This is a genomic window from Salinimicrobium soli (assembly GCF_048323655.1).
Taxonomy (GTDB): domain Bacteria; phylum Bacteroidota; class Bacteroidia; order Flavobacteriales; family Flavobacteriaceae; genus Salinimicrobium; species Salinimicrobium soli.
The window spans coordinates 461,372-574,689 of record NZ_JBLUWW010000002.1; the positions used below are offsets into that span (position 1 = coordinate 461,372).

118 protein-coding genes and 2 tRNA genes (2 of these 120 running past the window's edge) are annotated in these 113,318 nt (G+C 42.1%); 35 read left to right on the plus strand and 85 right to left on the minus strand.

The genetic code is table 11. The features are described 5' to 3' along the window. A protein-coding gene (locus ACNORC_RS07535; protein WP_418335010.1) for an efflux RND transporter permease subunit crosses the window boundary here: on the minus strand, positions 1-634 show its 5' end (the start). Its footprint begins 1,265 nt before the window's first position; the window shows 634 of its 1,899 coding nt (coding positions 1-634); its start codon is at positions 632-634; its stop codon lies beyond the left edge, outside the window. Between the two features lie 438 nt (positions 635-1,072). Between ACNORC_RS07535 and ACNORC_RS07540 the strand changes: the two genes are divergently transcribed. The 3 genes from ACNORC_RS07540 to ACNORC_RS07550 all read left to right on the plus strand — a co-directional run bounded on the left by ACNORC_RS07540 (position 1,073) and on the right by ACNORC_RS07550 (position 3,605). Beyond that, positions 1,073-1,879 carry a response regulator transcription factor gene (locus ACNORC_RS07540; protein ID WP_418335011.1) on the plus strand — a complete coding sequence of 269 codons (807 nt, stop codon included), beginning with the start codon at positions 1,073-1,075 and terminating at the stop codon, positions 1,877-1,879. Positions 1,880-2,045: 166 nt separating this feature from the next. Next, positions 2,046-2,120 (plus strand) — tRNA-Pro (locus ACNORC_RS07545). 216 nt (positions 2,121-2,336) lie between these two features. Continuing rightward, the gene (locus tag ACNORC_RS07550) at positions 2,337-3,605 is read left to right on the plus strand and encodes a site-specific integrase (RefSeq protein WP_418335012.1); all 1,269 of its coding nucleotides are present in this window, start codon (positions 2,337-2,339) and stop codon (positions 3,603-3,605) included. A gap of 486 nt (positions 3,606-4,091) precedes the next feature. On the opposite strand, the gene ACNORC_RS07555 is transcribed toward ACNORC_RS07550, so the two are convergent. The 3 genes from ACNORC_RS07555 to surE form a co-directional block, all read right to left on the minus strand. Beyond that, entirely contained in the window at positions 4,092-4,637 is a 546-nt protein-coding gene (locus tag ACNORC_RS07555; RefSeq protein ID WP_418335013.1) for a hypothetical protein, read from the minus strand. Further along, positions 4,628-6,304 (minus strand): hypothetical protein, encoded by a 1,677-nt coding sequence (locus tag ACNORC_RS07560; protein ID WP_418335014.1) that lies wholly within the window; start codon positions 6,302-6,304, stop codon positions 4,628-4,630. Before ACNORC_RS07560 ends, ACNORC_RS07555 begins: the two co-directional genes overlap by 10 nt. A gap of 500 nt (positions 6,305-6,804) precedes the next feature. Then, a complete protein-coding gene (gene surE / locus ACNORC_RS07565) occupies positions 6,805-7,545 on the minus strand; it encodes a 5'/3'-nucleotidase SurE (protein ID WP_418335015.1) in 741 nt (246 codons plus the stop codon). Positions 7,546-7,690: 145 nt separating this feature from the next. On the opposite strand from surE, the gene ACNORC_RS07570 reads away from it, so the two are divergent. Next, positions 7,691-8,608, plus strand: coding sequence for a diacylglycerol/lipid kinase family protein (locus tag ACNORC_RS07570; RefSeq protein ID WP_418335016.1), 918 nt, complete (start codon positions 7,691-7,693; stop codon positions 8,606-8,608). A gap of 24 nt (positions 8,609-8,632) precedes the next feature. Here the strand turns inward: ACNORC_RS07570 and ACNORC_RS07575 are convergent, their stop codons facing one another. Both ACNORC_RS07575 and ACNORC_RS07580 read right to left on the minus strand, forming a co-directional pair. Continuing rightward, positions 8,633-9,031 carry a response regulator gene (locus ACNORC_RS07575; protein WP_418335017.1) on the minus strand — a complete coding sequence of 133 codons (399 nt, stop codon included), beginning with the start codon at positions 9,029-9,031 and terminating at the stop codon, positions 8,633-8,635. Further along, positions 9,028-10,977, minus strand: coding sequence for a sensor histidine kinase (locus ACNORC_RS07580; protein ID WP_418335018.1), 1,950 nt, complete (start codon positions 10,975-10,977; stop codon positions 9,028-9,030). The genes ACNORC_RS07575 and ACNORC_RS07580 overlap by 4 nt, the downstream gene beginning before the upstream one ends. A 237-nt stretch (positions 10,978-11,214) precedes the next feature. Here ACNORC_RS07580 and ACNORC_RS07585 point away from each other — a divergent pair, with 237 nt between their 5' ends. Next, positions 11,215-11,865: a c-type cytochrome gene (locus ACNORC_RS07585; protein ID WP_418335019.1), complete on the plus strand. Its 651-nt coding sequence runs from the start codon at positions 11,215-11,217 to the stop codon at positions 11,863-11,865. A gap of 89 nt (positions 11,866-11,954) precedes the next feature. Here the strand turns inward: ACNORC_RS07585 and ACNORC_RS07590 are convergent, their stop codons facing one another. The 14 genes from ACNORC_RS07590 to ACNORC_RS07655 form a co-directional block, all read right to left on the minus strand. Continuing rightward, on the minus strand, positions 11,955-12,278 hold the full coding sequence (locus ACNORC_RS07590; protein ID WP_418335020.1) for a hypothetical protein: 324 nt from the start codon (positions 12,276-12,278) through the stop codon (positions 11,955-11,957). A gap of 6 nt (positions 12,279-12,284) precedes the next feature. Beyond that, positions 12,285-13,712, minus strand: coding sequence for an NADH-quinone oxidoreductase subunit N (locus ACNORC_RS07595; RefSeq protein WP_418335021.1), 1,428 nt, complete (start codon positions 13,710-13,712; stop codon positions 12,285-12,287). A gap of 18 nt (positions 13,713-13,730) precedes the next feature. Beyond that, entirely contained in the window at positions 13,731-15,218 is a 1,488-nt protein-coding gene (locus tag ACNORC_RS07600) for a complex I subunit 4 family protein (RefSeq protein WP_418335022.1), read from the minus strand. 9 nt (positions 15,219-15,227) lie between these two features. Then, complete coding sequence (gene nuoL, locus ACNORC_RS07605; RefSeq protein ID WP_418335023.1) at positions 15,228-17,147, minus strand: NADH-quinone oxidoreductase subunit L; 1,920 nt, start codon at positions 17,145-17,147, stop codon at positions 15,228-15,230. 11 nt (positions 17,148-17,158) lie between these two features. Next, positions 17,159-17,476, minus strand: a complete 318-nt coding sequence (nuoK, locus tag ACNORC_RS07610; protein WP_418335024.1) for an NADH-quinone oxidoreductase subunit NuoK — start codon at positions 17,474-17,476, stop codon at positions 17,159-17,161. A 21-nt stretch (positions 17,477-17,497) separates the two neighbouring features. Continuing rightward, positions 17,498-18,124, minus strand: a complete 627-nt coding sequence (locus ACNORC_RS07615; protein ID WP_418335025.1) for an NADH-quinone oxidoreductase subunit J family protein — start codon at positions 18,122-18,124, stop codon at positions 17,498-17,500. A 3-nt stretch (positions 18,125-18,127) separates the two neighbouring features. Continuing rightward, positions 18,128-18,604 carry a 4Fe-4S dicluster domain-containing protein gene (locus ACNORC_RS07620; protein ID WP_418335026.1) on the minus strand — a complete coding sequence of 159 codons (477 nt, stop codon included), beginning with the start codon at positions 18,602-18,604 and terminating at the stop codon, positions 18,128-18,130. A 4-nt stretch (positions 18,605-18,608) separates the two neighbouring features. Further along, positions 18,609-19,661, minus strand: coding sequence for an NADH-quinone oxidoreductase subunit NuoH (nuoH, locus tag ACNORC_RS07625; RefSeq protein ID WP_418335027.1), 1,053 nt, complete (start codon positions 19,659-19,661; stop codon positions 18,609-18,611). A gap of 1 nt (position 19,662) precedes the next feature. After that, the gene (locus ACNORC_RS07630; protein ID WP_418335028.1) at positions 19,663-20,799 is read right to left on the minus strand and encodes an NADH-quinone oxidoreductase subunit D; all 1,137 of its coding nucleotides are present in this window, start codon (positions 20,797-20,799) and stop codon (positions 19,663-19,665) included. Positions 20,800-20,805: 6 nt separating this feature from the next. Then, a complete protein-coding gene (locus ACNORC_RS07635; protein ID WP_418335029.1) occupies positions 20,806-21,276 on the minus strand; it encodes an NADH-quinone oxidoreductase subunit C in 471 nt (156 codons plus the stop codon). 11 nt (positions 21,277-21,287) lie between these two features. Then, positions 21,288-21,866: an NADH-quinone oxidoreductase subunit B gene (locus ACNORC_RS07640; protein WP_418335030.1), complete on the minus strand. Its 579-nt coding sequence runs from the start codon at positions 21,864-21,866 to the stop codon at positions 21,288-21,290. Continuing rightward, positions 21,857-22,207, minus strand: a complete 351-nt coding sequence (locus ACNORC_RS07645; protein WP_418335031.1) for an NADH-quinone oxidoreductase subunit A — start codon at positions 22,205-22,207, stop codon at positions 21,857-21,859. Before ACNORC_RS07645 ends, ACNORC_RS07640 begins: the two co-directional genes overlap by 10 nt. 75 nt (positions 22,208-22,282) lie before the next feature. Continuing rightward, a complete protein-coding gene (locus tag ACNORC_RS07650) occupies positions 22,283-23,296 on the minus strand; it encodes a 2-oxoacid:ferredoxin oxidoreductase subunit beta (protein ID WP_418335032.1) in 1,014 nt (337 codons plus the stop codon). 2 nt (positions 23,297-23,298) lie between these two features. Further along, entirely contained in the window at positions 23,299-25,149 is a 1,851-nt protein-coding gene (locus ACNORC_RS07655) for a 2-oxoacid:acceptor oxidoreductase subunit alpha (RefSeq protein WP_418335033.1), read from the minus strand. Positions 25,150-25,376: 227 nt separating this feature from the next. Between ACNORC_RS07655 and ACNORC_RS07660 the strand changes: the two genes are divergently transcribed. From ACNORC_RS07660 to ACNORC_RS07685, 6 genes are all read left to right on the plus strand, one after another. Beyond that, the gene (locus ACNORC_RS07660; protein ID WP_418335034.1) at positions 25,377-25,727 is read left to right on the plus strand and encodes a 4Fe-4S binding protein; all 351 of its coding nucleotides are present in this window, start codon (positions 25,377-25,379) and stop codon (positions 25,725-25,727) included. A 22-nt stretch (positions 25,728-25,749) separates the two neighbouring features. Further along, on the plus strand, positions 25,750-29,280 hold the full coding sequence (gene nifJ, locus ACNORC_RS07665; protein WP_418335035.1) for a pyruvate:ferredoxin (flavodoxin) oxidoreductase: 3,531 nt from the start codon (positions 25,750-25,752) through the stop codon (positions 29,278-29,280). Between the two features lie 66 nt (positions 29,281-29,346). After that, on the plus strand, positions 29,347-29,721 hold the full coding sequence (locus tag ACNORC_RS07670; RefSeq protein WP_418335036.1) for a HEPN domain-containing protein: 375 nt from the start codon (positions 29,347-29,349) through the stop codon (positions 29,719-29,721). 224 nt (positions 29,722-29,945) lie between these two features. Then, positions 29,946-30,299, plus strand: coding sequence for a DNA-binding transcriptional response regulator (locus ACNORC_RS07675; RefSeq protein ID WP_418335037.1), 354 nt, complete (start codon positions 29,946-29,948; stop codon positions 30,297-30,299). A 1-nt stretch (position 30,300) separates the two neighbouring features. Continuing rightward, positions 30,301-31,362, plus strand: coding sequence for a hypothetical protein (locus tag ACNORC_RS07680; protein WP_418335038.1), 1,062 nt, complete (start codon positions 30,301-30,303; stop codon positions 31,360-31,362). Next, positions 31,356-32,795 carry a glycosyltransferase family 2 protein gene (locus tag ACNORC_RS07685; RefSeq protein WP_418335039.1) on the plus strand — a complete coding sequence of 480 codons (1,440 nt, stop codon included), beginning with the start codon at positions 31,356-31,358 and terminating at the stop codon, positions 32,793-32,795. The genes ACNORC_RS07680 and ACNORC_RS07685 overlap by 7 nt, the downstream gene beginning before the upstream one ends. On the opposite strand, the gene ACNORC_RS07690 is transcribed toward ACNORC_RS07685, so the two are convergent. Then, on the minus strand, positions 32,792-34,027 hold the full coding sequence (locus ACNORC_RS07690) for a YaiO family outer membrane beta-barrel protein (protein WP_418335040.1): 1,236 nt from the start codon (positions 34,025-34,027) through the stop codon (positions 32,792-32,794). The two genes, ACNORC_RS07685 and ACNORC_RS07690, sit on opposite strands and share 4 nt — an antisense overlap. 401 nt (positions 34,028-34,428) lie before the next feature. Next, positions 34,429-34,502, minus strand: a tRNA-Pro gene (locus tag ACNORC_RS07695). 330 nt (positions 34,503-34,832) lie between these two features. Between ACNORC_RS07695 and ACNORC_RS07700 the strand changes: the two genes are divergently transcribed. The 6 genes from ACNORC_RS07700 to ACNORC_RS07725 all read left to right on the plus strand — a co-directional run bounded on the left by ACNORC_RS07700 (position 34,833) and on the right by ACNORC_RS07725 (position 41,250). Continuing rightward, complete coding sequence (locus tag ACNORC_RS07700; RefSeq protein WP_418335041.1) at positions 34,833-35,708, plus strand: DUF808 domain-containing protein; 876 nt, start codon at positions 34,833-34,835, stop codon at positions 35,706-35,708. Positions 35,709-35,827: 119 nt separating this feature from the next. Then, positions 35,828-37,759 carry an ATP-binding protein gene (locus ACNORC_RS07705; RefSeq protein ID WP_418335042.1) on the plus strand — a complete coding sequence of 644 codons (1,932 nt, stop codon included), beginning with the start codon at positions 35,828-35,830 and terminating at the stop codon, positions 37,757-37,759. A 117-nt stretch (positions 37,760-37,876) separates the two neighbouring features. Further along, a complete protein-coding gene (locus ACNORC_RS07710) occupies positions 37,877-38,512 on the plus strand; it encodes an SRPBCC family protein (protein ID WP_418335043.1) in 636 nt (211 codons plus the stop codon). Between the two features lie 195 nt (positions 38,513-38,707). Then, positions 38,708-39,511, plus strand: a complete 804-nt coding sequence (locus tag ACNORC_RS07715; protein ID WP_418335044.1) for an SDR family NAD(P)-dependent oxidoreductase — start codon at positions 38,708-38,710, stop codon at positions 39,509-39,511. 15 nt (positions 39,512-39,526) lie between these two features. Beyond that, entirely contained in the window at positions 39,527-40,255 is a 729-nt protein-coding gene (locus tag ACNORC_RS07720; protein WP_418335045.1) for a CPBP family intramembrane glutamic endopeptidase, read from the plus strand. Positions 40,256-40,260: 5 nt separating this feature from the next. Further along, positions 40,261-41,250: an SDR family NAD(P)-dependent oxidoreductase gene (locus ACNORC_RS07725; RefSeq protein WP_418335046.1), complete on the plus strand. Its 990-nt coding sequence runs from the start codon at positions 40,261-40,263 to the stop codon at positions 41,248-41,250. Here the strand turns inward: ACNORC_RS07725 and ACNORC_RS07730 are convergent. The 5 genes from ACNORC_RS07730 to ACNORC_RS07750 all read right to left on the minus strand — a co-directional run bounded on the left by ACNORC_RS07730 (position 41,239) and on the right by ACNORC_RS07750 (position 46,395). Continuing rightward, positions 41,239-42,201, minus strand: a complete 963-nt coding sequence (locus ACNORC_RS07730; RefSeq protein WP_418335047.1) for an NAD-dependent epimerase/dehydratase family protein — start codon at positions 42,199-42,201, stop codon at positions 41,239-41,241. The two genes, ACNORC_RS07725 and ACNORC_RS07730, sit on opposite strands and share 12 nt — an antisense overlap. Before the next feature lie 74 nt (positions 42,202-42,275). Then, the gene (locus ACNORC_RS07735; RefSeq protein ID WP_418335048.1) at positions 42,276-44,951 is read right to left on the minus strand and encodes an alpha-L-rhamnosidase-related protein; all 2,676 of its coding nucleotides are present in this window, start codon (positions 44,949-44,951) and stop codon (positions 42,276-42,278) included. Positions 44,952-45,109: 158 nt separating this feature from the next. After that, positions 45,110-45,475, minus strand: a complete 366-nt coding sequence (locus ACNORC_RS07740; protein ID WP_418335049.1) for a hypothetical protein — start codon at positions 45,473-45,475, stop codon at positions 45,110-45,112. Positions 45,476-45,637: 162 nt separating this feature from the next. Next, a complete protein-coding gene (locus ACNORC_RS07745) occupies positions 45,638-46,180 on the minus strand; it encodes a hypothetical protein (RefSeq protein WP_418335050.1) in 543 nt (180 codons plus the stop codon). A 44-nt stretch (positions 46,181-46,224) separates the two neighbouring features. Then, a complete protein-coding gene (locus tag ACNORC_RS07750) occupies positions 46,225-46,395 on the minus strand; it encodes a DUF1059 domain-containing protein (RefSeq protein ID WP_418335051.1) in 171 nt (56 codons plus the stop codon). Positions 46,396-46,562: 167 nt separating this feature from the next. Here ACNORC_RS07750 and trhA point away from each other — a divergent pair, with 167 nt between their 5' ends. The 3 genes from trhA to ACNORC_RS07765 are packed head-to-tail and all read left to right on the plus strand — an operon-like array spanning position 46,563 to position 47,877. Further along, complete coding sequence (gene trhA / locus ACNORC_RS07755) at positions 46,563-47,195, plus strand: PAQR family membrane homeostasis protein TrhA (protein ID WP_418335052.1); 633 nt, start codon at positions 46,563-46,565, stop codon at positions 47,193-47,195. Positions 47,196-47,226: 31 nt separating this feature from the next. Beyond that, on the plus strand, positions 47,227-47,604 hold the full coding sequence (locus ACNORC_RS07760) for a rhodanese-like domain-containing protein (protein WP_418335053.1): 378 nt from the start codon (positions 47,227-47,229) through the stop codon (positions 47,602-47,604). Between the two features lie 3 nt (positions 47,605-47,607). Then, entirely contained in the window at positions 47,608-47,877 is a 270-nt protein-coding gene (locus tag ACNORC_RS07765) for a DUF202 domain-containing protein (RefSeq protein ID WP_418335054.1), read from the plus strand. Positions 47,878-47,880: 3 nt separating this feature from the next. On the opposite strand, the gene ACNORC_RS07770 is transcribed toward ACNORC_RS07765, so the two are convergent. From ACNORC_RS07770 to ACNORC_RS07885, 24 genes are all read right to left on the minus strand, one after another. After that, the gene (locus tag ACNORC_RS07770) at positions 47,881-48,621 is read right to left on the minus strand and encodes a PepSY domain-containing protein (protein ID WP_418335386.1); all 741 of its coding nucleotides are present in this window, start codon (positions 48,619-48,621) and stop codon (positions 47,881-47,883) included. 75 nt (positions 48,622-48,696) lie between these two features. After that, entirely contained in the window at positions 48,697-50,223 is a 1,527-nt protein-coding gene (nadB, locus tag ACNORC_RS07775) for an L-aspartate oxidase (protein ID WP_418335055.1), read from the minus strand. A gap of 3 nt (positions 50,224-50,226) precedes the next feature. After that, on the minus strand, positions 50,227-51,174 hold the full coding sequence (gene nadA, locus ACNORC_RS07780) for a quinolinate synthase NadA (protein WP_503473626.1): 948 nt from the start codon (positions 51,172-51,174) through the stop codon (positions 50,227-50,229). A gap of 28 nt (positions 51,175-51,202) precedes the next feature. Beyond that, entirely contained in the window at positions 51,203-51,637 is a 435-nt protein-coding gene (locus ACNORC_RS07785) for an RrF2 family transcriptional regulator (RefSeq protein ID WP_418335056.1), read from the minus strand. A gap of 233 nt (positions 51,638-51,870) precedes the next feature. After that, positions 51,871-52,740 carry an NmrA/HSCARG family protein gene (locus tag ACNORC_RS07790; RefSeq protein WP_418335057.1) on the minus strand — a complete coding sequence of 290 codons (870 nt, stop codon included), beginning with the start codon at positions 52,738-52,740 and terminating at the stop codon, positions 51,871-51,873. A gap of 95 nt (positions 52,741-52,835) precedes the next feature. After that, complete coding sequence (locus ACNORC_RS07795; RefSeq protein WP_418335058.1) at positions 52,836-53,417, minus strand: Tll0287-like domain-containing protein; 582 nt, start codon at positions 53,415-53,417, stop codon at positions 52,836-52,838. Between the two features lie 70 nt (positions 53,418-53,487). Beyond that, positions 53,488-53,673 carry a YgaP family membrane protein gene (locus ACNORC_RS07800; RefSeq protein ID WP_418335059.1) on the minus strand — a complete coding sequence of 62 codons (186 nt, stop codon included), beginning with the start codon at positions 53,671-53,673 and terminating at the stop codon, positions 53,488-53,490. Between the two features lie 18 nt (positions 53,674-53,691). Next, entirely contained in the window at positions 53,692-53,997 is a 306-nt protein-coding gene (locus ACNORC_RS07805; RefSeq protein ID WP_418335060.1) for a hypothetical protein, read from the minus strand. A gap of 90 nt (positions 53,998-54,087) precedes the next feature. Continuing rightward, positions 54,088-57,348: an efflux RND transporter permease subunit gene (locus tag ACNORC_RS07810; RefSeq protein ID WP_418335061.1), complete on the minus strand. Its 3,261-nt coding sequence runs from the start codon at positions 57,346-57,348 to the stop codon at positions 54,088-54,090. Positions 57,349-57,482: 134 nt separating this feature from the next. Next, on the minus strand, positions 57,483-58,565 hold the full coding sequence (locus tag ACNORC_RS07815) for an efflux RND transporter periplasmic adaptor subunit (protein WP_418335062.1): 1,083 nt from the start codon (positions 58,563-58,565) through the stop codon (positions 57,483-57,485). 191 nt (positions 58,566-58,756) lie between these two features. Continuing rightward, positions 58,757-60,082, minus strand: coding sequence for a TolC family protein (locus ACNORC_RS07820; protein ID WP_418335063.1), 1,326 nt, complete (start codon positions 60,080-60,082; stop codon positions 58,757-58,759). 175 nt (positions 60,083-60,257) lie between these two features. Beyond that, positions 60,258-60,800 (minus strand): DUF421 domain-containing protein, encoded by a 543-nt coding sequence (locus tag ACNORC_RS07825; protein ID WP_418335064.1) that lies wholly within the window; start codon positions 60,798-60,800, stop codon positions 60,258-60,260. A gap of 49 nt (positions 60,801-60,849) precedes the next feature. Further along, on the minus strand, positions 60,850-61,857 hold the full coding sequence (locus ACNORC_RS07830; RefSeq protein ID WP_418335065.1) for a quinone oxidoreductase family protein: 1,008 nt from the start codon (positions 61,855-61,857) through the stop codon (positions 60,850-60,852). A 127-nt stretch (positions 61,858-61,984) separates the two neighbouring features. Next, positions 61,985-63,136 (minus strand): porin, encoded by a 1,152-nt coding sequence (locus tag ACNORC_RS07835; protein ID WP_418335066.1) that lies wholly within the window; start codon positions 63,134-63,136, stop codon positions 61,985-61,987. A 488-nt stretch (positions 63,137-63,624) separates the two neighbouring features. Beyond that, positions 63,625-64,167 carry a VOC family protein gene (locus tag ACNORC_RS07840; protein WP_418335067.1) on the minus strand — a complete coding sequence of 181 codons (543 nt, stop codon included), beginning with the start codon at positions 64,165-64,167 and terminating at the stop codon, positions 63,625-63,627. 52 nt (positions 64,168-64,219) lie between these two features. After that, a complete protein-coding gene (locus ACNORC_RS07845) occupies positions 64,220-64,618 on the minus strand; it encodes a VOC family protein (RefSeq protein ID WP_418335068.1) in 399 nt (132 codons plus the stop codon). Positions 64,619-64,813: 195 nt separating this feature from the next. Then, on the minus strand, positions 64,814-65,332 hold the full coding sequence (locus ACNORC_RS07850) for a hypothetical protein (RefSeq protein ID WP_418335069.1): 519 nt from the start codon (positions 65,330-65,332) through the stop codon (positions 64,814-64,816). Positions 65,333-65,636: 304 nt separating this feature from the next. Continuing rightward, positions 65,637-66,140, minus strand: coding sequence for an Imm63 family immunity protein (locus ACNORC_RS07855; RefSeq protein ID WP_418335070.1), 504 nt, complete (start codon positions 66,138-66,140; stop codon positions 65,637-65,639). A gap of 89 nt (positions 66,141-66,229) precedes the next feature. Further along, positions 66,230-66,712: a hypothetical protein gene (locus tag ACNORC_RS07860; RefSeq protein ID WP_418335071.1), complete on the minus strand. Its 483-nt coding sequence runs from the start codon at positions 66,710-66,712 to the stop codon at positions 66,230-66,232. 137 nt (positions 66,713-66,849) lie between these two features. Continuing rightward, entirely contained in the window at positions 66,850-67,449 is a 600-nt protein-coding gene (locus ACNORC_RS07865) for an imm11 family protein (RefSeq protein WP_418335072.1), read from the minus strand. A gap of 174 nt (positions 67,450-67,623) precedes the next feature. Then, on the minus strand, positions 67,624-68,445 hold the full coding sequence (locus tag ACNORC_RS07870) for a DUF5694 domain-containing protein (RefSeq protein WP_418335073.1): 822 nt from the start codon (positions 68,443-68,445) through the stop codon (positions 67,624-67,626). 211 nt (positions 68,446-68,656) lie between these two features. Then, complete coding sequence (locus tag ACNORC_RS07875; protein ID WP_418335074.1) at positions 68,657-69,109, minus strand: WapI family immunity protein; 453 nt, start codon at positions 69,107-69,109, stop codon at positions 68,657-68,659. 159 nt (positions 69,110-69,268) lie between these two features. Then, positions 69,269-70,216 carry a hypothetical protein gene (locus tag ACNORC_RS07880; protein WP_418335075.1) on the minus strand — a complete coding sequence of 316 codons (948 nt, stop codon included), beginning with the start codon at positions 70,214-70,216 and terminating at the stop codon, positions 69,269-69,271. A 275-nt stretch (positions 70,217-70,491) separates the two neighbouring features. Beyond that, positions 70,492-71,427, minus strand: coding sequence for a YceI family protein (locus tag ACNORC_RS07885; protein ID WP_418335076.1), 936 nt, complete (start codon positions 71,425-71,427; stop codon positions 70,492-70,494). Between the two features lie 817 nt (positions 71,428-72,244). Between ACNORC_RS07885 and ACNORC_RS07890 the strand changes: the two genes are divergently transcribed. The 4 genes from ACNORC_RS07890 to ACNORC_RS07905 all read left to right on the plus strand — a co-directional run bounded on the left by ACNORC_RS07890 (position 72,245) and on the right by ACNORC_RS07905 (position 75,014). Continuing rightward, positions 72,245-72,775 (plus strand): hypothetical protein, encoded by a 531-nt coding sequence (locus ACNORC_RS07890; protein WP_418335077.1) that lies wholly within the window; start codon positions 72,245-72,247, stop codon positions 72,773-72,775. Positions 72,776-73,264: 489 nt separating this feature from the next. Continuing rightward, on the plus strand, positions 73,265-73,810 hold the full coding sequence (locus tag ACNORC_RS07895; RefSeq protein WP_418335078.1) for a hypothetical protein: 546 nt from the start codon (positions 73,265-73,267) through the stop codon (positions 73,808-73,810). A gap of 63 nt (positions 73,811-73,873) precedes the next feature. Next, the gene (locus ACNORC_RS07900) at positions 73,874-74,380 is read left to right on the plus strand and encodes a hypothetical protein (RefSeq protein WP_418335079.1); all 507 of its coding nucleotides are present in this window, start codon (positions 73,874-73,876) and stop codon (positions 74,378-74,380) included. A 106-nt stretch (positions 74,381-74,486) separates the two neighbouring features. Beyond that, on the plus strand, positions 74,487-75,014 hold the full coding sequence (locus ACNORC_RS07905) for a hypothetical protein (RefSeq protein WP_418335080.1): 528 nt from the start codon (positions 74,487-74,489) through the stop codon (positions 75,012-75,014). A gap of 270 nt (positions 75,015-75,284) precedes the next feature. Here the strand turns inward: ACNORC_RS07905 and bla are convergent, their stop codons facing one another. From bla to ACNORC_RS07970, 13 genes are all read right to left on the minus strand, one after another. Beyond that, positions 75,285-76,031 carry a subclass B1 metallo-beta-lactamase gene (bla, locus tag ACNORC_RS07910; protein ID WP_418335081.1) on the minus strand — a complete coding sequence of 249 codons (747 nt, stop codon included), beginning with the start codon at positions 76,029-76,031 and terminating at the stop codon, positions 75,285-75,287. Continuing rightward, positions 76,006-77,157: an alpha/beta hydrolase-fold protein gene (locus ACNORC_RS07915; protein WP_418335082.1), complete on the minus strand. Its 1,152-nt coding sequence runs from the start codon at positions 77,155-77,157 to the stop codon at positions 76,006-76,008. Before ACNORC_RS07915 ends, bla begins: the two co-directional genes overlap by 26 nt. A gap of 201 nt (positions 77,158-77,358) precedes the next feature. After that, entirely contained in the window at positions 77,359-78,156 is a 798-nt protein-coding gene (locus tag ACNORC_RS07920) for a DUF6090 family protein (RefSeq protein WP_418335083.1), read from the minus strand. Between the two features lie 135 nt (positions 78,157-78,291). After that, positions 78,292-79,533 carry a DUF6090 family protein gene (locus ACNORC_RS07925; protein WP_418335084.1) on the minus strand — a complete coding sequence of 414 codons (1,242 nt, stop codon included), beginning with the start codon at positions 79,531-79,533 and terminating at the stop codon, positions 78,292-78,294. Between the two features lie 259 nt (positions 79,534-79,792). Further along, the gene (locus ACNORC_RS07930; protein WP_418335085.1) at positions 79,793-80,416 is read right to left on the minus strand and encodes a hypothetical protein; all 624 of its coding nucleotides are present in this window, start codon (positions 80,414-80,416) and stop codon (positions 79,793-79,795) included. A 30-nt stretch (positions 80,417-80,446) separates the two neighbouring features. Next, positions 80,447-80,788, minus strand: coding sequence for a hypothetical protein (locus ACNORC_RS07935; protein WP_418335086.1), 342 nt, complete (start codon positions 80,786-80,788; stop codon positions 80,447-80,449). Positions 80,789-80,892: 104 nt separating this feature from the next. Beyond that, positions 80,893-82,359, minus strand: a complete 1,467-nt coding sequence (locus tag ACNORC_RS07940) for a serine hydrolase (RefSeq protein ID WP_418335087.1) — start codon at positions 82,357-82,359, stop codon at positions 80,893-80,895. A gap of 119 nt (positions 82,360-82,478) precedes the next feature. Next, a complete protein-coding gene (arsB, locus tag ACNORC_RS07945) occupies positions 82,479-83,528 on the minus strand; it encodes an ACR3 family arsenite efflux transporter (RefSeq protein WP_418335088.1) in 1,050 nt (349 codons plus the stop codon). After that, on the minus strand, positions 83,528-84,145 hold the full coding sequence (locus ACNORC_RS07950; protein WP_418335089.1) for an arsenate-mycothiol transferase ArsC: 618 nt from the start codon (positions 84,143-84,145) through the stop codon (positions 83,528-83,530). Before ACNORC_RS07950 ends, arsB begins: the two co-directional genes overlap by 1 nt. Positions 84,146-84,159: 14 nt before the next feature. After that, positions 84,160-85,176: a DUF3471 domain-containing protein gene (locus ACNORC_RS07955; protein ID WP_418335090.1), complete on the minus strand. Its 1,017-nt coding sequence runs from the start codon at positions 85,174-85,176 to the stop codon at positions 84,160-84,162. Positions 85,177-85,237: 61 nt separating this feature from the next. Then, positions 85,238-85,660, minus strand: coding sequence for a hypothetical protein (locus tag ACNORC_RS07960; RefSeq protein ID WP_418335091.1), 423 nt, complete (start codon positions 85,658-85,660; stop codon positions 85,238-85,240). Positions 85,661-85,821: 161 nt separating this feature from the next. Further along, a complete protein-coding gene (locus ACNORC_RS07965; protein WP_418335092.1) occupies positions 85,822-86,397 on the minus strand; it encodes a GNAT family N-acetyltransferase in 576 nt (191 codons plus the stop codon). An 11-nt stretch (positions 86,398-86,408) separates the two neighbouring features. Next, positions 86,409-87,647 (minus strand): MDR family MFS transporter, encoded by a 1,239-nt coding sequence (locus ACNORC_RS07970; protein WP_418335093.1) that lies wholly within the window; start codon positions 87,645-87,647, stop codon positions 86,409-86,411. Positions 87,648-88,044: 397 nt separating this feature from the next. Here ACNORC_RS07970 and ACNORC_RS07975 point away from each other — a divergent pair, with 397 nt between their 5' ends. After that, entirely contained in the window at positions 88,045-88,827 is a 783-nt protein-coding gene (locus tag ACNORC_RS07975) for a hypothetical protein (protein ID WP_418335094.1), read from the plus strand. Positions 88,828-89,033: 206 nt separating this feature from the next. Here the strand turns inward: ACNORC_RS07975 and ACNORC_RS07980 are convergent, their stop codons facing one another. The 12 genes from ACNORC_RS07980 to ACNORC_RS08035 all read right to left on the minus strand — a co-directional run bounded on the left by ACNORC_RS07980 (position 89,034) and on the right by ACNORC_RS08035 (position 97,000). After that, a complete protein-coding gene (locus tag ACNORC_RS07980) occupies positions 89,034-89,228 on the minus strand; it encodes a hypothetical protein (protein ID WP_418335095.1) in 195 nt (64 codons plus the stop codon). 87 nt (positions 89,229-89,315) lie between these two features. Continuing rightward, positions 89,316-89,774 carry an SRPBCC family protein gene (locus ACNORC_RS07985; protein WP_418335096.1) on the minus strand — a complete coding sequence of 153 codons (459 nt, stop codon included), beginning with the start codon at positions 89,772-89,774 and terminating at the stop codon, positions 89,316-89,318. 105 nt (positions 89,775-89,879) lie between these two features. Continuing rightward, positions 89,880-90,167, minus strand: a complete 288-nt coding sequence (locus ACNORC_RS07990) for a hypothetical protein (RefSeq protein WP_418335097.1) — start codon at positions 90,165-90,167, stop codon at positions 89,880-89,882. Between the two features lie 40 nt (positions 90,168-90,207). After that, on the minus strand, positions 90,208-90,747 hold the full coding sequence (locus ACNORC_RS07995) for a hypothetical protein (RefSeq protein ID WP_418335098.1): 540 nt from the start codon (positions 90,745-90,747) through the stop codon (positions 90,208-90,210). A gap of 41 nt (positions 90,748-90,788) precedes the next feature. After that, positions 90,789-91,304: a hypothetical protein gene (locus tag ACNORC_RS08000; protein ID WP_418335099.1), complete on the minus strand. Its 516-nt coding sequence runs from the start codon at positions 91,302-91,304 to the stop codon at positions 90,789-90,791. Positions 91,305-91,375: 71 nt separating this feature from the next. Then, positions 91,376-92,116, minus strand: coding sequence for a hypothetical protein (locus ACNORC_RS08005; RefSeq protein ID WP_418335100.1), 741 nt, complete (start codon positions 92,114-92,116; stop codon positions 91,376-91,378). 147 nt (positions 92,117-92,263) lie between these two features. Then, positions 92,264-93,025: a hypothetical protein gene (locus ACNORC_RS08010; protein ID WP_418335101.1), complete on the minus strand. Its 762-nt coding sequence runs from the start codon at positions 93,023-93,025 to the stop codon at positions 92,264-92,266. 258 nt (positions 93,026-93,283) lie between these two features. Continuing rightward, positions 93,284-94,051, minus strand: a complete 768-nt coding sequence (locus tag ACNORC_RS08015; protein ID WP_418335102.1) for a carbonic anhydrase family protein — start codon at positions 94,049-94,051, stop codon at positions 93,284-93,286. Positions 94,052-94,077: 26 nt separating this feature from the next. Then, the gene (locus tag ACNORC_RS08020) at positions 94,078-94,773 is read right to left on the minus strand and encodes a DUF2490 domain-containing protein (protein WP_418335103.1); all 696 of its coding nucleotides are present in this window, start codon (positions 94,771-94,773) and stop codon (positions 94,078-94,080) included. 203 nt (positions 94,774-94,976) lie between these two features. After that, positions 94,977-95,717: a M15 family metallopeptidase gene (locus ACNORC_RS08025; RefSeq protein ID WP_418335104.1), complete on the minus strand. Its 741-nt coding sequence runs from the start codon at positions 95,715-95,717 to the stop codon at positions 94,977-94,979. A gap of 131 nt (positions 95,718-95,848) precedes the next feature. Next, complete coding sequence (locus ACNORC_RS08030; RefSeq protein WP_418335105.1) at positions 95,849-96,406, minus strand: DUF4395 family protein; 558 nt, start codon at positions 96,404-96,406, stop codon at positions 95,849-95,851. Positions 96,407-96,466: 60 nt separating this feature from the next. After that, positions 96,467-97,000: an SRPBCC family protein gene (locus ACNORC_RS08035; protein ID WP_418335106.1), complete on the minus strand. Its 534-nt coding sequence runs from the start codon at positions 96,998-97,000 to the stop codon at positions 96,467-96,469. A 199-nt stretch (positions 97,001-97,199) separates the two neighbouring features. Here ACNORC_RS08035 and ACNORC_RS08040 point away from each other — a divergent pair, with 199 nt between their 5' ends. Together ACNORC_RS08040 and ACNORC_RS08045 are read left to right on the plus strand one after the other, a co-directional pair. Next, entirely contained in the window at positions 97,200-98,573 is a 1,374-nt protein-coding gene (locus ACNORC_RS08040; protein WP_418335107.1) for a serine hydrolase domain-containing protein, read from the plus strand. 85 nt (positions 98,574-98,658) lie between these two features. Further along, complete coding sequence (locus tag ACNORC_RS08045) at positions 98,659-99,036, plus strand: hypothetical protein (RefSeq protein ID WP_418335108.1); 378 nt, start codon at positions 98,659-98,661, stop codon at positions 99,034-99,036. Between the two features lie 60 nt (positions 99,037-99,096). On the opposite strand, the gene ACNORC_RS08050 is transcribed toward ACNORC_RS08045, so the two are convergent. The 6 genes from ACNORC_RS08050 to ACNORC_RS08075 form a co-directional block, all read right to left on the minus strand. Continuing rightward, entirely contained in the window at positions 99,097-99,564 is a 468-nt protein-coding gene (locus tag ACNORC_RS08050) for a hypothetical protein (RefSeq protein ID WP_418335109.1), read from the minus strand. A gap of 247 nt (positions 99,565-99,811) precedes the next feature. Further along, positions 99,812-100,459 carry a class I SAM-dependent methyltransferase gene (locus ACNORC_RS08055; RefSeq protein ID WP_418335110.1) on the minus strand — a complete coding sequence of 216 codons (648 nt, stop codon included), beginning with the start codon at positions 100,457-100,459 and terminating at the stop codon, positions 99,812-99,814. Further along, on the minus strand, positions 100,456-101,751 hold the full coding sequence (locus tag ACNORC_RS08060; protein WP_418335111.1) for a sulfurtransferase: 1,296 nt from the start codon (positions 101,749-101,751) through the stop codon (positions 100,456-100,458). The genes ACNORC_RS08055 and ACNORC_RS08060 overlap by 4 nt, the downstream gene beginning before the upstream one ends. A gap of 124 nt (positions 101,752-101,875) precedes the next feature. Further along, positions 101,876-102,421: a flavodoxin family protein gene (locus ACNORC_RS08065; RefSeq protein ID WP_418335112.1), complete on the minus strand. Its 546-nt coding sequence runs from the start codon at positions 102,419-102,421 to the stop codon at positions 101,876-101,878. A gap of 65 nt (positions 102,422-102,486) precedes the next feature. Further along, positions 102,487-102,813, minus strand: coding sequence for a winged helix-turn-helix transcriptional regulator (locus ACNORC_RS08070; RefSeq protein ID WP_418335113.1), 327 nt, complete (start codon positions 102,811-102,813; stop codon positions 102,487-102,489). A 40-nt stretch (positions 102,814-102,853) separates the two neighbouring features. Further along, on the minus strand, positions 102,854-103,624 hold the full coding sequence (locus ACNORC_RS08075) for a hypothetical protein (RefSeq protein ID WP_418335114.1): 771 nt from the start codon (positions 103,622-103,624) through the stop codon (positions 102,854-102,856). Between the two features lie 167 nt (positions 103,625-103,791). Between ACNORC_RS08075 and ACNORC_RS08080 the strand changes: the two genes are divergently transcribed. Beyond that, positions 103,792-104,274, plus strand: a complete 483-nt coding sequence (locus tag ACNORC_RS08080) for a hypothetical protein (protein WP_418335115.1) — start codon at positions 103,792-103,794, stop codon at positions 104,272-104,274. Next, complete coding sequence (locus ACNORC_RS08085) at positions 104,258-104,464, plus strand: helix-turn-helix transcriptional regulator (RefSeq protein ID WP_418335116.1); 207 nt, start codon at positions 104,258-104,260, stop codon at positions 104,462-104,464. The genes ACNORC_RS08080 and ACNORC_RS08085 overlap by 17 nt, the downstream gene beginning before the upstream one ends. 87 nt (positions 104,465-104,551) lie before the next feature. Here the strand turns inward: ACNORC_RS08085 and ACNORC_RS08090 are convergent, their stop codons facing one another. After that, positions 104,552-105,619, minus strand: a complete 1,068-nt coding sequence (locus ACNORC_RS08090; protein WP_418335117.1) for a serine hydrolase domain-containing protein — start codon at positions 105,617-105,619, stop codon at positions 104,552-104,554. A gap of 338 nt (positions 105,620-105,957) precedes the next feature. On the opposite strand from ACNORC_RS08090, the gene serA reads away from it, so the two are divergent. Then, positions 105,958-107,850 carry a phosphoglycerate dehydrogenase gene (gene serA / locus ACNORC_RS08095; protein WP_418335118.1) on the plus strand — a complete coding sequence of 631 codons (1,893 nt, stop codon included), beginning with the start codon at positions 105,958-105,960 and terminating at the stop codon, positions 107,848-107,850. A gap of 161 nt (positions 107,851-108,011) precedes the next feature. Then, positions 108,012-109,802, plus strand: coding sequence for a hypothetical protein (locus ACNORC_RS08100; protein WP_418335119.1), 1,791 nt, complete (start codon positions 108,012-108,014; stop codon positions 109,800-109,802). A 55-nt stretch (positions 109,803-109,857) separates the two neighbouring features. Here ACNORC_RS08100 and ACNORC_RS08105 read toward each other — a convergent pair whose 3' ends face one another. Both ACNORC_RS08105 and ACNORC_RS08110 read right to left on the minus strand, forming a co-directional pair. After that, the gene (locus ACNORC_RS08105) at positions 109,858-110,385 is read right to left on the minus strand and encodes a GNAT family N-acetyltransferase (protein WP_418335120.1); all 528 of its coding nucleotides are present in this window, start codon (positions 110,383-110,385) and stop codon (positions 109,858-109,860) included. Between the two features lie 73 nt (positions 110,386-110,458). After that, positions 110,459-110,881, minus strand: a complete 423-nt coding sequence (locus ACNORC_RS08110; RefSeq protein ID WP_418335121.1) for a VOC family protein — start codon at positions 110,879-110,881, stop codon at positions 110,459-110,461. A gap of 210 nt (positions 110,882-111,091) precedes the next feature. Between ACNORC_RS08110 and ACNORC_RS08115 the strand changes: the two genes are divergently transcribed. The 4 genes from ACNORC_RS08115 to ACNORC_RS08130 all read left to right on the plus strand — a co-directional run. Next, a complete protein-coding gene (locus ACNORC_RS08115; RefSeq protein WP_418335122.1) occupies positions 111,092-111,727 on the plus strand; it encodes a Crp/Fnr family transcriptional regulator in 636 nt (211 codons plus the stop codon). A 69-nt stretch (positions 111,728-111,796) separates the two neighbouring features. Then, a complete protein-coding gene (locus ACNORC_RS08120; protein WP_418335123.1) occupies positions 111,797-112,597 on the plus strand; it encodes a sulfite exporter TauE/SafE family protein in 801 nt (266 codons plus the stop codon). A gap of 4 nt (positions 112,598-112,601) precedes the next feature. After that, complete coding sequence (locus ACNORC_RS08125; protein WP_418335124.1) at positions 112,602-113,060, plus strand: methyltransferase family protein; 459 nt, start codon at positions 112,602-112,604, stop codon at positions 113,058-113,060. A 17-nt stretch (positions 113,061-113,077) separates the two neighbouring features. Then, positions 113,078-113,318, plus strand: partial view of a cytochrome ubiquinol oxidase subunit I gene (locus ACNORC_RS08130; RefSeq protein ID WP_418335125.1) — the beginning only. The gene runs 1,061 nt beyond the window's last position; the window shows 241 of its 1,302 coding nt (coding positions 1-241); its start codon is at positions 113,078-113,080; the stop codon falls past the right edge of the window.

Below are 113,318 nucleotides of genomic sequence, written 5' to 3' on the forward strand. Positions count from 1 at the left end.
TTAAAAGGACTGCACCATAAATTATGAAAGATACGCCTCCAAGTCCAACTAATAAGGTTTGAATAATGGCCTTCCATGATCTTAATATGATGATAAGCAGGCCTAAGAGAATTAGAAAGCCTGTAAGCATATAGCTTGAGGTATTGGATCTTGTCTGCTGGTTTATCGCATCATGAATGACTCCGGTACCGGCCAGATGGTATTTCCAGTTGGTTTTAGAGAAGGTTTTATGAACTGAATGTATTAGCTCGGGTCTGTTAGGGTTAAGAAATGATTTCGGTTCAAACCTAATGATGTATGACTCAAGATTAGGCAGCCCTTCATTTTTATGCTCTAATATGGGGAGTGGCCATTTTGAAATGCCAATTACACCTTCAAATTCCTTGATGTTTTCTAGATGCTTATTCAGATCCTTTTGAGGAATTTCATCGCTTTCCTCAAAGGTGAGGATCAATAAGGCATCCGAGCTGAAGTCGGTTAAGAATGATTTGTACTCCTGAAAATTTTCTGAATGCTGAGGTAACCATCGGCTTATAGAATTGTCAAAGGAAAGATTTGGCAATAAAAAATAGCTACCTCCAATTAGAAGAAGTATCGTGAATATTCTAATATGAAAGCCGGTGGAAGAAATCATAGTTGAATAAGCTTGCCTACTAAAGATAGCTTTTTTAAAACTAAATTTTATGGTTTTGAAACTGTGTATCAAATCATTAAAGATGTTTTCGAGGTAAAAAAGACATCGTAAGTGACTTGCTGGAGGGGTTTTTAATAAACCCGGGCTCCTGCAGAAGCTATTCCGGTGCCATTTAAAATATACCTTTTTAAGGGTATTTTATTAGTTGTTAGCTGCACCTATATTAGCACCGTCAGATAATTGACTTTAGTTTGTGGTTACAATGCATGTGGAAGTTTGAGTAGGGGCTAACTTCCGGAATTTTATGTAGGGGTAAAAACGTAATGTGCATCCTATTTCCAGGAGCTATAAAAATTATTTGGCGCTAAAGCCTTCAGGATCTTCCTGGAGGCTTTTTTAATCCTAATATTTCCTATTTTTGGGTCAAAATCAAAATTGATGCAAGAGGATCTAAACAAGATCTTGAACTATTGGGAAGAAGTTTATTCCCGGCAGGTAAATAAATATCAGCCTTTTGAGATCTCCAACGACTTTAAAAAGTTCGCCTCTTTGTTCGCCCTTGGCAATTCGTATTTATACATAGTGAACCTCCATAATTTTTCACTTGAATATATCTCCGATTCGGTGAAACATTTTGTGAAAAAGGACCCTGAAAAAATTGTACTGGAGGACCTTTTAAAAACTTTAATACCGGAAGATCTGGAGAATATTAATCTTAGGAGTAAGGTTATAAGTGATTTTTACTATTCCTTTTTGGATAGAGATCTTGTTTTGTCCTATAAAAATATGTTCACTTATCGCATGAAAGATGCAAGTGGTAATATTAGGACCATGTTGTATCAGGCTTTTCCGCTTAGTGTTCTGGAAAATGGAACACCGGAACATGTTTTCTGTATCCAAACAGATGTTTCCCATCTTAAAATGACCAGTACAAGTGCGGTCTCATTTATAAACATGAATGGTGGAAAATGTTATTACAACGTAAATGTTTCCGGAGGGAAGTTTGATCCCGCAGCCTGTGAAGAGGAAAATGGGGATCTTGCCCGACTACTATCAGAAAGGGAGAAACAAATAGTCATCCGATTTTCCAAAGGACTTAATGCGGAACAGATCGCAGAGGAAATGAATCTCTCTCCACATACTATTAAAACTCACAGAAGGAACATTTTGAAAAAAAGCGGCTGTACCAATACAACTGAATTGGTAGCCAGGTGCCTTACCAGCGGAATAATTTCTCCGGGGTAGATTTTTTAGAGGAGAACCACCTCAGAAATATAGACATTTCCCGGTCCAGGTTTTAACTTCATCTTTTAATTTAAAAAAGACTGAAATTTAAGTTGAATACTGAGGTCTTTTATTATATTTGCAGCCGCTTAACGGCCTATTAAGGTTTTGGGCGAAAATTGAAATTCGGGGTGTAGCGTAGCCCGGTTATCGCGCCTGCTTTGGGAGCAGGAGGCCGCAGGTTCGAATCCTGCCACCCCGACGAACCTCCATATTTGGAGTATTAAAAACCCTGTAAGTCTTTGATTTACAGGGTTTTTCATTTTTAGTGATATCATTTAATATCATCTAAAATGGTAAGTTTGGTGAATGATTCGGTGAATGATTTGTTACACCAAATTCTCTATCTTTCTAAGGCATAAAGTTGAAATTTTAGCTCGTCTGCAATTAATCTATTGTTCAACTAAAGACGTTCAAAATGCCTGATTTTACTACATTCTCCGTTCTTTTCTTCGTTAGGAAAACTAGCGCAGACACTTCAAAATTTTCAATTTATGCACGAATTACTGTAGATGGAAAACGTGCAGAAATTAGCTTAAAAAGATCCATTCCGGTGAATAAATGGGACCCAAAAAAAGGAAGAGGAAGAGGATCTGCTCAAGATGTACGAGTTTTAAACCAGTACTTGGACCAGGTCTATACCAGATTACTTGAATGCCATAAGCAGCTCTGCTCTGAAAACAAGAAAATATCTGCCCTAAATATTAAAGCCCGGTATTTGGGCAATGATAAGGAACATAAGAGCCTCTTGGAGCTTCTCAAGTACCATGATACTCATATGAAGACCATTCTCAAGAAGGGGACCCTTAAGAACTACGGAACAACCAAAATTTATTTAAAAGAATTCCTGCTAAAAGAAAAAAAGACGAATGATCTGCATCTAAGCGAGATCAACTACCGGTTTATCACTGACTTTGAAAACTTCCTGAGAACCTTTTCAGCAAAAATCAGCCGGAAAACTTGTGGAAACAATGGAACCATGAAGCATTTAGAGCGGCTAAAGAAAATGCTCAACCTGGCGGTTAAGATTGGGTGGATGACAAAAAATCCTTTTGACAGTTTTAAATTTAGATTCGAAAAGTATGAGAGGCAATATTTATCCAAAAGAGAGCTTGAAATTTTGCAGACAACAACCTTTACCCGCTCTTCTTTAGAAAAGGTGAAGGATATTTTTGTTTTTTCCTGTTACTCCGGCCTTTCTTATGTTGATATAAAAGAATTAGCACCTGACCAGATAGTAAAAGGAATAGATGGAATAAACTGGATTTACACCAAACGGCAAAAAACGAACGAAACGGTAAAAGTTCCACTTTTACCCAAAGCCCAGGAAATTCTTTCTTTATATCTAAGTAAGGATAGCCTCTCTGACTCAGAACCTATTTTTCCTGTTTTCTCTAACCAGAAGGTGAACAAATACCTGAAAGAAATAATGGATCAGCTCAATATTAAGAAGACCATCACCTTTCATTCAGCCCGTCACACCTTTGCTACAACAATAACTTTATCTAATGGTGTTCCCATAGAAACAGTTTCAAAACTTCTTGGCCACACTAAACTTTCAACCACACAAATTTACGCACGTGTCCTGGAAACAAAAGTCAGTTCAGATATGCTGCTGTTGAAAGAAAAAATGGATAAAGCGAACGAAGCGCAGCGAAGTGCTGCAAGCCCAAATCTACCGAACTAATACTATGTTGTGAGGCAAGATTGGCTGTCTTTTCGTTCCTATTGGAAAATTTGACGCAAAAATTCTCCTGTTTACTGAGGCTTCCAAAGGATTTGCCGCAAAAATTACTGAAGTGTTCATTATTTACCACATCCAAGCTACTGAAAACAAAGGGGAGAACCTTTACAACATCGCTCCGCGTGTTGTCCTCTTGCTTTCTCCTCTCTCTTACCTCAGAAATTAGGGGTTTCTTCTCTAAGCTTGAGAAAAAATTTTTTTAACCCCAGGTCCGGTAGAAAATTTGTCGCTTTTGCAAGTTAGAAGTTGACAATTCAATTAACCACTCATAATATTGAGTTACGAATCTCGGGATCATAAGAATTAATTTTGAGAGAATTATATTTTATGTAGAACTACCGTGAGTACCTTCTCCTGTTAAAGCTCAACAATTTTGCCGCTATTTGATATTCTACTTATTTTCCCTAGAATTGTTGTAAAATTTTATTCTTAATGTATAACACCTTCATTCCTGAACTGCACCTCATAAACTACCACTTTTTCATTGCTTATTTTTTCGATTAAATAAGTTTGAAACATAAAGTTTCTGTTACTGACAGGAACGTAATATTCATCGTATTTACTTTCTAATTTCTCTCTTTGTATTTTGTTGTACCTCAATCTCCAATTTTTCACTTTTTTCCCAATGTCTTTTTCCTCTGTAATAGCAAACTTTTTTATGTCGTCTAACGATAAAGTATCCCTTGAAAACGATTCTTTATGGACTAAAGGTGTTCTGTTTATTAAATTAAAGTTAATTCCATTTTTGTTTATAAATTTCTTCCCTAAAGCCTCGCTAAAAGTTCCGTTGTTCTTCTCAAATATTAAGTAAATAGTATCTTTTACTACAGTTTGGCCTTGACAAAGGAATGGTGTGACCAACAGGAAGATTAAACAAAATTTTTGAAAGGATGGTTTTTTCCGTGGCGTCATCTCTTTTACTTCTTTATGTAATAAATATACCCTGTTTTTTCTATCCAACACAGTTAAACACATTTATTACTGGTTTTAGCTTTGAAATTGACGATCATATTTCTTATAGCTATTCTTTTCTGTGCGGCAACTGCAGGATCAGGATCTAAATTTTTCCACGCTTCTGTGGAATTTTCATATAATCCTGTCTCTGGATCATATTGACCCTTTCCCATTAATCCTGTCCAAGCCAATGCCTCGTATAATTCTGAGGAATGCTGGTGATTATCATATTCTGAAATTGCTGATACTATAATGCTCCTATAGTGTTGTGAAATTTGCTGATGTTGCCATCCCGGATCCATTGATGTTGGGTCATTATTAGGATCGCCATCATTTAATAAAAAATAGTAAAAACGGGTGTAGTAATCATGAATGCCTTCATAGTTATTAATTAAAGAAGCTAGAAATTCATGATGAACCTGGCCAGGATTGTCATACTCCAACCAATTCAAAGTTGTTTCTGTAGTTCCTTCTCGTTCTGCACGCAAAACTGCGTCCATCATTTTTCTAAATACTTCGGCATGTAACATTTCATGGATAAATCCTGTGGCAACGATTAATTTAGGTTTGCCATGAATAGAGCTCGACAAGGAAGAATCGCCGTTAAATTCAATTTTAATAATGTTGTTGTCTGGCAAGTTTGTAACAGCCATAGCTGATATTTGCTCTGGATAATTTACCTCAAAATTTACATCATAACCAAACCTTAGATCAGCAACAGACATATCACCATCAAATTTTTGTAAGTAGGTTTTAAACGAAGAAGCTTTGCCCATGTCATCATAGACTGATCTCAAACAGGGATTATTTTTAAAATCTTCAGTAATAAAAACATGATCGTCAAAGAATTCTTCTTCATCTGGTAAAGGTAATAGGGGAGCAGTTAAATCTCCTTCAATTTTATCCACAGGTTCAAGAGGATCAGGTTCTCCAGTTCCTGTAGGTTCAGGTTCTGTGGTTGTGGTAACTGTTTCTCCTCCTGTTCCATCACCTCCACCACTTTCGGTATGACCTTCAGTTGTAACAGTAATGTAAGTTTGTGCATCATTTGTACAACCTACCTCCTTTTGATACAACCTACCATCATTATGAGTTAGAGATTCATAATAACATTGATTTCCAGCCAAATGATCTTCTTCTCCGTATGAACACCAAGTTTCAAAGGTTGGAGTGCAACTATCATCCATTTTATTTGAGGGTGGCTCTTGAATGTAAGAAATAGTAGGTGAACCTGCGTACGAAAATGATCGATGTCCATCCACTTTTTTGAAAGTTTTCATGTCATAGGTCAAGAGAAATGCTTTCACTTTATTAGATTTATCTTCTGCAATTACCAAATTTTGGAAAAAACCTCTTTCTTCGCCTCCACCTTTCACAAGAAATATATATGAGGTATAGTCTCCTTTTGAAATTTTTCGAAACCGGGTGGAGTCAATTTCAATACCATAGCTAATTCCCTGAGACGATTTACTTCTCATCTTACGTCGGTCTTGTGTAAGCTTTTCAATAACCAGTTGTAGGCCGGGTACAGTAGTCAACTCACTTGCCCCAGTATCTTCAATGGAGATATCCTGGATTATAATTAAATTTTCACTTATAACTAAGTCGTCTTGGGCAGTCGTAAATTCCTCTTTTTGACAAGCCGTTATGGTAAGGAAAAGTAGGGAGAGCAGGTGAATTTTCTTCATGTCTGTTTTTGTTGAAGTTATTATAACCTGCATTTAAGGTAGGGAGGCAGTGTTGTACTGCGGCAAAAATGCAATAACCAAATATACCAAGGTTCAATTGAAAAATTTTGAGGAAAACCGTAAACAATGTACGGTTTTACCAGATTTTAAATTTCCCGGTATTTCTTAGTAATAATATTTATTACATTTATGATGCAGATAAAGACAACTAATATTTTCTTTTTAAGTTCTTAAAATTTGGTGAATGATTCGGTGAATGAATCGATAACATACAGGACGAGGTGTTGTGGATAAAGGGATTAGATCTCTGAAGAATATCCTGCCACCCCGACTTAAAAGGTTCTGCATTTTTGTGCAGAACCTTTTTTTTTGTTTCTGTAATAGATGGAGGTCACAGGTTCCCCCGATGCTTCGGGGCTGCCACCCCGACAAAAAAGCCTTGCACGAAAGTGCAGGGCTTTTTTTTAGTCCGTGGCTTCGAGCTTGCCAAGAGGCGCTTTTTATTTAGACTTCTGTTTTTTAGCCTTTTCCGCAAAATACTCCTGGTCTGTAAGGTCCAGGATCATAGGAGTAATACTTGTCTTTCCATGGCGTACAGCCCAGCGATCTGTACCTTCTTCTACGTTTTCAATGGGAGTGACCGTAAACCAGTAATGTTGCCGGCCCATAGGATCTTTTTGATCGATCACCTTGCCGTCATAATGTCTAACTGACTGCTTCGCCCAAACAATCTCTCCTTCCGGATTCTGCGGAAAATTTATATTCAGCAGCCTGAGATCATTTTCGTGGATGACTTCTTCCAGGGCTGGTTTTACAAAAGTTTCTAAAGCTTCAAAATCAGGTTCCGTTTCGCCTACCGAAACACTTAGAGCGATTCCTCTTAATCCGAATAGAACAGCCTGTCTTGCAGCAGAGAGCGTTCCGGAGTGCCAGGCTGAGTTTCCTAGATTAGCACCAATATTTATACCGGAAAGTACCACGTCAATGCCATCAAATAAATGAGTTCCCAAGGCCACACAGTCGGCCGGGGTCCCGCTTACCCGGTAGGCCTCCATACCTTCAAAATGTATGGGCGAAGTTTTATAAGTTATAGGCTTGGCTGAAGTTATTGCCTGTCCCATTGAAGACTGTTCCACATCGGGTGCCATCACGATCACCTCACCATAATCTGAAGCAGCCCTGGCGAGGCAAGCCAATCCGGGGCTGTATATTCCGTCGTCATTAGTAACTAATATCTTCATAATTCAGCTTTTTTTAGTCTTTATAAATTACAAGAATTTCTGCGGAAGACCCTCCAAAAAGTAAATTTTGAGAGATTTTTAATATTCTGAATACCTGTAAACTGTGGAATTTGCATTTCCTTTAGTAAAGAATCAATCTGCAGTAATGAAAAAGGCTCAAATACTTCATAATCCTACTTCGGGAGACGCAGAGCATGAGAAGGATGAAATCCGGAAAATTGTGGAAAAGTCGGCTGAAGTTACCGCCTATTTGTCTACTGACAGGCCGTTTTGGGAAAGATTTGTCTCTAAAGATGCAGAGATAATTTTTGTCGCAGGTGGAGATGGTACGGTTCATAAAGTGGCAAAATTCCTCCTTTTTAAGGACAGGCTTCCTGCTTTGACACCTATATTTCTGATGCCTTACGGCACGGCAAATAATATTGCACACACTCTTCATATTCCTGAAAAGATCAAGGACCCCAGGTTGGTTTCTGATGCCGAATTGTTGCCGTTTGACGTGGGTAGGGTAAAAGGAGCACAGGGAATGGACCTGTTCCTGGAAGGAATGGGATTCGGAATTTTTCCGAAGCTTATAAAGGAAATGCGCGGCCGGGAAAAAGAAGATGGAACTCCTTCAGAAGAACTGCAACACACACTTAAACATCTGGTGAAACTGGTTGAACATTACGTGCCCGGGAAAGCAGAGTTTCAGTTTGATAACAACGAGGTAGAAGGCCATTTTCTTTTGGCGGAATGTCTAAATATTAACTTCATTGGTCCTAACATAAAATTAGCTCCGCATGCCGATCCCGGGGACGGACAACTTGACCTCGTGCTTATCCGCGAAGATAAGCGCGAGGAGCTTATCAGCTATCTTAAAAGTTTAATTGCGGGTACTGAAAAACCCGAAATTCTGAAGGAATTTACAGAAACTCACCGGGTGAGAAAATTAAAGATGAAGTGGTCAGGCTCTGATGTTCACGTGGATGATGACCTGGTAGAGGACTATAAAAATACCTTTTTGGAAGTGGAAGTAGATCCCGCTCAGTTGAGGTTCGTTCCGGGAAATAAGGAAGAATGAGTAAAATTCGTTATGGAGTAAGGATCAATTTTCTGGATCAATAGAATTTCCGAAAGCGATCTTTTCAAGGAGCTCTTTGGTAATGGGTTTGCTTATAAAGCCCTTTACACCTTCATAAGTTTTTGCCCGTTCCTGGTCTTTGGCGAAAATGGAAGAGGTTACAATATAGATTTCCGTTTGACAGTAGGTGTGTGGACAACTGTCTTTAATTTTATCCAGAAACTCCCATCCGTCAAGATGCGGCATATTGAGGTCTAAAAGTATAACATCTGGTTTTACTGCCTCATTCAGGCAGAATTCAAGAGCTTCACGAGAATCTGTGAACAGGTATTCCCTGTCAAAAAGGCCACTATTGCTTATCATTTTTCCGATAATGATCTTATAGATCTCATCATCATCAATTACAACAATAGATCTTCTCATTGAAAATTGATTTTAAAGGTGGTCCCGCTGCCAAGTTCGCTTTCTACCTCTATTTCACCTCCCATTGCTTCCACCTGATGCTTTGTAATAAACAGACCAATCCCGCGGGAATCTTGCAGATCGGTAAAGGTTTTATATAATCCAAAAAGTTTTCCTTTATTCTTTTGAAGGTCTATTCCAATTCCGTTATCTGAAATTTTGAGTGACCATTTATCATTGTTAAGCTTTTCTGCCTTTACTTCAATTTGAGGATTTCTGTTCTTATCGCTGAATCTCAGAGAATTCGATAGAAAGTTGAGCAGTACACTTTCCAGATAAGCTGAATTGAAGTAGATCCTGGCTTCTTCAGGCACATCAACAGAGATCTTCGCTTTCTTTTCCTGGATCCGCATTTCCAGGTTTTCAATGGTCTTTTCTACAAATTCAGAAATTTTTAAAGATTCTCTCTTGAGATCGGTCTTGTTCTGAATGGAGACCACTTCGTTGAGATGATGAAGGGTTTGGTTGAGATTGGAAGTTACCTTTAAAAGCAATTGAATGTATTGCTCTCTTTCTTCCGGAAGTTCTGAGGTTTGGTAAAGGTCAAGAATAGACTGAATATTGCTGGAATGCGACCGAAGGTCGTGAGAAATGATATAGGAAAAATTGACCAGCCTTTGATTCTGGTCTACCAGCATTTTGTATGATTTGTTCAGCTGGAGCTCCGCTTCTTTGTTTTTTGTGATATCCTCAACAATAGAGATGTGGTCTGAGGGTTCATCTCCGGGATTCCATAGAGGCGATACGGTCAACTTGACCCACACAATTGAGCCATCCTTCCTGATGCCTCTTTTTTCAATACTGTATTCCCTAATTTCACCTTTGAGCAACTGCTGCATTAACCGGTGGTTCTCCTCAATATCATCTGGATGGGAGATCTCCCTGTAGTTCATATTGGTGATCTCTTCTTCGGAATATCCTGAAAGCTCCCTAAAACGTTGATTGGTTTCAATAAACCTTCCCGATCTGGTATCCATTCTTGCCATTCCTACAGCTGCCTGGTTGAAGATCTTTCTAAAGCGGAAGTTGCTATTGAAGATCTCCACATTTTGTGCCTCTACCATTGCCTCCAGTTTTTGAGGTCGCTGCAGGATCTTCGTGGTCAGGCGGCCTAACCAGATGGCAACCATCAGGAAAAGAGCACCCAACGGTAAAAGACTCAAGAAAGGGGCAAATCTATTTTTTGGAGCTATATAGACTTTCCAGTTACCATCTGTAAAGACGATCTCTTCGGAATAGGCATCAGAAGGAATTTGGTCTTTCAAAAAGAAATTTTCCTCCCCTGTATCACTTATTTTGGAGAACTGAAATTTATAATCTTCGGTATTGATCTCATTGAACCCGGCTTGCTTTAAAAGGTTTTCAAATTTTATTATTACAGCCGAAAACCCCCAGAAGTTATCTTCAACAAAGACCGGTAGCCTTCCTATCACAGCCAGGCCACCCTGCTTGAGTTCAACAGGGCCTGCAAAATACATTTTTCGCTGTTCAATTGCCCGCAGCGCCTCTTTATTGCGGGTTTCATCTGCCAGGATGTTGTAATTAAGCGCCTCCCGGTTTCCCTCTAATGGGTAAACATGAGTAATAATGCCGTTTGGAACCAGTTGAATGGCATCTAAAGTTGGATTGGCCTCTAAAAGTTTTGGAGCCTTGGCCTCAAAATCGAAGATCTGGCCGTTATCACCTATTAATAGTGCCTGGCTTAAAGCCGCCGAATAACTGCTTTTGAGTGTTTGGGAAATATTATTCTCAATGATCTCAATAATCCCAAACATTTCCCGGTTTCTTTCTTCAGAAAGGATCTGGTATCGTTGCCAAAAGATAAAGGCCCCCAGGAGAAGTACTGTAAAAAAAACTAAAAATCCGGCCAATGCCGGCTTCTGGATGTTAGGGGTAGGGCGGTTCATGCTAAGTGGGACAATTCCGGTAGCAAGTCTACTTAAAATTATTGAATTTAGGAAAAGTTTAACGGATTAAACTCCTGATAACTGGTCAATAAGCGGTTCCAAAAATGCCATTTTTAAAAGGTATTTAAAGTGGCTGCCTGGGGGAAAACCCCCTAATTTTTAGTGCCCGGTAAGTTGATTGATTTTTCTGTAGATATTTGTAAGTTAGATGATTAAACCAACTAAACTTAAATTGAAATGAGAAAAAATTTAAAAATTAGAACTTATGGGGTTCTAAAAAGGGCTTTTTTTCCTGTCCTTTTTTTAGTGTTGTCTTCTTCTTTCTTTACCAGCTGTAAAAAAGAAGGTTACGCAAAGGTTCCTGATGAATCGGCTAAGGAAGAACTGGCGGCGATTCAGCAGGAGGACCTGGTAAAACGCGGGAAATATTTGGTTGCCAGTATTGGCTGCGGCGACTGTCATTCTCCCAAGCGAATGGGTAAAATGGGACCGGAAGAGGTTCCTGAATTAAAACTTTCAGGGTATCAGGAGGATGGAAAATTGCCTCCTATGGACCATGCAAATCTGAAGAATGGCTGGGTCCTTTTTAATCCGGACCTTACTGCGGCTGTAGGCCCATGGGGAGTTTCATTTGCAGCTAACATAACTTCAGATGAAACCGGAATAGGGAACTGGAGTCTTAAGCAATTTACAACTGCCATGCGAAAAGGAAAATTTAAAGGGATGGAGAACGGCAGGGATCTTTTGCCGCCTATGCCATGGCCTAATTTCGCAAATCTCACCGATAAGGACCTGGAGGCGATCTACAAGTATCTAAAAAGCACCAAACCTGTTGAAAATGTCGTTCCGGCTCCAATTTCTCCGGAAAAACTTGCCGGTCTAAAATAGCATTTTAGAGAACAAAAAAGCCCCGCACTCCTGCGGGGCTAATTCGTCCCGCGCCAACGGGACCGTCCTAAACTTAAACAAAAATCAATCTAAACTTTCTTCCAATATTGTGGGTGGGTATCCTCCGAAACCTGTTTCCAGTAATCGGGGGTAACCTTTCTATCATCAAAAGTCTTTAGCCTTCGTTCAAAGACCCAAACGGTTGGGTTAAAGACCATATCGGTCACCGCCACTGTATATAGTTGAGGATCCTCCTCCTTTTTTCTTTTTTCTTCTTCCAGCAACACTTCAAAACCATTGTGTTCAAGAAGATTCTTCAGGAAGTCTGCCCGTTCCTGTGGGATCTTCTTTTCTACAAAAGTGACTCTGGTGTCACCAATACTTCCAAAACTGTGTTTTCCTTCCAGTGCCATAACTTCTTATTTAAAAACTGCACTTAATTCGAATATATAGTCGTACAGCGGGCTGTACAGACCTAAGGCCAGGATCCCTATTACTGTTACAAGCAGTCCTAACTTCATATACAGCGGGTTCTTAAAGAACGGGATCGGGTTTTCATTTTTTCTTATGAACATTGCCCTTACTACCAGAAGATAGTAGTAAAGCGAGATCGTCACGTTTACAACAGCCAGAAATACCAGTAAATAATAACCTTCGCTGGCAGCCGCGGTAAACAGGAAGAATTTTCCGAAGAAACCTGCCACCGGCGGAATTCCTGCAAGTGAGAACAGGGCCAGCATCATGATGAGGCTCAACCTTGGATTGGTCCTATAGAGGCCATTATAATCATCCATATTCTCTTTTCCGGTTTGTGAAGAAATAGCCTGCACCACACCAAAGGCAGCGAGGTTTGAGAAAATGTAGATGGTCACAAAATAAACCACTGTGGCGGTGCCCAGCTGTGTACCTGTCATCATACCCAGAAGGATGAATCCGGCCTGGGCGATAGAGGAGTACGCTAAAAAGCGTTTCATGTTCTGCTGGCGCAGCGCAAAAAGGTTACCGGTGAACATAGTAACCACTGCCAAAACGTACAGCATATCTTCCCAGATGTGCATTAAAGGTTTCATTACGGTGAACAGCAGGATCATAAGAATAAAGGCTGCTGCTCCTTTGGAGATCACAGAGAGATAGGAAGCGATGCTGATAGGGGAACCCTGGTAAACATCGGCTGTCCAGAAATGGAACGGTACCAGAGAAATTTTAAATCCGAGGCCGGCAAAGAACAGAACGAATCCAAGAATTGTCAGGTTGGATGCAGTTATAGTCGGAATGATATCTTCGAAATAAATGGAGCCTGTAGTAGCATACAACATGGAGATCCCGAACAGGGATATTCCTGAAGCCAGAGCTGCTGAAAGTATGAATTTTATACCTGCTTCTCCAGACTGTCTTTTTAAGATCTCAAAGGCGGCTAATGCAGCTACCGGAAGAGTGGACAATTCCATTCCTATGTAGAACATCAGGAAGTCTCCGGCAGAGATCATGAAGTACATTCCTAAAAGGGAAGCGAAGAGCAGAATAAAGAACTCGGTTCCGCGTGACTGCTCATACATTTTTTTCTCCAGCCAATCGGCAGATTGCAGCAACAGGGTAAAGACTCCCACGTTAAGGATATTCTTGAAAAAGTGGATCATTTCATTGCTTCGGAACATTCCGCCGAACAGGCTACTTTCCTGAAGTGGAAGGAAACCAACGGCAGTGTGAATTCCGAAGAGAAACAGCGCCAGGTGCAGCATGCTGCTTTTCTTGCGTTTTGGAATAAAGATCTCGGCGGCAATCAGCAGCAGGATGATCACTAAAAGCAGGATCTCATGCCGCATCATTAAAAAATTACTAAGGTTCATCTCTGTCTTTATTAAAGTCTATAAAACTCCCTGTATAAAAGGTTGAATACTTTCCATGATCATATCGCTGATCCACAATGGAGCAACTCCAATGGTAATTATTGGAATTAGCAACAATAGAATTCCGGTCTTTTCATACCAGGTAGCGCCCGGCAATTCCAGATAGGCCTCATTCTTAACTTTTCCCATCAACATGATTCCCACCACCCGCAGTACATAAACTGCAGTTACAACGATAGCTGAAATGGAAATTATAGTCGCAACCCTATAGAACATGCTGTCATGCTGGAAGGCGCCCATAAAGATGTTCATTTCGGCCACAAATCCACTGAATCCCGGCAGTCCTAATAAGGCTAATCCGGCGATCACATAGATCACAGAAATGAATGGGATCACTTTGAGCAGTCCGCCCAGTTTGGTAATATCCCGGGTATGGGTCCTGCCGTAGATCATTCCGATCAGGGCAAAGAAAAGGGCCGTCATGAATCCATGGGAAAGGGACTGGAGAATGGCTCCATTCCAGGCAGTCTTGTTCAGCATGAGCAGGGCAAAACTTACCATTCCAAGGTGACTTACCGAGGCGTATGCGTTGATATATTTTAGATCGGTTTGTTTTAATGCTGCAAATGCTCCGTAGATGACTCCGGTGGCAGAAAGGATGATAAAGAACCAGGACCATTCCAGGGCTCCGGCAGGAAGCAGGAACATGGCTACTCTAAAGATTCCGTAGCCTCCCAGCTTCATCAATACTCCGGCATGCAGCATGGATACCGCGGTAGGAGCAGAGGCGTGTCCGTCAGGGGACCAGGTATGGAAGGGGAATAATGCTCCTAACACGGCAAATCCAACAAAGACCATTGGGAAGAACAGGTTTTGAGCTTCCGCAGGTATATTTACTTTCGCGATTTCGAGGATATTAAAAGTTAGAGCCCCACCATCAGCATTTGAATTGAAATAAATTCCCAGGATCCCCACCAGAAGCACGGCTGAAGCTCCCATCAACATCAGGGTAAGTTTCATGGCCGAATATTCTTTTGGGCCCGAACCCCAGATGCCTATGAGCAGATACATTGGGATCACCGCTACCTCGTAGAACAAGAACATGGTGAAAAGGTCCATAGAGATAAAGAATCCATACACCCCGGTTGATAATATGATAAGAGAGATAAAGAACTCTTTTGGCAGGTCTTCCATTTTCCAGGAGATAAATACTCCGGCGAGTACAATTATGGAAGTAAGCAAGATCAGCGCGACAGAGATCCCGTCAACCCCAATGTTGTAATGTATATTGAATTCTTTGAACCATACAAGATCACGGGTGAATAACATGATGCTGTCATTCACAGCTCTTTCCCTGAAGTAGGCAAAAAGAAGATTCAATGCCATTCCCAGCTGCAAAAGGCCTCCCAGCATTGAAACGAACCGGGCCTGCTTTAGATCTTTGGTGAAGACCAATGCAATTACAACCAGTACCGGAGCTATTACAAAAAGTGATAAAATATCCATGACCATCAATTAATTATTCCATATATAAATAAATACCAGTGCCAGTATAACAACTCCTCCGAGGAAGCCAAAGGCGTAGTCCTGGATCTTTCCTGACTGCATTCCTTTGATCTTTCCTGAAAGCACTACTGTTTTGTTTCCTATGCCTTCCATTGTGCCATCCACTATCTTTTTGTCAAACCTGGCGATAGGGGAGGCTACATTTTTGAAGAAAATATTCCGTGCTACGAAAAGGTAGATCTCGTCGAAATAGAACTTATGGCTTGTCCAGGTATAGAATCTTCCAAAGGCATTTGCAAATCTGAAGGCCAGATCGTTCTCTTTTTTGTAGAAAACCCATGCAAGTAGGATCCCGATAGTTCCTGCACCAATGGCAACTGCAGCCAGAGGAAGATTTAGGTGTGTTTCAAATCCTAATTTATCTGCCGAAACAAATTCGCTGAAAGGGATAAAACCTACTCCCACACTTAACAATGCGAGTACCATCAGCGGAATTGTCATGGATTTTGGAGATTCATGCGGAGCATGTTTGTAAACAGTTTCTTTTCCCCAGAAAATTCCGAAGTAGATCCTGAACATATAGAAAGCGGTCAATCCGGCAACAAATACTCCTATGAAATAGAGGAATTGGCTGTTCTCAAAAGCAGCGACCAGGATCTCATCCTTACTCCAGAAGCCCGCGAGAGGTGGAACCCCCGCAATTGCAAGAGCAGCGATAAGGAAGGTAATATTGGTAACCGGCATGTATTTTCTAAGACCACCCATATCTTTCAGATAATTGCTGTGAACGGCATGAATGACCGAACCGGCGCCGAGGAACAGTAAAGCTTTGAACATGGCATGAGTGAACAGGTGGAACATGGAGGCCATGTATCCAACTCCTTCGTGCCCATCAAAACCTGATACTCCCAGGGCCATCATCATGTATCCGAGTTGAGACATGGTAGAGAAAGCCAGTACGCGTTTAATATCGGTTTGTGTGATGGCAATGATAGCGGCAAAGAGAGAGGAGAAGGCACCCACATAGGCGACTATGTGGAGGGCAAATCCGTCTTCAACCATGTAGAACATCGGGAACAGTCGCGCCACGAGGTACACCCCCGCAACCACCATGGTAGCAGCGTGAATAAGTGCGGAAACAGGGGTGGGACCTTCCATGGCATCCGGTAGCCAGATGTGTAGGGGGAACATGGCCGATTTTCCGGCGCCTCCCATAAAAATGAGTATCAAAGCCCACGTAATAACTGAAAGCCCCATAAAGGAAGAAGAAGCCCAGGTTAGTATGGCTGGCCCTTCGGGGTTGTTCAGTGTTTCAAAGTCAAAAGTATTGGTGTAAAATCCTATTATAAAGATCCCGATAAGGAAACCGAAGTCTGCAAAACGGGTCACAATAAATGCTTTTTTGGCTGCTGCGATCGCAGAAGATTTGGTGTAATAATAACCAATCAGTAAGAAAGAAGAGACTCCCACCAATTCCCAGAAAATGTAGATCTGGAAGAGGTTTGTGGCCAGTACCAGTCCGAACATTGAGAAGGTGAACAAAGAGAGGTATGCAAAGAAGCGGGTGTATCCCGGGTCACCTTTCATATAGCCCCGGCTGTAGATGTGCACCATCAGGGATACAGTAGAAACCACCACCAGCATCATTACCGAGATAGGATCGATTAAAACTCCCATGTCAATATGAAGTGTCTCGGTGAACTTCATCCAGGTGATCTTTTCAACAAAGGTTTGGAAGGCACCGTCTACCTTGCCTGCCACAAAGAAGTATTGAAAAGCAGTATAGTATGAGAGAGCCGCAGATATGGTTAATCCGGCAACGCCCACCAGTCCTGATACTGCAGGTTTTATTTTTTTACTGAAGATCCCCAGCACCAGGAAGACGGCCAGTGGAATAGAAGGGATCAATACAATGTTGAGTAGATTCATGTCTTTCAGGATTAATACTTCATGGTTTCAGTTTCCTTGACCTCTACAGAGCTAAGCCTTCTGTAGATATTTATGATGATCGCGACCGCCAGTGCAGTTTCCGCAGCGGCTACTGCGATAATGAAGATCGAGTAGACGGCGCCTTGCAGCAGGTCGGGATATAGATATTTGTTGATGGCTACGAAATTCACCACAGTGGAGTTCAGGATAAGTTCTACAGAGATAAGGATGGAGACCAGGTTCTTTCGGGTCATGAATCCATAGATCCCAATAAAGAACAGGATCGAACTAAGGGTTAGAATTTCGTGTATGCTTACTCCGGGTATCATAATCAGAGATTTATGTGAGCATTAATTAGTTACTTCAGATGGAGTTTCAGCCAAAGCTTCACTTTCCACTTTTTTTTCTTCGGAAGCTTTTATTTCAGCTTCTTCCACGATCTTTTCAATTTCGGAGTCTTCAGGAGTTTCCTCTTTGATCTCCACTCCGCCGCGTGCTATCACGATCGCTCCTATCATGGCAGCCAATAAGAGTACAGAGATCACTTCGAACGGAAGTATAAAACCCTCTTTTTCAATACTCAGAAGGGCAGTACCTATTTGAGCTGTAGTAGTGGTAATTGATTTCCCGGCCACTTCGAAAGGATGGGAATAAATGGTGGCAAGAAATACACTCAACCCAAGCAAACAGGCAAAGGCCGTAAAGATCTTGCGCTTCGGTTTGGCGTCTTCCAGCTGCATTTCAATGTGGTGAATAAGCAGGACCGAAAAGATGATCAACACCACGATCCCGCCGGCGTAGACCGTAAGCTGGATCGCTGCCAGGAAGTTATAGTCTATGAGGAAGTAGAACCCGGCGATTCCCACCAGGGTAAACAACAGGTATATAACAGATCGCAGCATTTTACGACTGCTTACCGAGGCGATCGCTGAAGCGACCATGATCACTGCTAAGATGTAAAAAATGACTTTTTCCATGGCTTATTCTTCTACTCCGGCTCTAACTTTTGAGCCCGGTTTGTTCAATACTCTGGTGAGTTTAGTCCTGTCATATACAGAATTTTCATAATTCTGTGCCCATTTTATGGCGTCTGAAGGGCAGGCGTCAATACACAACCCACACTGGGTACACATTCCAAAATGGTAAATATGTTTGTCAATTATTTTCTTCTTTTTGCCGGTCTCCTCGTCCACTACGCGGTCCCAGATGATCTCTATACTTCCATTAGGGCAGGCGATTTCACATTTTTGACAACCTGTACAGCTGTGTTCGTTGTTCTCATCGTGCGGCATCACTACTTCCCCTCTAAAGCGCTCGAACATCTGCAGGGTATCGCGATTATCGGGATACTGCTGTGTAATGGCACCTTTTGGAGACTTGAGGAAGTATTTCCCTGTAACTCCCATTCCTGTGAGCAGGGTCTTTATTCCATGATATATTTCTGAAAAGTAACTCATGATCTTAAAATTGTATTGTCAGATTCAGCCAGACAACAATTGCCATTATTACAATATTTACCAGGTTAATAGGTAACAGATATTTCCATTCCAGCGTAAGCAACTGGTCTACGCGAAGCCTTGGGAAGGTCCACCTGAACCACATCATCAAAAAGACAATGACGAGGGTCTTGGCGAGGAACCAGAAAAGTCCGAGGAAGGGGATAGATTCAGTTATACCGAAAGGTGAAAGCCAGCCGCCAAAGAATACCGTGGTAGCAATGGCTGCAATGATGAACATGTTGATGAATTCTGCCAGGAAGAAATAGGCGAACTTCATTCCTGAGTATTCGGTATGGAACCCGGCGCCCAGTTCAGATTCAGCTTCTACCATATCGAATGGAGCACGGTTAGTTTCCGCAGTACCGGCTATCATGTAGATCATAAAAGCGATCACTGCAGGAATATGCCCCTGCACAATTAACCAACCGTCTTTCTGTACTTCTATAATTTCTGAAAGCTGGAGGCTTCCGGTTAGCAGCACCATGGTCAAAAGTGACAAACCAACAGAGAGTTCATAACTGATGGTCTGCACCCCGCTTCGCATGGCGCCGATAAGTGAATACTTATTGTTACTACTCCAACCACCCAGCAGGATCCCTATGACCCCTATGGAAGAGATGGCGATGAGAAAGAATATCCCGATGTTGATGTCAAACGCCTGCAGGTTCTTTGTGAAAGGAAATACTCCTAACGCCATCAGCGAGGTGATGATCACAAAGTAAGGCGCCAGGTTATACAGGAACTTATCGGCTTTTACAGTACCGGTAAGTTCTTTGGAAACCAGTTTAAGTGCATCTGCCAAAGTCTGGAACATTCCTTTATATCCAACGCGGTTTGGGCCCAGCCTCAACTGGAACCATGCGGCTACCTTTCTTTCAAGAAGGACCAGGTACAAGCCCAGCACCGCAAAGACAGTGAGGTAGATAAGGGCGATCATTACCATTTTTGTGATATCAACCGCACCCGCAGGCATGAAGGTGAGTAACCAGTCATTGATGCTTAAGGTCGTATTCATTTTATCTGTCTATTTCAGGTACAACAATATCTATAGTCGCCATGGTAGCAACGAGGTCACCTATCTTGCCGCCCACTGTGATGTGGTTAAGCAGGGAAAGGTTAGAAAGCCCAGGGGAGCGGAATTTCACCCGGTAAGGGTTTTTGGTTCCGGTGCTAATAATGTACACTCCCAGTTCCCCACGTGCGGTTTCAACCTTCTGATAGTAATCTCCCTTCGGAAGTTTGATCACCGCATCTGTCGCCACTTTGGTAGGGCCTTCAGGAATTGAGTCTATCAACTGTTCGATGATAGAAATCGATTCCCACATTTCTTTGATCCTTACCGTATACCTTGCAAAGGAATCTCCGGCAGTATCCAGTGCCTCTTCAAAATTCACTGTATCAAGAGCGCTGTAAGGATGATATTTTCGAACGTCACAGGAATAACCTGAAGCTCTTGCCACAGGTCCTGAAGCACCATAATTAATAGCGTCTTCTCTGGTCAAAACCCCGACTCCTTTTGTCCTTTTTTGGAAGATTACGTTGCCGGTTAGCAGGCGATCGTATTCCGGAAGTTTAGTTTTGAAATGGGCGATGAATTCTTTTACCCTTTTCACAAAGTTGGGGTGAATGTCATGCATCAAACCACCGGGAACGTTATAGTTCATGGTTAAACGTGCACCGCAGGTCTCTTCAAAAATGTCATTGATCATCTCCCGGTCGCGGAAACCATAGAAGTAGGAGGTAAGAGCTCCCACATCCATTCCCATCACACCCCACCAAAGGGTATGGGATGAAATTCTGGTGAGTTCTCCTAGGAGGGTCCTTATCACTTTAACCCGGTCTGGGATCTCCAGCTCCAGGGCGTTTTCTACCGCAAGGCAAACTGCTTCATTATTGATGTGTGAAGAAAGATAATCCATCCTGTCTGTAAGGTGGACGATCTGCTGATAGCTGTCTTTTTCGCACATCTTTTCAATGGAGCGGTGGATATAACCCAGGTCCGGTTCTACTTTTTTAATGATCTCGCCATCAATGGTGAGCAGCAGCCGCAATACTCCGTGAGTTGCAGGGTGCTGAGGCCCCATGTTGATGAAATATTCTTCAGATTTGAAGTTATTCTGTTTTTTGGCTGTATCTATTGATGCTGTTTCCATTTCCTTCTATTTTACAACCATATTGATGTCATCTACATAATCCTTCCGCAGTGGATATCCTTCCCATTCTTCAGGTAAGAATAGGGTTTTGAGGTTGGGATGTCCTTTGAATTTTATTCCGAAGAAATCATGTACCTCCCGCTCATGGAAATTGGCGGTGGCCCAGATATCCTGTACGGTGTCAAAAATGGGATTTTCGCGATCTGTTGTCTGCACCTTCACCACGATAATGTGGCGGTGTTTAGTAGATTCCAGATGGTAAACCACACCCAGTTCTTTTCCGTAGTCAACCCCGCTAAGGCAGAAGAGGTAATCAAACCAGGTTTGTTCGTCCTTCTTAAGGCGAAGCATGAGCTCGTGCAAAAGATTGGGAGCTACAGAAATATTGAGGAACTGGGATTCTTCTTCCGAAAACTGCAGGTCTTCAGATTCCGGAAACCAGTCAGAAATTACCTTTTTTAAAGCTTCATTGTCCATTTTCTTCAGGATTAAAGTCCTTCATCAAACCCTTCAATAGGATTCTTTTTAGTGCTACTTTTCTCGTTCATGATCTTCTTCTGCAGCATGAGCATTCCTTCCAGTAAGGCTTCGGGCCGTGGAGGACATCCCGGAACATAGACATCTACTGGAATGACATGGTCAGCTCCTTTGACCACAGAATAAGAGTTGTAAAAGAATGGTCCGCCGGAAATGGCGCAGGCACCCATGGCGATCACGTATTTTGGTTCGGCCATCTGGTCGTAAAGCCTTCTTAAAACCGGGGCCATTTTATTAGTAATGGTACCGGCTATGATAATGAGGTCTGCCTGCCTGGGGGAAGGCCGCGCGACCTCAAAACCAAAGCGCGAATAATCGTGACGGGCCGCGCCTGTCTGCATCATCTCAATAGCACAGCAACTGGTGCCAAAATAGAGTGACCACAGTGAATTGGCTCGTCCCCAGTTAATGATCTTATCCAGAGAAGTAATGACGATATTGGCGCCGTTCTCTGCCGGAATTACTTTTCCGGGAAAATCTTCGGGTATCCGTCCTGCTTTTGCAGGCTCATTTGATCTTGTTATTCCCATTTTAAAGCTCCTTTTTTCCATGCATATGCCAGTCCTAATCCAAGGATCACCAGGAAGATGATGATCTCAATAAAGGCGATCGATCCCATGTCTCCGAAAACAACAGCCCAGGGCACTAAAAATGCCACCTCCACATCAAAGATCAGAAAGAGAATGGCGAAGAGGTAATAGCCCACTTTGAATTGCACCCAGGTAGGACCAACGGTTTTCATCCCGCTTTCGTAAGGTTCCCGCTTGTCTGTATTATCAGATTTTGGCGAGATAAGATTCGAGAGAAAGTTGGCGCCGGCCACCAGTACGATCCCGGCGATTAGAAAGACAATGATTGCTTCTGAACCCATTTTTAGAATGTCTTAATTTGTTAATAAAATTAACAGTTAGCTACCAGCTAAACACTGATGAAGATCAGGTATCGCCTACTTTACTTCGTATGTTTCTCCTGAGAAGAAAAGGTCATTTGTCTTTTTGAATTTCGATTTCGCTTTGATCTGTTCAGTGAGGGCATTTTCACGTTCCTCAAGGGTTGCATCGCCAAAACTTCTGATGATTCCGGTAACTAAAGGATACTCCAGTCGAACAAGCATCTGGTGAAGGGTTGGATCCTTTTCTTTGGCATCATGTACAAGAAGATCCTCTTCAGAAATGCCATTTTCACCAATGGTCACCACTTCAAGTTTCAGCCCGTTCAGCACCAGTCCTTTATTTCTTTCTTTTCCGAAGATCATGGGCTTACCATGTTCCACGAAAAGCTGCTGGTCTTCCCGAACGTTCTTGTCAGTATATTTTACATAGCAACCGTCATTGAAGATCACACAGTTCTGCAGTACTTCTACCAAAGAAGTTCCTTTGAACTTTTCTGCTTCAATGAAAATATCGGTCATTTCTTTTGGAGAGTTTCCGCCGATCCTTGCAAAGAAGCGGCCTTGAGCACCAATTGCCAGTTCTCCGGGAGAGAATGGAGGCTGGGTGTTTCCAAAAGGAGAGGACTTGGTTTTCTGGCCTACCAAAGAAGTAGGGGAGAATTGCCCTTTTGTAAGACCGTAAATCTCGTTGTTGAAAAGGATGATGTTGAGGTCGATATTTCTTCTTAGTACGTGAATGAAGTGGTTACCACCAATAGCCATACTGTCCCCGTCACCGGTGATCACCCAAACGCTGAGGTTTGGGTTGGCCAGTTTCACTCCCGATGCTATGGCAGGAGCCCGTCCATGGATCCCATGCATTCCGTAGGTGCCCATGTAGTAAGGGAAACGGGAGGAACATCCAATTCCTGAGATAAATACCACATCTTCCTTTTTAACTCCCATTTCGGGAAGCGCTTTTTGAACAGACCGTAAAATAACATAGTCATCACACCCGGGACACCATCTTACTTCCTGATCATTCCCAAAATCTTTGTAGGTATACTTTTGTTGAACTGTTGTTTCCATAGTTATTTTACTAGTTGTTTGAATTTTTCAAGAAGTTCGGTGTTTGCAAATGGCAAGCCCTGTATCTTGTTATACTGAAGGAATTCCATAGGGAAGTTCATTCGTAGCACCTGTACGAACTGTCCGTTGTTCAATTCACACACGACTATCTTTTTGAACTTTTTCAACATCTCTCCGGTATTCTTTGGAAGCGGATTGATGTAATTAAAATGTGCATGTCCTATATTCTTATATCCCTGGTCGTGCAGTTGTTTTACTGCGGAATGTAGCGAGCCGTAAGTTCCACCCCAGCCAACCACCAGCAGATCGCCTTCGTCAGTAAAATCAGGAACGATATCCGGAATATAATTCTGAACTCGTTTAACTTTTTCGGCTCTTGTGTGGGTCATGATCTCGTGGTTTTCAGGAACATGGGAAACGTCACCTGTTACACGGTCTTTTTCAAGTCCGCCCACGCGGTGTTCCAGTCCCGGTGTTCCCGGAACAGCCCAGTTTCTTGCAAGCGTTTCTTCGTCTCGGTCGTAAGGATGCCAGTTCTCTTTAGCTTCCTTCACCAGGTGGTTTTTGATCTCTGGTAATTCGTCTATTGATTTGATTTTCCAGGGAGCAGAACCGTTGGCTATGTATCCGTCGGTAAGAAGCACCACCGGAGTCATATGTTCAAGTGCGAGCTTGGAAGCCTGATAAGCGTAATTAAAACAGTTGGCCGGAGTACTTGCAGCGATTACGATCACCGGACTCTCCCCATTCCTGCCGTACATGGCCTGTAAAAGGTCAGATTGTTCAGTCTTTGTAGGTAAACCGGTTGAAGGACCACCGCGTTGTACGTTGACCACAACTAGAGGTAGTTCGATCATCATCGCCAGACCCAGGGCTTCTCCTTTTAAAGCGAGTCCGGGACCTGAAGTAGTGGTAATGGCAAGATCCCCGGCAAAAGAAGCTCCGATCGCAGAACTAATTCCGGCGATCTCATCTTCAGCCTGGAAGGCCTTTACTCCAAAATGTTTGTGTTTTACCAGTTCGTGAAGAATATCGGTGGCAGGAGTAATTGGATAAGATCCCAGGAACAACTCAAGCCCCGATTTTTCAGCAGCAGCCAAAAAGCCCCACGCAGTAGCGGTATTACCCATTATAATACGGTATTTTCCGCCGGGCATTTTTGCAGGTAAAACGTTATAGCTATTAGGTATAAGTTCAATGGTTTCGGCATAGAAGAATCCGGCGTTGAGCACTTTAGTGTTGGATTCTATCAGTTCCGGTTTGTTTTTGAACTTCTTATTGAAGAATTCAATGGTGTGTTCTGTAGAGCGGCTGTACAACCAGTACACCATTCCCAGGGCGAACATGTTCTTGCTGCGGGTAATGGCTTTATTATCCAATCCCTGTACATCTTTTAAAGCCTCTTTGGTAAGAGAGGTCATAGGCACCTCAATAACTCTATAGTTAGCAAGGCTGCCGTCAGTCAAAGGATTGGTATTATACTGCGCCTTTTCCAGGTTCTTTTTAGTGAACGAGTCTGTGTCCACTATAATAGTATGTCCCGGTTTGACAGAGTAAAGGTTGGTCTTTAGACCGGCAGGGTTCATGGCCACCAAAAGATCTACAGTATCTCCCGGAGTGCTTATTTCAACGCTACCAATATGTACCTGGAAACCTGAAACTCCGTAAAGACTTCCTTGAGGAGCCCTTATCTCGGAAGGGTAATTAGGAAAAGTAGCAACATCATTTCCAAACATCGCAGAAGTGTCTGAGAACTGTGTTCCCGTTAACTGCATCCCATCACCGGAATCACCCACAAAGCGTATTACAACTGCATCCAGGGCTTCAGCTTGATTCATTTTTTCTGTGATCATATAATTAGCTTTTTTGAACCATCAGTAGTTAGCTGACAGATGAATAGATCTTGCTTCAAATGTAAAAGGATTGTTAAGCGTGTAATATGATATGGGTCATATTATCAGCTTCCGAAAACGTTTGAAAATTTTAGGAGAGGCACAGAAAACTGATGGACATCATATTAAAGCAGGAGAAGCCTCTATACTTTTATAAGAAATTTTTATAGTAATCAAAAAATAAAATTATGGCTCTATTAATAACAGATGAGTGTATCAATTGTGATGCGTGTATTTCAGAATGTCCTAACAATGCGATCTACGAACCAGATCAGGAATGGTCATATTCTGATGAAACCGTATTAAGCGGAACCGTCACCACCCCAAGCGGGAACGAAGTGGATGCAGATGCTGAAAATGAACCACTTTCTGACGAGTTCTATTTTATAGTTGCAGATAAATGTACCGAATGTAAAGGCTTCCACGATAAGCCTCAGTGTGCATCTGTTTGCCCTGTTGACTGCTGCGTACCTGATGAAGACCACGAAGAGACTGAAGAACAACTTCTTGAGAAGAAAGTATGGCTTCACGGTGAATAATTAATCCTAAAAAATGACCATTATGGCTCAAAAATTTCCAAAACTCATTTGTGATGCAAACGAGGCTGTGGCTAGAGTTGCGCATAAAACAAATGAAGTTTGTGCCATTTATCCTATCACACCTGCTTCTCCCATGGGAGAACATGTAGATGTCTATAGTTCAAAAGGCAAGAAGAATATCTGGAACAACGTACCGCGTATCGTTGAGATGCAGAGCGAAGGTGGAGCTGCCGGTGCTGTGCACGGTTCGTTGCAGGCAGGTGCTTTAACTACTACTTTTACGGCCTCTCAGGGATTGTTGCTTATGATCCCTAACATGTATAAGATCGCAGGGGAATTACTTCCTAATGTGATCCATGTTGCAGCTCGTACTATCGCTACTCACGCACTTTCCATTTTTGGAGATCACTCTGATGTGATGGCAGCCCGGCAAACGGGTTACTCCATGTTATTCGGAGGTTCTGTGCAGGAAGCTATGGATTTCGCTTTGATCTCGCAGGTCGCCACTTTGCGTTCAAGAGTGCCGTTCCTGAACATTTTTGACGGCTTCAGGACTTCTCATGAGATCTCTAAAGTAGATGCCATTCCTGATGATATCATCAAGGCAATGATGCCCGAAGAGAAGATCATGGAGCACAAAAAACGCTCTTTGGATCCTGACAGTCCTGTGATCAGAGGAACTTCCCAAAACCCCGATGTATTCTTCCAGGCCCGGGAAGCTGCCAATACCTATTATGATAATGTTCCGGCGATCGTGCAGGAAGTGATGGATGAATTCTATCATCACACCGGCCGCAGGTATAACCTCTTCGACTATGAAGGACATCCTGAAGCCGAAAAGGTCATAGTTATTATGGGTTCCGGAGAAGGAGCCGTAAGAGAGACCGTAGATACGCTGCTGAATTCCGATGAAAAAGTAGGAGTTCTTATCGTACGTCTTTACCGTCCGTTCTCAATGAAAGACTTCATTGAAAGGATGCCAAAAACAGTAAAAAAAGTAGCTGTTCTTGATCGTACCAAAGAGCCGGGAAGTACAGGAGAGCCCCTGTATCTCGACGTGGTTACTGCATATGCTGAAAGCGGACAACAAATTCCGCAGATCGTTGGCGGTCGCTACGGATTGTCTTCAAAAGAATTTAATCCTGCGATGGTAAAAGGTATTTTGGATGAGCTGGATAAAGAGCAGCCAAAAAATCATTTTACAATAGGTATCAACGACGACGTTACTTTCAGAAGTCTGTTGTATAACCCTGTTTTCAAGACCAAAAAGAAAACCTTCAACTGTCTGTTCTATGGATTAGGTTCTGACGGAACAGTTGGAGCTAACAAGAACTCTATTAAGATCATTGGGGAGACCACAGACAATTACGTACAGGGATACTTTGTTTATGACTCCAAAAAAGCGGGTTCACAAACAGTTTCCCACCTGCGTTTTGGTCCAGATCCAATCTATTCCAACTATCTGATCAATACTGCTGATTTTATCGCCTGTCATCAATTCAACTTTGTTGAGAAATATGACATCCTGCAAAAGATCAAAAAAGGCGGTACTTTCCTTCTGAACTCTCCTTATTCTAATGAAGAGATCTGGGATAACCTTCCGCAGAAGATGCAGGAAGAGATCGTAGAGAACGAACTGCAGTTCTATGTGGTGGATGCAACAAGAGTGGCTCATGAAGCCAAGCTTGGAAAACGCACCAACACTGTGCTGCAAACCTGTTTCTTTGCCATTTCAGGGGTGCTTCCAAAAGATGAAGCCATTCAGAAGATCAAAGATGCTATCGTGAAATCTTACTCTCACAAAGGAGAGAAGGTAGTTCAAATGAACTTTAACGCGGTAGACAAATCTTTGGAGAACCTCCAAAAAGTGGATTATCCGAAGAAAATTACCAGCAATAAAGGTCTGAAACCTATGATGACCGGAGAAGCCGATCCTTTTGTGAAAGAGGTATTAGGTAAGATCCTTGCGGGACACGGCGATGAACTTCCTGTAAGTGCCTTCCCGGTTGATGGAACATTCCCTACCGGTACCACTCAGTACGAAAAACGCGGAATTGCAGATTTTGTTCCGGTTTGGGAAGGAGAAGACCTTTGTACCCAGTGTAACAAGTGTGTGGCAATTTGTCCGCATGCTGCTATCAGGGCGAAGGTTGTTCCGAACGAAGATTTGGCCGATAAGCCTGATTCTTTAAAAGCGGTTCCTGCTAAAGGCCGTCCATTCACCACTTCATCAGATTCTTATATCCTGCAGGTTTCTCCGGAAGACTGTACCGGATGTGATCTTTGTGTGGCTGTTTGTCCTGCCGAAAGCAAAGAGGTTGAGAACTTCAAGGCTATCAACATGCGTCCAAAACTGGATGTTGCCGAAAAAGAAGATAAGAACTGGGATTACTTTACCAGTCTTCCATACTATGACCGTACAGAACTTCAGATCACCAACGTGAAGGGATCTCAGTTCCTTGAACCATTGTTTGAGTTCTCCGGAGCCTGTTCAGGATGTGGGGAAACTCCTTACATCAAGATGCTTACTCAGCTTTACGGTGATTCCATGATGATCGCCAATGCTACCGGTTGTTCTTCCATTTATGGAGGTAACCTGCCCACCACTCCTTATAAGACCAACGAATTTGGCCGTGGTCCGGCATGGGCGAACTCCCTGTTTGAAGACAACGCCGAATTTGGTTTGGGTATGAGACTGGCATTGACCAAAAAACAGGAGATCGCTGTTGATCTGCTGAAGGAACTGGAACCTGTTGTAGGATCTGAATTAGTGAATGCTATTCTGGATAATCCTGAAGCAGATGAGGTTCAGAAAAAGCAAAAACATGCGGACATTTCTGAACTCAAGACCATCCTTTCTACCCTGGGCTCCCCCGAAGCTAAAAAGCTCAACCAAATGACCGAATACCTTCGTAAAAAGGCAGTTTGGATCGTTGGTGGAGACGGCTGGGCCTATGATATAGGTTACGGTGGAGTAGATCACGTGCTGGCTTCAGGAGAAGACATCAATATTCTGGTTATGGATACTGAAGTGTATTCGAACACCGGTGGACAGATGTCTAAAGCAACTCCGCTGGGTGCGAGTGCCAAATTCGCGGTTTCCGGTAAGAGAACTTCTAAAAAGAGCCTTGCATTACAGGCGGTTTCTTACCAGAACGTGTACGTTGCACAGGTAGCCATTGGAGCCAAGGACCTGCAAACGCTGAAAGCCTTTGAAGAGGCGGTAGCTTATCCTGGACCATCTATCATCATCGCTTACTCACACTGTGGAGAACACGGGTATGATCTTAAGCATGGTGCAAAACAGCAGGAAAAAGCTGTAGAGACCGGTTACTGGCCACTGTTCAGGTTTGATCCTTCTAAAGAAAAAGGAAAACGTTTTAAACTGGATTCTAAAAAACCACAGGGTGATCTTAAGGACTTCATGTACAATGAGACCAGGTTCACCAGAGTGGTGAAAGAGAATGCCGAAGTGGGCGCAGCCCTGTTAAAACAGGCACAGGAAGAGGTCGAATCCAAATGGGAGCGACTGGAACTGTACCGTGATATGTAAATAACCAAAAGCCTTTTCAGCTATTTCAGCTGAAAAGGCTTCTTTTTTAATTAAAAATAACTGAACATGGAAAACAAAGCACTGGAACTGTTTGATGAAGCTGTAAAAAAGCTACATGAAGCAAATGAAGAACTGTGCCGCCCAGAGGAGGATGTAGTAGCACACCTGGTTTGTCGGCATTCACAAGTTGCCATCGAAAATTTCCTGAAAGCTTACCTTTTGAAAAAAGGTATTGACCTCGATGAGTACGAGACCATTAACAGCTTGTATTATAAGTGCATTGCTGTAAATCCAAAATTTGTAAATGTAGACCTGGAAGATTTTACCTGTAGAGGTCATAAATTTCAAACCCAATCCTGCAGTGATTCTAACAAAGTAAACAGATGTTTTGAGATCGCAGGACAGATGGATGAATTCTTTAGACAGGAAAATATTCTTTAACCTTTTTATCTAAGCGTTTGAGAATATCCTGTGCCTTTGTAGCATGTATTTCAGTAAATAATTTAAAGCCCTGCACTTCTGCGGGGTTTCTTCTTTTTAGTACTCAGCAATAGTTAATTAACATTTAAAATCTTCGTGTTAACATAATTTTAATAGATTTGTAATGCCCTTGTTCTGAATCATTTCAGGACCAAATCATATGAACCCCTACAACCGCTGAGCTTATGGCATTGGCAAGAACTGTCCTGATCATACAGGAAGATCCCATCCTTCTCCGGATTCTCGAGCGATTGATGATGATCAACCATTTTGAATGCACTTCCATTCGAAATCTTGAGGAACTGGACATAGAATCCCAGAACAGTTTTGATGTGGTGATCACCGATCTTCTTTTTGAAGGTGTTGCCCCAAGGGATTTTGTTTTTCACATAGGTGAGGTGATCCTTCACTCTTCTCTAATCATTATTACCAGCATGGGGCAGGCTGAAGTAGAGCAGGAAATTTTTGAACAAAAAGAGGTTAGGGGCTTTTTTTCCGTTCCACTTGATTTTGCCCAAATAGAAAAACTCGTAGCCTGATATGACAAACAATCTCTTAATAGTGGTCATTCAGGTCCTTGCCATTATCCTGGTGATACTGTGGGGGATAATTGGTATTAGTCTAATTTACAGAAAGAAGAGGACGAGGGAGCGGCAAAATATTGAAGAGGTTTTTGCGAAGCTTACCTCAGAATATCTTTATCCTATTAAGAAGGAGGATGACGATCTCATAAGAATTATTAGAGCCTTTAGGAAAGCGGGCATAACTCCGTCCCATAAAAAGAATGTCCAATTTCTTATTGATCTTATGATAAGAGCGCAGAGGACCATCTTGGGAGAGAATTACACCAAGCTGGAAAATCTTTTTAAACAAATACCACCTTATGGCGCATCGGCTGAAAAATTGAAAAGTAAAAAGTGGTACAGGAAGGCCAGAGGAATTCGCGAGGCTTATGAAATGAATCAGGGGCAATATATTCAGGAGATCCTAAAACACCGAAACGATAAAAATATTTATGTGAGGCGCGAAGCCCAAATCGCCATGGTTGTCTTTTTGGGATGGGATAGTCTCCGCTTTCTGCCTTACCTCAAAAAAGAGATGATGCTTTGGCAACAAATAAAGGTCGTTGAAAAGCTTTTTGATCTTCATCCTGTTCCTAATCTTGAGATTTTGAGAAAATCCTATAATACTCAAAAGCCATATGCCCAGAAATTGATCATGCGAATAATCAGGCGGTTCGGTCTGGATAGTGAAGTGGATTTTATCATTCAATTTTTAGATCATGAAGACTTTGAATTAAGGGAAGTAGCCATTTATTGTATTTCTTCTTTCGTACCTGACCATGAAAGGAGAAAAAGACTTGAAGAGAAATTCTTTTCAATTGAAAATGAGCAACAACAAATACAGGTGATAAAATACCTGGAAAGAACTTCGCTGGAAGCAAGTCTCGATTTTTTTAAAGATGTTCTTAGTAAAGGCAGTGATAACCTCCAGTTGTCAGCGGCAGAAATTCTCTGGAATCACGGGTTCAAAAAGGATATTGAACACTATTATTTCGGACAGTACCAAACCGAACCCAAAGACACGCAACTTCAATGGTAGATCGATATTTTCTATATGACGTTTATAGTAATGTGAGCTGGTTCTTTCTGGTCTATGGTGCCTGCCTTATCACGTTCTACTTTTTAGGAGTGATACTTTCTGACAGGGCCGTAAGAAGAAATAAAAGAAAAGCCCGATTCCTGCAGGTAAACGATATTGTTAGCGCCACAGATATTCCCTCGGTAACCCTTGTTGCTCCTGCCTACAATGAAGGTCTCACCATAGTAGAGAATGTAAGATCCTTGCTTTCGATACAATATCCATTCTATAAACTGATCCTGGTTAATGACGGAAGTACAGATGATTCCATGGAACAACTGATAAGGGCATTTGATCTTGAACCCTTTGATGCCACTTTCATAACTCAGCCTATAACAACAGCCACGGTGAATTATATTTATAAAAGCCGGGACAGAAAGTACAGGCACCTTACGGTGATCGACAAAAATAATGGAGGACGGGCTGATGCCCTTAATGCCGGAATAAATTTTGCCGGCACCGAACTGGTCCTGTGTACCGATGCCGATTGTATCATTGAACAGGATGCCATAATAAAAATGGTAAGACCTTATCTGGAAGAAAGCGAAAAAGAGATCATCGCCTGTGGGGGCGGAATTGGAATAGCTAACGATTCTATCATCAAAAATGGAATTCTAAAAAAACTTAAAGTTCCAAAGGATTTTATCCCCAACGTACAGGTCGTAGAATATATCCGTGCGTTTCTGATCGGCCGCATGGGCTGGGGGGAGATTAATGGCCTTATGCTGGTTTCCGGAGCATTTGGACTCTATCCCAGGACCCGCGTGATCCAGGTTGGTGGATTCAATACTAAAACAGTTGGAGAAGACCTGGAACTGTGTATCCGGTTGCGCGTGCTTATGGAAAAACTCAGGAAACCTTATAAAGTTGTCTACGTGCCTGAGACTCTTTGCTGGACAGAAGCCCCTCCAGATTATAAGATCCTGATAAAACAGCGAGACCGATGGGCCAGAGGTCTATGGGAGACATTGAAGTTACACAGGTACCTTTTCTTCAATCCGAAGTATCGCAGTATGGGAATGCTGTTTTTTCCTTACTGGTGTTTTTTTGAATTTGGTGCTCCTATCGTAGAATTCCTTGGACTTATATGTATCTTTTTTTTCGGATACTTCGGATTTATTGCCTGGGAAAATGCAATTCTCCTGTTTAGTATTGTGTATCTGCTGGGATGTATATTTTCAACGGTCTCGGTCTTTTTTTACATTAAGAGCTTCAGGCATTATTCTTCTGCGAGGCAAGTAGCCGAACTGCTCCTTGCTTCCTATCTCGAACCTTTCCTGTTCCATCCTATAATGGTTTTCGGTCAACTCAAAGGTTATTACAAAAAGCTATTCGGGATAAAATCGGGCTGGGGTACCATGACCCGAAAAGGTTTTACCACTTCAGAGGCCTAAAACCGGTATCGATATCCTACACTGCCAATGAATTGGGTTCCTGTTCTGGAGGAAGTAATATCCTCATATAACATTCCCGCAGAGGCTTTAAAAACATGGTGAATGCCAAAGGCTTTATTGAGCCCTATATTTCCATACCAGGCTTCAAGGGAAGGATTTTCCTCAACTTGCTTTACCAGTACAAGTTCATCCGGAGAAATTCCTTTTCCTAATCTGGTAAAGAAATAATTATCTGCACCAGAGAAGTAATATCGCGTGTTGAACTGGTAATTCTGAACCAGTTTTTCTTTTCTTTCAGGTCCTATAAAACTCCGGAGATTAAAATAAAACTTCCCGGTGTAAGCGGTAAGTCCGGCAACGGCTGAAAAATAGGATCTCTCACCATAATTAAGGACTCTTGCACCGGCTTCAGCTTCAAAGTTTTTGGCGAAGCTGTAAAAAAGCGAAGCGCTTCCGCGGAAGTCAGGAAAAAAACTGTTGTCAGACAATCCGATATTCACAAAAGAATAGAAATGATCATTGAAAACAGGATATGCCTCCATTTCAAAAAGAGTTCCATTGTCGTAGCCTCTGTCAGTGTAATTAACTCTGCCTAATACCGCTGTTCTTTTAAAATTGTGCTGGTATTCTGTACTTATGCTGTGCCAGGGATCCTGCCGTGAGTATTCCTTACTGAAACTAACCACCTGATAACTCACCCCAATTTCGTCGGTGACAGTTTGTTTGAGGATTAGTTGTAATGCATACCGGTCTTTCCCGGAAATATCCTCTCTCCCCGAAAGTTCATTGGCCGCTTTTCTCGCAGCTCCTGCATTACCGGTTTCTAAAAGAAGCTCGGCTTCCCGTACTTTAAGAGTGACATCTGAGGGATATATCTGAAGCAGTTCTTTAGTAAAAGCCAGGGCTTCTTCTGAGCTGGCGAACCTTCCAATCCTTTGAAGTGCCAGGGGTTTGACATCCACATAAGACGGAGCAGTCTCTAGCAGGTAGTCCAGATCTTTATCGGCGGCTGTCCACATATTTAAAGCCCACTGGTTACGTATTTGTAAAATTCGGATATCGTGATATTCCGGTGCCAGTTCCAGACCTTGCCGGGTCAATTTTAAAGACTCTTCAAAATGGCTTTTTTGGTATGCCTCCAGTGCCTCCATGTATAGAAGGTCGGGATCTTCCTGTGACCAAAGGGCGCTGGTGAATAAAATAGAAACTAAAAGGAGGGCAATTCTGCTCATAGGTCAATAAAATTACGGGCCAAAAGTAATTGTTTTGCGGCACTAATTTTAAAGCACGCAAAATAATCTGCTCGAAAATGTTGAGGCTTAGATCTAAGCAGCTACTTCCTAAGAATTATGTGATTTTCGACCCGCCAAACTCTTGCTCCCTTACCGGAATTTCATTTTTTTTAGCATGAAACAAAAGTTTTCAAGGAGAGAAAGAACGGTTCAAAGATCTTCTAGGATAGCTAAATAATGTGTTGTTCATGTGGATAAAAGCTGAAATTTGAGAAAATGTCTCTAAGCTTTTGAAAGACTACTACATGGAAGAAATGGGGAAATGGAGAGTGTACTATTGAATTTTTCAGGATGAACTGGAAAAAACAAAAAAAGTGATGCTTTTGCATCACTTTTTTTTGTCGGGATGACAGGATTTGAACCTGCGACCCTACGCCCCCCAGACGTATACGCTACCGGACTGCGCCACATCCCGAATTAATTAATTGCTCAAGTATTTATTTCAAGACCAAAGCTCAAAAGAGTTATTCTATCATATGGTGCAGCCCGTCCTGAGCGAAGACGAAGGGCTACATCCCGAATTCAATTGCAAATTAAGTAGCTTCCTGAGAATTTTCAAAGAAAACATTTATTTAATTGAGCTGTTTTTTCCGGCTATAAATTCAGTTCAGGCTATTTCTACTGAGGCAGAGACAAAAAGGGTCTTAAAAATGGCTTTTTTGGATATCAACAATTTGTTCTGGATAATTCTCTTCTAAAACTGAAGTGAAATACTCTTATCTTGGTCAGCAAAACCAACTCAATTATGGCCTCAGGAATTTTTGCATTGCTCGATGATATTGCTACTTTAATGGATGACGTAGCGATGATGACCAAAGTCGCCGGGAAGAAAACGGCCGGCATCCTGGGTGATGATCTGGCAGTGAATGCAGAGAAGGCTTCCGGATTTATGTCTGACCGGGAATTACCCGTGTTATGGGCAATTACTAAAGGTTCTTTTTTGAATAAAGTAATTATTCTTCCTGTAGCCTTCCTTCTTAGTGCTTTTATTCCTGCTGCTGTTACTGTTATCCTAATTCTGGGTGGGCTTTATCTTGCTTATGAAGGAGCTGAAAAAATTTATGAGTACTTTTTTCCTCATGCTCCTCATGAAAATAAACCAAAGTTGGAAAAGCTTTCAAAAGAACAAATTTTGACAAGGGAAAAGGAAAAGATCAAGTCAGCCATCCTTACAGATTTTATTCTTTCCGTTGAGATCATTATCATCGCTTTGGGCACGGTGGGAAATGAATCTCTCACTACACAGATCCTGGTTGTCACCATAATTGCCCTGCTGGCTACTGTGGGAGTCTACGGAATAGTTGCTGTGATTATAAGAATGGATGAGTATGGTGCTAAACTGATAGATCTAAATGAAAGAGAAGACAGTATTTCTGATAAGATCGGTAAATTCCTGGTCAATGCGCTGCCCAAGGTTATCAAGAGCCTGTCGGTAATAGGAACTATTGCTTTGCTACTGGTTTCAGGAGGTATCTTTGTCCATAACATTCATTTTCTGCACGGACTGTTTCCAAGTCTGCCGGGCATACTGGTGGAATTTTGTTTAGGCCTTATAGTCGGAGCTCTAGTATTGCTGGTCATTAATGCAGGGAAAAAAGTTTGGGAGAAGATCAGGAAGTAGATCAAATTTTTTTCAAAAATGAATTAAATCTCCTCAATATTTTTTCATAATTTAATACTGTTCTTAATTCATCTTAAGGTTTCCTCTGCTGTTTCAGCTGATTTTGTTAAATTCGTGTTATGAAAATAAAGCGATCTTTAACATTTACCGGTTTGATCTTTCTGCTATTTCTTTGGGCTTGTGAAGATCGCAAAGAATCGCAGTTTCCTCTTCAAACAGAAGTACAACCCGGAACCCCGCTTTATTTTTATAACAAAGGTTTGGATACCTCTGATCTGGAAGCGAAATTAAAGCTCTATAACACAGGCCTGGATTCCATCCGTTCGATTAAAGATACCATGCTTTCTTCCCTCCTGGAAGGAAAGGTTTATGCTCTAATGGCCATGGGACAACTTGAGACGGCCTCTCCCTGGATTGATAGCCTGATCACTGTAGCCAAAATACAGAAGGATTCCTTTTTTCTGGCCAAGGGATATTACCGGAAATTCACTGTCCATAACTACAGCAACCAACCGGGAGAGGCGTATCGAAATGCGTATCTATCAAAACAGGTATACCTGCAAACCGGCGATACCTCCTGGGCAGGAAGGCGCAGTCTTGATATGGCCAATATTCAAATAGGGGTGGGAGATTATTCTGGTGCACAGGAGTCAGCTACAGAAGCTTTAGAATATCTGGACAGGGACCAGGATTCTAAATATGTCAGCTCCGCATACAATGTGATAGGGCTGGCTTATATGGAGCAGGGATTTAATGAAGAGGCAATAAGAGAATATAAGAATGCCCTGCAATATGCCACAAGAAAAGAGGATAGCCTCAGTTACCTGCATAACATGGCTCTTTCACTTCGGAATGAGAAAAAATACAAGGAGGCTTTAGAAATATTTGGTGAGATTGTAGAATCAGATGAACCCGATGTGAGCTCGGCAACCCGATTTCTGGACAACATGGCCTTCACTATGTGGCTACAGGATCCATCTGTAAAAGTAGATTCTCTTTTGTTTACCGCCCTGAACAAACGCCAGGAGATCAATGACCATTATGGTATTGAAACCAGCTATATGCATCTTACGGAATATTACTTTGACAAAGACAAGGCAAAAGCAAAAAGATATGGACAGGCCTTGTTGAAAGCTGCGAAGGATAATTCCAATCCTTCTGTTGAATTACTGGCCCTGAAAAAAATGATAGAACTGGCTCCGGCCGGCGAAAGAAAAAGCTATGTGGACCGATTCGTAAAGTTGGACGATAGTCTTGATCAGGCCCAACGGCAGGCGAAATATCAGTTCGCTAAAATAAACTTTGATGAGGAACAAAAGCAAAAACAAATCAGGCAACTGGAAGCTGTAACGATGCGGCAGGCTTTAAAAACCCAGCAGCTTGAATCCCGTACTTTGATCATTTCTCTTTTTGCAGCTTTGGGAGCAGCTATGGCAGGTATCTTTTTCTACTATTTCAAACAACGGGCAAAAAGAGAGCGCCTGCGAGAAGTATATCTCACAGAGAACAGGATCTCGAAGCGTATTCATGATGAACTTGCCAATGACATCTATAATGTCATGAATCACCTGGAAAATGTGGCTCCCCCGGCAGCAGTAGATCAATTGGAACATATCTACAACCGTACCCGCGATATATCACGTGAAAATGCCGAAATTGATACGGGAGAAAGCTTTCAGGTTTTCCTGTTGGGCATGCTGAGTACCAATACAGGGGAGGCTAAATTGATCTTGCGCGGAGAAAAAGAGGTGAACTGGGATAAAATTTCCCCAGAAAAGAAGATCGTACTCTACCGGGTTTTACAGGAATTGATGGTGAATATGAAAAAGCACAGCGGTGCACCTCTGGTAGCAGTTTCATTTGAACAGCAGCTAAAAATGCTGAGAGTTCAATACTCCGATACCGGAAAAGGAACTACAGCACAACAGCTAAATTCCGGAAATGGATTGAAGAATTTGGTGAACAGGCTCCGCACCGTGGATGGAATTATTGATTTTACCACTAAACCAGGCAGAGGCTTAAAAGCCGAAATTCGCCTTCCCCTTAAATAGACCCTTTCCCTAGAAAACTTAAGGTGGACCCTAAAACAAATTCACCAAAAATGGGTATTGGATATTAATTCCATTATCTTCAGCTTTACCATTTTAAACAATATCAAAAACAAACTAATGCAGGACTTCAGAATCAATATCATGGCAGGACTGCTTTTTAGTTGTTCTTTATCCCTATTCGGCCAGGGCGAAATTTCAGATTGGGTTCTGGAAAAAGAGGAGGATGAAATTAAAATAAGCTACCGCAAGGTAGAGCTTCCGGGAAAGCCGGAAGTGAGAGAAATGAAAGCTGAATTTCTTGTAAAAGCCGCAATTCCGGACATATTGGAGCATTTCCGAAGTCCTGCCAAGCTTATCAAATGGCAGACTTCCACAGAGGAATGTACTATTAAGGAATTGGAACCTGAGCAATGGCGAACGTACCTCCGGTTTGATCTTCCATGGCCTTTTAGATCAAAAGACCTGGTTACCCATAATTCATTAAGAAAAGGTGCGGGTACTGCCACTATTACAGCCAGAAGTACACCCAACGCGCTGCCCCAAAAAAATAAAACTGATCGCATTTTAAGCCTTGAATGCCAATGGTCATTTAGGTCTGCGGGAGAGGAAGGAACTAAAGTGATCTATACCAGTATCAGTTACGATGAACCTGAATTTCCAAGATTTATTGCAGATCCGGTCGTTCAACGCAGGATCCTTAAAAACTTTGGCCTGCTAAGGGAAAATGCAGAAAAGGAAGCAGTTGAGGAATAAATAAAATTCCTTCTTAAACTGTAAAAAGACAGAATTTTTCCACAAAAAGTAATTTTGAATTATATAAATATTAACTTATTGGCTGGAAAGGAAGTATTTCTTCCCCTTTCAAAGGCTGATTGTTAACCGGAGTCTGGAATGCTATTGGAGCTTACTGCGGGGGGTATATTATTACGAACGGAAAAACAATAATACATGAATTCGTATCACAACTTGACCGTTATTACCGGGGCAAGCCAGGGTTTGGGGAATGCTTTTGCAAAGACCTGTGCCGCAGAAGGCCGGGATTTGGTCCTTATCTCCCTTCCTAATGAAGGACTACCGGAAACGGCCCGCGAGATTGAAGAAAATTTTGGAGTGCAGGTGAAGTGCTTTGAAACAGACCTTACCAGGATGGCTAATATTAAGGCGCTGGTAAAGGAGTTGTCCTCCTTCAGGATCAATATGCTAATTAACAATGCGGGTCTTGGTGGAACAAAAAAGTTTCAGGACGCCTCAGCAGATTATATTGAGAACATCATTCTGTTGAATATTCGTTGTCTGGTGATGATGACCCATCAATTGCTGCCGTTCTTTGACAAAGATCAGCAAACCTATATTCTGAACATTGCAAGCCTGGCGGCCTTTTCCCCAATGCCCTACAAAACCGTTTATCCTGCTAGCAAGGCTTTCGTAATGTCTTTTTCAAGGGGCCTTTACGGAGAGTTGAAAGATACCAATATTCATGTGGCAGTATCCTGCCCCGGAGGTCTTGCCACAAATTCTGAAGTAGCAAACCGGATAAGTACCCATAACAGCTTTGTTAAGAAGTCTATCCTTACCCCGCAGGAGGTTGCTGAAAAGAGTTACCGGCAGTTGCTGAAGAAAAAATACCTGATCATCCCCGGCAGGATCAATCATTTAAGTTCCCTGTTGCAGCGCATTGTTCCGGTAAGGTTTCAGTTAGGTATAATTGCCAATAACCTTCAAAAGGAGATCCTTACATATCCCTCCGTATAATAAAATATTATTTCAATGGATCTTAGTTTTAAAGCAGAAGACCTGCAGGTTTTTATACCTGTTGTGATTGGCCTCCTCAGTTTTCTGATCTTCTGGTTCGCCCAGCAGTCCAATGGGCTTCGCAAGAGATTTATATTAAAATATGGAGAGGAGAAGGGGAGTGCTCGCTTCATTTTGTATACCCGCTATCTCGGCGGAATAACTATGGGTTTGTTACCGGCAGCAGTTTATTTAATACTGCTTCCTTCTTCAAACCTGGAAGATCTTGGCCTTTTACTAAAAAGTTCGGCCGCTGTTCCGGTGGCGGTTTTCGCTTTCGGAATGATACTGATCCTTTTTCCGTTGGTTTACATGAATGCCAAAAAACCGAAAAATCTGCTGGTCTATCCCCAAATACGGAGTTCTGAATGGGACCGGAAGCTAGTGGGAAATAACCTGTTGTCCTGGGCAGTTTACCTCCTGGGTTATGAAATGCTCTTTAGAGGAGTACTTTTATTTCCACTGGTTGCTGCTTTTGGAGTATGGCCGGCCATTGCGATCAATATCGGGTTGTATTCGGCAACACATATCCCCAAAGGTTCCACAGAGACCTTTGGCGCTTTTCCTTTTTCTGTCGTTTTATGCCTTATTTGTCTTTATACCGGAAATTTCTGGGTGGCTTTCATCGCTCATTTGACCATGGCCTGGACCAATGCGTGGTTTTCCCTGAAGCACAATCCCCAAATGAAAATCATTAAAACCTAAATCTCATGAAGATCTTTGTCACCGGGGGAACGGGCAGTATCGGTGCCCACCTAGTTAAAATGCTTTCAGCCCGTGGTTATACTGTGCATGCGCTGGTAAGGTCTATGGAAAAGGCGGCACATATAAATTTCCCCAACGTAATCCCCTTTTTGGGAGATATTACAGACAAAGCTTCGATAGATAGAGCCTTGGCCGGCTGTGAACAGGTCTATCATCTTTCGGCATATGCTAAAGTTTGGGCGAAGGATTCCGGCACTTTTTACAAAGTGAACGTGAAAGGCACGGTAAACGTATTACAGGCTGCTCTTGAGCAGCAGGTGAAAAAGGTGGTGGTGACCAGTACGGCAGGTGTGTTGGGTCCTTCGATAAATGGAGTAATAACCGAAGAAAAGATCCGGGATGTAGATTTTTTCAATGAGTATGAAGGTTCCAAAGCCATGGCAGAATCACGCATCAAGGACTTTGTTACCACGTTTGACATGAATGTAGTGATCGTCTCACCAACCCGGGTTTATGGTCCTTTTATCTTCGGAATGCCTTCCTCTACGACCTTACTGGTAGATAAATATGTTAATCACAACTGGTGGATCTACCCCGGTGATTCTAAAAAACTTGGTAACTATATCTACATTGAAGATGCTGCACTCGGCCATATTCTGGCCATGGAAAAAGGCCGGAAAGGTCATACTTACCTCCTTGGAGGTGAAAATCATGATTACGTTTCATTTTTTGAGATCATGGGTGAAGTTTCGGGAGTGAAACGTAAAATGCGCAAGATCCCGGTGTGGGTGCAACGCACGTATGCGCATGTGATCCTCAAAAGGGCCGAATGGTTCAATAAAGAGCCTATGGTGACGCCCAAATGGGTGCCAAAAGGAGAATTTGATTGGGAAGTTTCTGTAGATAAAGCAATTAAAGAGCTTGGTCTGCCTGTAACTCCATTAGAAGAAGGACTTGCCAGGACGGTAGATTACGTGAGAAATTTATCCCGCTAATCCGGAATTTTTCATTTTTGTGAGGTAGGCCAGGGAATCAATGATAGCGGCATCTGTGTTTTGAAAATCAATTTGGAGTTCCTCTTTAGATTTCTGGTTTTCGTAGTAGTTATTCATGCTAAGGGAATGCATATTGACCGAATTAATGTCAGTGCGAAATCCCATTTTTAAAAGCAGATCACCGGCATAACCTCCCAGCAGCAACAAACTTTTTGGTACTTCTATGAGCATCGACTGCTGATTCGTAAGGGCGGTAAGCCTTTCGAAAAATTGGCGGTATTTTAAATTTTCTCCTGCCAGCACATATCTTTCTCCATTTATTCCGTGCTCCAGGCAGGAAATAAGACCTTTGGCAACATCTCTAACATGCACAAAATTCTTTCCGCCGGGAGGGTGGAAGATGAATTTCCTGTCCATTCCCATCAATATAATTTTTCCTGAAGTGGGCTTTGAATCATAAGCCCCCAGCATAAAGGTTGGATTGGCTATTACCACTTCCAACTCTCCTTTCTTTTCCAGTAGTGCTTTTTCTGCCCCCAGTTTGCTTTGGGCATAAAAGGAGCGGGTAAACGGAAACTTCATCTCTTCGGAAGGGTCTTCGCTCACCGTATTAGCTGTGCTGACGTAAACAAGTTTCCGGATCCCGTTCTTTAAGGTGGCCTCGAGGACATTCATGGTTCCTTCTACATTGATCTTGTGGTAATGGTTGTAATCCGGAATATTTTGAGCTGTTTCGGCAGCCAGGTGGATCACAAAATCACAACCTTCCATCTTCGCATCCAATTCCTCCATAATGCTTCCCCGGATCAATTCGAGTTCCGGACTTTTTTTTCCGGAGTAATTCTGTGGGTCCCTCACCAGGCCTTTGACAACAAAGTCATTATCCAACAATTCCTCGATGAGGTTAGTTCCCAACAGACCACTTGAACCGGTGACAAAGACTTTCTTCATATTAACAATATAAGGAGTTTTGGCAAAGAAAAAACGGAAGCTTCCAAGGCTTCCGTTTTTATATTTTCAGTTCACTACTCCAGCAGGATAAGCCGCAAATAATCCAGCATCGCTTTATTGACCTTCACATTCATATTGTTGTTCCAGTCCTCAAATTTTAACTGCAGCATATTTTCCCCTTTTTGAAGCTCTACTGTAAAAGAACTTGAGTAACCCCAGTCTGACCATTCATCTTGTCCTCTCTGCGGAAAAACTACTGCGCCAACATAATCATCATTGACATACAAGCTCCTGATTGCCGCTTTGTTGTCGGTATTCCAGGGGCCACTGCCGTTGGAGTAGCGGAAGTCTACTAAATATTTCCCGGCTTTTTCTATTGTCACTGGCAAAGAGACTTCCCGGTTCTTTTCGGTGGAAATTTCGATGAAACCGCTGCCGGAATGGTTCACAAAATCTTCGGAAGACTTTCCAGTAAAGCTTTCCATTTCCAGCTGTTTGGCTGCGGAAGTGTCATAGCTCCAAATCGGCTCACTGGTAAATGATTCAAAACCATTCGGGCCTATAGCGCTCACTTTATATTCTGCAAACCCGGAAGGGGAGACGTTAACTGAATTTTCTGAAGTTTCTTCAATGACTTTCCCGTTTTTGTAGACCAGGTAGTTTTGAGCGCCTTCGATTTTATTCCAGCTGAAAATGCCATATTCAAGTTTGGCTTGTGGAGTGGGCAAAGAGAATTTATTCTCTACAAAACTAGCGTCTGCTCCTTCAAAGTCATTGTTAGCCATCTTGATATCTATCTTATGCGCTCCGGAAAGAGAGGTGTCAAAAAAGGCATTTTCAAGAGGTTTTCCGTCGAGGGTGATCTCCGCGATTTCATTTCCGTAACCCTTGACAGTGATGTCCAAAGTGGCGTCCCTGTATGGAAAATTGCTCAGGGTTTTGGTGCCGCCGTACTGCTTCGGAATTACCGGTTGGAATTTTATTCCGTTTTCTTCAAACTGCATTCCGATGAATAGCCGGTGTACCATGGCAAGATTCCCGGCCATGCTCCACAACATCCTGTTGGAGTTGATCTCGGTACCTTTGAAGTCACCGCTTTCGGCTACGAAATTCTCGTAATTACTAAGGAACAGGGCGGCCGGGCGATAGATCGCTGCCAATCCCTGGTTGAGCACTTGCTGATTTCCGGCTTTTGCAGCCGCCAGGTTCCAGTAAGACTGTACAAATGGCCAGATCCCATTATTGTGGTACGGTGGGATGCCCGGGATCTGCGGATAAATGGAAGTCACCCCAAACGGCGTAACCGGAGATTCAGAAATGATCCTTTTTGAGCGCTTTACATCAGCCACATCAAAGATGACTGCCAGAGACTCCCCAAGGGCTTCAAATCTTTCTGAAAGGTTCATGGCTTTTCTTCCGTAGAGATATTGAGCGTAGTAGCCTTTATCTTCCTGCCAAAGCTGCTTATTAATGGCATTTTTGATACTTTCTGCACGTTCAAAATATTTTTCACCCGTTTCTCCAATGGCTTCGGCCATTTTGCCGAGAACTATGTGTGCCTGGTAATGCACTACATTAGTTCCCAGGTTCTGTGATTCTAAAATATCCACGTTGTTCATCCATTTAGGATAGGTCTGCTCGCGCCAGTCCAGGAAGGAAGATTCGCCTTTGTACAGGCCGTTCTCTGTCCTGATGGTCTTGTAATCGTCTTCCAGGGTATTTTTGATGATCTCGTAGCTGTTTCGCAACCACTCTTCATCGCCGGTCACTTTATAGACTTCCCAGGCCGCGATAGCCCACACGGTCCTGTCTGAAGAAATTGGCCAGGCCCCTCCGGACCCCGTATCCTGGATAATGCGGTCGCGGTTGACCTTTTTCATCAGGCTGATCTTTGCGATCTCAGGCTCGTGATAGGCAAAGGCCAGGTAAATACTGTAGCTGATATCCCTGGTCCACACGCCGCCCCATTCGGCCCCGGTCCTCAAAGTGCTGTCCGGTTCGATGTTCTTCAGGGCTTCTTCCGTGGAAAGTTTGAAAAGCGCATCTACAATCGGTTGATCTGAAGAGTAGGAGGGTTTTTTAGAAATGTCTTCAGAAAGTTTCCAGCTTTTTTCTTCGGCTTCCGAAGCATCATAAGGATTCATGTTCAGCGTGATCTCATAGATGCCATCCCCATCGGGATCGGTCATTTCCAGTCCTTTTTCTTCCAGGTTCACAAAATCCCAGGAGAGAGGTTCAGATCCGCCGGCAATATAGAAACCTTTAAAATCCTGTTTAGCGATACGGCTGCCGTCAAAAGCCTCGTAAAAACCCTTTTTTTCGAACTCTTCCAGCACGGGGCGCATGTCTGCCCTAAAAGTGTAGTCGTGATTGGGCTTTAGTTTTTCGCCGGTATCTTCGGGGGTTTGGGCATCAGCTTTTCCGAAGACAAAGATTGGAGATTCATGTTCATTCGCTGAGATCTTAACATGATGGTCCCGGCCCGTAGGCATTTCATTGTCTTTTTCGTTGATAGTGAATTTGAAGCTGATGAGGTTAGAATAATTCGCGCTCGCCGGACTCTTGTAATTAGATCTTATCTCTTCCGTAGAAATGACCTTCGCCACATTGTCGCCCTGCACCACCTTGTCTTTGTACACGGTGAACTTATCATTCCTAAAAAGAGGTTCTTCGTTGTCTTTAGGTTCCACAGCACAGGAATTTACAGCCAGTGCTAAGATAGGAAGCAAATATAATTTATTGAATTTCATGGGATTGCTTTTGGTAGGCACACAGGTCAAAATACCTTGTTACGCCTTCCAAAAATGGCAGAAAATCCCGGAGTTTAAAAGTAAAACCGTAAAAATCTACTAAATGAGTATACCTTTCGGTGAAAGGGAGGAAATTAAAAAATTGTATGGAAAAAGTCCTACTGCATATCCACTTCTCTGTTCTGAAGAAGTTTTTCAGTAACAAAGTTGTGCTTCATGAAATAAGTACTGTGAGCAGCACCAAGGTTAAGAAAGGTTGTGAATAGCCCTGTCACAATGAACAGCAGTTGGTAAGGCATTGCTGTGAAAACTGTAGTGAAAAGTTGCAAGCTTATTCCTACAACAAATACTGTACAGAAAAATGAGAACCAAATTCCGTTATCCATTCCGGTCTTGCGGAGTAGGTATGTAGAAATTTTACTGTGTCGGCGTTGAACGCTTTCAGGACGGTAGGACAAAAGATATGCATCAAGGAATTTTGAAGCAATAATGTCGATCGAAATAAACACAAGTATCAGGTCCATTTTCCTTTTTAATTAAGATTGGGGCAACTAAAGTACACTAAATTTTTAAATCGCAATGCATTTTATCGAAAAAATGTGTATTTCATCGACAAAACCGGCTATTAGGTCCTATAAGAACTGTTATTTTAAGAAAGTATTGTGCTTATTTGGCAATACTTTTTCTCAGTAGGAGCCAAAAATGATCTTAGTTTCAGCCATTTCTGAATAGAAATTCATGTCTTTCTTCATTTTTCCGGAGTAGTCGAGCAGGATATCAAGTCCGCTCCAAAAAAGGAACCAGCCGGCAGGTTCAAAAATGATAAGAAGTAAATGAACATAAAATTTGGTGGGATCCTGGTAGGAAATATAACCTCCAATGACCATGAGTAAAATTCCGAAGCCTGCAAATTTTAATCCCTTCATTCGGAATTGTTTTCTTTCGGTAACCAATTGCTGATAGTTCTTTCTAAAGAATTCGGGGAGACGCTGGGCGATCATCTCTTCATGCCGTTCATTTCTCTCCGGGGCAGGCAGTAGCAGCTCCAGTGCGAAATTCTTTCCGGTTTCTTCGCGGCTCACCTTACGCACCTGTGATATAAAATCATCAGAAAGGGTCCTTTTGGAATAGGGCCGGGGATCAAAATCAGAAAATAGATCGTCATAAGAATCCAGCCACAGTCTAATCTTTGGTTGTTCCCTGGATTCTTTTTTGTGCAGCTTGTGCACAGCGGAGATTTTTCCGGGTGCTTTCAAAACTTGAGATTAAGAATTTACTCATCACGAATGAGTCTTCTCAATTGGGCTGCTATTTCGGGAGTGGCGTCCAGGTTATGCATTTGTTTTGCATGGATGGCGGCTTCTCCTAAAACTTCGTCTTCAGTATTCGCCCGGATAACTCCTTCACAGTCAAATCCCGTATCTCTACAGTGTAGGGTTTTCATCTTAGAGTGGATTATATGATCTATAAATCTACTTCTATTAAGATGGATTTCATATAGGGGTTTTTACTTATTTTTAATCGGCGTAAACGCTACTCATTTCGTCATGAATCGTATTTTTGGCGTGGCTTTTGAGCTCATTGGTTATGCCTAACGCAACATCTATAAAATTGTATTCACCTAAGGAAGAATTCTGGAATGTATTTTCCCACGGTTCGGGATTAGCACTTAGTATACTGGCAGTTTTTCTTTTGCTGGAAAGAGCCTGTGACTATAGCAATTTAGCGCTCACCCTGAGTTTTGGGGTGTTTGGTATTTCTCTGGTGGTGCTGTATGCCGCCTCTACCTTTTATCACAGTGCAAAAGATCCAAAGACGCGTTTCAAGCTTAAGATCTTTGACCACATCGCTATTTTTATTCTTATTGCCGGCACCTATACTCCTTTTTCAGTGGTTACCTTACAGGGTAGTACGGGCTGGACCATTCTTGGAGTGGCCTGGGGAATTGCTTTTATAGGAACCATGCTAAAGATATTTTTTACCGGCAGGTTCAAGATCCTTAGCACCTTACTCTATGTTGGAATGGGCTGGATCATCGTTTTTGCCATTAGTCCTCTGTTGCAGAATCTTTCCATGGCCGGTCTCTGGTGGTTGTTTGCCGGTGGGATGGCTTACACCCTCGGAGCAATTCTGTACAATGTGCCCCGTATAAAATACAATCACGCTATCTTCCACGTGTTTGTACTGTTAGGTAGTTTTTGCCATTTTATGAGCATTTATAATCACGTCATACCCGCAAATTAGCGGGGGGAACTAAAATTTATAATTTTAGACTATGAAAAAGATACTTCTTATAATAATTCTATTTGTTTTTACTACCACTGCTTTTGCGCAGGATACTGAAAAGTTCAGGGTTATTGAACCTGCAGAATTTAAAAAGGAGATCCAGAAAAAGGATGTACAGTTGATCGATGTACGAACTCCTGAAGAATACGCTGCAGGACATATTGAAGGAGCACACAACATCGATTTTCTCGCTGAAGGTTTTCTGAAGCATTTTGAAAATTTTGATAAGAATAAGCCTGTATATCTCTATTGCCGAAGTGGCAACAGAAGTGCTAAAGCATCTGCTCAACTCATTGAGGCAGGATTTAAAAATATTATTGACCTAAAGGGTGGTTATAAAGCCTGGCCGCCAAAAAATAAAGATTAGACTATGGCGCAAAAACAGGACCTGATCACGCGGGACTGGCTGGCGATCGATCGCACTAAAATGGCCAATGAACGCACCTTTTTGGCATATTTGCGCACCTTTATGGTCTTTCTGGGATCGGGAATTGCTATTCTAAAGGTAGAAGTGCTGGAAGATCTTGCCGGCCTCGGAATCTTTTTTATCTCCTTTGCACCTTTTCTACTGGTCTTTGGATTCGTCCGCTTCATGTATGTGAGACGGCATATCCACAAGTATTATATGGAAAAGGATTAAGTATTAGAACTTTTTAGCTTTAGACCTTTTCTTCTTTTTCTTCTTCTTATTTCCCGTCAGTTTAATTACGGTTGGAGAGGAAGTGAACCATAACAGAAATCCGCTAAAAACGGTTATAAGTCCCAACAGGGAAAAAGATCTGAGAAGCAAGGTATTAAAATCATCCCTTCCTTCGTAGTCCATGGTATGGGTCATCCACAAAAAGTCGAACCAGCGCCAATCCCGGTGCCTCAGCGTTCGGAAACTTCCATCATTAGCAGAGACGTACGCTTTTATATTTTCTGAAGTGTCATAAGAGATCACATAGGCGGGTAGGGGACCTCCCCGGTATTCGTGATGTTTCCCGGTAGTGGTGATCTTTTCGATCCCCGAAACTTCCAGATCATCTCTCATATTTCGCTTTGCAACGGCCAGAGCTTCAGCCTCTGTAAGGCCATCTTTCATTTCGCCCGTACGCGCGTTGTGCAGCATACTGTGGTTGATCCAGTAGTAAGGCTCCCCGGCAATTTCCTTCAGCTCTACAGCTTTTACTTCCATCTGGGTTGCTTCCGAAGGGCTTAAGAGTCCGGTAAAAGAAGAGTGTACAGGTTCTGTTTTGCGAAACTGGTCTCCGTGAATTTCATCTATATCGGTCCAGCTAAAGTACATGCCGCTAATGGTCCACATAAGGAACTGGATTCCTATAAAGATTCCCAGATAGCGGTGTGCTTTTCTAATTTTTAGAGCGGTTTGTCTTTTTACAATTGGCATTGCTGAAATTTAAAAGCACAAGTATACCACTTTCCGAAATAAAAAACAGACTTTAAAAACCGGGTTCAACTACATGATTCCTTGTGGGCGATTATGCCTGACTGCTGAAAAGCTTACTGCATGATCAAGTACCAGGATGGCGGTCTCTACCATGTTCCGCAGTTCGTAGAATTCGGGAGTACCGGTATTGAACGGCGGATAGTAATCCAATATTTCCTTCAGTTCTGACAGTTGCTCCAAAGCTTCCTTCTTTTCCCTTTTTTGAGAGGTATGTAAAAGGTCGTAGGTCATGATTTCATTGAGGCGCATTCTAAGACTCCGAAGGATCTCATCATCGGCTTCCTGTTCTGCACGAAAGATCTCTTTCTGTTTATGCGGAAGTGGCTCGGGAATGGAATCAATTTCGGAAACCACCGCCTTGAATGCCTGGTGAGAATAGACCAGCGCCTCGAGCAGCGAATTCGATGCCAGTCGGTTAGCTCCATGCAAGCCGGTATGCGCACATTCCCCCGAAGCATATAGATTGGTCAAAGTGGTTTTTCCGTCCAGATCCACGTCAATACCTCCACATTGATAATGGGCGGCCGGAACAATTGGGATCAGGTCTGTTTGGATGTTTATTCCAATAGAGTTGCAGTAAGAAACAATGGTAGGGAATTCCGTGCGGAATTCTTTAAAGTCCAGATGACGACAATCGAGGTAGGCACATTTCTCTCCTGAAACCTTCAATTCTGCTACTATAGCTTCAGAAACAATATCACGTGTGGCAAGTTCCCCTCGCATGTCAGACTTGAACAAGAAACGGTTCCCTTTTTCATTCACCACGTATGCGCCAAAACCGCGAACTGCTTCAGAAATAAGGAACAGCGGATATTTATCTTCTTCGTACAGGGCAGTGGGATGGAACTGTATGAAGTTCATATTGCTCACTTTTGCGCCGGCACGATGGGCCATAGCGACCCCGTCACCTGTAGCGACAGAAGGATTGGTAGTATTCTGGAAAACCATTCCGCTGCCACCGGTAGCTAAAAATGTCACTTTTGACGAGATATTTATTTGCTGGTTCTGGTGTTTGTCAAGGGCAGAGACGCCAATACAAACCTCCTCTTCATCCAGCAACAGGTCTGTCACAAAGAAATGATCATAGAATTTCAGGTTCTCATAGGCAGCAGCTTTTTTCAGCAGCTTTCTTTCCAGCTCTCTGCCGGTAAGATCTCTATGATGGACAATACGGCGCTGGCTATGGCCTCCTTCCAGTCCTAATTCGAACTCCCCTTTGAGGTTAGAGTCAAAGGAAGTACCCCATTCGATCAGTTCTACAAGGCGATCAGGAGCCTGGGAAACTACCATTTCTACGACCTCCCGGTCGTTAAGGTCTTTTCCGGCTTTCATGGTGTCAGAGACATGTTGTTCAAAACTGTCCTTTCCACGGTCCAGCACCACGGCGATCCCTCCCTGGGCATGAGTAGTGTTGCACACATCGTTGTTACTCTTGGTAAGCACCACCACCTCCAATTGGGGTTTGGCCTCAGCGATCTTCATGGCAAAAGAAAGGCCGGCTATTCCCGAGCCTATTACCAGTACATCCGTTTTCATAATCTATGATAGTTCAAGCATTCGTTCTATTGGGAGTAAGGCTTTCTCCATAAGATCTTCTTCAAGAATGATCTCGGGGCCTTCATTCTGCAGGCAGTTGTACAGCTTTTGCAGAGTATTCATTTTCATAAAAGCACATTCACTGCAGGCACAGGTATTGTCCTCCTTGGCCGGGGCAGGGATGAGTTTTTTATGAGGTACGTTTTTTTGCATCTGGTGCAGGATCCCTGCTTCTGTGGCCACAATGAAAGTATCATGTTCACTGCTTTTCACGTAGTTGAGCATTCCGGAAGTAGAGCCAACATAATTTGCCACTTTCAGCACATGAGCTTCAGATTCGGGATGGGCAATGATCATTGCAGAAGGGTTTTCCCTGTAAACTTCAAGAAGTTTGTCAAGAGAAAAGGCTTCATGAACGATGCAGGCACCGTCCCACAAGAGCATATTCCTTCCTGTCTTTTCCATCAGGTAGCGGCCCAGGTTCTTGTCAGGTGCAAAAATGATCGGCTTATCTTCAGGAATAGATTTGATCACCTTCTCTGCATTGGAGGAGGTGCATACTATGTCACTCAGGGTCTTGATCTCTGCCGAACAGTTGATGTAAGTTACCACCACATGATCGGGGTATTCCGCTTTCAGTTTTCTAAAGGCATCCGGCGGACAGCTTTCTGCCAAAGAACACCCGGCTTTAAGATCGGGTAAAAGCACTTTTTTGGAAGGGTTGAGGATCTTGGCAGTCTCTGCCATGAAATGAACCCCAGCAAAGACTATGATCTCAGCATCTGTTGTTGCAGCTTTTTTCGCAAGTTCCAGGCTATCCCCAATAAAATCGGCTATTTCCTGTATCTCGGGTTCCTGGTAATAATGTGCCAGGATCACCGCATTCTTTTCTTCCTTCAGGCGTTTGACCCTTTCCTGCAGGGCCTTCTTTTCGTCTATAGATATGCTCATTTCAGCTTTAATAACAGCAGTAATTAGATTAGACTTTTAAAAATGTGTCACCGGAGATCAATCCGGAGGTGAGATCTTTTAAACTGGTATTTTCTATTATTTCCTGCAGCTCCTGTCTTACAGGCTTGAATTTGGAGTGGAAAGGGCAGGGGTGATTTTCTGAACAATTGTGGAGTCCCAGGCTGCACCGCTTGTAAACCGTGTCGCCATCAATGGCTACCACTATCTCTGCTACTTTGATTTTATCCAGTCTCAGGGGACTAATATTGAATCCGCCGTGAGCCCCTTTTGACGATGAAACGATCCCGTTGCGGGATAATTTCTGCAGCGTTTTTGCCGTAAACGCTTCGGGGGAATCTATTTCCCGGGCTATATCCTTTAAACTGGTCCTGTTTCCTTTTTCAGATTCAGATGCTATATATATGGCTGCCCGGATGGCATATTCACATGCTTTTGAGAACATTTTTTACTTCATGTTAGTACGAAGCAAAAATAGAGACCCTTTTATCCTTTTTTTATGACCTAGGTCAGTTAGAGGTCAATGTTTTCTTACATATTGAAATTGAAAAACACAGGGAACAAGTCGGTAAGAACAAGTTTAGATTTGGATCTTTATGTCACTTCTGCTAAAGGATTGGTAACTAATAAGATGGCCTTGCATTCACAAGGCCATCATTAGTAAAAAATGTTTTCCATTTAGGCTTTGGCGGTTTTAAAATGAGTTCCAACCCAATTCCTGAAGTTGACCATATTTGGAAATTCATCTTTTCCAATGATCTCTTCTTTTGGAGCCAGAGCGTTCCCGTGATCGATCCAGGTAAACATCTTGTAGAGATCTTTACCCAGGAGGAACCTTCGCACCATCCACGGCATCATTTTGTAATTAACAGGAAGGTTCAATTCTTTTGACAAAACTTCGGCAGCTTCCTCCCCGGTCAATTCTTCAGCAGCCAGAGTAAGGGTCCTGAAAAGGTATTTTTCAGGGTGTAGAAAACATTGGGTCGCCACCCTTCCAATATCTTCAGTTGAAATGTACTGCAGCCGGGTTTCCTTTTTTACGGGTTGCACCAAACTGCCTTTCATGATCCCTCTTCTTACCTGCGGAATAAGGAAATTCTCAAAGAAAGAGACAGGTCGCAAAATAGTATAGGGCAGTTCCAGCAGTTTAATGTGTTCTTCGATCTCCAGTTTACTCTCGAAGTGTGGAATACCGGTGCGCAGGTCAGCTCCTGCTACAGATGAATAGACAAAATGCCTGATGTTATACTGGTCAGCAAGGTTGGCCAAAGTTTTTCCCTGTTCAATCTCTTTTTTAACCCCTTTTTCGAATGTCTGTACACTGTACACCCCGTGAGCATCTTCCAAATACTCACTGTAAGTACTAACATCATCCAGGTTCCCTTTCACTGGTTGCACGCCGTAGCTTTCCTGCTCTCGCGCTTTTTCAGAATCGGGATGGCGCGTGAGGGCTCTTACTTTGAATCCTTCCCTCGCCAGGTGTCGTGCTACGGCACCTCCCTGTTTCCCGGTTCCACCGGTCACGAAAATAATTTTTTCACTAGCCATGATCCTAAAATTTATATAATATCTAATTTACTGATAATTAGAATCTTAAAACAGGGTAGAGCGAAAATTTTGTGGATCCTGATCTTCCAGAAATGCTATTTTTTGAAACCGATCTTCCAAAGACCGCGGACTTCATTTTCGGCATAACCCATCGCTTTATCGTCAGGGTATAGGTACAGGATCTTTTCCCGAACACTTCTTTCGGTATCCTGAATTCTTCCGTGGCATTGAAGACAGAGATTATTTGTGACCAGGGGATAATAAAACCGGATGCTGTCTCCTTCATTAAACAGAACAGGTTGGGGGTCATTGCCCCAGGAAAGATCTTTGCGGTACTGGTTGATGAGTTTCTTCTCGTCTTTATTCGCCTTATTGTTCGGGTTTCGGAATTTATCGGAGACACGTTGTACGGTAGCACTGTTCTTTTTTGCAATAGCCTGTGTAAGGGGTAGCGCATTTTCATTACAGTACTGCAAGGCGTGTAAAGTTCCTTTGTTCAATTCCTGCATCAAGTGTTGGCCAAGTTCCGTCTGGGCTTCCATAGCGATCTCTATTCCTCTCTGCTCATAGGACTGCTGTATTTCGAAGTTACTTTCAGCAATTGCATCAGAACTTTGTTTTGGTTCTTTACAACCCAAAATTACTAATGGAAAAATAAGCAAGCTCCAGAATCTCATAATATAGAAATAGACTTAAAAAAATAGCATTTTTAAGAATCCTAAAACATGCTTTTCGTCATATTTAGATTTAATTTTTCACTCCTAATTTTTTCAAAATGTCTTCCATTAAACACCATTTCGTGATGGAGGACTGGAACAAGTTGAAGCCGACAAAAGCCGTGAACCACAGCCAGTTGATGTTCACATAGATGGCAAGTAGTAAACTAATAAGTATAAATATGCCTGCAATGGCGCGTATTACTCTGTTAAGCATAATATTCAGATTAAAATTTTAAATAGACTTTTCTATTGGAAGCACAATTGCCCGTACAGGGTTGTTTGTCTCCAGATGTATATTGTATTCTTTCAGGTATTCTAAGATCTCATCGATCTTCACTTCATCGGTGAACGAGAAGAACATTAGGGATTCATTGCCCCCTTTATGCCCCGGGAACCAACTTTGAGTAGCGATAAGGGAATTGGTGTTCTTGTAACCATCGATCTCTGAAGAACTGAAAGCTTCAATATTCGCTTTTTTGAATAGTTTCAGGATGTCCTGCTGGAATTCTGAAACCGTTGTTACGATTAATAGTTTCATTTATATAAGGTTTAAGGTTTCTAAGGTTTTTCCCCCTTCTCCACGGAAGGACAAGAGGGATCAACTTTTATTTCTTCACCCTGAACTTGTTCAGGATCTATCTACATGTTCAACAACTTCTTCCTTTTCTTCAGCTTCTAAAATTGCTGTTTCAGGATGTTTTCCTTTCTCTATCATATAATACACCAACGGTACTACCAGTAAGGTCAGGAAGGTTGACACAATGGTTCCTCCCATCAAAGAAATTGCGAGTCCCTGGAAGATAGGGTCAAACAGGATCACAAAGGCTCCAATTACTACCGTACCCGCAGTTAACAGGATAGGAGTGGTTCTCACGGCTCCGGCTTCTATCACCGCTTGCTTCAGCGGAATTCCGTCTTCCACCCGCAGGTTGATAAAGTCGATGAGCAGCACCGAGTTCCGCACCATGATCCCCGCCAGAGCGATCATTCCAATAAAGGATGTTGCAGTAAAGAAAGCGCCCATGATCCAGTGTCCAAGTACTATTCCTACCAGCGATAGAGGAATGGCTACCATCATCACAATTGGGGCTTTAAAGTTCTGGAACCAGCCCACGATCAGGATATAGATGATCACGATAACTCCAAGGAATGCGATCCCGAGATCACGGAATACCTCCAGAGTGATCTGCCATTCCCCATCCCATTTCACTGTGTAATCATCAGTGAATTCAGGTTGCTGAGTGTACAGCTCGTTGATCTCATAGCCGGGAGGCAGGTCGATCTGTTTCAGTTTCTCCTCCATTCCCAGAATGGCGTAAACAGGGCTTTCGAGTTCCCCGGCCATATCGGCCATTACGTAAACTACCCTTTTCTGGTTCTTGCGGTAAATACTCTTGTCCCTGGTTACCTCCTTCGGAATTGCCAGGTCACCGATACTTACCATCTGCCCGTTTTGTCCGGCTATCTTGATCTGTGAAATATCATTGATCGAGGAACGTTCCTTCTCCTCTAAAGTGAGTACAATTCCTACCCGCTGCGTAGCGTTCTCATCATAAAGATGGGTAACAGCTCTGTCTCCTAATGCAGTATTCAGGGTGTAAACGATTTGTTGGGGAGCTATGCCGTAAAGCATTGCCTTCTCCTTGTCTATCTCAAATTCAATTTCTTCCTGGTCTGCTTCTACCATCCAGTCAATATCTACCACATCCTGGGTATTATGAAGTATGGTCTGAATGCTGTCTGCGATCGCGATCTGTTGTTCGTAATCAGGTCCATAGACCTCTGCGACTATGGTCGAAAGTACTGGAGGTCCCGGCGGAACTTCCACCAGCTTAACATTTGCTCCGTACCTGGCAGCGATCTTTTGAATATCGGGTCGAAGCTTTTTGGCGATATCATGACTTTGAAGGCTTCGGTCACCCTTATCCCTCAGGTTCACCTGGATATCGGCCGTGTTGCTCGCTCCACGAAGGTCATAGTGACGCACCAGCCCATTAAAAGTAATAGGAGCAGAGGTGCCAATGTAATTCTGATAGTTCACTACTTCAGGATTTTGAGACAGGTATTGACCTATTTCTTTGGTCACTACAGCTGTTCGTTCTAAAGTTGTTCCTTCCGGCATATCTATTACTACCTGGAACTCATTCTTGTTGTCAAAAGGCAACATTTTCACCAGTACGGTTTCCGTAAAGAAAAGCGCAACAGATCCCAATAAGAGCAGCGTGGTGAAGCCTAAAAAGCCCCAGCGAATCTTCTTGTTATCGATAAGCGGCTCTTCAAAGCGCTTATAAATGCGGTAGATCATACTGTTCTCGATCTTCTCTTCAGATTCCGGTTTTTCAGGCTCTCCTTTTTTAGCTTTTTCCCTTAAGAATATATAGCCCAGGTAGGGTGTAATGGTAAGGGCCACGAACAATGAGAGTATCATCGCTATGGAAGCACCAATTGGCATCGGGCTCATATATGGTCCCATTAATCCGCTAACAAAGGCCATTGGCAATACTGACGCGATCACCGTAAAGGTCGCAAGGATAGTAGGATTCCCTACCTCGTTAATTGCATAGAGCGCGGCCTGTTTGAATGGCAGGCGCCGCATCTTGAAGTGGCGGTGCATGTTTTCCGCAATAATGATCGAGTCATCTACTACGATTCCCGTTACGAACACCAGTGCGAAAAGGGTGATCCTGTTCAAAGTGTAATCCAGCATGTAATAGCTAAGCAGGGTAAGGGCGAAGGTAATGGGCACCGACAGGAATACTACCAGGCCTCCCCGCCAGCCCATGGCCAGCATTACTACAAGAGTAACGGCTATGATCGCACCTATAAGGTGCATCAATAGTTCTCCCACTTTATGTGATGCGGTTTCCCCGTAGTTTCGGGTCACTTCGACATGTACGTCTTCAGGAATGAGATTTTGCTTCAGGTGCTCCACTTTTCCAAGGACCACATCAGCGATCTTCATGGCATCGGCACCTTTACGTTTGGCCACAGAAAGTGTTACCGCAGGATATTCCGCAGAATATTCCTGAGCCTGTTCTCCGGCCTGTCCATATCCAAAGGATACATAATCTTGGGCCAGTTCTGGCCCGCTTTCCACCTTTGCGATCTGTTTTAGATACACCGGTTGGTTGTCCTGTACGCCTACGATAAGGTTCTCGACATCTTCAGGCGTCTGCAAAAAGCTTCCGGTACTTACCAGAAATTCAGTGTCATTCCGGTCAAAAGTTCCCGAAGAAAGTTGTTGGTTGGAAGCTTTTATTTTTTCCGATATTCCTAAAAGGTCGAGTCCGGCTGCCGCCATTTTATCTTTATCAACGGCCACGCGTACCTCTTTGTTACGCCCGCCGATCTTGTTGACAATAGAAACATCTGGCACTTCCTCGATCTCATGCCTTAGTTCATTGGCCAGCTGATTAAGCTGGTAATCGTCATATTTTTCACTCCACAGGGTGAGGCCAAGTACCGGCACATCATCAATGGCCCGGGTCTTGACAAGCGGAGGGGTGACCCCTCGCGGCAGCTCGTCCATATGTTTCATCAGCTCATTGTACAGTTTTACATACGAGCGTTCAATGTCTTCGCCCACATAGAACTGTACGATCAACATCCCCTGTTCCTTCATAGAAGTAGAATACACATATTCCACTCCTTTTATGTTGGAAACCATCTTTTCAAGAGGTTTGATGATACGTGATTCCACCTCGGTAGGACTCGCCCCCGGGTATCCTACGAAAATATCGGCCATTGGCACATCAATTTGCGGCTCCTCCTCCCGGGGGATCAGGAACGAACTGTACACCCCGATGATCATGAACACGATCATGAGCAGCACCGTCAGTTTCGAACCAATAAAGCCTTTGGCGATTTTGCCTGCTAATCCTTCTTTCATATTTTGATTTCTTATAGTAGTTGTTTGAACATGTCTTTTTTCAAGCTGGGCGTGACCCCGGCATCTGCCGGGGTCGGGCTTTCGGCGCTACATGGTAGCTGCCTCTATCCCTCACGCACCTGCCAGACAGGTTTTTATTCATTTACCTTGACCTTAGCTCCGTTGAACAGTTTCCCGTCTGCCGAAACTATATAGCTTTCATCTGCGTTGAGTCCGCTGAGTACCTCTACCTTGTCTCCATAGGTGCGCCCCAGTCGTAACCATCTTAACATGGCTGTATTTTGTGAACTTACGGTATAGATGCCCTGCAGGTCTCCCTGGGTTATGACAGCCACTTCCGGGATCATAACCGCCTGGGTGGTCTCAGCTTTCTTCTCTATAGGGAAACGTACGCTGGCGTACATTCCCGAAAGTATTTTCGCGTCTGTGTCTTCCAGAGCCACTTTTACCAGGTATTGTCCTCCGGTATTTCTGGCTGAGGTACTTACCTCGGTAACGGTTCCGGCAATGGTTTGGTCAATAGATTTTACAATGACGTCTACCTCGGTTCCGGCCTCGATCCTGGAGATCTCAGACTCCGGCACTCTTGCCATTACCTCAAATGTTCCCGGTGATTCCATTGCCAGTAACGGTTGACCCGGATTGGCCATGGTACCTTCCTCGACGAACTTGTTGGTGATATTTCCGCTAAAAGGCGCTCGTATGTTCACATATGCGAATTGCGACTCCACTTCATTCTTCATTTGTTTTGCAGCTTCCAGTCTGGCTTTCGCCATTTCAAAACGGGCGGTCTGGTCATCCATCTCTTTCTGGGAAGCCGACTGCTCTTCATATAGAGCCTTAAAACGTTCGTAATCTTTCTGTGCATTATTGAAGGCAGCTTCCGCTTCGGTGATCCCCGCATTTACCTGGGCACGTTTGGCCTGCAGGTCACTGTTGTTGATGGAGATCAATAATTCCCCTTTTTTCACTTTGTCACCTACTTTCACGCGAATGTCCTGTATGTAACCCATCATGCGGGTGCTGAGGTTCGCGCTGTTCACAGCCTCTATCTTTCCGCTGGCGGTAAGGAAGTGCTCATCAGCTCCTGAAGGAGTTTCCACCCTTACAGCCACTGCCGGCCCTTTTTTGGCCTCCTGTTTTTTCTCATCGCCGCCACAGCTCGTGGCAAAGAGTCCAAGGCTTAGTATTGCTAAAGTGTATATCTTCTTTTTCATTTTTTGTACAGTTTGTTGTTTCTTGTTTTTGGTTTGTTGTTATAGGTTGTCAGTTCTCAGTTGTCGGTTGTCGGTTTTTTTTTCAGGTCGAACGAAGTCGAGTCCTACTTCTTTATCTCTCGACTCCGCTCGAGGTGACACTGAGTTGACTTTTCGCCTCCCTTTAGGGGAGGGGTTAAGCGGAAAGTCCGTTACTCAGTCACTTCGTTATTCCCCGCCAGGAATTTCAGATACTCAAGCGCATAATTGTACTCATATACAGTTTGATAGTATTCCAGACGTTTTTCTGAAAATTGTGTTTCTGCCATCAACAGGTCAGTAGTTTTTTCAAGTCCCTGTTCAAAGCGATTTTTTCGGATGCGTAAAGCTTCTTCAGACTGCTGCATGGCCAGTTTGGTCAACTGCAGTTTATTCTCTGCATCTTTCAAAGCACGAGTAGCCTTTTTAAGTTCCAGTTCGCTTTGAGATACGTGTTGTTCGTACTCGAGTTCTGCTTTTTTAAATTCGGCTTTTGATTGCTGGGTTTTTCCGAAGCGCTTACTTCCGTCAAAAAGGTCCCATGTCAAAGCTATTCCTGCCATGTACCCGTTGGCATCTCCCTGGAGCAGCTCATCGTCATAAAGTTCGTAGCTTCCGAAGGCATTAAGGCGTGGTAAAAATGACATTTTATCGGCCTGATACATTTTCTTGCGTGCCTCGGCAGCAAGGTCCATAGCCTGAATATCTGCTCTGTCTTTGGAAAGAGTGGGGGAGGGCACACGATTCATTTGTACCTCCAGGGAATCTTTTGGTTCCAACACTACGTCAACGGTATCTCCCATAAGGAACATTAGGTAATCGCTCGCGTTCTTCACGTTGCTTTTGGCGTATTGCAGCCTGTTGTTCACTTCGGTAACGCGTACGTCTACCGCAAGTACGTCTGACTTTTGAAGATAGCCCTGTTTAAAGTTATTATCAGCAAGTGTCTTGTTGGCGTTGGCGACTTCCAAGGCCTGTTCCAACACGGTTACTGCTTTGTATGCAAGCTGAAGTTGCATGTAAGCTTTTTCAACTTCCAGCAACATATAATCTGTAGTGCGTTGTGATTTTAATTCTGTAGCCTGCATCTTTTTCTTTGCGGCTCCCCGTTGGTATATCCCATCGAGGTTTATCAGGGGCTGTTTCACCTCCAACCTGGTGGCGAAATTGTCGATAGGGTCAGGATCGTTAAGCAGAGCGGGGTTAAAGTCACTCTGGGTGACGATCTCCTGGTTGAGCTTTGATCCAAAAGCCATCAACGGATTATTTGTGGTCATCCCGGTGTGGGAGACACTTATGTTTGGTAGAAAAACTGCATTTGTTTGGTGGTACTCGGCGCGGGCTGCCAGGAACTCCTGATGGGAGATCTGTACCTTCTTATTATTCTCCTGTACCCTTTCAAGGATCTCACTTTTCCCAATAGGAATTGTCTCCTGGGCAGAAAGTAACCATCCAAAAAGGAGGGCAGGGAGTAAAATTAGGGTTCTTTTTTTCTTCATCTCTTAAATTTTGATGGTGCAAAAATACCCGTAGAATGTGCTGTGGTCAGTAACCTTTGTTACCCGGCCCTGTAACAATTGTTACTGAAATTTTGTAAGAATAAGTGTATTAAAAAACCTTCCCGTTTAAGAGAAGGTGCCTGAATGGAAGAGTAATGTTGTGAGAGAAAGGCTGTTATTTCCGTTCTCTGCCTTTTTCAGAAACCCCGAGCAGGATCTGTTCTTCAAAGTTTTCGGAGCTATCTGCAGAAGAGCGGTGGATCACCGAAATATCACCGGTCGATTCCAGGACTACTGCACATACCTGCTCCAGATTAAGCACATTTGCTTCCCGAAGTTTTGCAAACAACTGTTCCTCCTGTACCCGTGAGGTCTTTAAGTTGTTATATAGAATTTTGGGACCGTCCATAAGTAGCACAGGTTGATTGGAAATCAGTTTACTTAATGCAGAGGATCTTTTTTGTAAAACAGAAAAAATAAAGGTCAGGGTTAAAAGTCCGAAGATTGCCACAAATCCTTGTACCACTGTAGTCGAGGAGGTGAGGATCGAGGAGATGATGCTACCAACCGCTATGGTAATAGCAAAATCATAGGCTGTAAATTTAGCAAAGGACCTCAGACCAATGATACGGGTGCAAAGAATGATCAAAAAAAAGACTGCCAGGCAGCCTGCTAAAGTTTCCCACAGCGGGTCATTGGATTTAAATAACCATTCCATATAGTTTCTTTTTAATGTTCCCTTTCACTTCCTGGAATCAATGCGGCTCTCAATTTATCCTCATAACCAGTTTCCCCTTCATAGCATTTTGTTCGAGAAGCGTATGCCCGGTCTGCACGGTTTTAACTGAAAAATCACCTATCTCATTTACTGGCAGGGGTTCAAGGACTTCCTGTTCGAACAGTTGGCTAAGAATATTTAAATTTTCTGAAAATTGATTTCGCAGTTCTGCCTCTTCAGTCAAAGCATTTGAATAAATCGCAATATTCTGGACAGTTGCAGATTTATTGAATAAAATTGTTCTTGCAGTACTTGTGGTGAGGAAAGGAATATCTACAAACGTACCTTTAATTTTCAGGACGCCTGCAGCTATTTCAGAAATGTTTCCACCCACAAAATCAATACAGACATCAAAATATTTGTCTGCATTCAATTCGAGTATTTTTCTAACCAGATCCTCCTGCCTGTAGTCAATGATCTGTTCAGCTTTTAAGCCAAGATCAATTAGATACTCCTTACTCTTTTCACTTCCGGCCGTGGTTATGATATTATTTATCCGGAAATGTTGAGCAAGTTTTATAAAGAAACTACCCACCCCGCCGGAACCTCCGGTAATAAAAATATTTTGTTCTGGTTTTAGATTTGTTTGTTTTATGGTTTGAAGAGCAGTCAATCCAACTACCGGTATAGCGGCAGCCTGGCTCCAGGAAAGATTTTTTGGCTTTTTTCCCAGAATGTTTGCAGGTAAGGCTATTAGTTCAGCGTTTGATCCATTAGATCCCATTATACTCGAGTAGGCCATTACCTCGTCTCCCGCTTTCAAACTGTTTACCTTTTTTCCTGTTTTTAAGACAATTCCCGACAGGTCACGGCCAAGGATCATAGAACTTACCATATTTGTTTCGGGGCCTCCTTGCCTTATCTGGTAATCAGCAGGATTAAAGGAACAAGCTTTTATTTGTACCAGCACCTCATTTTTTCCTATTTCCGGATCAGGGACTTCTCTTAATTCAAAATTTTCAACTCCTCCATGAGTTTTTAAGACAATAGCCTTCATTCACTAAATGTTTAAAAAGAAGGTGAAATTAAACTTTTTTGGTTTATTGATCTGAAAACCGGAAAAGAATCCTTCCGAAGATTATCGGGTAGGGATTAATTTGGATGTGATTTTTATTTAAATACTTCTACAATAACAACAGGGGAGCGATAAAACCAACCCGAACCTCATTCTTATTATAACTGGATTCGCCCAGTTCCTCTATGGCGTAAGGTGAATAATCATAATACCGACCGATATAGGCCAGGTAAAAACGGAGGTCAATATTTTTGAAGGGGCTGTAGTATAAGGTTGGAATGGCTCCATAGCTCGTTCTCATATGGTCCCGGCTGGTTTGGACGTTTCCATAGGCGCTGCTGGTCATGAGGGTAAGCAGGCCTTTCCATTTAGGGCTGAAGCGGTATTCTGCCCTTAACCAGTTTTCAATGTAAAGTACATCTTCAGCCAGCCTGTTACCAAGTATACCGGTCAGAATACCTTTGGTATCAACATCTTCATAACTATAATGAAAGTCATACATAAGGGTTAGATCACGGTCTTGGTATTTATGGCCTAAGGTAAAAAAAGAGGTACCTCTTTTTTTTACTTCATTGGAGTAGCTCAAGCTGTAAATGGTCTGGAATTTTCCATCAAAGAAACTTCCTCTCCAATTTCCAACTACTGCAACCGGCCAATCGGGTTCCTGGATATTTTCTGCAACAATATCTCCGTAGAGATCGTCATAATGCATGGTGCGTGAGTTTAGCACCTGCAATCCGAATTGATGGTTATTTGAGGCTTGAAAAGTAACTCCCGCTCCGGTAACAAATGCCAGGGCATTTCCGTAAATATCGTTATACTCCAGAACATCCAGGGCACTGAATTCGTATTCATATCCGCCGTAAAAAGCGTTCATTTTTCCAAGGAGGATATTAAAGGCCGGACTTATTTTGACATCGATGTAAGCCAGTTCAATATTGCTGCCCAACCTATCCAGGGTTTGCACATCACTGTTTTTATTAAACCGGTTTCTAAATTTAAAATTCAGTCTTTCGTGAAGTTTGCCCGAAATTCCGAGAGCTGTAAATCCGTTTTGAAACTGGATCCCGTTGTAATAGTTGTCACCACCTCTATAGGTATATGCCTGAAACTCCATACGCATATCAAACGTGATATTTATATTCTTCAGGAGTTCGATCTTTTCTACCGGAATGACAGGCTCCTTGAGACTATCATTTTGTTGCGGATATCCCATTAGAGGGGATAAAAAAAGTGCTATGAATAAAACTGATCTTCGCATAGGAGTTTTAGTTTGTAATTTTATAAAGATCTACAGCAGAAATCCTCTTAAGGTGATAAGTGAGAAGGAATGCTTCTGCAGGAATCCTTAGAAATTTACTGAAAATTTATCGCAATTAGCAGGAAGGCCGGTATTATCAGGAAATAAAGCTCTGGAATTCTGATGATTACTCAGTATCAATTGCCTGATTCTTTAATTCATAGATCCCTCTGTCTGCGTTATCATTGTCTAGCTTGCAGTACTTTTCCGAAGTAATAGAATACTAAAGGCATTTAAGATGAGCAGATACCCAACAACTAATCGAAATGGGAGTGGGATGATTTGCTAAAGGATAAGATTTGCTATTAAAAGAAGGATTATTCCGGGTTTTCCAAGGTAATGCTCCGTTTTTCACTCCTTGTTAAGGGTTTTCCCACAGCTTGCTTATTAATGCTTCCTTTCTGTAACGATCTGTTGAAACAAACGCCGTTATGCGGTCGGCTTTATTTTCATTTGGTTGTTTTACCACCCATTGCTGTAAATACACTGTCGATTGGTTCCCACAGTTCTATTTTGTTTCCTTCCGCATCCATGATATGAACAAATTTCCCGTAATCAAATGTTTCAATGCTATCAAGGATTGTTACGCCATTATCCCGGAGTTTCTTTACAAGTCCTTCTATATTTTGGACTCTGTAGTTTATCATAAACTCCTTTTTCGAAGGGGCAAAATATTCACTCCCTTGTTTGAACGGACTCCATTGCAAGTAATTTATTTCGTCTGGTCTGTTTGCATTTCTGAATTCAAAGCTTGAACCCCATTCATTTACTTCAAGTCCTAAATTTTCTGAATACCATTCTTTTGTCTTTTCAGGATTATCTGAGAAAAAGAAAATTCCACCAATTCCTGTCACTTTAGGTGTGGTGTCCTGCTGGGAAAGGTTTTTGTCCGGTTCATTTTTTTGTTCTTCCATATTTTTTGATTTGTTGGTCTTCAAGTCACAACTTGTCATTGTTGCCATTACGCAAAGTGTAAATAGTAGTTGCTTCATTTTTGCTGACAGTATTTTTGGGTAACAGTTATTCTCAGTAGTCCAAATTCAGTTATTGCAAATAAATTTCCAACGGTATGCCGTTTGGGTCACGGAAAAAGAATGCGTAATAAGTTTCTGAGTATTCGGGATATTTTCTGGGTTCACGAGTAATTTTCACGTTCAGGTCTTTAACTACCTCGTAAGTTTTGTCAACTTCAGATTCGCTTTTAAGTTCAAATGCTAAATGGTCCAGTCCGACATTCCGTACAAATTCATTACTTTCCTTATTTTGGTCAAAACGGATCCAAATATTATGTTCTCCCTGTTTATAGGATTTTAATTTTCCAAAATCGCCCTCATCTACGTGATCGATTTCAAAACCGATTAGAGTTAACAGTTTATTATAGAAAGATTCAGATTCATTGAAATCTTTTACGTTTAAAAATATATGTCCGATAATTCCTTTCATATGCACTTTAAATTAATCATATTTTGGGCAATGTCTCACTAAATACAAGTTGCGCCTGCCTGCCGGCAGACAGGAAGTTGGAGACACGAATTTGTCAGGTTTAGTTGTTGATTTTAAATGTAGTCAAAAATGACATTTTTAGAAGGCCTCCCACAATTGCCCGTTAAGTATTGTGGTGGTGTGTCTGGGAGTTATTCATTTTATTTCTTTTTGTTTCACTTCTGCCATTTCATTCATTTCTATTCCCAATAATTCATTTAAAGTTTCTTGAGGAGTTACCCATAGAATAATGCCTAAACCTCCAATTATTAAAATCCGTGTAATAATTGATTTATAATCGTTCGATCTGGTAGTTGAAAATTTTATAATGGAGATTAATCCGATTATGAATAAAATTGGAATTCTTAACGGATAAAAAGTATTAAATGGCCAATACATAAGAGACCATAAAATGCCTAAAGTGGTAATCCCTAATCCGAAACCCAGTCCGATAGTGCCAAATATTCTCCATGTTGAAATACCCCGGTAAGACTCCTTTTTTAAGATCTTTATGAAGTGGATATTGTTGAAATAAGCAATGCTGAAGTAGGTGTAGAACACACTCAAACCCGTAATAGACATTATAAATAGCGGATTCAATTCGCTACCTAAAATGAACTTATAAACTATTGATATGGCTGCGACAGTTCCGAAAATCAATTCGATTTTTCTCATTTGTTAGAATTATGTTTAAGGCACTAACATCTCCGGTTAACAAAATTGGCGTGTAGGGAAGATTGCACTTTCAGTTGAACCCGCTGTTTCTTATGGAAATAAATGTAGGAAAATAGTTCTCAAAAAAGCCATTTTTGGATAGCCATTGATGTGAATTGTTCTTTCTTAGGCAGCTATAACAATTTACTGATGGTTCTAATGAAAACTTCATTCCATTTTTTATAATCATGTCTACCGACGTTTCGTATAGAAACAGTGCGAGCCGGAGAGCCGATTGTCCGCAGATAAGTACAGCTCCATAATTTTATGGCTCAGGATATTTGTGATACGCTTTTTGGCTAATTTCATCCTCATTGAACCCTAGTTTTCTTAAATGTCTGCAGTAATTTGCTCTTATTGAAGCAAAATCATCAAAGGGACTTTCCAATAATATTTCACTGTGCTTTTTAGCCGTTTTCTCTCCCCATATTTTATTAAGGATAATCATTAATTGCATCTGTTTATCAAATGCTATTCTCCTGCAATCTTGTTCTTCTCTTCGGTTTCTTAATTCATAATCAAAAGCCATTGAAGTCGTTATATCGTCAAATATCCAATAAAGAATTTCGTCAAAATCAGTTGTCACTTTGTCAAATAAGATTTGTCCCCGTTCTTTTGCGGTATAATGAAGATCATTTGTGTAATCTTTAAAGATGTATGGCTTTTCATCATTATGAGAAGATCCGAAAATCGGTTTGAGCCTTTCTGGGACTGAGATTTTTTTCGCAAGTCTGTTGAATTCCCTTTCTAGTAATTGGATTTTGCTCATTTTCTTAAATATGCACAACGGCGCCTATAACCGTCAGTTACGGTTTTTAAGTTAATGTTTTTCGATTCTAAATTATTTTAGCCAGTTTTTTATTCATCTTCTGGTCGTAAGCTTTGATAGCCACTGCCTTTTTTAATCTCCATTAAGACATCTTCCTTCAGATTTTCAGATGTCAGTACTACATCTTTATTCAAAGTTTCTGCAATCTCTTTTAAATATCCGATTACATTTAGGTGATCATTCTCTGTTTTTACTTCCCGTGGTTCAATGTCATTTTCTATTTCTTTCTCCGTGAAGAAATAGCACTTAACCTTTACATTTCCCAAGTTTATTGTAGCATTATTAGTGTCAGGGAATTTTTCTCGATCGTCCCAAAATTCAAACACTGTATCGATGTTGATTCGAGTTGTCTTTTTTCGGGACAATCCGTCATAGAATTCAACATCATAATTTTTATTGACCAGTTTACACCAACTTTCCCAATCCGTTCTGTCAGTTTTGGAAATATAAATATCCCTTAAAGATCCATCTTCGAAATAAATATCTTCCTTGAGACTTTTCCAGTTATTCATTTTTTTTGTTTGTGGCTAACGTACAGGCTTTCACAAGTGGCGTGTAGGGAAGATTGCACTTTCAGTTGAACCGGCTGTTTCTTATGGAAATAAATGTAGGAAAATAGTTTGGATACTTGGTTTTAGGTGTTTGCCTTTTAAGCAGTCCTTACTTGCTCGAATTCTACTCCAGTTAATTTGTTTTTTAGTATATCTTCTTTAACAGTTTTATCAATGTATAAACCACTTGGGATTCTCCAAAAATCAAGTGAGTCTGGTTTATGGAAAATAGCATAATTCCTGATCTTTTTTAAGGAGAAACAGGGGTTTATAATGTGATCTGTTCCTTTGACATACATAGTTCTTTTCTCATCCAACACATCTAATTTTTTTTCAAATCTCGGAATGTAATAAATCCGCTTTTCCGTTCCATTGTTAATTACTGCTGAAATCCATTTAAGATGTTCGTTACCTTTCAAATTTCTATTTATAAGATCCCTAAGTTTTTCTGACACCAAATACCAGGCAAGACTATTTGGTTGTAAATCGAGCCAGATTGTGTTCAATCCTGAGAGGTCACTTTTTATCAATCCGTTTGTACCAACCGAAATTTTGACTAAATTCAATTCGAACGGTAATTTATCAGCTTCATCAAGTTCTGGAATCAATTGATGTGATAGTTTGGTATTATCTGGTGCAAATGCACTGGCCACTTCAGGATAATTTTTGGTGGTTAGAAAGTAAAAATTCGGTGTCATTTGTTTGTCAAATGTTCGTTTCTCAGGCTTTCATCCAACCTTCCCGGTTAAGGCATGTTTAGCGGACTTGGGAAACATGATCTGTCGGTTATGTTATCTTCTTAAAAGTAGTCAAAAATGACATTTTTGGAAGACCTCCCGCAATTTGTTTGTTAACCGCTGTAGCCTACTGTTTTATTGAAGGAAACTATTTGTATTCACTAATTCATATTCAGGAGAACTGTCAAATAATATGTTGAGTATATTCATATGACCTGAACCATAGATAACAAGAATTTTATCATTTGGATTTATATCGATCCTTTGAATATTTCTGAAGATTTTCAGGTTTCTATTAAACCAGCGACCAGTTTCAAAATTAACTCCAAAGAAATCTCCTTCGTTACTTTCGTATTTAAATGGTCCAATTAAATAATTACCTAAGCTTTTTCTAATATTTTCAGGATCGTTTATTTTACTTAGTTCAGCCAGAATGCCTTCTTTCTGAAAGACATTCTTTGGACTATATTTTAAATGGGAATCCGTATTTTCTTTAAAATAATTATTGAACTTCTTCTGTTCTACCGGATCTTTTCCTGAAAATACCTTATCAACTTGTTGATTGAATTCCCCCCATTCATCAACACAATACAGCTTTTTAATTCCAATTTTCTTTGCTAACCTAAATCCAATTTGTTGTGATTCTTCTCTCTTTAAGTCATATTCTCCATTTAAATATGAGTTGAATAATGAATCAATAAACTTTTGTTTTGAAGTTTTATGCTCAATAATTATGATAGTAGGTTGGAATTTTTCAAGTTTCTGTACTATCAATTCAATTTCTTCTTGATATCCAGGTTCGAGTACATCAATTTGCCCCGATTTTTCTGTTTGGACGACATCATTATTTGGGAAATTAAAATGAAATGTACCTAATGTCAGGACTTCTGTTTTGTTTGTTTGAGCGTTAAATTGAAATGTAAATAACAGGGTGAAGAGTAGAGGGTGAATTTTCATTATTGTTTTTAATAATAACAATACATCTTTTGATATGTTACACTTTAAAATAAATGTGTACCCAACGCTCCCGCTTAACAATAGTGGCTTAAAGGGAAGATTGCACTTTCAGTTGAACCGACTGTTTCTTATGGAAATGAATGCAGGAAAATAGTTCTCAAAAAAGCCATTTTTGGATAGCCATAGCTATCGCCTGTGTTTTTAGCCGGTGCTATTTTTGACTGGCAGAAACGGGGAAAGTCTGAATTACTTTTTCAAGCTGGTTTACAATTTGCGGAATAAAGGTCTGGTCGAACTCCAATTCAAAATCAAGAGAATTACCTGTTCCAGGACTATCCATAACTTTACATTGAGCTTCAAAGTGTCCGAGACCGTCACCTTTTATCTTGATATCAATCTGTTCTTCTACAGTGCTAAAAATGGCAATTCCATCCATCTTTTCATAAAGTGCAGAAAGCTGTTCTTTAAAAATCTGAAAATCTGAGATCATTAAATCACATGCAAATTGTCCGGAAAAACCTCCAGCTTTGAGAGATACATTGGATTTTACCCACCTGTGATCCCAGTCGTCTTTGGCGTGAGGATGAGCAAGTCTTATTACCTCAATTCTTAGAAAGTCTCCACCTTCTTTTAGTTCAAAAAATATGATTTCTTTCTGAGTCATTACAGTAACGCTAACGGGTCGTTTATAATTAGTGCCGAAAAGGGGCGTGAGTATTTTCTACTGACGCACCTGATTTTGCAAAAGGAGCTGAATTTCCGATTAGGAAATTCAACTCGCAATTGATTAAACACCGTGTTGGCTAAAGTTACAAATTCTCGACTATTCCGTAATCTCAAATGTCTTCAGCAAATTTTTATCCGCCGCCATTGGTACTTCGGAAATCAGGGCGTATTTACCAGGTTGGATATTTGCCTTAAAATAGGCCTTGGTCCCGGCAGGAGCTTCATTCACACCCCCAAGAAAGGTTAAGCCATTGGGGGCAGGCTCGATGAGTCCTTTAGGATCACGCCAGTCCATCCATGCCTCTAAAACATTTATGTCGGTATCTTTGTCCAACTTAACGAGATTAACGTCGTGCCCAACCCAATTCTCATAAGATTTTTGATCAATGAAATTCACAGAAAAAGTATAATTGCCGGCTTTGGTGGGTGGGTCAAATACAATTCCTGATTCACCGGAAATATCGATGGAAACATCGGCTACAGGTTCTTCCAGGTTAGACTGCGCCTCTGAAACCACCAGCTTTTTGATCATACCCATATTAGTATGGGGCAATCCCGTATTCATTTTGACATAACATTCAATAAAATAAGTACCCGGCTCGAGTTTGAGGATGGTTTCTGCCGTATTCCCCGGGGATATCATACCCACACCGCCAGGCCACTTGACTTCGCTAAACCACTGTGGTATTCTGTTGAACTGATTAAATGCTTCTTCCGTTTTTCCTTCATTCATTAGATTAGCCCAATCACTAAATGGGGCAAGTATCCTTTCTCTTATAGTATCAAGTGTTTTTCCTTCGGGGTAGTCATCGATAAGGATAAAGTGGGTTTGAGTCGATTTGTTATGGTACCTCCATGTTACCCATCCGGAAGGGATCGTATCGGGCATTTGGAACTCCATAGTCTCGGTGGTGATGTCGACTACGTCAGTGGGTTTGGCATTTGCTTCCTTAACTTCTTGTAGAGCATCTTCCTGTTGATTTTTATCAGACTTGCAGGAATGCACGAAAGATAAAGCTACTACCGACAATATCAAGGGTAGCAAGGTTGATTTTTGGATTTTCATAATATTGGTTTTTGGTTAGTGGTTGTTTTAAAGAACTTTATCATTAAAGAATTGATTGTATTTCTAAATATATAATAATTAATCAATTACGTATTTTGTTCTTTAGAATATCGCGTGGTGAAATTATGAAGCGCAACGGTCCCGGTTATCGCGTCGGAAGCATCGGTAGGCGGGACGTGATCCAGAACCATCGCGACTACCCTTAGTTTCAAGATAACCGTGAATTTTGAGGTAACTAAACTAATTAAGGATCATTAACTTTTGGCTAGAATAAAATCAAAGTTGACTGTTACTTCGTCTCCAACTTTTATAGTTCCAAGTAACATGACAGGCGGCTCCATACCAAAGTCTGTCATCTTTAATTTTTTGGAAACTGTCAGGTGCAAATCGCCATTTGGTAATTTTTTTCCAACTGCCGATATAGGAACCGATTTACTCACTCCGGCCATGCTCAATGTGCCATTGGTATCCATTTGAACAGCCTGGGAATCATTTGTTTTTACCGCGGCATTATTGAACGAATAAGTGATGTAAGGATATTTATCTGAATTAAAGGTTTCATAAGTTTTTTTATCCATTTTATCTCCTTTTTCACTTATTATACCCTTCACAGTAATTTTAATTTCTGCGTCTTTTACCAGGGTGACCACTTCGTCTTCTAATTCAAATGTACCCTTGCCTTCAATTTTAGTAATATTGGATTCCCACTCGTGCAAGGAGGAAGTGCCCTGAACTGTTGCCTTTACAGATTTCATAGTAAAGGCGGCATTCACCGGTGCTTCCGGCTTTTCAACAACTTTATCTTGAGGTTTATCAACAATTACTGGTGTCGGCTTATCATTCTCAACCGGTTTAGGCGATTCGACAGTTGTTTCTGGCTTAGCGACAACTGGTGATTCAGGCTTTTCTGTTGTTGTTTTTTTATCAATAACTGGTGATTTAGGTTTTTCTGTTTTTATTTCTTTCTCAGCAACTATTGGTTCAGGTTCATCGATGTTTGTTTCTAAACTGTCAATATCCTTTACATCAGAACTATCTATATACTGTTCTACTTGAGATGGGACTTCTGAAGTAGAGGAGTTTATTTGAGTTTCTGGTTGGGTGTCATCCGTTTTAGGATTTTTGCATTGTACGAAGACCGTAGTAATTACCATACAAAAGGCAATTAGTAATAAAGAATATTTTTTCATGATGGTTATTTAGATTGATTAATTACAAAGGTTGAATTGGTTATTTCTCCTTTAAATTTGAAGCTTTATCTTTTTAGTGATTTAGGTAAATTCTAATTTTAGAACCTATCAATGTTTGCCAGCGGTCCCGGCTATCCCCTGAGGGAAGGCAGGGACTTGGGGAACGTAAATGTTCGGTTAAGTAATTATTTTAAAGGTAGTCAAAAATGGCATTTTTGAGAGGTATTCCGCTATTTAATCGTTAACCGATGGCGGCAAACTTTTTAGCTCTACAAACAACTACAACCGAACAAATCAATTTCTTCATACCACAAATAAATTAGTTCATCCTTTTCATTAACTAAAATTAATGCTCTGGACGGAGTATCTAATTCATTATTTATCGGGAATGTATCTGCAAATGCAAAAAACAAATTATTCGTGCCTTTAACTCTTGCAAAAGTTTTGCGTTTGTCAGTTATTTTCCCCTGAAAACAGCAGGTTTTCCAAGTCTTTATAAATCTATAAAAATTAATCGTCAGGGTCATGAGGAAAACCATACTGCTGCTTTTTTACTCTGAAATTTTTGTTGGTAAAACGACCTCTTAATCTACCGGTTTCCTGTTTCTAACATACCAACTGAACTCGCTTTAGAACCTTCTCTTGAGCTGTAACTGCCTAATTATTAAGCTTTTATTGTTGTTTTAGGTTTTTAAATTGTGTAATTTTATAAATCCCCTTATTCCTCACCCGGGGACGGAGAAGGAATTCCCCTTTTTTACATGGCTCCAAAGTTTTCTGAATACAATTCATTTCGTATAACTAAAATTATTGTGCTATGAAAACTCTTACAAATACAGTAGTAATGAGCTGCCTGCTCCTTTTTATGATGGGGTGCAGTTCAGATGATGACGCCGGCCCAGCTCAAGACCCCTTCGTGGAACCCGCTGTTTTAGGAACAGTGACCTTCGAGGATGATCCGGAAGTGCAATACAACCTTCACCAGGGGATCCTGAGAATACCTGTTGTGAGATCAGAAGAATGGGTGCTACAGGTTGCCACAAAGAACTGGATGTCCAGGGAAGACGGAATAGAGGTAAGCTTTTCTTTCAATTCCTTTTCAGAAGATGAATTAGAGATGGGATCCTATACCGTTAAAGAAGAAGCAGATATGCCCGGCACAGTGGAAGTATATGGCAGTGCCGGAGGGAATGTGTTTGCTGCCCTTCACGGAACTGTAGTTGTTTCAATGGAAAATAATATTTATACCATAACCTGGGAAACCACCGGAAGTTTCTGGGGTGGTGATGAAACCGGCAGCAGTGGCCAATACTCGGGAGTTTTAGCGCATATCATTCCCAACTATTAATACATAATAAGGAACGGGAGGAGGTTGGATCAATGGTCCTAAACCTCCTCCTGTTTTTTTTGGGTGAATTTCTTAGCCGATCCTTTTGAAGATCGCTCCATTCTGTCCTTATATACTCCTCGAAACTAAAGGATCCTACCCGCTTTTTCCCTAGAATATTCTGTGAAGTATTCCGGGGAAAAGTTGTTATAATATTAATGAAAACCGGGAGGGTCAAGGATCGGAAATTTCTGAAAATGTGTTAAGCAAACATTGGTTTTTTTGGTCAATGCCTGAATTTCTGTGCCTGAAAGCCTGTTAAAAAAGTGAAAAATATTTTCTGAAGCTCTATCTGTAGAAATTAACCATAACTAACTGAAATATTGTGAGTTATGTTTATTTTGATGAAAAGGGAATAGCTTAAATTTATTTATACCAAATCTAATCTACTGCGGTAATTGCCCGGGAAGCATCCTGCTGATTGTTATACACTACTAAAACATGTGTGCTATGAAAACAACTACAACTCTTTTGGTTGCGATGGGCTGTTTCCTCCTGTTCTCTACAGGTTGCAGTTCTGATGACGACGCTATGGTAACTATGCCCCCTACCAATGACGAACCAACTGTTTACGGAAGCGTGACCATCGATGGTTCATTAATACCGTTGAAGGATTATGTGCTTCATCAGGGGCAGTTAAAGTATTCCTATACCAGTGAGTATACCGTGCTAAAACTCTACACCAGGGACTGGGCTTCCAGGGAAAACGGCGTATTGATCACTTTTTCCTTTAGCTCACCTATCCTAATCGATCTTGAGATGGGGACCTATGTTATAAGTGATGGTGCGCATTCTGATGGGACAGTGGATATACAGCAGCTTTTTTACCCTAACAAACCATTTTTTGATCTCGACGGGGGAACCGTGAATATTTCTAGAACTAACGACATCTACACAATTACCTGGGAAGTCTCAGGATATTTCCTGAATGAGGGTGAGGCAACAATTTCAGGGCATTACACCGGTCCTGTAGTGCACATTTATCCTGCCTGGTGAGCTTCAGGATAGGCAAAAGACATGAATTCTCCATTCTACAACTAACTTTTTAAATATATCACCATGAGAACAAAGGTATTTTTTATGAGCTTTATTATGCTGTTTCTTACAGCCTGCAGCTCAGATGACGAAGCTCCTGTGGTTAATCAGGATCCATACGTGCCACCTCCAATTTTGGGAATCGTAGAGGTAGGGGGTGATGAATTCAAATTAAATATGGGAACAATTGGCCTATGGGAAGAGCATTATTGGGTGGTAAGTCTGGAGACATTGAACTGGATGAGCCGGGATGATGGCGCCCACGTTGACTTCGTTTTCTATTCCTCTGATGACCAGAGATTAGAATCGGGTACTTATGCTGTAGATCCCGAATTGGAGTCCCCCTTGACGGTAATTGTATTGGAGCAATTCCCAGCAGGATATTTTGATACTGTTAACGGGGATGTAACCGTGGCAGAAGACAACGGTATTTATACAATAAGTTGGAAGGTTAGAGGGTATTTCTGGGGAGGAGGATTTTTGTATACGAGCAGCGGTAACTTTATTGGCCATCTCCTTCCAGGACCGTAATGGGTTCTTAGGGATTTAAGCTATGGTGAAATGGTGAACGGACTATTTTAAATGAATAACAGGTTCCCAGTTCTGTTTAAGGCAATGAATTTTAAAGTTTAAGACTATGAAAACAAAAGTATTTTTAATGAGCTTTTTTATGCTGTTTCTTACAGCCTGCAGCTCAGATGACGAAGCTAATCCAGTAGCTCAGGATCCCTTTGTAAAACCAACTGTCTTGGGAACAGTAACTTTACCGGGAGGTCAGGTAGATACCTATTACCTTCACCAGGGGACTCTGAAAATACCTGTTGAAACTACAGACGAGTGGGTGTTACAATTAGCCACCAAAAATTGGATGTCCAGGGAAGACGGAATAGAAGTAATTTTTACTTTTAATTCCCTTTCTGAAAGTGAACTGGAAATTGGAAGCTATACTGTCAAAGAAGAAGCAAAAACTCCGGGTACGGTAGAAGTTTTTAGCGAAACTTTACCATTTTTCTATATCGGGACTCACGGTACTGTAATTCTGTCGAAAACTAATGATACCTATACAATTACCTGGGAAACTTTTGGATGGATTTGGGGGTCAGGGACAACTTTAAATGACGGTCAATATTCCGGCCCTTTGACACCTATTGTACCTTCCAATTAGAAAAGGTCGGTGTAGGAAAAGGTTTTTTACTTATGTACCTCTTCCTGTATTTGAATTTATTCCGTATGAAGTGGGAGTCGGGTGAATTACCTCCATTAATAATAGGCAACTCATTGGCTTTTCACCTGACCTCTCAGGAAGTAAAACTATTCCAGGAGGGGACATTACACCGGGACTTTAGAAATTATTGCTCCCGGTAATTAAGTTTTTTATAGTATAGGTGGAAGTTTCCTGGTCTAAAATTAACGGGGTAGTTCATAATAGATTTCTTTATTCAAATAGGTCTAAGGTATAATCCAGTAATTGAGCATCTCCGGGTTTCCCATGCCCCGGGATCACTAGTTCGACTTCAGGATAAGCGTTTTTGATCTTTTGCACAGTTTGAGACCATTCCAGTGGGCTGGCATCGGCGAGGTTACCTTTGCCGGCCCCTATTTCTTTTATAAGACAGCCTCCAAATAGCACATTCTGAGAGGGAATATAAGCCACAACATTATCTGCTGTATGGCCTTTTCCAAAATGCTTTATAAGAGTGTTCTCATCTCCGCAGCTTAGTTGCAGCTCACTTTTGAATTTGTGCTGTGGTAAAACCTCTCCCTTTTCGGCAGCCAATTTAACCGTAAGTTCATGGGCATAAGAGGCGATACCTCTTTCATGGAATACCGCCAGCCCGCCAAGGCAATCAATATGGAAATGGGTGACCACCACCGCCTTTATTTTTTGATCCTTCTCTTTTTCGATCCAATCAATCAGCTCTTCGCTGGCCTGCGAATTTACCGGGGTGTCGAAAACGATCGTCTCCTTTCCATCAAAATAGATCATTCCGTTGCAGGGAACATCTCCAAAATTTTCAGTTTTAAGAAACGAAATATGCTGAAATACGTTCTCCCTTATCTTTTCGATCTTCAGGTTTTTAGTATCATAGATCTGTCCCGCGCAAGAGAAAGAAATCAAACAGCTAATAAGAAAGGAGATAGCGGAAAGTAATTGGTTACCACCCATTTTTGGATCTTGCATTTTTAATAGCTTCAAGCAATTCATTTTTGTTTTCCAGGTCTTTATCAATGGTATTTAATAACACTTCCGCTTTATTGAGATGTTGTTTTGCCTTTTGTGCATTTTTACTGATCAACTGTTCATAAAGCGATAAATGAAATCCGTAGAAATTAGGAAAAAATTCTATGCCGAGTTCATACACCTTTCTGGCATATTCCTTATAACCGTTATAAGAATACCTGGAGGCGATTCCATATAGATCTGCTATTTCAGGAGGATAAGGTTGATCATTGATCTTGGACAGCGATAATAGTTTCGTCATCTCGGCCTCAAGGGAATCAGGTTGTTCAATCAAGAGGTATTCTTCATCTACTTCGGCAATTTTTGAGTATCTACCTTTGAATCCGCTGAAGAATTCTGTCAAAAACCATGGGTTTGCGACTATGGGTACAGCATTGTGAGCAGAATTATCTGCTTCGAATGTGTTGACATTCATAAAAAATTCAGGGAATTCTGTTTTTAACCTGTTATAGTTCTTTCTGTGGTAATGATCTTTATCCGGTGAGATTCCACCAACCGACAAATATATTTTCTCCTGGTCTTGTTGAGTGCTTTTATTAAGTTCTTCCAGAAGTTTGTCCATTTGATCCAGGGGAGAATGGGCGAACACAGCCGAATAATGTTCAGGCTCATGAAGAAAAGAATAGAGTGAGAAGGAGGCCGAAAAAGAATGACCTATAAGAACTCTCAGGTCACCATGATTGTATCTTTCCAATTCATGTTTTAATTCCTGAGTAATAAATTTGTGAAGGGGAAGTTCCATTTTCAAGTCCCCGATTTCACATTCTTTTCTTCTATCCAAAAGCGGTATTACTACTACCAGTGCATTAGGGATCTCATGTGTATTTTGTAAATATTCAATGTCTGAAAGTATTGGGTTCACGAACCACTCGTGCTGGCCGTCTAACAGGTAGACTACGGGCATTTTCAAAGTGTCTGATTTGTACTTATAAATATCAGGCTTATGTATATAAACCGTTCTTGTTTGGTCAAAGACCGGGGAAAAAAAACTTAGGGTATCAATGGATTGAGCAGGGCTGATGGCTACGGAAAACAGAATAAGAAAAAGGCTGAAATTAAATTTCATTTTTTGGTAATGGTTATTGATTAGGTATTTGTTTTTAATGAGACGCGAAAGTTACATAATTCCTAAAAAAACGATTAAAAAGTGGAGGGGGAAGGCTCCTTTTTAAAGGGGTGATCCTCTTGTGCAGGCATTTTCATGTCTGGCAGAAGGGCGTACCCGAAGATGATTCAGCAGAAGGTTATCCAGTTTTTAGAGGGGGAGTTAAACCACTGCCTCTAACTCTTTGATCAATTTTTCCTGAATTTTTTTGACCTGTTTCATGAATTCAATCTTAGCTTCCAGGTTGCTGATGTGCACCCGTAATTTCTCTTTTAGGTTCTCCACTTTAGTAATATCCTGTACAGCTTTTTTTGCTGCTTTTTCATCCAGAAATATGGTACAGTCTTTTGGAAGCATTACTTCATAAGTGTCTCTTATTTTAAAATATTTATCTCCACACTCCTTTCTGATCTTATCCTGGATTGGGTCTGCCATTTTGCTTCTTAATGCTTCGCGGTAATCATTTAAAAGTGCCATGGTATTAGATACTGCCCAGTCATATTCGTAATACCTTATTAAGGATGTTTTAAGTGGGGTATTCTTTAGAAGGTTAATTTGACCTGAAGAAATTAATTCCAGATAAGTTGATTTTACCGCAGCAGGAGTTTGTAACTGACTGGACTGGTACAAGTGAACAAGACTATTCACAGGATCCTTTAGGGCCTGATCTGGTTTCTCCAGAATTACCACGGCTTTTTTAGCATGGGAATGAACGGTGAGTGAATAGTTGAGTGTGGCCTGTAAAATGGCCTTATCTTCCTGTAGATCATCTATTAGACGTAGAAGGTATTCCTGTTTTAGATTATTGTTGATCCGGGCTTTATTCCAGTTGTTGATCTGTAGAGCCAGCAAGATCCCGATCACCACCAGTACAATCTCACCTATTGCATACTTCAGATACCCAATAAAACGGTTCTGTCGTATGAGACGCATTCTTAACCTGTGAAAGAAACTAGGCATAAATCAGCTTTTTTAGGCTCCTTCTGAAGTAGGGAAGTTTAATAGCTTCAGAAAATATGACTGATGTTACTTAAAGATAAAAAAAACAATTTTTACAGAAGAAGCAATTCCTTATCCATAGCCTTCGAAACGATCTTATTCTTCTAAGAACCTGATGTTCCTGACGTAAAATGTCACTCCATTGGGGTCTAAAGTGACAAAACCGGCCAATTGATGTAAGATCTTGAGATCGGCTGTGGGAAAATTTTTCCGGAGATCAAATCGATAGGTTTTCCAGTTCTTAGACAATTTTAAATCGGCTCTTGATTCTGTTCCGTCATCCGGATCATATTTGTCCTTTAGCGCCAAAGCCAACTCTTCGTTTCCTTCCTCACCTTTAAGTTCAAGTTCAATGCTTTGGTATTCCCTAAAATCTTTACTGGCCCTTACGTTCTGCCCCAGGGAATCAACTACCAACATAGCCGCTGCCCATTCCAGGTTTGGACTTATACTGAACTTTAACCGGTCTTCCTGACCTTCGAGCTTCACTTTCTCAAAACCCTGATTAGAGGCTCCGAAAAAGGTGACAGATCGCGGAATGATACCATTGATGACCACCTCTTCTTCGCCAATGTCTGAGAAGCCGGAATTATACAATTCAACTGAACGCATGATCTCAGGTGAAGCCTCCAGGGTATTCCCGTCTATAAGGGAAATTATACTTCTGCCGAGGAAATTCAATTCCAATAAAAGAGGCCGAAAGGGATTATAACTGAACATCGCCACTGCAGAATCATAAATGCGGGAATTTAATTTATCCAGATACTTGTCACGTACCGAAGGAAAATAGGTGCTGTCCTGCATCATTTTGTAACTGACCTCTGCTGAAATTCCCCATTCATTGATCTGTTCTTCTTTTACGAGGTTCTCAAAGAGTTCCAGATCTCTTTCGTTCCACTTTTTGATCTTTTCCACCAGGTCATAATAATTGAACAATAGAACTTCCATATCAGTTCCCTGGAGTTTACCTATATAGCCGGTGGATTTAAGGGTTTCAAAACCGTAAGAATTGGGGTTGAAAGCTTCAATCGCCGCAATGGTATTGAGGTGATCTTCTGTAAGCCTGTAATCATTGTAGGTAAAATCAGATTTGGAACGAAGCTGCCAGAATCTCGGGGTGTTAGCTGCGAGTTGGTCCAGCACAAAATTTAGATTATTGGCTTGTTCGAGATCTGTTTTTACATTTGACCGTATGTTTTGTAAATACCCCCACAATTCTTCATTTTCGATGCGCTTTTGATTGGCATTGTTGATCTGCAGGGCTATAAGGATCCCTATTACCACCAGGAGAATTTCTCCCACCGCATATTTCAAATACCTGGAAGTTTTATTTTCCATAAGAAGAGACTTTCTAATATACCGGAAGATTGAGATCATAGGATTTTTTCTTCTGAATTAACTTCCCTGATTGACCTTCCTGACCAGACTCTAAACCGAGGAGCAGGACGGTCCAATTTTAAAAAACTAGTGGGGGGGGATGTACAGATCAAACCCTTAAAGAGGAACTGAACGTGGTCTAAACAATTTTAAATATAGCTAAAAATCAGGTGGTTATATAGATGTTGTGCAGAAAATGGAATTTTGAAGAAAAGCATTTCTACCGCAATAGTTTGCGTTCATTTATGACATTCGAAAACTTCAGAGGTAGATCTTTAGTACGTTGGGTATCCAAAAATTCAATTTTTTCAGCCTTTCCCAGCCATTCGATCACATAATCAAATTCATGAAAAGTGCGTTCTTTTCTGCCGGTAAGGCTAAAATCCGATTTTCCATTAATGCGGAAACGTACGGGTTGACCGGGTATTAATTCACACAGCTTGTGATCCTGTCGTTGTGGAAAACCAATAGTTCCGGAATTGGATTCGTAGTCGAGGTGCAGGTCATAACGGTCTTCAGCAGATTTCTTCAGCTTAAAAAGCTCAAAGGACCTCTTTAGGTAAAGATCCTGATGAAAGATTGTCCTAAAGGCTTTGCGGGATTCCTGTAACCAGCTGTCTCCGGGTATATCATGCGCCAGAAGATCCTGGATGATCAAAAGGTCAGGTGAAGTTGATCCGGGTTTTTGTTTTGAAAGTGGCAGGTACACTGTCTCTTCTTTTAAAAAACCTGTAGTTGAACTTATTTGTACCGGCAGATCATTTAAATGTTTCCGGTTTTGAGGCGTATACGTCTCTTTGGTGAACAGTTCCTTATACTTAAAGATCTGGATTACATCGGTCATTGTCGGGCAGATTTCGGCTTCAAGTTAAGCTTATTTTATAAATACCCGAAGCAATACCAGCACCACCCCGACCAAAAAAATAGAGGTGAAAATTACTTTGTTATGCCGGGCGACCCAGTTGGGCAGAAAGATGTCAAAATTATCCTTTTCAGAAGCAGAGTATTTCCGCGCTATCAGGGTAAGAGGACAAAACATTTTGAAGATCAATAAAACTAATCCTTCTGCCAGCACAAGGCCGATCGCGACCCAGGTAAAGGGGGTGATCTCATTGACAACTCCCGAGTAGACCACGTAGAAAATGATGGCAACAAAGAAGGCCCATACCACGGTATGCAGTAGTTTAATGATGAGAAGTTTTTGAGCGTTCTTCACTTTTGGTCCTTATGAGTGATCCTAAATTTTCATTCTTTGCCAGTAATTTGGCACAAAAAAACCTTCCGAAGGGAAGGTTTAAAAATAAGAAAATCGAGTCAAATTTATTGACCTTCAATCTGTTTGAGCATTTGTTTTCCGTTGTCGTTATCGGGATTCAATTCAAGCGATCTTTTGTAGTTTGTGACCGCCTTTTCTTTTTGCCCGGCATTCATATAAGCTTCTCCCAGGCTGTCATACACATTCCAGGATTTAGGGAATTCTTCCACATTAATTTTAAAGACTGCTATAGCCTCGTCCACTTTGCCATTCTGCAACAATTGATAGCCTATCCGGTTCATTTCGGCCTCATTTAAAGAGTACGAATCATCTGCCTTAAGTTCTTTGAACTTCTTCATACCGGCCTCAACACCTTTTTCCCTGAATACCGGAAGAACATTCATGGCCAGCGACCTTTTTGGAAGCTCGTAATCTTCCCCGTGTAAAATATCGTTGATGCTCTTAGTCATTTCCCGAAGTTTTGTGCCCCCGGTGTTATTAAGCAGCACCACGAGATCGTCCCCTTCAGGGAATCTTGCAATTAAAGTGTTGAACCCATTTATACCACCACCATGAGCGATCACCTTCACACTGTCTTTGGTGTCGCCAACAGGAAGATCCGTCATCATCCAACCGTAGCCATAGTAGCCTTCTCCGTCTTTGATCTGCGGAGAGAACATCAGTTTTTTAGATTCTTCGGAAAGTATCTTGTTTTCATATAGGGCACGATCCCATTTATATAAGTCTTCTACTGTAGAATACAAGGAGCCGGCGGCATAGGGGAGGGACATATCCAGGTATGGTGCGTTGACATACCCGTTACCGTTCTTCTCATATCCCGATGCCCTGTTCTTAAGTATGTTGGCATGGTGATCATACCCCGTGTTATTCATGTTCAGGGGATCAAAGATCCTTTCCTGCAGTGCCTGCTCATAAGATTTGCCGGTGACTTTCTCAATGATGTACCCCAGCAGGAAATAACCGGAGTTGTTATATTCAAACTTCTCTCCCGGTGCGAACTGCAGGGTGGAGTCGGCAAAGGTCTTTACGAATTCCTTCGGACTGTAGGGATCACGGCTGTACTCCTGGAAAAATCCGGGGAAGGAAGTGTAACTTGGAATACCCGAACTGTGGGTGAGTAAATGATGTATGGTCACTTTATCTGCAGCCGGGCCCTTATAATCGGGAAGGTAAGTGGAAATGGGTTTGTCAAGTTCAAGTTTCCCTTCTTGCACGAGTTGCATAATAAGGGTAGCAGTGAACTGTTTGGTAATGGAACCCAACCTGTGTTTGGTCTCGGCCTTGTTTGGGATGTCATATTCCATATTGGCCATTCCAAAGCCTTTAGATAGAATGATCTTTCCATCTTCGGCCACCAGTGCAGAGCCATTGAACTGGCCATACTCCTGATATTTATTAAGCAGCTCTTCTATTTTTTGAGCTTTGGTCTGGGCAAAAATTCCGGAGAGATAGAAAAATGCCCCCACAAAAAGTACGGTGATCTTTAAAGATCTTGATGTGTAATTCATCATATTGAGTGATTGATTGGTTACAAACTGAATTAGAGGGGCTTGTCTAATTTAGTGTAAAATATTTTAATATAAGGAATAACAAACTTCTGTCCCGGACGGCACCTGAAGGAGAAGTTGATTTAGACCTTAATCCTTCCGTAGTATTTGTCTTTCAGCCAGAAAGAGACTCGTACCAGGAAGATCAGAGCAGGCACTTCCACCAGAGGGCCAATAACCCCGGTAAATGCCTGGCCGGAGTTAAGTCCGAAGACGCCAATAGCCACGGCAATAGCCAGTTCAAAATTGTTTCCCGCTGCAGTAAAAGCCACTGATGCTGTCTTGTCATATTCAGCTCCCATGGCTTTAGAAAAGAAAAAACCAATTAAGAACATCAGGGTAAAATAGATCAACAGGGGTACAGCGATGAGGAGCACATCCAATGGTATCTGCACGATCAATTCACCTTTTAGGGAGAACATTACCACGATAGTGAACAGCAAAGCGATCAGGGTAAGCGGGGAAATGGCAGGAATAAAAGTGTTTTTGTACCAGGCTTCTCCCTTTAATCTTACCAGGATGAGTCGGCTGAGGATCCCTGCCGCAAATGGAATTCCCAGGTAAATGGCAACGCTTTCGGCAATGGTCGCAATGGAAATTTCTACTATGGCACCTTCAAAACCAAAATAGGGGGGCAGGACCGTAATAAAGATCCAGGCATAAAAACTATAGGCAAAGACCTGGAAAATGCTGTTGAGGGCTACAAGGCCGGCGCCGTATTCGCTGCTGCCATCGGCCAGGTCGTTCCATACCAGCACCATGGCGATACAGCGTGCCAGGCCTATCAGGATCAGTCCTACCATATATTCAGGATGATCCTGCAGAAAAATAATGGCCAATATGAACATTAGAACAGGGCCAATGATCCAGTTAAGGATGAGGGAGATAGCAAGTATCCTGGTATTGCGGAATACTTTAGGTAGCAGGGCGTAATTGACCTTAGCCAGGGGAGGATACATCATCAAGATAAGCCCGATGGCGATTGGCAGGTTCGTGCTTCCGCTGCTGTAGGAATTTATCAGCTCCGGTATGGCAGGAAAGGCGTATCCTAATCCTACTCCAATGATCATCGCGGCAAAGATCCACAGGGTGAGATTCTTGTCGAGAAAGCCTAATTTCTTTTTTTGGTTCATCAAGGTCTTATTCGGCTAAAAACATACATAAGTTCAGTGGCGATCTGATTACTGCGCTCCAGGTACATTTCGGCCTGCTGTGGCATAGCATCGAACTTCTTCGGATCCTCATAAGTGAGGGGAATCCTGATTTCGGCGCCCGTTACCACCGGGCAGGCTTCATCGGCTTCAGAACAGGTCATTACCGCAGCAAAGGCCGTTCGCGGATTAAAAGGATCATCCACTTTTTTGGAAAAGCCTATCACGGGGTGCCGGTCTTCGGAATATTTGATCGCGTAAACAGGATTATTTCCTTGGGAAAGATTCTGAACCTGAAATCCTGATTTCTTCAAGGTCTCTAATACCGCCGCGTAAAGTGCGGTAGCTTCAGTACCCCCGGAATAGCAAACCACGTTCATGATCTGAAAATGATGAGCCAGCGTCTGGGCCCAGACCTGTGAAAGGTGGCTTCTGCGGGAATTATGGGTGCAGATGAAATTCAGTTTGATCTCCTCATTTTTCCGGACCTTCTCCTGAAGGTATTGAATAAGGGACTGCAAAATTTCCTTTCTTTCTGCAGGTATGCCTTCAGGCTCTAAGCCTGAGAGAAAGCTTTGGATTTCAAGATATACGGCCATGGCGCGCTTGAAACTTACTTCTTCGGTATGGAATTACCTTCTAAAAATCCGTCCAGCAGTACCGCCGAAGCAACAGTCCCTGTGGAATCCTTTTCAAACCTGATGGCCGCTTCACTATTGTCCATAAAGAACTGGTTCTCTGACTGGGGTTTTAAATGAATTTTTTGAGGTCCCATCATTAAGAAAAGGCTGTCTTTTTCTGAAATGACTTCAAGCTCTGCCCCCGGGCCCAACTCATAAGTGCCGGCATAGGTGTTTAGAAGGGAAGGGGAGACTTCAATCTCCTTCCGCAGCAGGGGTAGTTGATACCCTTCCCGCTTCCACAGCTGCTCAATACTATTTGCCATTTCAGCGGCAACAGGATGCCTGCGATTACTGAGCACCAGGACGGTTAGATCGTTATTCTTTCTTATCGCATAACTAAACCCACCTGCCTCGAGGTATCCATCCTGAATAAGCTTGTCATCAGCTATTTCTGCAAGGATCTTCCCGAGGTCTTTTGCTGTTGTCCAAAGCTGTTTTTCGCCGGTGGGAGTTACAGGTTGGATTTCAGGTCCGTTAGGTCCTATGCTGTGAACATATCCCGTGGCGGCATTTTTGGGAGCCGTGTCCTGTAAAAATGTGTTTTGCAGCTCAAGTTCCTTTATTAGAACGGTAAGTGCCTTTTCTGATTCAACCGCTAAAGAATCGGCCATTTTTTTATTCTGAATTTGCTTTCCGGAATCGTGCAGCATAAAATTAGAAACAGGTCCCAATGAAAAGGTGGTCTCTTCAGAAAAACTTCTATTCTTCTCATACTCTGCCATTCCAAAGAATTCTGTGTATACCACTTCTCCGTCTTCAGCCACGAGGATACTTCCGCTGAATCTCCCCAGTTCGTTGTACCGGTCTCCCAATTCATCTATTTTCTGCGGATTCAAAGCTTCCGAAGAAACAACGGTGGAAGAAGTACTTACTGAAGACTTCTCTTCTTTACAGGATAAAAGTGTGAGGGCGGCAAGGCCAAGGCCCAGAAAGGTAGTTTTTCGCATAGTTGGTTTTTTAGGGGACTAAAACTACGGAAAATCTAATTTTTAACCATTTAAAAAGCCATTAAACAGCAGCAAGCAGCAACAGGAACATGCTTAGAGCGATCAATAAAGAGATGCTCAATGGCTTTAACCAGCTTTTCCCGATATATTCCCGGTCCCGGCCAATGTGCCTGTTCCAGAAATATTCGTTTAGGATTGCCGCTCCAATAACATTGGCTATGAAGGTATAACTTGGCTGCAGGCTTAAGAGCTGGATCACAACGCCGGTAGCGATGAGGTAGAGAACACCAAATATGAGCACCTGTATGGCCGCGCTCCTTTTACCGAGCGTGCGAAGGTTGATCATAAGCAGAACAGCTGAAAAAATGGTGGAGAACAACAGCGCGAACACGAGGATGATCGTCTTTGAATACAGCCGAGGCGGATTTTCCTGCGGACTTAAAGTTGTATTTTCTGTTCCTGAATTTTCCTGTAATTCTGACATTTTTAAGAGGGCTTTAAAGGCCGCAAATTTAGAACTTTTTTAAGGAAAATTCGGGGCTTCTCCGGTATAAAGGTTCTGGTAAAAAAAGGTCCACTTTCCAGGCCTTTTTCGAAAAGATCTTCAAAAATGCCATTTTTGGAACCTTATCATGTGGACAGGGTTCAGAAAGAGCCTTGCTCTATAAAGTCTTTTTTGAGTAAAGAATAGATCTCACTGTCCAGGTATTTTCCATTATAGAAATAGTTTTCCCTGAAGTACCCTTCCTTTTTAAAACCTAATTTCAGTAGAATGTTCCGGGAATTTTCGTTCCCAGGATTGATATTGGCTTCTAAACTGTGCAGGTTCAAATCATCAAATCCAAAAGTGATGAGCCTCAGCATGGCCTCCTTCATATATCCTTTCCCCCAATACTGAGGTTTTAGAGTGTAACCGATCTCTGCCCTTGAATTCTTCCGGTCAATTCTCCAAAATGAAAAATCGCCTATAAATTCTTTGGAAGATTTTTCTACCAGGCCCCAAAAAAGGCCTTTTTGAGAGTCATATCTCTGGAGACCTTCAGAAATGAATTTTTCAGAATCCTCCAGCGTCTTATGTTCATAAGAATCCATATAGGTCATTACCTTCTGGTCTGAACGGATGGCTTGTATGTCCGCTGCGTCTTCTAATTCTATTTTCCGAAGTATAAGCCGAGCGGTTTCAAACACCGGAAAATCGTAAAAATATTCTTCATTAATCATATTTGAAGATACTATTTCGACTGTGATAATTCCATTAAAGGAGTCCCATTTTCTTTTTTAACCATTGCCATGGTATACACAATTAGTCCGCAGGAAACCAGGCTTAGAAAGATCATAACATTCCAGGTAAGGGTATAGCCAAACTTATTGATCAATTGCATCCCTGAATTATGGCCAAAAATATGACCAATTGAAAAAGCAATACTATACAGGGCCATGTAAGAACCCTGTTTTCCTCCTTCGGCTCTTTTAAGTGCAAAGCTGTTTGAAAAAGGAAAGGCAATCATTTCCCCGAGACTTAAGAACAGCATTCCTACCACCAGGACGCCTGCCCATCCTGTGAGATTGATAAGCAGAAAACTTATGGCAACAAGAATACTTCCCGTTATGACATGGGCGAGGGGGGAACGGTTTTTTGCTTCCAGGTACTTGATGAGCGGCATCTCGAAAAGGAAGATCAAAAAGCCGTTCAATCCCAGGAGCACTCCTATTTCAAATTCGGTTAAAGCATGTATCCGGGCATAAAAGAGCGGCATGGTCGAAAAGTACTGAAGGAAAACAAAGCCAAATAAGACCATCGCTCCTAAAAAGACCAGGAACGGTTTGTCTTGCATAACAGCTTTTGGAAAGAGGGTGATCTCCTTCGGATTTTCAATGGCTTTTTTGGGATGTAAGAGCCATAGCAACAGAAACCCGGCTAAAACACAAGTTATCCCGTCTACCCAAAAAAGGCCACTGTAGCCGGCGCCGGCAATGATGAGACCTCCCAAAGCCGGACCTGCGGAAAACCCCAGGTTAATAGCAAGCCTGATTAGGGTAATAGAACGCGTCCTGTTTTCAGGTTTACTGTAGGCGTTTATCGCGACAAAAACCGCGGGTCGAAAGGCATCGGCTACCAACATGACCATGAAGATCCCGGCACAAATTCCCCAAAAAGAGGTGGGAAATTGTAAAAAGATAAAGAACACACCTGATACCATTAGGCTTAAGGTCATCGTCTTATAGTGACCGATCCTGTCCACCAATTTGCCGCCCAGCCAGGAACCGGCCACCGATCCTAGTCCGAAACAGCTGAGGATCCATCCAACTTCTTCCAGGGAAAAATTCCGGTTCTCGGTTAGGTAAAGCGAAAGAAAGGGAATAACCATGGTTCCCGCCCTGTTGATCAAGGTGATCAATGCCAGCAGCCAAACTTCCCGTCTAAGGTCCTGAAAGGAACCCACGTAAGCCGTATATGCTTTTTGTAACATTTTCTGAAAATAAAGGCCCGAAATTAATTTAAAATCCCGTTGCCTGTATGAACTTAAAGAAGTTTTATGAAAAACAGTTCAAACTACTTTTTTGAAGCAACAACTGTTGGGGTCCTCCTGTTCATGATCTGAATAAGGATGTTTGAGGAATGTTACTTCTTAGTAGGCACAGGGTCTTTAGGTCCAGCCAATGAGTTTAAGGTTAAATACCAAGGAATCCTTTGGCATTTTCATAGAGAATCATGTGTTTTTCTTCTTCGGTAAGAAAGTCGATATCTCTATTCTTTTGTGAACTTTTGTAACTATAACCGGGGTTAATTTTGTAACTTACTGATAGTCAATTATTAACGCGGTATCGCCTGTATTTGTTAAGGGGGTGCGAAAAAATCATTAATGTATGAAAACACTTACCGGAAACCGAAAAGAAAGAGTTGACCTCTTGACCACGAACCGAAATGCCTGTAGACCACAAGGCATTAAACAAGCATTCTTAACTGCCATTGCTTTCATTGGTCTGGCGATGTTAATGGGATGCTCAAGTGATCCAATTATTGAGGAAGAGGTGTCTTATGACGCAGAAGCTCAATTCGAAGCAGCAGCGATGAGCTCTCATGGGAATGGCCTTGTTAAGCAGACATTCCCTTCCGGAGATAATCCCGGCCCGCCACTTTACGCCTCAGGCTTGAGCCTTGGTATGACAGATTTTGGAGCAACCCGAACCGATGGGGAGTGGGTGGTTATCACCTTCGTGCGTGAACCAACCTGTGACGCACTACCAGGTGACTACAATCTCCTTTCAGCGCCCAACATCCCGGCTGTTTTTATGTGTCCCCTTACCATAGAAGGCACGGTTTGGTTGCGCGATCCATCAAATCCATTAAATCCTGTCAAGGCCCAACACCGCGGACTTGGTTCTGTACCTATTTATTTTGTAGGACTATCTGAGTTTGAGACGGCAGTTATGGATGGTGTATTGACAATTGAAGACCTGAATGACTTTTCATCACTTCTAATTGGTTACGCCAGTTATCAAATGGATGTGATACAATTTCCTCAAAACGGCCGGCCTGGAATGCACAGCATTGTTTCTCGTGGAGAATTGCAAGACGGTCGTTCGTTTGAGCATAACAGTGTTGTGGTGGGTAATGAGAATGTACATACCACGATCCTGTTCAAATGATTCAAAACCTGATGCTTTGAACACAAATGTTCCAGGTGGAGACCTATCTTAATTTTTGAGAATTTTCAACCTGGCTTTAGGAACAAAGGGGGGAGAACCTCCCCCAAGAAATTTTAAAAAACCCTAAGCATTTATTTTATACATGTTTGGGGTTTTTATTATTGCCGCCAGCCAAAAAAGGTTCCAAAAATGGCATTTTTGAGAGCTTAGTCCTGGTTGACCAGAAGGTATTTAGCGTCGACAAACTCAATGGAATGTACGCCCACGTCGAGTGACTCCTGCATATCAAAAGTGTAGATACAACTGGAACCTGTAGCGATCTCATAACAGGGTTCTGAAGCATACCTGGCATAAGCACCGGATGTTTCCAGTCCGTTTATATTAAGGGTGAGAACAGGCACTCCGGTTACTGAATACTCCTTTAAATTCTATTCCTTAGTCAAAAATGGCATCTTTGAGAGCTGATATATCAGGCCTTTGGTCATGTGCTATTGTTCTGAAAGCTGCTTGAGCTTCTTTAAGGCCATTGGCCAGGTATTATTAAAGTAGTCAAGGTAATCTCCGTGAACATCGTTTTCTACCGTCACCGTCGTTACCCCGTTTTTCTCTTCGAAGGAATAATTTTCCATTCCGCCGGCCCATTTTTCAACTTCCGGCCCTTCAGTAATTTCCTTTTCCCCGTCCAGCGTTCCGTAATGCCTGATGGAAACGAATTGATTTGGAATATTGTCTGCAATTTCAGAAACCATGCCGCCGCGTCTACCGTTTTCATCCGTCCCGATAAAATAGATCTTTGATCCCTTTTCCCAACTTCCCTCATAGGTTGAGGTCGGATTGAACTCAGCCGTCCATTGCTGGTAGGTCTTGATATTGCTAATACCCAGCATGGTATCGTAAACCTTCTTGGCCGGGGCGTTAATGACCTGGCTGTATTGCATTCTTTTCATGAGCTATATTTATTTAAAATAGTACTACAGGTAACAAGTGGGGGTGAGGGGGGAAACCGGCGCTAAACCGGATCTTTGTATAGTGAAGATACTTATTTTCTTTATTTATTCCGCCAGATTAACTTTTACAACTGTACTGTCCTTTTCAGTGAAAATTATTTGATAACGATCAGCAGCTGCAGGTGGTGATTTGTAGGAATAAACAAATTGCGTAGAATCCCAATAAGCCTGCTCAATTTTATCGGGATTATTACTCATTAATTCCCTCACCTGATTAATGGTCATTCCGGGTTTAACAGCTTTTAATTCTCTAAAATTCTGTTCCGCCTTCTGATTACAACTCATCAATAGTCCCGGAATAAGTAAGGGGAGTAATTTGTTTATCATTTTCATCATTAAAGTTTTCATTAGAAGTGAAAAATATTGACTTCCATCATCGCCTGACAGGATAACCAAAATTTGGGCTGTACACTTCAGGTTTCAGGTCAAGTCCGCTGCTTAAAAACTCCAGCGCTGCTGTCGCGGTCTCTTCCGAAGAAAACCGCATCAACAGGTCACGTTTTATATGCCGGTCGTTTAGGATATAGATCTCAAAGGAATTAAAATCATAACCCAGGTCGGGTTTTGCAGCGCTAAACCAGGCGTACTTTCGGCTCCTCCTGAACTTTAGTATGGAAACCACCGGCCGGTCTTGCAAACTGATCTTTTTCCTGTGCAATACCCTGCCCCTAAAGAACTTCGCCTTGTAGAGTTTTCCGTCGCTTTTAATAAATCCTTTCTTCGAAAAAGCCAGGAACACAACTCCTGTAAAGAGGCCAATGAGGAAATAAACGAGCAGATCACCCTTCCAGTTCAGCTCCCTGTAACTGAGTTCGGCCAGGAAAATCGGAATAGGACTCGCCAGCCCTAACAGGTGGATCTTTTGGTGGGTTACAAAACTGTCTTCTAAAATTATTTTTTGAGGAGGATTCATTCGTGACAAAAAAAGGTTCCAAAAATGGCATTTTTGAGAGCTTAGCCCTGGTTGACCAGGAGGTATTTAGCGTCGACAAACTCAATGGACTTTACGCCGACGTCGAGTGACTCCTCCATGTCAAAAGTGTAGGTACAACTGGAGCCTGCAGCGATCTCATAACAGGGTTCTGAAGCATACCTGGCATAAGCACCGGATGTTTCCAGTCCGTTTATATTAAGGGTGAGAACAGGCACTCCGGTTACCGCAAAATTGTTGGGATTGTTCAGCTTTATCTCAATTTGCAGCCTGGAGGTGTTGTTCCCGGTATCGGGTGTAAATTTAAAAAGCAGCACCTCATAAGAGAAATTCTCCAGCTCGACCGGCTCAATGAGTTTGGCATCTACCAGGTCAGGCATGTCACAGGGTACCTCCTGCCTAATGTTATAACTGTAGGATTGATTGTTGACGTAATAGAATTGAGGAATGGTAATGGTCTTCATGCAGTCATCAGAGGAGCAGCCGAAGAGCATAGTTGCTACTAAGAGCAACAGGGGGAGGTTAGATGATATTTTCATGTTTGTTAAGTGGAAGGTATAGTAGGGAGAGGTTGCAGGAATTGTTTTAATATTATTGGAAGTTGTTTTTATTAAGCAGGCACACCAGTCAGAGAGTTATAAAAACTACGCGCAATTTCACCTTCTAAAACATAAAATTGAGCTGAATTGTCTTCTCTTAATTTCGAATTTTCAAATGACTCCAATCTATGTCCAGAAGAAACTTTATATAAAAAGCTCACTCCTTGAATATGGATTAAGTAACAAATAGTATTTGACATTCTAACTTTTCTAGGAGGAATAAGCATTTTCGCTGGTAGAAAATCTTTGCTATACATAACAATCATTGTTTCAAAATCAGTTTCTTTTCCTGGATCCTCATTTAGAAGCATTTTTCTAATTTCTTCGCTATACTTTTGACCCAAGTTGATACTTTTAAAAAATTCATTTTTTGAAATATGTCCTTTCCAAAGCATAGACAATAAAAAAAGCTTGAATTTTTTATAATCTATATTTTCAACACTCAATTTGCCAGCCCCTTGATCCTTGGAAAAGCTTGTAATTTTATATTTTAATCTTTCTGAGAATTTTCCACCATGTAAAATTTTACTTGCGTAGGATTCGTGCTGTCCAATGATTTCGTTATCACATTTTTTACACAATATATTTTTATCATAAAACCCTGTAGGTTTTTTGCCGATGATCCTCAATTCATCAAGCTTAACTAAGGAAGTAAAATGTTTTTCGTCAAATAATCCTTCATACATAAAGTCAGGTATAATGTGACTTTTTTTAAGTAAAGGTTTATCCGTTTTGCAAAGTTCACATTTCATTTAAATGGGGGCTAACGTATCGGTCATCGTCATTTGGCGGATTAGCGATGGAGACTTGTCGGATTAACCATTTTCTTGCTTAGTTTCTAAAATTACACTTTTTCTATTTGACCCGTTATTTGAGGTGTATGTTGTTGGTGGCAGTTTTTACTTCCAAGGATCATTTTGGAAGTCATTTTTAGAATATAATACATAATAGTCCCTTAGTTCCTGGGTTTCTTTGTAAAAATTATAAAGAGGTTCGGACCACGCGCTTAAATCTTCGTTTTTTAATTTATCAAGGACTAATAGGTCTTTAGCCATGTATCTTAAATAATTATTATAAAGCAAGAAAATCCTCTTTAAAATACCTGAATCTATATTTGGTAATAATCTTACTGTTTCTTCGATCTCATTAATTATTCTTGCCCAATCATTGTAAATTTTAGATCCAAGATTACCTTGGGTGATTTTATCGATTGATGGTGCAAATTTATAAATGTGAGCTTTTGGATATACATTTTTGCATACTTCTTCAAATTGTGATTTTGTCAGAGTTTGATATTTGTATGAAGTGTCTGATTTTTTTAATATTTCATTTATCAATGCATAACTCGAAAAAATTATCGATTCACATTTGTTATTAATAAAAGGTTCTATGTCGTCTTTTTTTCTTTTTTCAGGTAGATAGACTACGATCAAATAAAATATTAAACTAATTAAAAATCCTAGTGATATATTTTTTAAGAATTCATTTCCTCTACTAAATTGTTGTAATAAATCTTCTATAGATGTATCTTTTAAAATATCAATAATTTCCTCATTCGAGGTTTTAACCGCAATGAATAAAAATATTATCGTTAAACTCCATAATAGAAAAGCTGAAATCTTTCGTTCTATAAAAAAATTAATTTTCTTCCTTCTTATCATTTCCTTGTAACAATTGCCTCCAACGAGTTTTATAACATCCTTTATTTGTGGTATTCAAAATTTTTTCTGCATAACAACAGAAAATCCTACGCCTTAAATTTACTAAAATTTTGTTAAAGAAATTTACGGAAAACCGTAAATAGAAGAGGCTCCAAAAATGTCATTTTTGGAAGATCTTTCTGTAAGTCCTTTTTACAGGGACAAAAAAAATCCCATACAAGTTAATGTATGGGATAATCCTCTTTACCGGGAGAAGAATTACTCTTTAAGAAAGGAGACCTTTCCGCTTGCCATGTCATAGACCGCAGAAACAATCATGATCTTTCCCTCATCTTCCATTTTCGCCATGGTAGGGGAAGCTTTTCTGATATCATCGACCGTCATCATTGCATTATTGGTGATCACCGTATTGGTAAATTCCGCATTTTCTGAAGTACGTTCCCCTTCGAATTCGGTTGCCGCTATGGCCGGTTCGATCTCATTCATCAGTGCTGCCAGTGATTCCATTCCAAGTGCTTTGGCATCCACCTGGTCAATGGTAGACTTTACGGCTCCGCAAGCAGTGTGCCCCATGACGATGACTAATTTTGAGCCTGCTACAGCGGTAGCGAACTCCATGGAACCAACTATATCTTCATTGTCAATATTTCCTGCCACTCTTGCTACGAAAATATCACCTATCCCCAGATCGAAAACATCTTCAACGGGCACCCTGCTGTCCACACAAGACAGCACAATCGCTTTTGGAAACTGACCGATCGTCGCTTTTCTTCGCTGTTCCGAGTGATCACGTTGAGTGAGATTATTGTTGATGAAATTCTCATTCCCTTTCTGTAAACGACCCACAATTTCCTGAGGTGTCATTCCAGCCTGTTCTTCGGCCGTCAAAATACTACCCACGATTTTTTCATCGACCATTGGGTTTTCAGTTTGCTGTGCAACTGGTTCAGATCTTTCGGTGTCCTGGCAGGAGGTTAAAAACAGTACTGCCGACAATGCCATCAATGTTAATTTAAGCTTTCTCATCTTTCTGATTTTTTGAAGTTAAAATTTTAAAAACTTTGGTGCAGACTGATCTGTAATTGTCCCTTTTGCCAGTTTACCGAGGTTTGTTCCATCCATCCCAATTGCACTCTCAGTTTATTGTTTATGGCATGACCAAGACCCAGATAGGTTCTGTTCCGGTCAAAGAATTCTACCCTGCGTCCATCTCCTATATCCCGTTCCCCGTTTATGAACAGCTCATTGTAAAATGCGAAATAGTTTGTTCCTTTATCCAGGCTTGTACCTTTGAATGGTACATTAACAAAGAGATTATAGCGATATCGTGTCCTCAGATCCTGGTCTTCTACCCATCTTTGCTCATAGCGGATTCGATGCGTGAGCAATAGTTTTTTGAGAATTATGTTTGAGAACAATGCTTCCTGGTAGATACGATTTTCAGATATCGGGTTATCGATTTCGGTACCATATTGCCCGGATGTAATATTTCCAAAACCCAGGGTGAATTTCACACCAGAATCCGTTGGACTATAGGTAATACCCGAACGAAGTAATAGCTGTTCTCTATCTCCAAGCCCACGCCAGTCCCTGTATTGATAATCTCCCTGCAGGCCCCAGTTGGATCCTTTGAAAGTAGTATTGTAGAAATACATATACCACGCTCCCAGTTGATCTTCATCGGGTCCCTGAGCATTAGCCTGATTCAGGAATAGTAGGCTTAGTAGTAGAAAATAAAATCTCTTCATTTTGTTTAAATAATTCATTAAAAATTTAAACAAAAATATACGAGAGTTTTAATTATTCATTCTACATTAACTAATTTTTAATACTGTTTCTTTCAAAAAGGAGATAATCCCTGAACTATTTCGGGAAAATACGAGGGCTCCGGGATAGAGGAGTGGAATATGAGGAGTAAAAAAAATTGTGCCAAAATGGCATTTTTGGAGATCTACTCCGGAGTTTCCTGGTCCTCTTGTAAGAGTGAGGCAATCCGGGCAGGAGGCACAGGGGCAGGAGCAATCCCGTTGACATAAGCAGAGATCATTTTTTGGGCGGCCGCCAGGTACGCTCCCTGAAAGTCTGTGATATCCCCATAGTTGATGATGCGGTTGTAGATCTCCAGGTAAGTACCGGCCAGCGGCAGGTAAGACCAGTGCCATTTTTCTTCTTCATAGCCGGTCCTGCCGCTCTCTTTGGAGGTGTACACCTGGTGAAACCCAAATTTATAGGCATTGTTGAGCAGCCATTCATATTCAGCTTTGCCCTTGCCTTCTTCGAAATAGGAGTTTTCGAGATTGTTCAGGTCCACATCGGTGCCCCAGTGGTGACGGGAGGTACTGGGCATGGAACTGAACTCCAGGATCTTTTTGCTGCGCTCCAGCGGCTCGAGCTCCTCAAATAATTTCCACTTATAATCCCAGATGGCCTTTTGCGCCTCAAAATTCCGCGCTCCTGAAACTATCTTCAGTTCAATGCCGTCTGCCTTTGCGGCCTCATGCATCCTGACGAAAGCGGTGTAGACTTCCCGGTTCAAAAAGGTGGTTTTGGAGGCGTGTTCTTTGGCCACCTTTATAAAGTTCTCCTCGTGCTCATATTGCAGCTTCCCCAGCAGCAAATCTTTGCTGATGCTTTGGGAAAACAGCTGCAGGCTATTGAACAGCAGCAGGAATAAGAAGGTTTTTTTCAGCATGGGGGACGGCCTGATTGATCTTAATTAAATCTTAAAACCAGCCTCCAAAATCTAAAAAAAATGTGAAGATGCAAAATCCGGAATCATAAAAATTCCTGACAAAGCGAGTTCAGGAGAAGCACTTTTTTTTCCTATTCCGGGGTGTTCCTGCTGCTGAAGACATTTCCGGAAGGCTCATCGATCCTGATCTTTTTCCGGAGAAATAAATAGTTGTAGATCTTGGAAGGAATACAGATGTCTGTTGTGCTCACGAGAAAAGCGATCAGGAACATGATTCCGCCCAGAATATATCCTGCAAGAAAATGCGAGGTGGCGAACAAAAAGATGACCAGGGCGATCCATACGGTGGCGATGCTGCAGGCAAATTTACCCTGTGAACTGCGGGGAGGAAGTTTGGGCCTGTCCAGCCAGTGCCGTATTACGGAATTATAGAGGTAATCTACCGGGTGCCAGGGAAGGACCACTCCAAAGAAGGCAAGCAATCCGGCCACCACCAGGATAGGAATATTGGTAAGCACCAGTCCTAAAGTGAAAATTGTAAGACAAACCTGGAAGGCGAGCCGATGACCCACAGAGTGAAGAGAGATCTCCTCTTCTGAGAATCCGCGGTAGTAACCCTGCTCCTTCAGGTGGTACCTGCGAACGGCCGAGATAAGGCAGGAGTCTTCATTCCATTTTTCCTCTTTCATGTCTGCCTGTGTTAGCTACTTAAATTTACGGAAAAAGGGGAGATCTTTCCCTTAAAATTTCTAAACCGAATCGTTACTGAACCTGTCGCCGGTATGGGATTCTCCTGCCAAAAGATCGTCCAGCTGGTTGAGGGCAGCGGTAAAGCCTTCCTGCGCGCCCATTTTCAAGATGGCATTGAGATGATCTTTGCTGTCGAACGTATTTTCCACCCGTAGCAGGGTGGAGTACTCTTTGGGCTGAAATTCCACGATCCAGTCTGAAGCGGGCAGCTCTTGATTCACGCTGCCGTCTTCTTTCAGGAAGCTGTCCCGGGCGAGGAAACTTTCCTCCTTGTTTATTTTTTTATAATCCACCCTTCCCCAGTGTTCTTCGCCGTCTGGACTCAGCATACCGTAGGTCCAGTGACCGCCTTCCCTGAAGTGCATTTCTTTGGTGCGGGCCGTCCAGGGTTTGGGTGCCCACCATTTTTCGAGCAGTTCGGCTTTGGTCCAGGCTGCCCATACGGCAGGAACAGCTGCCGAAAATTTCCTTTTTACAATGATCTTGTGATTGGCTTCATCTATCCGGAATTCAGTAAAAGGATGCTCGCTCATTTCCTGTGTTTTTAAAGTGTAAATACGTTTCTTTCCCGTCCTTCTAAATTAAGGTAAAATATTTATATACAATCGATTAGGTGATGAACTGTCAAGAAAATTTGTAGATGGTGTTTGTTGTACACCAATGCAGGGAAAAGGCCACCTCTTCAATATAAATTTCAAAAGCCTATATTTATAATACTAATCCTTCTACCATATGAAAAAGATCCTGAAGTACGGCCTGCTCTTGCTATTGATCGCTTTTATTGTCACAGCCTTCATCTACTATCCGCGGCTGGATCTTATCACCGGATTTGCAGCCAAGAATATGTGTTCCTGTACGTTTTTGGCTGAAAGGGATCCTGCGTCTGTAACAGACGGAGACAATGATTTTATGCCTGTTAAGCTGGCAAAGAGCGAGGTCAATTATGAAGAAAGATCGGCGACGGCTACAGTCTTTGGTTTAAAAAAGCGGAAAGCAGTTTACCGGGAAGGAGCGGGTTGTACCCTGCTTCCCTATGGCAGCGATCGCAGTGAACGCAAAACCGTGGTTCCCACACGCTCTACTAATAGCGGCGAGGCGCCCTATCCTTACGGAGAAGGAGAGCCTCTTGCTGCAGATCTTCCCGGGGTGAATAAAGAATCCCTGGATGCTTCCGTAAAATTGGCTTTTGAACCGTACAATCGAACCCGGGCAGTGCTGGTATTGTACAAGGATCAATTAATTGCTGAGGAATATGCTCCGGGTTTTACAGCCGAAACCAAACAATTGGGCTGGTCTATGACCAAGAGTGTGACCAATGCAGTACTGGGGGTGCTGCAAAAACAGGGCAGGATCTCCCTCGAGCAAGACCATCTTTTCGCTGAATGGGACGGAGATCAACGTTCACAGATAACCCTCAGAGACCTGTTGCAAATGAACAGTGGCCTGGAATGGAATGAAGACTACTATAAGATCTCAGATGTGACAAAAATGCTCTATTTGGCAGAGGATATGGGGAGAGTTCAGTTGAAGCAACCTTTGGTGGGGCAGCCGGGAAGCAGTTGGAACTATTCATCGGGCACCTCTAATCTGCTGTCAAAATTTATCCGCAATCAGTTCAATGATTATCCTGCATACCTCAATTTCTGGTATGAGGAGCTCATAGATAAGATCGGGATGAGATCCATGCAGATCGAAACTGATCTTACAGGGACCCTCGTTGGCTCTTCCTACGGCTGGGCCACTCCGCGGGATTGGGCGAAGTTTGGTCTTCTATACCTTCGCAAGGGGAACTGGAACGGAGAACAGGTCCTCAATGAATCCTGGGTAGAATTTTCAGCCATTCCCACCACAAATTCTGACGGCCAGTATGGCGCCCATTTCTGGCTCAATGCCGGCGGAATATATCCCAATGTACCCAGAGATCTATACTCGGCCAATGGGTTCCAGGGGCAACATGTTTTTATCATTCCGTCGCGCGACATGGTCGTAGTCCGGTTTGGATTGGTAGAGTATCCTGAATTTGATATCGACAGTTTTTTGAAGGGAGTAATAGGTGCTGTTGAGCCTGTTGAAAAGAACCGGGAAGAACTCGTAGTGAAATTGTAATTATCTAATTTTCTGATATATGGTTAAAATTATGCTATATTTATAATAGCATCTAATTAACTGAGACCAACCAAAATCAGAAATTATGGAACGGCCAATCACCACCAGCGGCTTTTATGCTATTTTAATTGGTATTCTACTTTTGATCCAGGGAATATGGAATCTTATTGATCCGCCGTTTCTTGGGATATTCACTTCCAATGTGCTGCATGCAGTCATTCATATTCTTCTTGGACTCGCCGGTATCTGGCGCGGGATTGTTGGAAACGCCTTTGGTTACTCTTTGTTCCTCGGGGTCATTCTTCTGGCAGTGGGAGTACTGTTCTACATTGAAGTAATAGGAGATATTATTGAAGAACTTCTAAACGTTAATGAACCTGTGGCCTTGCTAAATATCGGAATTGGGCTGTTATCGCTTTTCATGGCCCTTGCCGTGGGCAGGAACAGACGATATGAGGTATAAAAAAAAGATCCCTCTTCAAAAGGGACCTTTTATAATTCTCAACAGTGCTTTATAGCTGATTTATTGTTTTCCCATTTGGTGCTGCTGCATTCTTCGTTGCATTTCTCCATACATGGCGGTATCACGTTCCATCATCATCATAATGTGCTGCATCATGCGTTGGTGCATCTCCGGATTTCTGCGGAACATAGTGGTATCTTCTTCCATCACGTACATCATTCCCTGCATAACAGAATCTATCACGTCGGGATCGTTACGCATTGTTCTGCGCATTTGATTGCGGGTGAACATGTTTCGCATCATAGGTTTGTGTTGAGCCATCCATTGCATGGGCTTTTCGCTTTCGCGCATTTCTTCCATGAATTCTGTAAATAATTCCTCATCATTAAGGATCTGATCGTAGACATCCTCACGAAGTTCCTGGTCTGTAGCCAGGTTCACGTCACGGTCATTGTCACAGGAGTTGAGGGTGAGAAGTAAGAACAAGGCAGCAAGCCCTGTTTTCAGGAAAAGACTGAAATTTTTCATTGCATTGGTTGTTTAGATTATAACTCTTTAAGTTAAGGGAAAATCTTCTTTTTTTAAAGAATTTTGAGAGGAAATAATCAGGAAATTAGAGATTTAGGTGGATTGCAAATAACGAAAATAAGAGGACGCCGATGAGGAGGAGAGAGAAAGGATATTTTTTCCAGATAATGCTTCAAAAAAGGTCTTTTTGGATATTTCTTTTCTGATTCCTTCTTAACCTGATATTACAGGAATGCCAATCAAATTTTTAAAGTTTTTCGGCAGATTTCCGGGCGATAATTATGTGGTCGTGAAATTCAATCCCATCCCTTTCCTGTTCCTGCATATGTTGTTCCCGGAGAATTTTAAAAGCGTTGGCTTCCAGGGTCTGCCTCAGGAATTCTTCACTATGGTAATGTGTGAGTAAGCGCTGTTCGCCTCCCTGGCTGGGTCCAACCATTTGGGAAATATATGATTTGCTGACCATTGTACTCAAATAAATAACACCTTCAACATTCAAGAGGGCAGCGGCATTTTTTATAAAATGGGACACCTCGGGTTCAGACAGGTATGGCAGGCAAAATCCGCAGACGAGTGCATCGAATTTTTCTTCCAGTTTGTCGATCTCCCGGCAATCCATCTTTATAAATGCTGCGGAAGGAATATTCCTTTTGGCCAGTTCCAGCATTTTTGTGGAAAGATCGATCCCAACGATCTGCAGCCCGGGCAGCCTTTTGAGAAGGTAGACCGAAATATTGGCCGGGCCACAGCCGATGTCCAATAGTTTTGAGTTCGGATTTAAATATTCAGGAAATTGGTCCAGCGAAGAATGGTACGGCTCCAGATCCATGTATTTTTCCTGGTAGGCCTGTGCGAAGCTGTCAAAAATATGCTCGGTATTCTTCAGGTTGTTCATGCCTCCTGCTTATCGGGAACTCCTGTTTCGTATGGATTCTTAGGATCATTGCTCCACTCAAACCAGCCCCCGTCATAGACTGAAACTTTTGGCCAGCCCATTAGCCATGCGTTGAACCAGGCTTCGCTGCCTCGCCATCCTGTACCGCAGTAAAAAGCGAGGTGCTTGTCTGGTGTAATTCCATTTTTTCGCCAGTTCTCTTCGGTCTCATGGAATTCTCGCGTGGTGTGATCTACATTCCGGTAGTTCTCCATGTGATAAGCATCGCTACCACAGTCGGCAAAAATGGCTCCCGGGATGCGTCCTTTGGCTTCAATATAGTTGTACCCGCTTACTTCGCCAATATACTCAGGATAGCTTCGTACACATACGAGTTCGGCATCCTGTGCGGCCAGCATTTGTTTGGCTTCGGGTACATCTACAGCCAGTTGCGGATTTGCCGGGATCTCAGCTCCAAATTCCGAAACCGGTTCTTTGGGAACATCTTCGGTGCTTACTTCGTAACCGGCATCTTCCCAGGACTGGAACCCGCCATTGAGAACCCGCACGTCTTTTACCCCCGCATACATCATGATAAAGGCATTTCGAATGGCACCAATGTCACCTGCAGCACTTCCGGGAAATTCGTCATCATTGTCGGGAAACATGAACTTTCCGTAAAGAACAACCGTGGTGTCTGCAGTGATTCCGTGTTCTTCAAGGGCTTTTTTCAATTCCTGCGGACTTCTTCTGTTCCAGGTCTCCGGCGATTCCAGTGCATTAGTGTCCATGTCAATGGCGCCCGGAATATGTCCGCTGAGGTAGGCATCGCGGTTGCGATAATGAGAATGCACCACCACGAATTTATCATCGTCGTATTCGGCAGGTCTGTCTCCTGAAATTAATTTTTTCACCCATTCTGCGGAAACCAGGTGTCTGTAGTTGGGAAGCTTCTCCATAGGATTCCTTTCATCTGTCACCCATTCCGTCAGAAAATCTTCATAGATAGAGATCATTGGATAATCTGCTTTGGTAAATTGTTCGGCCACCTTTTGGACTTCTTCCGAAGTATAACCATACAGAATGATCTCATCTTTCGGAAGGATCTCTTTATGCCGCACACTTTCGATCCAATCCATGTATTTGGTCCACTTTACCGGAAGTGATCTTGCCCCTTTGATGTGCCCGCCTCTCTCCTCATTTTTCAGTCGCCAGCCATTGTAGGCATCTACAGATCGAACATCAATGATCTTTGCTCCATGGCGGGCTTTTTCTTTAAGTTCCTGGGTGGTTACTTTCCGGAATTGTGTCATATACTCTGGTTTAATTTAAGGTTCAGTTTTAGCTGGAAGGCCGTTAAGGCCTGCTGCAACTAAATATACCTAAAAATATTCCGGAGAGAAAAGTGAAGTACCCGCCTTAAGCAAGTTCTATGAATTATTTAACACTAACTGGATCAACTGCAAAAGTGGTGGAAGTAATGTTCTCGAGGAAATCCTCAAGCTGCTGTTCCACTTCCAAAGGAATTTCATTATTCTCTATCCAGGTGTGTACCTCACCTGCGTATTTCATGCCGAGGTAATTTGCGCTCTCCCTGAATGGCATTTCAAAGCCGGGTTTTAATTCTGAGTCAGATCCGCAGCTTAGCATTGCCATGGTCTTGCCCCGAAGTTTTCTTCCGGTTTCTTTTTCTATTTTGAGACAATCGGTGATGCGATCAAAAAATATCTTCATTGTTCCGCTCATACTGTACCAGTAGACCGGAGTCGCAAAAATGATGGTATCATAGGTTTCCGCAATTCTGCGCATCAACGGAAGAAAATCATCGTGCTGGTGAATATTCTCATAGTGGTAAGGACCAATTTGGTATTCGGTAAGATCTAGGATATCATACCTGGTTTTCGCTGCAATATATTCAGAGACCTTCGCTGTATTGCCATTGCTCCTGGAGCTGCCCAGGATAATTACGCCTTTTTTTTCCATTTTTGAATGTTTTGGGCAAAGGTAAAGTGGAGGGAAGGAGCAGACAATATGGGAAAAATTGTTCCCTATAACTTTTTGCCGTAATCGGAAAGTGCCCGGAAGACGCTCTGTAATTCTTTGCCTAGCGGCGTCAGGGAATATTCTGTTCGTTTAGGGAACTCGTTGAAATCCTCTTTTTGAACGATACCATCCTGTTGCATTTCAGCCAGCTGTTTGGTGAGCGCCCTACGTGACGCCTCCGGAAGGCCTTTTTGGATCTCTGTGAGCCGCAGATTCTTTTTAAACAGCTGACTTAAGATCGCAGGCTTCCATTTTCCGGAAAGAACAGAAAGTGCCTTTTCTGTAGGACAATCCTGTTTTAGCGGTAATTTATGTTCATAGCTGCTGCTCATGTGGTAAAAATAATATTTTGTTTTCAAGACCGGAGAAAAATCATTCAGGATATCCCAACAGATAAATGATCACTCCGGGTCCCGATCTTTTTCTGCCGGTTTTCCAGGTAAAACTTTCCCTGTTCTGTACCCGGTCAATAATCTGTTGCATTTCCCGCAGGGAATAGGTGCGAAGCGAAGAAACAATTCCATCCCATAACACGAACAGCGGTACGATAGGGATGAGGTAGGTAAAAAGGAGCCTTCCCCAGCTGAAAGGTTTTATAAATGGGGTGGTGAAAAGAACGCTCAGCGGCGAAAGCAACATGGCGATGATACTGGCTGCACTCCTTTCCTGGGCTTCAAAAACAGCAATGGGACTATTGGTATCTACGGCATTTTGTAGCACGGACACGGCATCTTGGGGTTTAAGATGGTGGAGAAGGAGAAATAAGGTTCGCATTCCTTCAAGGTCTTCCGGAATGTTCCTGACGTCCACCGGGGTCTCTCGGTATTTGATATGCAGCTCCTCCTGGTGATGAAGTTTGAAGGCCGGAAGATTTGGAAAATGATCAGTGAGCGTGAAATTAAGATCGGGAAACTTTTTTCGCAGCTCCGGAATCAGGTCGAGGAGGGGTCCGCCTCCTCCAGAGCCCAGATCGGTTATATGAGGAGTTCTTGAATGCTGAAGCCCTTCTTCCAACAAAGGCAGAATGGGTGTGAACAAATGGGTCTTGTTTGACAAAAACCGCAGGAAGTCGGTTCCATAGTTTCTAAGGAACTGAGGGAACCAAGACTGGTCCTCAAATTCAAAAAGCTGCAAGCGTCCCATGATGCTGATTTAATTGAAGTTACATAAAAATCTCTTTTGATGAGATCGGAATTATGATTCATAACATAGAGCTCTTTATGGAAGAATATTTTGTCATTATGTAAAAAATACTTGTCTTTTAGAATGGAGTTTTTTACCTTTACTTAAAATATTTAATTCCGTAGATCATGAAAACGAACTATTTATTTCCTCACCGGTATAAAAAACTGGGATGGATCATTCTCATTCCCTGTGTGGTTTTTGGATTTTTTACTGTGATCACAGATTATGAACCTGAATTTCTGGATGTACAGGTATTCGCCCTCTTCATCGATGGTTTCCTGGGAGAGGATAAAATTATCGGCTTTACCGGGAACAACATTTTGAATGAAATTCTGGGGGTCCTTGTAATCTGTAGCGGATTGCTGGTGGCTTTCTCCCGGGAGAAGCATGAAGACGAATTTATTAGCAAAATAAGGCTGGAGTCTTTGGTATGGGCAACTTATTTGAATTACGGGATCCTTGTCCTCGCCATGCTGCTGTTCTATGATTTTACTTTTCTATGGGTTATGATCTTTAACATGTTCACTATTCTCCTGTTCTTTATTTTCAAGTTCAACTGGAGTGTATGGCAACTTCAAAAATCTCTGAGCTATGAAGAACAGCATTAAAGTTGAGCGAGCCAAAAAGAATATCACCCAGGCCGAACTTGCGAAACTGGCTAAGGTGAGCAGGCAGACCATCAATGCTATGGAGCTTGGGAAGTATGTGCCATCAACCGTCCTCGCTCTCCGCCTCGCGAGTATCTTTGAAGTGGAAGTGAGCGAAATGTTTGAACTGGAAGAGAGCGATTGGGAGTAAGGAAAAGCAATGTTTTACAGCATTCCTGTCATTCAATCGATTTTATTGAAGTTGCCCTTTAGCTGGTAAAAGTTTTAAAATGCAGTTTTAGGTAAGCTCCTTCCGAAGCTGATTGATCGCCTTCAGAATGGTGGAAAATTCCTCATTTGTGATACTGCCATTGCTTAAAGCAACCATGACCGTTCCCGATTTCTGGTCCCGATAGTAGAGTGTACTGAATCCAACCCAACCGCCGGCGTGCTGCATCACCTGGCGGTCTTTATATACTACCCATCCAAAGGCATAGGGATCAGCATTGTCAGGAAGATCTGCACCCGGGTTAAAATAGATCTGCCGCCATTTTTCAGATAAAAGATCTTGAGAGCGAAGAAACCTTTCCCATTTGACAAAATCGTTGATTGACATGTAGACATTTCCATCCCCAATGACACCATCAAGATGGTTGAGGTCATTGATCAAGGTATCTCCTTTGAATTCCAGGCCGATCACCCTTTCCGGATGTTTGTTCCGGTAGGAATGGGAATAACCAAAGGAATTGTCCATTTGTAACGGATCGAAAAAATTCTTCTGGAAGTACTCTCCCATGTTCATTCCGCTTATTTTTTCGACTACTGAAGCCAAAACAATGTAGCCGGTGTTGCTGTACTGGTAATCTTCACCGGGTTGAAAAAGTAAATCGGGGGTATGAGCTTTAAAAAGCTCAAGCATGGATTCATTGGTTGCATACGGATCAGCATAAGAAGGATAGTCTTCGAACAATTCTTCGTACTCGGGTAAGCCTGAAGTGTGATGGACCAGATTTGCAATCGTTATTGAGTCATATTTCGCATTTTTTAATTGAGGCAGGTAATTAGAAACTGGGGCGTGGTAGTCCAGTTTTTCTTCCTCCATTAGCCGGGCGGCAGCCAGGGCAGTAAAGTGCTTGGCTACACTGGCCAGGTTAAAGGAAGAGTTGAAATCAATCGGGGTACCCTTGGTGTCAGCTATTCCCTTTGCAGCTTTTGCCACCACCGAATCCTGCTTCATCAGGAGTACGGCGCCATTAAATTCGGGATGGGTCTTCAGGATACTGTCTATCTGCTGCTGATAGTTTTGGGAATGAAGGCTTAAACAAATAAGGAATAATAGTAGAGGGGCTTTTCGTAAAATTCTCATTTTTTAAAACTATTTATCTTGATTTTCGATTACTTCTTTCAGGTTTTTAAGGCCCATTACCGCTTTTTTCTTTGAGGCCCTCGACTTCCGGTCTCCTTTCACACATCTCAATTATCCTTGTCCCAAAACGGAATAAGACCTATAAGTCTTCAGGTGGAGTAAAGATAAAAAAAATGAATTTTTAGGGGTCATGTATGACTTTTTTGGAAAATACTCTCTTTAAAATATCAATTATTAAATTAAAAAGTTTAATTATTCTGAAATCACTAAAAGTCAGTTTTCCTTTATAAATGCTCATCTAAAAAATGTAGTTTTGAGTAGCAAATAACTCCGGAAAAATGAAAAACAACAGGCATTTCGTAATTGATTTTGACAGCACCTTCACACAGGTAGAAGCTTTAGATGTTCTCGGGGAGATCTCCCTGGCATCTCATGACGAAAAAGAAAAGCGGCTGGAAAAATTAAGCGAACTCACCAACAGTGGAATGGCCGGAGATCTTTCCTTTCGGGATTCTCTAATTCAACGCCTGGAGTTGCTAAATGCCAAAGAAGGCCATTTGCCCGAACTTGTCAATCGCCTAAAGAGCCAGGTTTCTACCTCCTTCATCAGGAACAGGGAATTCTTTGAAGAGAACCACGAGAATATCTATATCATCTCAAATGGATTCAAGGAGTTTATTGTTCCTATAGTTAGTGAATTTGGTGTGCGGGAAGAGAATGTATTCGCGAATACTTTTAAGTATGACAAGGATGGTAAGATCATTGGGTTTGATATAGACAACGTCCTGTCTTCCAACAACGGAAAAGTTGAGATGCTAAAAAGACTGGACCTGCAGGGAGACGTGTATGTAATTGGCGACGGGTATACAGATTACGAAATAAAAGCGGCCGGGTTGGCCAATAAATTCTACGCCTTTACCGAAAATGTGGAGCGGGACAATGTGCTGCAAAAGGCAGATCATATCACCCCTAGTCTGGACGAGTTTCTTTACCTCCACAAAATGAACAAAGCGATCTCCTATCCCAAGAACCGGATCAAGGTTCTCCTGCTAGAGAACATTCATGAAGATGCGGTGAAGATCATGAAAAATGAGGGTTATAATGTATCTACTATTTCGGGGGCTTTGGATGAAGAGGAATTATCAGAAAAGATAAAGGATGTTTCGGTTTTGGGAATCCGCTCCAAGACCCACCTCACTAAAAAGGTGCTGGAAAATGCCAATCGTCTCATTGCCGTAGGAGCATTCTGTATAGGCACCAACCAGATAGACCTGGACGAGTGCCTTAAAAAGGGAATTGCAGTCTTCAATGCTCCTTTCAGTAATACCAGGTCTGTAGTTGAGCTGGCTATAGGAGAGATCATTTTGCTTATGCGTGGCCTGCCCGACAGGTTGCAGGAAATGCATGAAGGAGTCTGGAATAAATCGGCGACCGGAAGCTGGGAGATCCGCGGGAAAAAATTGGGTATCGTGGGGTATGGTAATATCGGAGCCCAGCTTTCTGTAGTGGCTGAAGCCATCGGTTTTGATGTGTACTATTATGACTTGATGGAGAAATTGGCGCTGGGAAATGCTACTAAATGCAAAAGTCTGCACGAATTGCTTTCCAAAGCAGATGTTGTGAGCCTTCATGTGGATGGCCGAAAGGAGAATGAGAACCTGATTGGCGAAAAGGAATTCGAACTTATGAAAGATGGAACTGTTTTCCTGAACTTAAGTCGCGGCCATGTTGTGGACATTCATGCTCTGAAAAAGAATATTGAATCCGGAAAGATCAAAGGTGCCGGAGTAGATGTTTTTCCGAAGGAACCAAAGACAAATAATGAGACTTTTGAATCCGAACTTCGGGGGTTACCAAATATGATCCTGACTCCGCATATTGGTGGAAGTACTGAAGAAGCCCAGGTGAATATTGGAAATTTCGTTCCGGGGAAGATCATTGATTACATCAACACCGGAGGTACCACCAACAGCGTCAATTTCCCAAACCTGCAGTTGCCAATACTCGAGAATGCGCACCGCCTTATTCACATTCACCACAACCGGCCGGGGATCATTGCCCATATCAACAATGTACTTTCAGAACACGGCTGCAATATTGTGGGGCAATATCTTAAGACCAATGAACAAATTGGGTATGTGATCACCGATATTGATAAGGCCTATGACGAACAGGTGATCGAGGAGATGAAGGGAATTGAGGGCACTATAAGGTTTAGGGTGTTGTATTAGCAGTCCTTAGTCGAGAGTCTGGAGTCGAAAATCTATAGTCTAAAGTCTAACTACTACCGACTAAAGACTATCGACTAAAACCCAAAACATGACCTGCATCATAACTCAGGCTTTAAAGCTTCGCCATCTTTGGCGTTTTGCCTTTAAAACTCTGAAGATATATGTATACACTTTCACCACACAATTTCCACATTCCGGTGATGGGAATTGCTTTTACAATAGACAGTCCGGTAAAGGTGGCTTGCTACGGAATAAACTCGGCACTTTCTATTATTGAAGACAACCTGATCGAGATGATGCGGAAGCATTATTACCAGGAAAACAATGAGCCTTATGTTCCCATTGAGAAACATGAGGAAAATTACCGGGTGCGCCGTATTACCGATTACCTGAACCTTGTAAACCGCAATGTTCACAGGAAACTGGACCAGCTTAAAAATTCTGCTTTCGAAACAGGATCTGAGATCGTCAAGTACTTTGAGATGCTGCCGGAAGAAAGCGGACTAAAGGAAAAATATCACCGGTTCCTGGAAGCCCATGGAGAAGCAAAGACCGAGCTGGAAAACTGGCTTCGGAAACAAATTACTCCCGGTGCGATCGAGGTAAATATCATGACCAAGGTTGACAAGAATAATAAGAACCAACAGGGAGAGATCATTCCTGATGGTTCAGATGCTTTAGGAGCACTTAGAGCCTACGCTGAAAGTGACCTGGAAAATTCTGCAGTCATTTTTTCTGCAGGTATGAATCCGCGGCTCTTCAACTACCTGGAGAACTTCAGGGAGTTTGATGCCACCGGTTGGGGCGAATTTAAGAAGCGGGTCGTGATCAAGGTCAGTGACTACAGGTCTGCGCTTATTCAGGGGAAGTACCTTGCCAAAAAAGGTATTTGGGTGAGCGAATTCAGGATAGAATCCGGATTGAACTGTGGCGGCCATGCCTTTGCCACCCAGGGACTTTTATTGGGACCTATCCTGGAAGAATTCCGAAGTAAAAAAGAGGAACTCGCGACAGAGCTTTTCAGCCTTTACAATCCTGCATTACAGAGCAGGGGAGACGAGGGATTTGAAAAGCCGCATCCTATTGCGATCACCGTGCAGGGAGGTATTGGTAATCATGAGGAACAACAATTATTGCTGAAGCATTACAAGGTTTCAGGAACCGGTTGGGGCTCTCCTTTCCTTTTGTGTCCCGAAGCTACAACTGTAGATGAAAAGACCCTGGAAGTTCTTAGTGCCAGCAAGGAAGATGACGTAGTGCTGAGTAAAGCTTCACCTCTGGGAGTTCGCTTTAATTATTTGAAAGGAACAACCGCCGAAAACGAAAGACTGGAGCGGATAAAAAACAATAAGCCGGGCAGCCCCTGTACTGAAAAGTATTTAGTGTCCAGCACTGAATTTACTGATGAACCTATCTGTACCGCCTCAAGGAGGTACCAAAAACTGAAGCTGGAACAGCTTAAAACTGCAGATCTTCCGGAAGCTGAGATGAAACAGGAAATTGATGATCTGCTCAGCAAGGAATGCCTTTGTATTGGCCTGAGTAATTCTGCAGGATTGAATTATGGGGTGCCAATGGTGAAAAAGCTGGATGCGGTGACCATTTGTCCCGGTCCAAATATTGTGAATTTCTCAAAAGTAGCAAGCCTTCAGGAGATGACAGATCATATTTATGGAAGAAAAGAGCTTCCGCAGAAAGAGGGAAGAGCCCATATGTTCGTGAAAGAACTCCAGCTCTATATAGATTATATACAGGAGGAGATCAAAACCTGTTTACAACCCGGACCCAGAGATGTAAAAGGCTGGAAAGGCTTTTGTTCTAATTTGTTGGGTGGGGTGGAACACTATCGCGGACTGTTGCAGCAGGAGCTGATAAAGAACCGAAATGCTTTTGAAGAGGGATTGCAACAAATGGAGGCCAGGATTTTGAAACTGAAGGAAAGTTTAGAATAACAACTAAATACCCCTCAAAAATAGCTTTTTTGAGGGGTATTATTTTTCAGATCATTTACCGGTCAATTTGAAGAAAGGAAAATATATCTACATCCAGATATTCTCCATCCTCAATTTCTGCCTGCCGCAAAGTTCCTTCGTGGTAAAAATTTAATTTTTGAATCGCAGCTTTACAGGATGTATTTCGGCTATCCACGAATCCTTCAATACGGTTTAGGCCGAGTTTTTCGAATCCTAACTCAAGTAGTTTTGGCATTACCTCCTGCATGATACCGCGGCGCCAGAATTCCGGAAGGAGCCAAAAGCCTATTTCCGCTTTTTTGTGTTTGCCGTCCAGGTCATTATAGCCGCCTGCCCCGCAAAATTCTCCGGTCTCTTTATTATATACTCCCCACCACATTCCTGTGCCATTTTTCACCAGGTCAGCATACCAATCCATTTGTTCCCGGGTGTCTTCCAGGGTTTCAAAATGAACGGCATAATATTGGGTCACGCGGGTATCAGAGAGTCCGCGGTGAATGTTTTCTATATCTTCCGGAATAATTTCCTTTAAAATAAACCGGGTGGTTTCAGGTAAACTCATGTGTTCAAGATCAATTCTGAAATGGCCAGGGAGCCGAAACAGTTGACAAAGCTAATAAATTTAGTTTTTGGATCTATTTTCTAACCTCCGGGATGAGATTGAGCTGCCAGGAAATTCCATATTTATCCTGCACCCAACCAAACTTGGGGCTAAAAGGATACTCATCAAGTGCCATAAAGACTACTCCGTCCTTAGCGAGTTTTTTAAAGGCATCATCAATGTCGCCGGGTTTGTCACTTTCAATAAAAAAGGAAACTGCGGGCGTAAAGCTGAATTTGTGTTTTAGACTGCTGTCCTTGGCGATAAATTGCTGACCATTCAGAGAAAAATGTGCCTGCTTGACGGTTCCTTCCGGTTCGGGATCGTTTGGTCCGTATCGTTCAATAGAACCTACTTTAGAATCATCAAAAAGAGTGGAGTAAAAATTTATGGCTTCTTCTGCCTTGCCGTGTTGCTCCCCTGTGAACAGGAGAAAAGTGTGTATTTTGCTACTCATTGATCTAAATTAAGTTGCCATAATTTAATTAATTTTTGAGACTCTCCCTTGACTCTTCTGGATTTCTTCGGAAGGGGTCATTTATAAAGATCTTGTGAAATCGTAATCAAACAGGAGGTTCTAATACTATTCCGATAAAAAAAGATCTTTCCGGAAGCTGTCAGTTATCAGTTTTAAAATTTTAATTTTACTACATCAAAAGAATACTTCATGCTAAAAGAAGAATTAACCGAAGCTTATCATTTCATATTCGAGGAGGAATTGATCGAAGAAATAGCCAAATTCGGAACTCTCAGGGAAGTAAAAGCCGGAGAGAAGATCATAGAAATTGGCGAGTACGTAAAGAATATGCCTTTGTTGCTCGAAGGGGCGATAAAAATTATGCGTGAAGACAAGGACGGCGATGAGCTGCTTTTATATTTTCTCGAACGCGGCGATACCTGCGCTATGACTCTTTCCTGTTGCCTTGGCCAGACAAAAAGTGAAATAAGAGCGATCGCTGAGAAGGATACAAAACTTATTATGATCCCCATTGAGAAAATGGAGGAGTGGACCGCGAGGTACAAGAGCTGGCGCAATTTTGTCTTTGAAAGTTACCACACGCGTCTTAGCGAAATGCTGGACACAATTGATACCATCGCATTTTTGAATATGGATCAACGACTTATGCGCTACCTGCAGGATAAAGCGAAGATCAATGGTGACGCTTTGATCCAGGTGACTCATCAGGAGATCGCGTATGACCTCCATACCTCCCGCGTTGTGATCTCCCGTTTGTTGAAAAAACTGGAACTTGAAGGCAGGATCAAATTACAGCGAAACAGTATCCAGGTAATTGATCTGTGATCTGCGTGTAATAAATGTTACTGTGGAGCAGTGAAGACTCTTTTACTTTTGCACCTCAAAAATTCATGAATGGATCTTATTGAAATTTTTGGTTATCTGGGAGGGCTGCTAATAGGCCTGGTGCTGGGGTTGATAGGGGGAGGAGGTTCCATTCTTACCGTGCCTGTTCTTGTGTACCTGCTTTCTGTGAATCCGGTGACTGCAACCGCTTATTCCCTTTTTGTAGTAGGTACTTCTTCTCTGGTAGGTGCAGCCCGTAACATGCAGAAAAAGCGGATAGGGTTTCGCACGGCTCTCGCCTTTGCAATTCCTGCCGTAATCTCTGTGTTCTCAACCCGAAAATTTTTAGTTCCCGCAATTCCTGAGGAGATCTTTCGTATTGAAGATTTTATCTTTACGAAAGACATCGCGATCATGATCTTTTTCGCTGTGCTCATGTTGCTGGCGAGTTTTTCGATGATCCTGGACCGCGAAAAATTGCTGGAGGAAATAAAAGAACCCTTAAAACCTAATTACCAGCTGCTCATTCCCCTGGGATTTGGAACCGGCCTGGTCACCGGCCTTGTAGGTGCCGGAGGTGGTTTTATAATTATTCCAATATTGGTTTTGCTTGCCGGACTGCCTATGAAAAAAGCCGTGGGAACTTCCCTTTTTATAATTGCTTTGAATTCCCTTCTCGGTTTTCTTGGAGATCTTGGGCATCAACCAATAGATTGGCCTTTCCTGTTGTTCTTTACATTTTTAGCTGTCCTGGGAATTTTTCTGGGGGTCTACCTCAATAAATTCATTGACGGCAAAAAATTAAAAAAGGGCTTTGGGTGGTTCGTACTGGTCATGGGGATCTATATTTTGTGGAAAGAACTATTTTAAAGCTATGGCAATTCCCCTTAAAGACAAGATCTATGTGTTATTACAGGGCATTGTCTTTTTGAGCTGGATTTTGCCGGTGGAGATCTTTACTTTTTCCCTTCCGGAAGTTTTAAGGATCGCAGCTGTTATTCTCACTTTGGCAGGTGCTTTCCTGATAGTGTTCGCTTTTATTCAATTGAATACTAAAATATCTCCTTTTCCCAGTCCGGTAAAAGGAGCAAAATTGGTGAGCTCGGGAGTCTATGCTTTTGTAAGACATCCAATTTACGCCGGAATACTTTATGTGGCTTTCGGACTTTCTCTTTGGATGGGGTCGGGGTACAAATTGCTGTTAACGCTGGTCTTGCTGCTGGTGTTCTGGTTCAAGACGAATTATGAAGAAGAGAGGTTGCAAAAGACCTTTCCGGAATATGAAGCCTACAGAGCCAAAAAGGGTAGATTTTTCCCTAAATTTAATCGTTGAACTTTACTTTCTGCTACATGGAAAACGTCGATTTTGCACGCCTGCAAATGGCCTTCACCCTTGGTTTTCATATAATTTTTGCCTGTATAGGAATGGTTATGCCCTTCTTTATGGTGGTTTCTCATAAAAAGTGGCTCAATACCCGCAATCCGCTATACCTGGAGCTTACCAAAGCCTGGCAGAAAGGGGTGGCCATCTTTTTTGTAACGGGAGCTGTGTCGGGAACAGCTCTTTCTTTTGAGTTAGGAATGTTGTGGC

Excerpts from the sequence above, each read along its gene's own strand:
- arsB (WP_418335088.1), bottom strand. The coding sequence starts at position 83,528 with ATGAACCAAAAAAAGAAATTAGGCTTTCTCGACAAGAATCTCACCCTG.
- ACNORC_RS08105 (WP_418335120.1), bottom strand. The coding sequence starts at position 110,385 with ATGAGTTTACCTGAAACCACCCGGTTTATTTTAAAGGAAATTATTCCG.
- ACNORC_RS07970 (WP_418335093.1), bottom strand. The coding sequence starts at position 87,647 with ATGTTACAAAAAGCATATACGGCTTACGTGGGTTCCTTTCAGGACCTT.
- bla (WP_418335081.1), bottom strand. The coding sequence starts at position 76,031 with ATGCAAGATCCAAAAATGGGTGGTAACCAATTACTTTCCGCTATCTCC.
- ACNORC_RS08025 (WP_418335104.1), bottom strand. The coding sequence starts at position 95,717 with ATGCTGAAAAAAACCTTCTTATTCCTGCTGCTGTTCAATAGCCTGCAG.
- ACNORC_RS07555 (WP_418335013.1), bottom strand. The coding sequence starts at position 4,637 with ATGTGTTTAACTGTGTTGGATAGAAAAAACAGGGTATATTTATTACAT.
- ACNORC_RS07550 (WP_418335012.1), top strand. The coding sequence starts at position 2,337 with ATGCCTGATTTTACTACATTCTCCGTTCTTTTCTTCGTTAGGAAAACT.
- nuoK (WP_418335024.1), bottom strand. The coding sequence starts at position 17,476 with ATGATACCCGGAGTAAGCATACACGAAATTCTAACCCTTAGTTCGATC.
- ACNORC_RS07885 (WP_418335076.1), bottom strand. The coding sequence starts at position 71,427 with ATGAAAAAATATTCTTTATTACTAATTGCCTTTTGTATGGTAATTACT.
- ACNORC_RS07940 (WP_418335087.1), bottom strand. The coding sequence starts at position 82,359 with ATGATGAATTACACATCAAGATCTTTAAAGATCACCGTACTTTTTGTG.
- ACNORC_RS08060 (WP_418335111.1), bottom strand. The coding sequence starts at position 101,751 with ATGACACAATTCCGGAAAGTAACCACCCAGGAACTTAAAGAAAAAGCC.
- ACNORC_RS07635 (WP_418335029.1), bottom strand. The coding sequence starts at position 21,276 with ATGGACAATGAAGCTTTAAAAAAGGTAATTTCTGACTGGTTTCCGGAA.
- ACNORC_RS07805 (WP_418335060.1), bottom strand. The coding sequence starts at position 53,997 with ATGAAACTATTAATCGTAACAACGGTTTCAGAATTCCAGCAGGACATC.
- ACNORC_RS07575 (WP_418335017.1), bottom strand. The coding sequence starts at position 9,031 with ATGAGAAGATCTATTGTTGTAATTGATGATGATGAGATCTATAAGATC.
- ACNORC_RS07815 (WP_418335062.1), bottom strand. The coding sequence starts at position 58,565 with ATGAAAAAGAAGATATACACTTTAGCAATACTAAGCCTTGGACTCTTT.
- ACNORC_RS07750 (WP_418335051.1), bottom strand. The coding sequence starts at position 46,395 with ATGAAAACCCTACACTGTAGAGATACGGGATTTGACTGTGAAGGAGTT.
- ACNORC_RS07895 (WP_418335078.1), top strand. The coding sequence starts at position 73,265 with ATGAAAACAACTACAACTCTTTTGGTTGCGATGGGCTGTTTCCTCCTG.
- ACNORC_RS08100 (WP_418335119.1), top strand. The coding sequence starts at position 108,012 with ATGTATACACTTTCACCACACAATTTCCACATTCCGGTGATGGGAATT.
- serA (WP_418335118.1), top strand. The coding sequence starts at position 105,958 with ATGAAAAACAACAGGCATTTCGTAATTGATTTTGACAGCACCTTCACA.
- ACNORC_RS07720 (WP_418335045.1), top strand. The coding sequence starts at position 39,527 with ATGGATCTTAGTTTTAAAGCAGAAGACCTGCAGGTTTTTATACCTGTT.
- ACNORC_RS07660 (WP_418335034.1), top strand. The coding sequence starts at position 25,377 with ATGGCTCTATTAATAACAGATGAGTGTATCAATTGTGATGCGTGTATT.
- nadA (WP_503473626.1), bottom strand. The coding sequence starts at position 51,174 with ATGAGCATATCTATAGACGAAAAGAAGGCCCTGCAGGAAAGGGTCAAA.
- ACNORC_RS07620 (WP_418335026.1), bottom strand. The coding sequence starts at position 18,604 with ATGAGTTACTTTTCAGAAATATATCATGGAATAAAGACCCTGCTCACA.
- ACNORC_RS07700 (WP_418335041.1), top strand. The coding sequence starts at position 34,833 with ATGGCCTCAGGAATTTTTGCATTGCTCGATGATATTGCTACTTTAATG.
- ACNORC_RS07690 (WP_418335040.1), bottom strand. The coding sequence starts at position 34,027 with ATGAGCAGAATTGCCCTCCTTTTAGTTTCTATTTTATTCACCAGCGCC.
- ACNORC_RS07845 (WP_418335068.1), bottom strand. The coding sequence starts at position 64,618 with ATGAAAGGAATTATCGGACATATATTTTTAAACGTAAAAGATTTCAAT.
- ACNORC_RS08000 (WP_418335099.1), bottom strand. The coding sequence starts at position 91,304 with ATGAAAATATCATCTAACCTCCCCCTGTTGCTCTTAGTAGCAACTATG.
- ACNORC_RS07830 (WP_418335065.1), bottom strand. The coding sequence starts at position 61,857 with ATGAAGGCTATTGTCTTAAAAACTCATGGAGGAGTTGAAAATTTTGAA.
- ACNORC_RS07705 (WP_418335042.1), top strand. The coding sequence starts at position 35,828 with ATGAAAATAAAGCGATCTTTAACATTTACCGGTTTGATCTTTCTGCTA.
- ACNORC_RS07820 (WP_418335063.1), bottom strand. The coding sequence starts at position 60,082 with ATGAAGAAAAAAAGAACCCTAATTTTACTCCCTGCCCTCCTTTTTGGA.
- ACNORC_RS07905 (WP_418335080.1), top strand. The coding sequence starts at position 74,487 with ATGAAAACAAAAGTATTTTTAATGAGCTTTTTTATGCTGTTTCTTACA.
- ACNORC_RS07785 (WP_418335056.1), bottom strand. The coding sequence starts at position 51,637 with ATGTTCTCAAAAGCATGTGAATATGCCATCCGGGCAGCCATATATATA.
- ACNORC_RS08055 (WP_418335110.1), bottom strand. The coding sequence starts at position 100,459 with ATGAACAACCTGAAGAATACCGAGCATATTTTTGACAGCTTCGCACAG.
- ACNORC_RS07960 (WP_418335091.1), bottom strand. The coding sequence starts at position 85,660 with ATGTCAGAATTACAGGAAAATTCAGGAACAGAAAATACAACTTTAAGT.
- ACNORC_RS07760 (WP_418335053.1), top strand. The coding sequence starts at position 47,227 with ATGAAAAAGATACTTCTTATAATAATTCTATTTGTTTTTACTACCACT.
- ACNORC_RS07810 (WP_418335061.1), bottom strand. The coding sequence starts at position 57,348 with ATGAAAGAAGGATTAGCAGGCAAAATCGCCAAAGGCTTTATTGGTTCG.
- ACNORC_RS08045 (WP_418335108.1), top strand. The coding sequence starts at position 98,659 with ATGGAACGGCCAATCACCACCAGCGGCTTTTATGCTATTTTAATTGGT.
- ACNORC_RS07930 (WP_418335085.1), bottom strand. The coding sequence starts at position 80,416 with ATGACCGATGTAATCCAGATCTTTAAGTATAAGGAACTGTTCACCAAA.
- ACNORC_RS07950 (WP_418335089.1), bottom strand. The coding sequence starts at position 84,145 with ATGGCCGTATATCTTGAAATCCAAAGCTTTCTCTCAGGCTTAGAGCCT.
- ACNORC_RS07800 (WP_418335059.1), bottom strand. The coding sequence starts at position 53,673 with ATGCTTAACAGAGTAATACGCGCCATTGCAGGCATATTTATACTTATT.
- ACNORC_RS07710 (WP_418335043.1), top strand. The coding sequence starts at position 37,877 with ATGCAGGACTTCAGAATCAATATCATGGCAGGACTGCTTTTTAGTTGT.
- ACNORC_RS08075 (WP_418335114.1), bottom strand. The coding sequence starts at position 103,624 with ATGGGACGCTTGCAGCTTTTTGAATTTGAGGACCAGTCTTGGTTCCCT.
- ACNORC_RS07840 (WP_418335067.1), bottom strand. The coding sequence starts at position 64,167 with ATGAAGCAACTACTATTTACACTTTGCGTAATGGCAACAATGACAAGT.
- ACNORC_RS07595 (WP_418335021.1), bottom strand. The coding sequence starts at position 13,712 with ATGAACCTTAGTAATTTTTTAATGATGCGGCATGAGATCCTGCTTTTA.
- nadB (WP_418335055.1), bottom strand. The coding sequence starts at position 50,223 with ATGAAAACGGATGTACTGGTAATAGGCTCGGGAATAGCCGGCCTTTCT.
- ACNORC_RS08010 (WP_418335101.1), bottom strand. The coding sequence starts at position 93,025 with ATGATAAGAAGGAAGAAAATTAATTTTTTTATAGAACGAAAGATTTCA.
- ACNORC_RS08120 (WP_418335123.1), top strand. The coding sequence starts at position 111,797 with ATGGATCTTATTGAAATTTTTGGTTATCTGGGAGGGCTGCTAATAGGC.
- ACNORC_RS07765 (WP_418335054.1), top strand. The coding sequence starts at position 47,608 with ATGGCGCAAAAACAGGACCTGATCACGCGGGACTGGCTGGCGATCGAT.
- ACNORC_RS07850 (WP_418335069.1), bottom strand. The coding sequence starts at position 65,332 with ATGAGAAAAATCGAATTGATTTTCGGAACTGTCGCAGCCATATCAATA.
- ACNORC_RS07740 (WP_418335049.1), bottom strand. The coding sequence starts at position 45,475 with ATGGACCTGATACTTGTGTTTATTTCGATCGACATTATTGCTTCAAAA.
- ACNORC_RS07675 (WP_418335037.1), top strand. The coding sequence starts at position 29,946 with ATGGCATTGGCAAGAACTGTCCTGATCATACAGGAAGATCCCATCCTT.
- ACNORC_RS08070 (WP_418335113.1), bottom strand. The coding sequence starts at position 102,813 with ATGAGCAGCAGCTATGAACATAAATTACCGCTAAAACAGGATTGTCCT.
- ACNORC_RS07790 (WP_418335057.1), bottom strand. The coding sequence starts at position 52,740 with ATGGCTAGTGAAAAAATTATTTTCGTGACCGGTGGAACCGGGAAACAG.
- ACNORC_RS07580 (WP_418335018.1), bottom strand. The coding sequence starts at position 10,977 with ATGAACCGCCCTACCCCTAACATCCAGAAGCCGGCATTGGCCGGATTT.
- ACNORC_RS07735 (WP_418335048.1), bottom strand. The coding sequence starts at position 44,951 with ATGAAATTCAATAAATTATATTTGCTTCCTATCTTAGCACTGGCTGTA.
- ACNORC_RS07655 (WP_418335033.1), bottom strand. The coding sequence starts at position 25,149 with ATGATCACAGAAAAAATGAATCAAGCTGAAGCCCTGGATGCAGTTGTA.
- ACNORC_RS07855 (WP_418335070.1), bottom strand. The coding sequence starts at position 66,140 with ATGAGCAAAATCCAATTACTAGAAAGGGAATTCAACAGACTTGCGAAA.
- ACNORC_RS08080 (WP_418335115.1), top strand. The coding sequence starts at position 103,792 with ATGAAAACGAACTATTTATTTCCTCACCGGTATAAAAAACTGGGATGG.
- nifJ (WP_418335035.1), top strand. The coding sequence starts at position 25,750 with ATGGCTCAAAAATTTCCAAAACTCATTTGTGATGCAAACGAGGCTGTG.
- ACNORC_RS07640 (WP_418335030.1), bottom strand. The coding sequence starts at position 21,866 with ATGGGAATAACAAGATCAAATGAGCCTGCAAAAGCAGGACGGATACCC.
- ACNORC_RS07725 (WP_418335046.1), top strand. The coding sequence starts at position 40,261 with ATGAAGATCTTTGTCACCGGGGGAACGGGCAGTATCGGTGCCCACCTA.
- ACNORC_RS07995 (WP_418335098.1), bottom strand. The coding sequence starts at position 90,747 with ATGAATCCTCCTCAAAAAATAATTTTAGAAGACAGTTTTGTAACCCAC.
- ACNORC_RS08050 (WP_418335109.1), bottom strand. The coding sequence starts at position 99,564 with ATGAAAAATTTCAGTCTTTTCCTGAAAACAGGGCTTGCTGCCTTGTTC.
- ACNORC_RS08125 (WP_418335124.1), top strand. The coding sequence starts at position 112,602 with ATGGCAATTCCCCTTAAAGACAAGATCTATGTGTTATTACAGGGCATT.
- ACNORC_RS08115 (WP_418335122.1), top strand. The coding sequence starts at position 111,092 with ATGCTAAAAGAAGAATTAACCGAAGCTTATCATTTCATATTCGAGGAG.
- ACNORC_RS07590 (WP_418335020.1), bottom strand. The coding sequence starts at position 12,278 with ATGGCACTGGAAGGAAAACACAGTTTTGGAAGTATTGGTGACACCAGA.
- ACNORC_RS07870 (WP_418335073.1), bottom strand. The coding sequence starts at position 68,445 with ATGAAAATTCACCCTCTACTCTTCACCCTGTTATTTACATTTCAATTT.
- ACNORC_RS07600 (WP_418335022.1), bottom strand. The coding sequence starts at position 15,218 with ATGGATATTTTATCACTTTTTGTAATAGCTCCGGTACTGGTTGTAATT.
- ACNORC_RS08030 (WP_418335105.1), bottom strand. The coding sequence starts at position 96,406 with ATGAAAGAGGAAAAATGGAATGAAGACTCCTGCCTTATCTCGGCCGTT.
- ACNORC_RS07615 (WP_418335025.1), bottom strand. The coding sequence starts at position 18,124 with ATGGAAAAAGTCATTTTTTACATCTTAGCAGTGATCATGGTCGCTTCA.
- ACNORC_RS07985 (WP_418335096.1), bottom strand. The coding sequence starts at position 89,774 with ATGAAAAGAATGCAATACAGCCAGGTCATTAACGCCCCGGCCAAGAAG.
- ACNORC_RS08065 (WP_418335112.1), bottom strand. The coding sequence starts at position 102,421 with ATGGAAAAAAAAGGCGTAATTATCCTGGGCAGCTCCAGGAGCAATGGC.
- ACNORC_RS07685 (WP_418335039.1), top strand. The coding sequence starts at position 31,356 with ATGGTAGATCGATATTTTCTATATGACGTTTATAGTAATGTGAGCTGG.
- ACNORC_RS07670 (WP_418335036.1), top strand. The coding sequence starts at position 29,347 with ATGGAAAACAAAGCACTGGAACTGTTTGATGAAGCTGTAAAAAAGCTA.
- ACNORC_RS08015 (WP_418335102.1), bottom strand. The coding sequence starts at position 94,051 with ATGAGAAAGCTTAAATTAACATTGATGGCATTGTCGGCAGTACTGTTT.
- ACNORC_RS07680 (WP_418335038.1), top strand. The coding sequence starts at position 30,301 with ATGACAAACAATCTCTTAATAGTGGTCATTCAGGTCCTTGCCATTATC.
- ACNORC_RS08085 (WP_418335116.1), top strand. The coding sequence starts at position 104,258 with ATGAAGAACAGCATTAAAGTTGAGCGAGCCAAAAAGAATATCACCCAG.
- nuoL (WP_418335023.1), bottom strand. The coding sequence starts at position 17,147 with ATGAATCTACTCAACATTGTATTGATCCCTTCTATTCCACTGGCCGTC.
- ACNORC_RS07990 (WP_418335097.1), bottom strand. The coding sequence starts at position 90,167 with ATGAAAATGATAAACAAATTACTCCCCTTACTTATTCCGGGACTATTG.
- ACNORC_RS07875 (WP_418335074.1), bottom strand. The coding sequence starts at position 69,109 with ATGACTCAGAAAGAAATCATATTTTTTGAACTAAAAGAAGGTGGAGAC.
- ACNORC_RS07890 (WP_418335077.1), top strand. The coding sequence starts at position 72,245 with ATGAAAACTCTTACAAATACAGTAGTAATGAGCTGCCTGCTCCTTTTT.
- ACNORC_RS07730 (WP_418335047.1), bottom strand. The coding sequence starts at position 42,201 with ATGAAGAAAGTCTTTGTCACCGGTTCAAGTGGTCTGTTGGGAACTAAC.
- ACNORC_RS07650 (WP_418335032.1), bottom strand. The coding sequence starts at position 23,296 with ATGGAAACAACAGTTCAACAAAAGTATACCTACAAAGATTTTGGGAAT.
- ACNORC_RS07915 (WP_418335082.1), bottom strand. The coding sequence starts at position 77,157 with ATGAAATTTAATTTCAGCCTTTTTCTTATTCTGTTTTCCGTAGCCATC.
- ACNORC_RS07645 (WP_418335031.1), bottom strand. The coding sequence starts at position 22,207 with ATGGGTTCAGAAGCAATCATTGTCTTTCTAATCGCCGGGATCGTACTG.
- ACNORC_RS07975 (WP_418335094.1), top strand. The coding sequence starts at position 88,045 with ATGAAAACACTTACCGGAAACCGAAAAGAAAGAGTTGACCTCTTGACC.
- ACNORC_RS07825 (WP_418335064.1), bottom strand. The coding sequence starts at position 60,800 with ATGGAATGGTTATTTAAATCCAATGACCCGCTGTGGGAAACTTTAGCA.
- ACNORC_RS08110 (WP_418335121.1), bottom strand. The coding sequence starts at position 110,881 with ATGAGTAGCAAAATACACACTTTTCTCCTGTTCACAGGGGAGCAACAC.
- ACNORC_RS08005 (WP_418335100.1), bottom strand. The coding sequence starts at position 92,116 with ATGAAATGTGAACTTTGCAAAACGGATAAACCTTTACTTAAAAAAAGT.
- ACNORC_RS07630 (WP_418335028.1), bottom strand. The coding sequence starts at position 20,799 with ATGGAAACAGCATCAATAGATACAGCCAAAAAACAGAATAACTTCAAA.
- ACNORC_RS07570 (WP_418335016.1), top strand. The coding sequence starts at position 7,691 with ATGAAAAAGGCTCAAATACTTCATAATCCTACTTCGGGAGACGCAGAG.
- ACNORC_RS07585 (WP_418335019.1), top strand. The coding sequence starts at position 11,215 with ATGAGAAAAAATTTAAAAATTAGAACTTATGGGGTTCTAAAAAGGGCT.
- ACNORC_RS07925 (WP_418335084.1), bottom strand. The coding sequence starts at position 79,533 with ATGGAAAATAAAACTTCCAGGTATTTGAAATATGCGGTGGGAGAAATT.
- ACNORC_RS07715 (WP_418335044.1), top strand. The coding sequence starts at position 38,708 with ATGAATTCGTATCACAACTTGACCGTTATTACCGGGGCAAGCCAGGGT.
- ACNORC_RS08040 (WP_418335107.1), top strand. The coding sequence starts at position 97,200 with ATGAAAAAGATCCTGAAGTACGGCCTGCTCTTGCTATTGATCGCTTTT.
- ACNORC_RS07540 (WP_418335011.1), top strand. The coding sequence starts at position 1,073 with ATGCAAGAGGATCTAAACAAGATCTTGAACTATTGGGAAGAAGTTTAT.
- ACNORC_RS08090 (WP_418335117.1), bottom strand. The coding sequence starts at position 105,619 with ATGAGAATTTTACGAAAAGCCCCTCTACTATTATTCCTTATTTGTTTA.
- ACNORC_RS07835 (WP_418335066.1), bottom strand. The coding sequence starts at position 63,136 with ATGCGAAGATCAGTTTTATTCATAGCACTTTTTTTATCCCCTCTAATG.
- ACNORC_RS07795 (WP_418335058.1), bottom strand. The coding sequence starts at position 53,417 with ATGAGATTCTGGAGCTTGCTTATTTTTCCATTAGTAATTTTGGGTTGT.
- ACNORC_RS07560 (WP_418335014.1), bottom strand. The coding sequence starts at position 6,304 with ATGAAGAAAATTCACCTGCTCTCCCTACTTTTCCTTACCATAACGGCT.
- ACNORC_RS08035 (WP_418335106.1), bottom strand. The coding sequence starts at position 97,000 with ATGAGCGAGCATCCTTTTACTGAATTCCGGATAGATGAAGCCAATCAC.
- ACNORC_RS07860 (WP_418335071.1), bottom strand. The coding sequence starts at position 66,712 with ATGAATAACTGGAAAAGTCTCAAGGAAGATATTTATTTCGAAGATGGA.
- ACNORC_RS07955 (WP_418335090.1), bottom strand. The coding sequence starts at position 85,176 with ATGCGAAAAACTACCTTTCTGGGCCTTGGCCTTGCCGCCCTCACACTT.
- ACNORC_RS07920 (WP_418335083.1), bottom strand. The coding sequence starts at position 78,156 with ATGCCTAGTTTCTTTCACAGGTTAAGAATGCGTCTCATACGACAGAAC.
- ACNORC_RS08020 (WP_418335103.1), bottom strand. The coding sequence starts at position 94,773 with ATGAAGAGATTTTATTTTCTACTACTAAGCCTACTATTCCTGAATCAG.
- nuoH (WP_418335027.1), bottom strand. The coding sequence starts at position 19,661 with ATGAATACGACCTTAAGCATCAATGACTGGTTACTCACCTTCATGCCT.
- ACNORC_RS07865 (WP_418335072.1), bottom strand. The coding sequence starts at position 67,449 with ATGACACCGAATTTTTACTTTCTAACCACCAAAAATTATCCTGAAGTG.
- ACNORC_RS07965 (WP_418335092.1), bottom strand. The coding sequence starts at position 86,397 with ATGATTAATGAAGAATATTTTTACGATTTTCCGGTGTTTGAAACCGCT.
- surE (WP_418335015.1), bottom strand. The coding sequence starts at position 7,545 with ATGAAGATATTAGTTACTAATGACGACGGAATATACAGCCCCGGATTG.
- ACNORC_RS07900 (WP_418335079.1), top strand. The coding sequence starts at position 73,874 with ATGAGAACAAAGGTATTTTTTATGAGCTTTATTATGCTGTTTCTTACA.